This is a genomic window from Thalassomonas sp. RHCl1, assembly GCF_947387555.1.
Classification (GTDB): Bacteria; Pseudomonadota; Gammaproteobacteria; order Enterobacterales; family Alteromonadaceae; genus Thalassomonas.
On sequence record NZ_CANDNZ010000015.1, the window covers coordinates 57,672 to 152,888 of the forward strand.

Consider the following 95,217-nt stretch of genomic DNA (forward strand, 5'->3'; position numbering starts at 1 on the left):
GAATCTCAGATCAAAGACGGCGGCGCCCGTATCGAAGTGACTTTCCTGTACGGTACAGATGCCGATGCCGCCTTTAACAAAGTCAAAAGGGCGGTTTCTACCGTTAAGCCCAATTTGCCCGCCGGGGTGCAGGATGTCCTGGTTTTAAAAGCTACTCCCAACAGTGTCGCCGTGATGCAGCTGGCGCTGTGGAGCGAGCCGTTAGATTATAAAACCATGGAGTTTCATGCCAAGCAGCTGGAAAAAAGGCTGGAAGCCATTGCCACCGTGCGCAAGGCTGATATCTGGGGTTACCCCCAGCAAATCGTGGCGGTGGATATCAACCTTAATCTGCTCAAACATTACGGTATCAGTGTCACCGACATCAATAATATCCTCAAAGGCCGGGCGGTTAATATCACCCCGGGCTTTGTCGACGGCAACAGCCGGCGTTTTAATGTTAAAGCCAGCGGTAATTTTGAACAGTTGCAGCAGTTGTCCGATACCATAGTGTTGGCCAATGAAGACTTTGTCTTGCGCCTTAAAGATGTTGCCAACGTAAGCTTTGCCAGCCGCGAGCCCAGCTATCTGGCTTACTTCCAGCAAAAGCCGGTGATTTTTGTGACCCTGCAGCAAAGGGAAAATACCAATATTTTCAACCTTACCGAGCAGGTACGCAAAGAAGCGGAATTGTTCAGGCAGCAGTTGCCGGAAAATATGCACCTGGAAGTGATCTTCGAGCAGGCGGACAGTGTCAGCGCCCGGGTGGATGGCTTCTTTGACAACCTGTGGCAGGGGCTGTTGCTGGTGGGGCTGATGTCGCTGGTGTTTTTAGGCATCAGGGAATCTGTAGTGGTGATCACCGCCATTCCGCTATCTTTTCTGATCGCCATAGGTTTGCTTGATTTCAGCGGTTTCGGGCTGCAGCAAATGTCCATTGTCGGCATGATTATCGCCCTTGGCCTCTTGGTGGATAATGCCATAGTGGTCACGGAAAGCATCCACAGGGAAAAACGCAAGAACAGCAATTTGAGCCAGGCGGCTGCCACCGGCACCAGCCGGGTGGGCTGGGCGATCAGTAGCGGTACCATCACCACTATGCTGGCGTTTTTGCCTATGCTGATGCTGGCCAGCAATACCGGTGATTTTATCCGCTCTATGCCGGTGACTGTGGTGCTGGTGTTGCTGGCGTCCCTGGTGATCGCCCTGACCTTGACCCCTTTGCTGGCCAGCCGGTTTTTCTCCCTTAAGCCGGGAAAAATTAAAACGCTGCAGCATTACGCTAATATTTTTGCCGAGCGGGTTTATAGCAAAGGGCTGGCGGTGTTGATCCGTTACCGGTTATTGGTACTGGTGGTGGCGATTGCCTGTTTGGTAGGCATGCTGTCCCTGTTTGGCAAGGTCGGGGTCAGCCTGTTTCCAAGGGCGGAAAAAGCCATGGTCTTGCTTGATGTCGATACCCCGGCTAATTCCTCGCTCGAATATACCAACCGGGTGATGCAGGAGATGACCCAGGTGCTGGGCAATTATCCGCTGATCGATAAGGTGGCGTTAAATGTCGGCAACTCTAATCCGCGTATTTATTACAATGAGATCCCCAAGCGCGGGGTGGTGAAATTCGGCCAGGCACTGCTGATTTTGCATGAATACGATGAAGAAAAAGTGCAGCAGCTGGTGGCGGATTTGCGCCGTGAATTTTCCAGCTGGCACCAGGCCAGTATTACCGTGAAAGAATTTACCCAGGGGCCGGTGACGGATCAGGCCATTGCCGTGCGCCTGATGAGTGAATCCCTGGATGATTTAGAGCAGGTGGCGGGAGATTTAAGCGCCCATATGGCCTCCCTAAACGGCATTATTAACCTGGATAACCCGATAGGAGTGGCCAACACCGAGCTGGCGCTGACCCTGGATTATGACAAGGCAGGATTGGCGGGGATAGACATCAATACCCTGGACAATACCGTACAAACCATACTTTCCGGCGCTTTTGTCGGCCGTTTTAACGATGAAAACGGTGAAAACTACCCTATTGTTGTGCGCCGTACCAATCCGGATATCAACGGGCTGTCGGATGTGCATATTCAAAGCAGCAGCGGAGAGTTTATCCCCCTGAGCCAGATGGCGAGCCAGCAACTGCAAAAAGGCCACAGCGAGTTTTTCCATTATCAGAAATTGCGTATGGCCAAGGTTTCCGCCGATGCCGCCCAGGGCCATTCGGTGCATGAACTGACCTCCGAAGTGGTTGCTTATCTGGATAACTATCCTATGCCGGCGGGCATGTATTATACCCTGGGGGGTGAAGAAGAGTCCCGGCAGGAATCGTTTGCTGGTTTATCCCAGATCATGTTGATCACCGCCATCGGTATTTTTGCCGTGCTGGTATTGCAATTCCGGTCGTTTTTACAGCCGCTGATCATTTTCAGCTCCATCCCTTTTGCCATGGCGGGATCGGTGATCGGCCTGTATTTAACCGGCTTGTCTTTTTCCATGATGGCCTTTATCGGTTTGATCAGTTTGTTCGGTATCGTGGTTAACAATGCCATTATTTTAATCGACACCACCAACCGCAACCTGGCGGATGGCCTGGAAAAAAGCGCGGCGATATTAAGTGCCAGCGCCACCCGGTTTACGCCCATTTTATTAACCACCCTAACCACTATCGGCGGCTTGTTGCCGCTGACCCTGTTTGGCGGCGGTTTATGGCAACCGCTCGGGGTGGTGATTATTTCCGGTTTATGTGTCTCGGCCCTGTCCAGCTTTTTGCTGGTGCCGATTTTAACCCAGCTGTTTACCCGCTCACTTGCTGTGAGCAAAGCTGATTAGAGCAGTGATAAGAGAAGAATAATTATATTATGCAAACCGTAGGATTTTTTGGTTATTCCCTTGGCGCCGTGGCGTTTTTCGTTTTTTCCCTGTTGCTGGTTGCCGCCCGCAACCATACAGTGATCGCCCGCTGGATTTTATTCAGTACCCTAACCACTGTGGTTGCCAACCTGGTAGCGGCGGTGCAGGTCAAATCCGGCTTTAGCCTGCAATGGGTGATGCTGGCGGATGCGGTGAAAATTGCCAGCTGGTCGGTATTGATTTTAAGCTGTAATGTCGAAGTCAAATCCATCCGCGAGTTGCTGTTTAGTTTCCATGTCCGCCAGTATCTGGGGATCTGGAGTGTGCTGATGTTGGTGTGCGCCGTTGCCAATAACTGGCTGAACTACTCCTACGAATATCTGTTTTTATTGTTTGTGCTGCTTAATCTTTGGGTGCTGGTATTGCTGGAGCAGTTATATCGCAGCGCCGACCTCCAGGTGCGCTGGGCCATCTGGCCGCTGGTGATCGCTCTGGCGAGCATGGCGATTTTTGATTTTGTGCTTTATGCCCAGGCGACTATGGTGGAAGGCATAGATTTTGACTTCTGGTACAGCCGCGGTTTTATCAGCACTATGATGATGCCTTTGCTGCTGGTGACCACCCGGCGCATCAATAACGGTGCGGTAAGGGTGTTTGTCTCCCGCAATGTGGTGTTTTACAGCTCAATTTTAATGATCGCCGGTTTATACCTGTTGATGATGGCCTTTGCCGGTTATGTCATTAACTATATCGGCGGCGAATGGGGCACTTTGATCAGCATTATTTTCCTTATTCTCGGTGGTGTGGTGCTGGCGGTGCTGCTGATCACCGAATCGCTGCGCCGCAAGCTCAAGGTGTTTATCGCGAAAAACTTTTTTGCCAATAAGTATGAATACCGGGATGAGTGGCTTAATTTAATCGAAACCCTGGAAACCACCTCGGCGGAAAGCCATTACCAGATGGCGACCAGGATCATGATTTCTAAGCTGAACCTCGATGGCGGCGCGATAGTGAAAAGGGTGACGGATTTACAGTTCAAGGTGGAATATGCCGAAGGGTTAACCCTGGAGGATAACTTTAACCAGCAAATGGTGCTGCTGAGCCAGCATTGTCAGAGCCAGGGCTGGATTGTTGATATCCAGGAGTATGTTAAATCCCCCGGTCTCTATCCGGAATTGTCCCTGGATGTCGACTTATGGCTGGAGAAGAAGGTTGCTCTGGTGGTGCCTATTTTCATCGGCCGTGCTTTTTACGGCATGTTTATTTTATCGGGACATGAAGACGTTAAACCCCTGAACTGGGAAGACAGGGATCTGATGTTTGCCATTTCCAAGCAGCTGGGTAATTTTCTTTCCCTGCACGAGGCCAATGATAAACTGGCGGAGTCCAAACAGTTTGATGCCTTTAACCGTATGTCGGCATTTTTGGTGCATGACTTGAAAAATGTCCAGGCACAGCTGACGCTGATCACCACCAATGCGCAAAAGCACAGGCATAACCCGGCCTTTATCGACGATGTTTTTGAAACCGTGGAGTCAGCCAGCGAAAGGCTGGGCAAGGTATTGTCCCAGTTGCGCAATAAACAGCTGGTACAGTCCCAGAGCAAGGTGGTTGATATTGCCGCCCTTATCGATAAAGTGGTGCAGCAATGTAATGTCCGTGAGCCCAGGGTGCAGGTGGAACAAAGCCGGGAGTGCCTGATGCCCCTGGACGGTGAAACGTTTTATTCTATTCTCAATCACCTGATCCAGAATGCACAGGAAGCGACAAAATCCGACGGTTGGGTTAAAGTATCATTAGAGGCTGATGATAAACAGGCTAAAATCACTATAAGTGATAACGGTACCGGCATGTCGGAAGAGTTTATCAATAAGCGCTTATTTAAGCCCTTTGATACCACCAAAGGCAATGCCGGTATGGGCATCGGGGTGTTTGAAGCCCGGCAGTTTATACACAGCATTGCCGGTAAAATTGATGTGGCAAGTGAAGAAGGCCAGGGTACCGAGTTTTGCCTGACCTTGCCGATTAAATCGTTATAAAATGTGACACTTTTATCTTTAGGCCCCTCTTGTTGCCTTTGGCGATAATGGCTAAGCTAGCGTTGTAAGGGCAGGGATCTGCGGTTTGTTATTTTGCCTGTAGCGCACTGAATTGAATAAAAATTAAGGATTTGAATCCCTATGGAAAAATTGCTGATTATTGATGATGATAGCGGCGTTCAAAAGCAATTAAAGTGGAGTTTTTCTGATTATGATGTCATTTTGGCATCGGATCGTGAAAGCGCCATTGCGGCTGTCCGCCGCCATGAACCAAAAGTTATTACCCTGGATTTAGGCTTGCCGCCGGATGAAGCTAATGCTTCCGAGGGGTTGGCGGCCTTGCAGGAAATTCTGGCGATAGCTCCGCATACTAAGGTTATCGTGATCACGGGTAATGACGACAGGACCAATGCCTTAAAGGCGATTGCCGCCGGCGCCTATGATTTTTACCAGAAGCCGGTTGAACCCGAGGTGATCAATGTCATTGTCTCCCGCGCCTTTAGTGTTGCCGCGATAGAAGAAGAAAACCGCAAAATGCGTGCCGTCGCCGGTAGCGACATGGGGGTGATAGGCAACAGCGCCAGCATAGACAGAATGCGTATGATGATCAAACGCATCGCCCCTACCAGTATTACTGCTTTGCTGCTGGGGGAAAGCGGCACGGGTAAGGAAGTGACCGCCAATGCCGTACATTTGGCCAGCGACCGCAAGAAAAAGCCTTTTATCGCCATTAACTGCGCCTCAATCCCGGAAACCCTGCTGGAAAGCGAGCTGTTTGGTTTTGAAAAAGGGGCCTTTACCGGCGCTCATAAAACCACTAAAGGGAAAATTGAATGTGCCGAGGGCGGCACTTTATTTTTAGATGAAATCGGCGACATGCCCTATAACCTGCAGGCAAAACTACTACGCTTCTTGCAGGAAAAAAGCATCGAACGCTTGGGGGGACGCCAGGAAATTCCCGTGGATGTCCGGGTGATCTGTGCCACCAACCAGAACCTGGAGCAGATGGTGCAGGAAAAATCTTTCCGGGAAGATTTATTCTACCGGGTCAGTGAAATTACCTTGAATATTCCGCCGCTTAGGGACCGGGAAGAAGATGTGCTGATCCTGGCGCAATACTTCCTGCAGCAATATGCTGCCGAATATAAGCGTAATGTTAAAGGCTTTTCCGAAGATGGCCTGAGTGCATTAAAAAATCATAAATGGCCGGGTAACATTCGCGAGTTGCAAAACAAGGTGAAAAGTTCGGTGATCATGAGCACAGGCACCCAGGTGACCGCCATGGATCTCGGCTTCTTTGATCATGAAGACCAGGGTTATGAGCTGTCGCTGAATTTACGTGCCGTCAGGGAGCAGGCGGAAACCTTGGCAATCCAGAAAGCCTATGCCCTGTCTACCGGCAATATGTCGAAAACGGCGGAGTTGTTGGGTATTACCCGGCCGACGCTTTATTCTTTGGTGGAAAAGTATCAGTTGACCATCAACTAGCAATTTGGCTTTCCGGCCGGCGCTAACACCGCCGGAAACCTGCTTTGGGCGGCGGGGGTTAACTGTCGCTCACTTCGCTGTTTTTACTCGCCAATTCAATATTCTTTTGTTTCAGCAATTTATCCACATAACGGGATAGCTTGATTTTTTGCTTGATGGAATTTTCCAGGATATCTTCCACTTCCCGCAGCACTTCACGCATGCTTTCAACGTTTTCACTGGAGTTGACCACTAGCTGTGCCGGTTCCGTGGCGCCGGTTTGTTGCCGGGCATTGATGGAACCGGTGAGTTCAATATCCATTTCCTCGGCGACTTCATTGATGGCCTTGCTGTCGATCACCGCTAATTCTTCCAGGAATCCGAACAGCAGCAGGCGGTCAACAAAGATATTGATTTTACGCGGCACCCCCAGGGTTTTTTCAAAAATCAGCTGGTAGGCGTTTTCTGAAAATAACTCTTCATTCTGGTATCCCGCCTGTGCCAGCCGGTGGCGGATATAACTTTGCACTTCTTCGCAGGACAAGGGTTTGAGGTGGGCGGATGCTATGATGCGCTGGCGGAACTGTTCCATATTCGGCGCCTGGATAATGCCTTTAAGCTCTTCCTGTCCCAATAAAAAGCTCTGGATCAACGGCTTGTTATTAAGCTGGAAATTCGACAGCATGCGCAGCTCTTCCACTGTTTCTGCCGGCAGGTTTTGTGCTTCATCCACCAGCAGCAGGGCGCGTTTGCCTTGCTTGTGCAGACTGATCAAAAACTTTTCGATCACCTGCAGGATTTCTGCCTTGCTTTTGCTGACCACATCGAGCTGGAATTCGGCGGCGATCAGCTCCAGCAATTCATGGGGATCTAATTTCGTGGTGACCAGCTGGGCCGCCACTATGCTGTCATCGCCGAGGTTACTGAGCAGGTTGCGGGCAATCGTGGTTTTGCCTGTGCCTATCGGGCCGGTAATCACGATAAAGCCTTCCCCCTGGTCCAAACCGTATTGCAGGTAGGACAAGGCCCTCTGGTGGTGGTTGGAGGCAAAAAAGAACTTGGGGTCCGGGCTTAACAGAAAAGGCCGGGCATTTAAGCCGTAATAGTTTTCATACATGATCAGAATACTTTTTTTATGGTAAATTCCAGACGGGATTCCTGATAGTCCACCCCGGTCCCGGTAGAGTTTCTGCTGACGTGGCGCAGGCTGATATCGCTGCTGAGGCTTTCGTTTAAGCTGCGGTTGTATTTAATGGTGTGTACCCGGTAATGGTCCAGCTGGCCGGCTCCGGCAGTATTGTCGGTATCAAAGTCATTTTTGATAAAGTTGAAGCTGTAACTTACATTGGAGCGGGAGTTCAGGGCACGGGTAATGTCTAAGTCGCCGTTATATCTTTCGTCGATAACCTTGGAAGTCAGGTTTTCCCGGCGGTTAGCACTTAAAGTCAGGGTAAAGGTGGTTCTGGGCAGGGTCAGTATCGACTGCCACTCCAAATCTTTTTGCAGCGAAATATCATCTGCCTCCACCGGCTCCAAAGTTGTCAGCGGCACCAGGATATAATCGCTGAGATCGCTGTCCGGATTGACCAGACATTGCTCCAGGGTGAAGTCCCCGGTCGCGGGACAATAAAATGAGCCCAGCTCGACTTCGACATAGTTAAAGCGGTCAAAAGACTGCACGGTTTCGGCATAGCTGATGGAATTTACCAGTCGCCGGTTTTGGTGGACAAAGTCCAGGCCGTAGCTGTCACCGAAGAAACGTTTGCTAAATTGTGCCTGCAAAGCGGTTCTCGGCGAGGGACGCCAGGTAATCTCCCCGCTTAAGTGATCTTCGTTTTCTTCCTGGTTGTCGACATAGTTGTACGCAAAATCCAGCCATAAGTGATCGCTTACCTGCCAACGGATCCCGGGGCCCCAGGAATTGCTGTTGAGGTTGCTCTGGCTTGAGCTGTTTTCAAAACTGCCCTGGTTATCTTCGTCATAAACCCGGATAAAAGGCATAAAACGGTAATCATTGATCAGGCCAAGTTTGGCATCGATGGAATAAAACCTGGTGTCGTTGCTGTTGTTTTTACTGGTGAGATCCTGAAAACTGGCATTGGTACTCCAGAACAGGTATTTGGCCGCCGAGCCGTTTTCAGCCGACAGGCTGGCGATCACCCCTTCGCGATCTCCTATGGTATTGTCCGAGGTCCGGCTCTGGTAATAAACCTGGCTGCGCATTTGTATGCTCGAGCGCGCCAGGTTATAGGTCAGGCCGAAATCCGACTGTTTCAGGGAGACGGCGTTGGCGGTTAATAAATCGGCAATGGCGTTGTTGCTGATCGATTGTTGCACCTGATCTTTATTCGCCCGGACAAAGAGTTGCGGACCATTGTCCCACAGGGAAAAACTGCCGTCGAGCTGATACATATCGTAATCGTCGTTATCGTCGGAGTCGTGACTGTAGCTGATAAAATTATTGCTTGCCTGAAACACCAGCTCCAGGCGCCGGCTGAGATAATTGACATCCAGCACGGGTTTGATCTGGCTGATATAACTGTCGACCTTGCCGCTTTTATGCAGGTCGATATTATCCGATGCCGTGCCTGTTACCGACAGGCTGGGTTCTATGGTCCATTCCCCCGCCTGGACATGAACGGCTGAGGCTACAGCCAATGCAATGCCGGCCAGGGGAAACAGTTTGCGGTTAATAACCGTAATAGCCATACATATCCTTTTGAGTTTGCACAGCCTTATTGATGACAAAGCCGATGGCCAGATCTTCATTGAGGGAGTCCACGGCTTTTTGGATATCGGCAATTTTTGAATGGGACTCTTCCACTACCACCAGTGCCTGCCCCATGAGGTTGGCCAGCACCTGGCTTTCGTTGACTTCGATCAGCGGCGGCGAATCAAAGATCACCATGCGATCGCCGTAGCGGTTGGCCAGTTCCTGGGTCAGCTGGCGCATCTTGTCGCTGGTTAGTAACTCCGAGGTCAGGTGATGGGGTTCACCGGCGGGGATAATCTTTAAGTTACTGATGCTGGTGTTATAGATCACTTCACTGACATTGCTTACTTCACCGAGCAGATATTCCACCAGGCCTTTGCGCGGGCTGATATTGAGCTCAGTGCTGATGCTGGGACGAATAACGTCGGCATCGATCAACAATACCGTTTTATCCTGCTCCAGCGCGATACTCAGCGCCAGGTTGATGGAGACAAAGGTTTTACCTTCATTGGGTTTGCCGCTGGAAACCATCACCAGGTTGCCGTTCTCCAGGCTGCTCGCCCCCGAGCCAAAGGCGTTATTGAGTAACTTGCGTTTAATATAACGAAATTCATCTTTGATCTTCTGGCGCTCGGTAGAGTCGGTGATCAGGCCTTTTTCTTTGAGCTCTTTTTGATCTATGGTGATCGGCTCTCTTTTATTATTGCCGTTTGGGCTTGCCGCCTGCGCCTGTTCCACCTGGTCAGCGGTGTTTTCTGCCGGGATATTGTCGGCAGCTGTTTCTGTCTGTGCCTGATCAGCACTTCCCTGCTGGTTCTTTTCCCTTTGCTTTTGCAAGGCTTTCTCTATGGTACTCATTACAGCAACCCTCTTATACTTGTCTGCAGGGCAGGGATCAGATAAAAACTCATCATACCGGCATACATCACAACTATCATGCAGTTTGATAAGGTAAAGATAATGGCTTTACGCTTATGGCGTTTCGCCAGCCCTAAACTTTCCGTGGCGCTGACAATGCCAAATACCGGGTAACCGGTGGCGTTGCTCAGCTGCCTGGCCGAGGTGACAATAGGCGTCAGCTGGCTGAACAGGAAAGAAATGCCGATGCCGGAGCCGAAGCCGAAGATCAGGATAGCGGTGATAAAGATCAGGCGTTTAGGTCCGGAAGGCTCAATCGGCACCCGCGGCGGATCGACCACTTTAAACTGGATCTTGTCGGTGGATTCATCGGCTTCCTGGGCCAGACGGGCGGTCTCCCGGCGGTTGAGCAGGTCTTCGAATTTTTTCTTGGTAATACCATAATCACGGTCCAGGGCGATTAATTCCGCTTCGATTTCCGGTATGGTATGGGCCTTGGCTTCCATTTGCTTCACCCGCTCCTGGAAGTCGTTGACCCGTACCGTCAGCGAAGCGACATTATTGGCCAGTTTACTTTCCGCCACTTTTAATTCCTGGTAAAGGGGGCTGTCGGTGAAGGCGGCGCTGCTCTGACCGTTTTCCCCGCTCATGGCGGTTTTTTCTTCTTCCTTGAGTCTTTTCAGGTCGGCGACCCGGCGTTTGGCTTCTTTAACATCCGGGTGGGCGTCTGTGTATCTGAGCATCAAACTGTCTAGCGACTGGGTCAGCTGGGCGATACGCTCGTCATATTGCGAGGTCACGACATTGGCAATCGGTTTTTGCCCGGTCAGTTGTTCTTTCGCCGATTGCCACTTGGTGGTGGCTTCGCGCAGCTGCAGCTCGGCTTCCTGTAGTTTGGACTTATTCAGGTTTAACCGGGTATAGAAGCCGCCGGTATCGCCGGGCAGGCTGCCGGAATATCTTTGCTTAAAGTCTGTTAACCGGCCTTCGGCTTCGAGCAGTCTGGCTTCATAATCCTGGATCTGGGTGTCGAGGAATTTTTGCGCCGTGTCGGACTCGCTGCGGGATTCCCCCAGGGTGTTTTCAATAAATACCGTCAGCGCCGCCTGCACCACGTTTTTTGCCATCTGCGGCTCTTCGTGTTCATAGGAGATGCTGTAAATGTTGTCGCCCCCTACCAGGCGTATGCTGATGGTCTTTTCCAGCTCTTCGATCAGCTTGTTATATTCCTTGGGGGTGGTTGCCTGGACGTCGAGATCTGTCATCCGGGCAATACGTTCAAGGTTAGGGCGGCTGAGCAGGGTTTTTACCATCAGGCTGACCTGCTTGTCGGGATCTGTCTCTACCGTCAGGCCTTTGAGCAAAGGACGTAACAAGGACTGGGTATCTGTATGTACCCGGGCAACCGACTCATAGGTATCCGGCAGCTGGGTAATACCCAGCCAGCCGAGGGGACAAAATAACCAGGTGGTAATAATGATATAGCGTCGCTTTAACCATATACCCTTGAGTTGTTCAATAATTTGTTCAAAGACTTCTTGCATTCCTGACCTCAGTTGCAGGGAAATAATTCACTAAATGGGCTGATATAATACCGGGGTTAAAACCAGGTTTCCGGGATCACGATAATATCGCCTGGTAAAACATCGACATTGGCACTGATTTCACCATTTTTAAGCAGATCTTCAATTAAGACCTGGTATTCCATTTGCTGGCCATTTTCAATTCTTACCAGGGTGGCGTCATTGCCGTCGGCAAATTCGGTCAGCCCGCCGACCAGGATCATGACATCAAGCAAGGTCATATTTTGCTTGTAATTTACTGCCTGGGGTTGTGCCGCTTCCCCTATCACCCGGATCTGCTCGGAGATAGGGCCGACAAATTCGTTTACCGTGACCGTCACCACAGGGTCGCGCAAATAGGTGGCCAAGATCTCTTCGATGGAGCGGGCAAGTTCGGTCGGGGTTTTGCCCGATACCTGGATGTCTTCCACCAAAGAGGTGGTGATCATGCCGTCGGGGCGGACGACAAAGGTTCCTGAGACTTCCGGGTTACGCCAGACAAAGATATTGAGCACATCGCCGGCACCGATTAAATATTTGTAGGAAGCCACATCACTCGTGGTCGACGGGTGAAGTGTCGCACTGGGCAGTCTCGGGCTGCTGCAGCTGAAAATGAACTGCGTCAGCAGCAATAATATAAGAACTTTAAGCTTCTCAGAAATATGTAATTCCATTGATTATGACCTTTGTTGACAAGCATTTATTAAAATGAGCGCATAAGTAAACAGATTGTATTTTATTTTTGTTTGTGATGCACATAATTTAATAAAAGTTAACAAACTCGACTATAGTGTTTGAAGTTAAGAACAGGTCTGGCCTGCGGGACCGGGATGATCATCTATATTGACTGATATATCTCCCGGCTTATTGTTAATGAATATACCCCTTTAGCGGGCTTTGATTAAATAGGGCTGCATTTGTTTAATCTTGTGACAAAAAGTAAGGCTTTTCTTTACATTCACAGATTGATCACTTCTAATATAGTCGTCCTTATTGTCTTCAAAACTAAATACTTAAAAGGAATATAACTCCCATATGTCAAGCCCCAAGTTCCGTGACCTGTCTGCGGGTAGTAAATCTCTTGTCCTGATCGAACTCGGCATTTTTGCCGGGGCCCTGTTGTTTTCGGTTTATTTAAACAGTGTATTTTTGTTTGTTGAACAGCCTGACACCCCGAATAACCTGATCATCGCCTATGCCTTGCTTTTCGCCCTGATCATGCAGCTTACCTCGCTGGCACTGGGGTTATATAACTCTAAATTAAGGGAAAGTATCCGCGGCGTGGTCCGCCGTATCCTGGTGTGTGTGGCGATAGGTTTTTTTGTTTTTTCTTTGATTAATCCTTTTCTGGGCAGTCATCCGCTACCGGTAGAGCTGTTGGCCTTGTCTTCGTTTTTAAGTTTGCTGGTGATGGGAGTCTTCAGGGCCTTTACCCTCAAGGTCGACTTTTTTGGTTTCAACAAGCGTAATATCCTGGTGCTGGGGGCGGGTGAAAGGGCGTCCATTATCGAGCAGCGTATGCGCCGTGATGTTGACCGCCAGGGCTTTCATGTCCACGCCTTTGTGGTGATGCCGGGGGATCATGAAGCGGGCATCGTCAAAGAAACCCGGATTGAGCTGGAAGAGTCCCTGGTCAATTACGCCATGGAAAACCAAATCGATGAAATTGTCGTTGCCAGTGACGAGCGCCGCAATAACCTGCCGGTAGACGAGTTATTTGCCTGTAAAATTCGCGGTATTGAAGTGACCGAGATATTGGACTTTATTGAGCGGGAGACCGGGCAGGTTGCCGTGAACCTGATTTACCCCAGTTGGGTGATCTATTCCAACGGTTTTGCTTCCGCCAATTACCTGAGAAACACCCTGGACTGGATTTTTAATGCCTCTATGGCCTTTATCATGCTGCTCTTTACCTGGCCGGTCATGTTGATCACCGCCCTGATCATCAAGATGGATGACGGCTGGAAATCGCCGGTATTCTATTTTCAGGAAAGGGTCGGTCTGGACGGCGAACCCTTTAACATCATCAAATTCCGCAGCATGCGGGTTGACGCCGAGAAAAACGGTGCCCAATGGGCGTCGAAAAATGATGACAGAACCACGCGTATCGGCCACTTTCTGCGTAAATACCGGGTGGATGAATTGCCGCAAATTTATAATGTGATGCGCGGCGACATGGGCTTTGTCGGTCCCCGTCCGGAGCGTCCGGAATTTGTCCAGACCCTGGTCACTAACATTCCCTATTACAACGAGCGCCATAATGTCAAACCCGGCTTGACCGGTTGGGCCCAGTTGAAATACCCCTATGGCGCCACCGAAACCGATGCCATGGAAAAACTGAAATACGATCTTTATTATATTAAGCATCGCAGCTTTTTGCTGGATATGCTGATCCTGGTGAGAACGGCGGAAATTGTCTTGTTCGGCAAAGGCCGGTAAGTTTCCCGTCGCCATCGAATTAATAGAAAAGTCAGGATCTCTTTTATCCTGACTTTTACTTTTTATGAAATAAGAAAAGGGAGCTTGTAACTAAGTGTCTAATTTTTATCCTGTTATTTTGTGCGGGGGCAGCGGCACCCGACTCTGGCCACTTTCAAGAAAGCAGCATCCTAAACAGTTCATTAAGCTGACCAATGGTTTTACTATGGTGCAAAACACCATCAAACGCCTGCCGGAAAATGTCCAGTCGCCTATTTTTATCTGTAACGAAGAACACAGGTTTATCGTCGCCGAGCAGGCCCGGGAAGTCAGTGTCGAGGCGAAAAGCATTTTGCTGGAGCCGGTGGGGCGCAATACCGCCCCCGCCATCGCCCTGGCGGCTATCACGGCATTAAAAGAAAACAAAGATGCCGTTTTACTGGTACTGGCCTCAGATCATAATATCAAAGACGAAGAGATGTTTCGCCAGGCGGCGCAAAGCGCTTATGGCCTTGCGATGCAGGATAAGCTGGTGACCTTCGGCATAGTGCCTTCCAATCCCCATACCGGTTATGGCTATATCAAAAGGGGCGATGAACTCAGCCCCCAGGCGAGCCAGTATAAGGTCAGTGAGTTTGTTGAAAAGCCGGATGAAGCCACGGCGAAAACCTATGTCGACTCGGGAGAATATTACTGGAACAGCGGCATGTTTGTCTTTAAGGCCAGCAAGTTTCTGTCGGAGTTAAAAACCTTCCGCCCCGATATTTTTGAGGCCTGTGAACGGGCGATGCAGGATGTTGCCGATGATCTCGACTTTACCCGGGTCAATAAAGCGGCTTTTGAAGCCTGCCCGGACGAATCCGTCGATTATGCGGTGATGGAGCATACCGAGCATGCGGTGGTGGTGCCGCTTGATGCCGGCTGGAGTGATGTCGGCTCCTGGTCGGCGTTATGGGAAGAGTCAGAGCGTGACGCCAATAATAATGCTATCCGCGGCGATGTGTTGACTGAGTCCACCACCAACAGTTATATCCAGGCGTCTGACCGCTTGGTGAGCAGCATAGGGCTGGACAATATCGTGATTATCGATACCCCGGATGCGCTTTTGGTGGCCAATAAAGATGATGTGCAAAATGTCAAAGGCATAGTGGATAAACTTAAAGGCCTGGAGCGCTCCGAATATATCCATCACCGGGAAGTTTATCGCCCCTGGGGCAAATACGACAGCGTTGACAGCGGCGGCCGTTTCCAGGTGAAACGCATCACAGTTAAACCCGGGGCCAAGCTGTCGGTGCAGATGCATCATCACAGGGCAGAGCACTGGGTCGTGGTTTCCGGCACCGCCAAGGTCAGAAACGGCGACAAGGAATTTATCCTGACAGAAAATGAATCCACCTATATCCCTATCGGTGCGGTACACAGCCTGGAAAATCCGGGTAAGCTGCCGCTGGAGCTGATTGAAGTGCAGTCGGGCTCTTATTTGGGAGAAGATGATATCGTCCGCCTTGCCGACAAGTATGGCAGGAGTGAAAAATAATGACCCGATTAACTTGCTTTAAGGCTTATGATATCCGCGGCAAGCTTGGCGACGAGCTCAATCCGGATATCGTGTATCGTATCGGCCGGGCCTTTGCCCAGTATTTAAACGCGAAAAAAGTGGTGATCGGCGGCGATATCCGTTTGTCGACCCCTGAGCTGAAGTCGGCGCTGGCGGACGGCATTATGGCGGCGGGTTGTGATGTGATTGATATCGGCCTATGCGGCACCGAAGAAATCTATTTTGCCACCAGCCATCTCAATACCGACGGTGGTATCGTGGTTACCGCCAGCCATAACCCCAAAGATTATAACGGTCTCAAACTGGTGCGGGAAAACAGTAAACCCATCAGCGGCGATACCGGCTTATTCGATATCCAAAAAATTGCCGAGCAAAGCCTGTTTCACCCGGTGGAGCGGCAGGGCAGGTTAACCCAAGTCTCTAACCTGGATGACTATGTCGGCCACTTGTTAACCTATATTTCACCGGAGAAACTTAAACCGCTTAAGCTGGTGGTAAACGCCGGAAACGGCGCTGCCGGCCATGTGGTGAATGCCCTGGAGCAGGTTTTTCAAGAGCAAAAGCTGCCGGTGGAGTTTATTAAAGTTTTTAACGAGCCGGACGGAAACTTCCCCAACGGTATCCCCAATCCGCTGTTGCCGGAGAACCGCGGTGTGACCCGAGAGGCGGTGATCAAGCATAAAGCCGATATGGGCATCGCCTGGGACGGTGATTTTGACCGCTGTTTCCTGTTTGATGAAAACGGCGACTTTATCGAAGGTTATTATATTGTCGGTTTGCTGGCGGAAGCCTTTTTACAAAAGCACAGCAATGAAAAGATCATCCATGATCCCCGCCTGACCCTAAATACCATAGACATTGTTGAAAACAACAAGGGCATTGCCATTCAAAGCAAAACCGGCCATGCCTTTATCAAAGAGCGCATGCGCCTGGAAAATGCCGTTTATGGCGGAGAAATGAGCGCCCATCATTATTTCAGGGACTTCAATTACTGCGACAGCGGTATGATCCCCTGGTTGCTGGTGGCAGAGCTGATCAGCATGACCGGCACTTCGCTGTCGGCCATGGTCAGTGATCGTATCGCCAAGTTCCCGTCTTCCGGGGAAATAAACCGTAAGGTAACGGATGCGGATCTGGTGCTGGCCAAGGTTGATGAACATTACCGGGACGCTGCCCGTAAGAAGGAAGAAGTGGACGGCTTATCGCTGGCCTTTGACGGCTGGCGTTTAAATATCCGTAAGTCTAATACCGAACCTCTGCTGCGCCTCAATATAGAGTCTGAAGGGGATGTTGATTTAATGGAAAGAAAAACCCGGGAGCTGATCGCTTTTATCGAAAGCGTTTAGCCACTGTGGTGGCTGCTGATAGCCGGATGTTTGTTTTAATGGCAGGATAGTTGAATTTATGAAACCAGTGCATTTCACTTTTTTACTGTTATTGGCTGTAGCGGCCACAAGTTTGTCCGGCTGTGGCGGTGATTCCGGCGATTCTCGCGATTCTGGTGATACCGGCACTCAGGCCGTTAATCCTCCTGAAAAAGAGCAAAACCTGGCGCCGGTGATCTTGGGTGAGCCGTTAACCGTGATCGGTTTTAACGAAGAATACCAGTTTCTACCCCAGGTTAGCGATGACGGTAAAAGTGACCTGGTTTTTACTGTGACCAATAAACCCGCCTGGTGCTCGTTTAACAGTGCCAACGGCCGTTTAACCGGCTTGCCGTTTTCTACCGAAGCCGGTGTATATTCCGATATTGTGATTTCTGTTTCCGACGGCGTCCATAGCGTTTCACTGCCGGCTTTTTCAATCCGGGTCAGGGAAAGTATGCAGTTGCACCTTTCCGGGAAGCCGAAAGCGTTTTCCACCCTTGGCAATGAATATCTGTTTAAGCCGGCCTTAGCGCTGTCGTCAAATATGGATAAAGCCGGGGTGAGTTATAGTATCAGCAACCAACCTGGCTGGATGACGTTTGACAGCACCACGGGGCAGTTAAGCGGCGTGCCGGGCACTGCCGATCTCGGCTGGCATAAAGGAATAGTGATCAGCGCCAGTTACCAGGATGTCACCACAGCATTTCCTGCCTTTGATATTGAAGTACGGCCCTTGTCTAGTTTTGTGACCGGTAAGCAGATGATCCAGCCCGATTATGGCACATCTGTGCCGGCAAAAGGCGAGAAGCGGATTGATGCTACTACGGGGGCGGAATTGGTGCGCTTAACGGATGCCACAGAGTTTAAAAATTCCGATGATGCCATGATTGTTTATTCCCGGTACAGTCCCGAGAATATCACCGGTGATGCCCTGCTGGTGTTTGGTACCGACTCCTATTCAAGCTGGGTGGTAAATCCCGATAGCGGTAAAATTATTACCGCGCTGGTGGATGATAAAGGCAAGCCTATTGGCGAAAAGCATGAAGTGCGCTGGCATGGCAGTGCAGAGCACCCTAACCGGGTTTATTATATTAAGGGCATGCAGTTTTGGATGATAGGGGATATCACCCGGCAAGAGCAAACCCGCAAGCTGATCCGTGACTTTTCAGCTTTGTTCCCCAATGCCGTAAAAATTTATAATGATGTCGAGGGCGACAGCTCCAATGACAGCGATCACTGGGCCTGGATGGCGGTGCATTATGGTGTTAATTATATCGGCCATAAAAGCTTTTTGGTGGATGGCTTTATTCATTACCAGGTGAGTACCGATACGGTACACACCCTGGCTCCCGGTGATTTGGCCGGTACTAACCTGGCGCTGGAGAGTAAAAGTGCCAGTTTCCGTCACCGTCCCAACATGGTGGAAATCTCCCCTCTGGGGACAGGCATAGTGATCCATACCGGGCGTATGTGGGACGATACAGCTTATGGCGGCAGCAAAAAAGATTTTATCGGCACCTGGTTTGACGGGCCGCACTTGTGGCCGCTGGATTTTGATCACCGTAAAAAGGCGCCGGTTAAAATCTCGGTCACTGAAACCCATTCCGGCTGGTCATTTAATGACAGTGGACAAGAAGTGTTTATCAGTCAGAATAACCGTACCGATAAGCTCGATGCCGTTGTTATCGACGGAAAAGGGGCAGGTTTTGATCACCGGCTTGAAGTTGCCAGCCATAAGGATTTCGGCTGGAATATGGGCTTTCATTACGGAAAAATGCCGCCGTCTAAACCCGGTTGGTTGTTTATGAGTACCTACAGCAAGCAGTCGGATTTATGGGCCGGTAACCAGCTGATGATGATCCAGCTGGCGCCTGAATCTCAGCGGCCGCTGATGTGGCGTATCGCCCCTACCTATACCCTCTATAACGGTAATTATCGTGACGAGGTCCCCGCGGCGGTTAATTTTAGCGGCGACCGGATATATTTCTCTTCAAACTGGGGCGGCATGTTGGATCATCGTGAAGTTTTTCAGATCAAGTTGCCCAGTGACTGGCATAGCCGCATTGGTCGATAATTTTTCTCGGCCTGACTTGCCTGGCGTTTATGTCGCGGCGGAAAGTGGCGGCTACATAAGCGCTTTGGCTTGAGTTTTTAAGCAGGACCGGGAGCTCTGGCGAGCTAACCCCGGTATTGGAGTCTCCGTACCGGCAGCTTTATTATCAACAGAAAATAACTTGTCAGCGGCTGGGTCCGACCCTGACATTTTCAGCTTATTACCGCTTTACTCACTTTTTTATTGTTAAAGCTATAAACGGCTTTTTATATGAAAATATGATGTCGGAGAATCTTGAATAATCTTATTTGTTAGTTGCTTAGCAATTAATCTTCTTTGCAGATTGCTGTTTAGGGCCGTTTACAGCTAAAGCGCAGTCACCATGTTATTTTTGCTGTTAATTTATGCTAAATATGTTTGTTTTATGTGCTTTTTTGTTTTGTTAAAGCTAGAAATACGATATTGTTAGTATTTTTATTCTTAATTATTTCATGCGCTTAATCAAGGAATGTGCATTTTTATTATTTATTTCACCTGTTAAGACCATTTGAGTATATAATGCGCACAAATTTAATAGGTTTCTAGAGTGGATAATTTTTGAGTAAGTGAAGGTACCTATTTTGTTTACTGTTTAAAATGTCTGATACTGCGAATAGGTGGAGTTTTGAAAAAAAAGTTACTAGTTGTACGTGATGGTGGTGGTTTTGGTTTTGAAACTAGTCGATTGTATAGCCAATTGAAATCCGAATTTGATCTCTCTTTTTTGGTTCCCCAGGACAAAAGAATGAATAGGGAAATTTCCGAAGATAATTGGTTTGAAGTCGAGAAAATCACCTCTATTTATGAAAAAAACAAACTGAAATTATCTTTTGCCTTTATGAAATCCATGGTTCAAATCGCTTCGTTACAACGTCGCCATAAATTTGAAACTTTGCTTTGTGTCGGCTCTTCTATTGCCGTGCCTATGTTTATTGTTGGCGGGCTTTTTAGAACCAAACGGGTATTTATCGAAAGCCATACCCGGGTTAACGATATCTCTTCCACGACTAAGATTTTATTAAAATTTGGTTTGGCGGACCGTATTTATGTGCAATGGCCTGAATTGGCAAATCAGCATGAAAAGCTATTATACAAAGGGAATTTATTATGATTTTTGTTACGGTAGGCACCTTTTATTTTGATCCCCTGATTAAGGCTTTGGATGCGCTGGTTGCCAAGGGAGTGATCAAGGACAAGGTCATCTGTCAAATAGGCAAGGGGCGATATGAACCCAGTCACTGTGAGTATTTTAGATATACCCAGGAAATAGAGCCCTATATTGCACAAGCCGATTTAGTTATTTGTCACGGCGGAACCGGCTCGGTACTTAATTTATTGTTGGAAGAAAAGAAGTTCCTGGCGGTTGCCAATACTGAGCTGGCAGATGATCACCAAACCGAGTTTTTGTCTGCCCTGGCTAAAGATGTGCCAATCAGCTGGATAAGGGATCTGAATAAACTGGAACAGATGCTGGTCTCAGGTAATATACAGCCGCTGCCTTTATCTGAATATGATTTTTTCAATTATAACTTATGTTCGGATCTGGTCGATTTCATTAAGGCCTAGTAAGCCATATCGTTTATTTTTCAATGTAGTGTACCGGGTTGTAGCGGCCCGGCAGGTTTCAACCTTTCTACAGCATTCTTTGGGCAAACAAGAGTGTGAATGAACCACCTGGCCTACTTTGCTCTGGTATTCCTTCATTATCGCCATTTTAAGCCTGCCAGCTCTTTTTGTTTTTAATGGTGACTAAAATTTTTTATTTTATATCGCTTGAGTAACCAGCTGTTTTTGTAGTGTAAAAAAACAGCTTTGAAGCTCATTTACAGTATAGTTACAAAAAAAGTGCGGTTATTTTTTGTACAGCTATGGCTTTATGATTTCGCTTTCATTAGAATGGCAAGCCACCGATAACCGGCACGTCAGTAAGAGAGGTGTAATATCAAAGATTTACCCATACAGTAAAAAAAGGATACAGGTCAGTCGTATTTTTGCATTGATATGTTTGGTGCTTAGATTGACATAAAAAACATTAATGTTTGTTGAGAGGTCATTATGTTTAGGAAAGTTTCTTCAGCGTTGTCGCTATCTATTGTGTTGTTTTTTAGTTTCAATGTTGCTGCAGTAGAAACAGTAACGTATCAGCAGGGAGCTAACGGTTTTAACGGGGCTACATCTACGATGTTCAGTGGCTCCAGAGCACAGAATTCTATCAGAGAATCTCATTATTTCAGGTATGACGGTACTAAAAGGTATTATAACCTGGAGCATTTCGATTTAGGTGATATCAGTCAGAAAAATGATATTTCTTCTGCCAAATTAATTTTTACCCGTGTCTCGGGCGGTGTTTATGTGGCCTCCGAGATATATGTCAGACAGATCCTGGATCCCGATAACTTAGGTCAGGCTTATGCCACCGGCTGGAAAGTTGGCTATGGCTTCCGCGCCGGCGCCAATAGTGAGTCCCGGGATGATTCTGCCGGGACCGATGTCAAGTGGCGCCTGTCAGATCCGGATTCACCGGAAGATCTTAATGCCGATTATTTTCAGGGGGTCTTGAAAGCTCTGGATCAATCTCCTTATTTTATCCCGCAAGCGGCCGATGCTATCGGTACCCAGTATGAGGTTGACGTGACCGCAGATCTGCAATGCATACAACAAGGCACTTGTGTTAACCAGGGCTGGGCGCTATTTCATGGCAATCCCAATGCCAATATTCAAGATATCACCGCCAATTCCAATTATGCGACGGCCGAGTATCGCCCTATGCTGGTGGTGACTTATGGTATTAATGATTCAAATGCGCCCAGAAGCAGACAAGCCATCCAACAAACAACCTTGTTGGAAGATGACAGCCATGTTATCACCCTGACCATAGAAACCGATGAAGCGGCGAACTGTAAAGCCGATATTGACAGTGGCGATGCTTTTGCCGCAATGGATATTAGCATGCAGGCATCCGGCGGTGACCTGATGCATACTTATGCGTTGAATGCCGATGAGCAGCCAAGCCAATTGTATGTCAAATGTAGCGATAGCTCAGGCAATGTCAGCGATAACCTGCATACCTTTATTTTCACGGTTCAAGCCGGCAGTGATAACGGTGGCAGTGACGGCGGTACCGGCGGTAGCGACGGCGGTGCTGGTGGTAGTGATGGCGGTACTGGTGGTAGTGACGGCGGCACCGACGGTGGTACCGGTGGCGGTACTGGCGGTGGCACAGATGGCGGTACTGAGGGTAGCTTTGTCCTGGGCAAAGAGGTGATCACCCCTGACTTTGGTACTGAAGCGCCGGCTATCGGCGAGTCTATTGTTGACCCGACTACAGGCGCCAAGATCACCCGCTTAGCCGGTGACGGTGTTGAAGATGCCTTAATCGTTTACTCCCGTTATTCTCCGGAAAACTCTGCCGGTGACTTGCTGCTGGTGTTCGGCAGCAATTCAACCTCAAGTAAAGTGATCAACCGCACCACCAGTGAAGTGGTTGCCAACCTTAACCATCAAGACGGCACTACCATAGGTGAAAACCACGAAATACGTTGGGATACCTCAGGTAATCACCCTTATCGTATCTATTACATCAAGGGCATGCAGTTCTGGAAAATTGACGATGTCCGGGATCAGGAAAATACCCGGGTGATGATCAGAGACTTTAGCGAGTTATTCCCTAACTCTCTTAAGATTTACAATGATGTTGAAGGCGACAGCTCCAATGACAGTGATCACTGGGCCTGGATGGCGGTACATTACGGTCAGAACGAGTTTGGTTCATATACCTACTTAGTGGACGCCTTTGTACACTATCAAGTGTCAACCGATACCGTGCATACCTTGACACCAGCTGATTTGGCGGGTAGCAACTTAGATATAGAAGCCACTAAGGCCGAGGGCGCTGAGACCCCGATTTTTACTTACCGTCCGAATATGGTGGAAATGTCTCCTTTAGGTACAGGCATTGTTATCCACACGGGTTATAAGTGGGATGATGCCGCCTATGGCGGAAGCGCTGTCAATTATATCGGTACCTGGTTTGACGGCGCCCATCTGTGGCCGGTAGATTTTGACTTTAACCGCCAGGCGCCGGTTAAAATCTCAATCAGTGAAACCCATTCCGGTTGGGCTTTTGATGAAAACGGCAGGGAGATGTTTGTCAGTCAGAATAACCGTACCGACCGTCTTGATGCCATTTATATTAATGGTGAAAATGCCGGCTATGACAACCGTGTTGAAGTGGGCAGCCATGCCGATTTTGGCTGGGCCATGAGTTTCCATTACGGCAAGATGCCAGAGAGCAAGCCCGGTTGGTTGTTTATGAACACTTATTCTAAAGACGACAGTCTGTGGGCGGCTAACCAGTTTATGATGATTCAAACCAAACCCGAAGAAGAGAACCCGGTGATCTGGCGTATCTCTCCCGCATATAACGCTTATGACGGCGAGTACCGGGATGAAGCCCCGGCGGCGATTAACCTGGAAGGTAACCGCATCTACTGGTCTTCAAACTGGGGTAATGTTGGCGACAAGCGTTCGGTTTATATGATTGAGTTGCCGGACGACTGGGATACTAAAGTCCTGGAGCAAGCGAACCTGCCATAACCTCTCAACAAGCAGTGGTAGGTTAGGCAAAGGCACCTTCGGGTGCCTTTTTTTATGTTCAGGATGTAAGGTCAGTTTATTTGCTCCTGACATAAACTAAGTACCTGCATCCATGCAGGCAATGCCACGGTTACATGGATGTAAAGGAGTGGCCATGTTCAGGATGTACGGTCAGTTTATTTGTTCCTGACATAAACTAAGTACCTGCATCCATGCAGGCAATGCCACGGTTATAAGGATTTAAAGGAGTGGCTAGGTGCAGAGTGAAAACTAGATCATCCTTACTATGGGAGCGCAGATGCCGGTATTTTTACAAGGTTTAGCGTCTGTGTGGCAACATCCGGTGCGGTGATGATTGTACTATTGTTGGTTAAGGTTATTTATGCTGGCTAATATGATAGTATCGCCAGTATTAACCATCAATAACATGCTGAAAAATGGTTTTATTATATCCGTTTACCTTCTTAATTTTTATGATCATTTTAACCTGCTTTATTGAAAGGTTAACCAGAGTCAAATTAAGCAAATTGCGGGTTTTTTGTTTTGCTTGCCTCTATATCAGCTGTACGCCTTTATCCGCTAACTTAAGTATCTTTTTGCTTCAGTCAAAAATCAATTATCAGGACTGCGCAGCGGATATCAGCGGAGCTATTTTGCTGGCCGGGGGCCTTTCAAAAACGGCTTCAGGGAAAAGTGACTGGAGTGCGCTTGGCGATGAGTCGCTAAGCCGCACTGTTTTTCTCGCTTCCCAACTTGATCGGCTTAATAACCCATCGGTTATTATCTCCGGCGGCTCCGGGGCCGGGATTAAAGAAGCCGAATTGATGGCGGATTTGCTAGGGAACCTCTCTTCTGGCAAACCGCTTGATATTATCTCTGATGTTAATGCCATACGTACCCGGGAATCGGCACTTTTCGTCCGCAGTAAAATGCCTGATGAAAATGCCGGTTATTACCTGGTAACCTCAGACTGGCATATGGCAAGGGCGCAAGCCATTTTTGAACATCACGGCGTTAAGGTTTGTCCACTCGCCAGCGGTGACAGTTATGTCCCCTACGGCTTTCCCGGTTGGTTTATTCCGCAAAAAAGCGCTTTGGCAAAATTTGAACTTGCCTGGCATGAATTAGGTGGCCTGCTGCTGTTGTGGTGGACTAACCGCTAGTGCTTTAGCCGAACTTCTTTTTTATCTTAGTCAGGGTATGCAGGGCCTGTAACCACCAGGAGGAAATAATGCGTATGCTCACCTGGGGCTGGATCTTATTGGCCAGGTACTGCTTATAGGGATCCGACTGGCCGCCTCCGGGTAATAGCTGTAATTGCGTTAACCCCTGGCTATAACCCTGTTCGATAACATAACCCAGGTGTAAGAAGCCCAGGGAAAGCTTGCTGTTATAGTCAGGATCAAAGGCGTATTGCAGAAAATAACCCTGGTTATCGCAGGCAAAACCAAAAAAAGCCGATTGCACCTGATCGTCCATGACCATCATGGAAGACAGCAGGGAGATCTCCTGGCTTTGGCTGCATAAGCCGGTAAACATTTGCTGGAACTTGAGTCTTTGGTTTTCATAAACTTTTTTGTTCCAGCGGCTGAGCTTAAGGCGGTTTAATTGTTCGATAAAAGCATCAGTTTCCTGAAAGCCTACCGTTTTCAACTCCAGCTGTTCGGCGATAAAACGCCGGTGTAAAAGGGTTTTTTGTCTGACTTTCTTTTTTAACTTTTTGCTGAAGCTGTGAAAATCTTCGCTGAAGTCAACGATATAGTTGGTGGTCCGGGATAAGAGTTCCAGGCGTTTACTGGTTTTCAAAGCCCTGAGCAGGCGAAAAACATGGCTGCTGCGGCTGGCGCTTTGGATCAGGCAAGTATGCCAGGACAGGCTGTTTATCGCCCGGTGCAATACCTGGTCTATGGCGCTTATCTCTGCCTGGCGATGGACAATAAAATCCAGGTTATCGCTGCGCACCGCATCATGGATATCATAACTGCAGCCGATAAATTGCAGCTGCCTGATGGTCAGCAGCTTTTTGACGCGCTTTTGATGGCTGAACAGGGGAGCTAATGCCACCAGTTGCTGTTGCTCATAAACGGCGATGATATGCAGCCGGGGTTTTTGACAGCTGCAGTTTTTCCACCAGGCGTATTGCCACTGCCAGGACAAAAACAGCCGGTCAGCATCACTTTTCTCCAGTAATTGTTGCCACAGCTGCTGGTTGTCGCTAAAAGCCTGTTCATCCCAGATCTTAAAAGTTAACTGACTAGACAAAACTGCTTATCCTGCGCTATAAGGTCCGGGAGATCCATTTACTGATCCCGGCAATATGGAAGATATGCCCGCTGGCCTGGGTTTTGTTCTCTGCTATGGCGGCAAAAAATGACGCTATGCGATTGCTGTCGGTAATGTTACCGCTTAACAGCCAGTTGCGGGCGATATCCCTTAACTGGCGGTTGTCTTTAAACCAGTGTCCCCAGTTGCTAAAGTGCAGGCTTTTTTCTTTATAGCGGTCGTTGAAACCCGGGATATAGATGCCTTTACCGTTTAAAATCGACGCCCATTTATGGGCGGCGGCGGGGTAGGTGGCCGGTACCCGGGTGCGGCTATAGGGGATTTGGGCAAAAGCCGGGTAATTGTCTTTTAATGCCCTAAGCTGTCCCCGGCGGTAGGCCGCCTGCATCGGGGAAAGTTCGAGGCAGGTATAAATCAGCTCTTTGTCTAAGCCCAGCGGGTAGTTGACCTTGAGAAACTGCCTGGCGTTGACCCCCTGGCTCAGGGTGTAGTTAACCGAGCGGTTGGCGGCGGTAATATTTCTGAAGATATAGGCCACCGAGTCGGTATGTTGTGCAAAACGTTTGACTTCGGTGCAGATATCATCGAGTATCGCAGGTTTTGCCTGTTTGATGGCACCGATAAAGTCGGGATCCAGGTACTGGCCCAACTGGTCATAGCTTTTAACCAGGTTGGCGCTGTCGAAATAGGCCTCGGCAATGGCTTCGGTGGAATGTTTGCTCGTGCTTTGATCGATAAACAGTCCCAGGTATTTGGCCAGTTTGCTTACCGGCGATAAATAGCTGTCGTTGAGGAAAAAATCGCCGCCGAGGAAAACGTCGATCAAAAAGCCGTCGTTAACCGAGTTAAAGCCCTGCTGCGCCATCCGCTGTGCGAAAAAATAACGCTCGGGAAAGCAGGCCAGGCCGCTGAAATCAAAGATATTTTCTATCATGGCAGCAATATCGCCGCCGTCCGGGATCACATGGTGCAGCGGCTCACCGTTAAGCCTGGCCACCTGTTTGGCAAATTCTATTTCTGCCGACTGCGGCGCGCCGTAGGTAAAATGCTCCAGCGGATGATCTTTTGGCCAGGCGGCGGTGACCATTCTCGAGTCCAGGCCGCCGCTGAGAAAAGAAGCGGTTTTCCCTGAGGTGTTTGCTACCCTGCTACAGGCTTTGTTGATCAGCCGGGCGTATTTTTCCCTGTGATAGTTTTGCCGCTCGGGAAAGGTTTCAAACAGGTTGTTATGGCCTTTGAGGATTTTGCTGGTTTTACGGGTTAAGTCATATTCCAGGCAGCAATTAGCCGGTAATTTATTGAGCTCCCGGGTAATATGGCGGGAGCCGAAGGCGTAACCCAAGTGGGCATAGGAGGCAACGCCTGTCATGTCCAGGGTGGTGGGGAATAAACCGCTGTTAAACAGGGCGATCGGGTTGGTGCTGACCACAGTGCCCAGATTCGACTTGGCATAATATAAGGGGATAGAGCCGATAAAGTCATTTAAAAACAGCACTTTTTCTGCTTTTTTATCCACTATTGCCAGGTTGAAGCTGCCGGCGGCGATGGCGGCTATCACCCCTTGATAACCGTTTTTCAGGTAGATGGCTTCGATGGCTGCCAGCGACTGCTGCAGGGTGCTGTCCCGGTCTGTTAGCGCCAGGCTGCCGTCGATGAAGATTTGGCTGTGTTCGCTTTGATAATAACTTTCATCATAGCTTTGGCCGTCAAACTGGAAAAAATCACAGCTTGGCGTGATCTGGCTATGCCTGTAGGTTTCTGACGGATTAAAGCGCCAAATCTCATCAAAGGCTTTTTTATTATCGGTTGCGGTGTCCTGAAAAAAGAGTCCGTGCACAAATTGCCCCTAACGTTTCTTCCATAATTTTTCCGGAGTGGAAAACAAGTGTTTAAATAAGGCGATAAAAGCCGCGATATTTAAAATAGCAAAGGTGGCCGGTACATTGAAAATACCGGCATTTTTTCCCTGAACCAGTTTTTTATAACCATAATAGGCACAAGCATAAAAGCCCAGCTGCAGGGCCAGTAAAAGATTAAAAATCATCTCCTGCAAGGCGATACAAGTAGCAAAGAGCAAGATCAAGGCAAAAGGCACCAGCAAGCGGCAGACCTTATGGGAAAACCATTGCCAGAAAATAGGGTTTTTAAACGGGTTATTGAGCCAGGGCAGGATTTTCATCAGCTGGTAGTTGCCCGCCAGGGTGCGTACCTTACGGCCAAACTCTTCTTTGACACTATGGCTGGAACTGTCAAAGGCCAGGGCCTTGTTGGCCATAACCACGCGTTTGCCGGCTTTGACAATGCACATAGGGGTAAAGACATCGTCTAAAATGGTGTGCTGTTGCAGCGGCGTAAACAACTGGCTGCGGATCATGTAAATAGCACCGGTGACACCGACCACGGAATTGATCTGGCCTTCGGCGTGGCGGATGGCTTTTTCATACTTCCAGTAGAGGCCGGGATCTTTGGAAGCACCGTCATCCTGGTTTTGCTCTATCATCAAATTGCCGGTGACCGCCCCTACCGCTTTATCGTTGAAATGCTGGCACATTTGCTCAAGCGCGTCCGGGGCAAAATCCTGGCGTAAATCGGCAAAGGCCACTAACGGGGTGGTTACCTGGGCCATTGCCTGGTTTATTGCCGCGGCTTTCCCTTGGTTTTGCTCCTGTTCAATCACCCTCAGGCGCTCAAAATCATAGGCCCTGGCGACGGCCACGGTATTGTCGGTGGAGCCGTCGGAAACCATAATAATATGCAGCTTCTCCTGCGGGTAGCGGGTGGCCAGCAGGTTATCCAGACGGGCGGTGATCCTGTGCTCGCCATTATAGGCGGCTAACACCACAGTGACCTCGGGAAAATCCTCCGGGGCCATTGCTCCTTGTTCCTCGCTGTCATCAAGCTTGCGGCTGAGTAACATCAGCAGCAGCGGGTAGCCGATATAGGCATAGAAAATGACGGCGGCACTGATGAAAAAAATGACTTCCATAGTTTAAACTCTTATCAACTTACTGCGGATTTTTTCATAATTTTTATTGCCCAACAGACGCTTGGCCAGGGTAAGTACCTGCTGGACGATAATGGCCTTCCAATACATCATGCCGGTGCCCGAGAGCATATTGGCCAATACCTTGATACTGGTATTGCTGGTCATGGTGATACGGTTTATTGGTTGTTTGCGCTTGTTATGCCCCAATACTGAGGTGGCGATATAGGAGTAACCTAATTTCTGGTACAGGGGTAATACCTGTTTCAAACCTCTGCCGCCGGGCAGGGCAACGGTATGCACCGGGTGTTGGGTGACGGACTCCACCTTTTGTTTGCTGATCTTCAGCTCCTGCTCCAGTGCTTCTGGCTCCAGATCCGACATATAGGTATGGGTCTGGCCATGGGCCTGTATGCTCATGCCTGCCTGGTGCATTTCCAGCAGCTGCTGGCCGGACATATAACCCGGGGTGTCTATCCAGTCGCTGGTGATATAAAACTCCGCCAGCATATTTCGCTTTTTCAGCTCGGGAAAAGCAAAGCTGTAGTTGGAGACATCACCGTCATCGAAGGTGATCACCACAGGCTTTTGATATTCGCCGCTCAGGGCCTGCTCCAGCGTCACCGCCTGGTAGTGGTTGGCCAGCAGGTAATCCAGTTGCTCAACAAATGACTCTCGGGTCACGCTGTAGACGGCATCGAAGCAGCCGTCACATTCCGGGGTGGAATGTATGCCGTGATACATCAGGGAAGTAAAAGAAATCTTGCTCATTGTTTTTCTGTCATCAGTTGTTTGATAAAGCCCTGGTGGGGCGCCAGGTTAGTACAGGCGTTGTCGCATTCGGTGGCGACAAAATAGGCGCGGTTAATAAAATTCCCTTTAAGCAGGCTGGTAACCGAGGCCAGTTTGACTTTGGTTAGACTTGTGGTCAGCAGCTCGCCGCTCTGATACCAAAAGCTGTAATAATATTGCTTGCCATTTCCGGTGAGGATAAAGGTTTTCAGCGCGTGATCGGCGACCTTGTCGGTGATCTCTTCTTTAATGCGGTATTTTTTGCTCACCGGACGGTTTTCCGTATCGGTGATGTCGGCATTTTGATCCCGCATATCATATTCAAGCAGCATCAGGGTGTGGCGGCTGCCTTGCACAAGCTCCTGGCGGTATTGCTCCTGAGTTGGCGGGGTAAAGTTGTGCATAACTATTGGCTGATTGCCGGCCTGATTACTGAGTTGGTTGTCTTCCTGGCTGACCGGATTTATTGGCGCCTGCTGGTAAAGATAAGCGGGTATTGCCGCCGCCATGGCTAACACAGCGACAGTGGCCAGTGCCAGCCATTTCTGCCTTGCCTGCAGCGGCTGTGGCGTGATCGCCTGCTCTTTGTTTTCCTGGGTGGTGATATAAGGCAGCAGCAGGAAATAAAACAGCATAAAGACAGCAAACACTATCCAGCCCAGGCTGTTATGATCGGCGATGATAGGGTGTGACATACCGTACTGGTGGGCATATAACACGATAACTTCTATCCGCACCCAGTTGGCGACAATCGCCAGTGCAAAGGCCAGGGTCAGGGAAATTACCTGGGAGCGGGTTTTAAACTGGGATAATTCGCTGTTGATCAGGGCGATGGATAAGGCCACCAGAATATAGCGGACTCCGCTGCAGCCTTCCGCCACCAAAAAGGTGCCGTTGGGAATGGCAACGGAATTGCCTTCAATATAGGTGGGAATGCCGATCAGCATACTGATGGTGGCGACGGCATTGGCGGCAATGGCCTGAAAAATAGGGGAAACAATCGACCATGACGGTACGGTAAAAAACAGCAGCAACAGGGGGATCAGAAACTTTTTCAGGTTGCGATAGCCGAATACCGCCCCGGTGGCGGCAATCATAAAGCAGGGCATTAAAAAACGTAATACCACTTCTATTTTGGCCAGCGAGGCCAGGGCATACGCCAGGGTAAGCCCTGCCAGCAGCAGCAGGAAGCCGATATTGCCCCTGGAGCCCTCGACGGCATAAGGTTTGGAGCCTATCAGAAAAAGGCTGACCAGCAGCAGCAATGAGCCGTGGGAATAACTGTGGCTGTTCATCCAGGCATCCCAGTATTCGTGGATCTGCAGCGGATAAAAAACGCTAAATATGGCGATTAATGCCATAAACCATATCAATATGCTTAAATTTTTAGGTGCTAGATTCAAACCAGGGTTAACCTTATTCATTATCAATTGCCGGGAATTCGGGTGAAGGGGTGAAAATAAACGGCAAATAGCCAAACCTGGCCTTTGCTGAGACAGCGGACGTTTTTACTCGCGGGTTTATTGTTCATCTTGTTGGTATCGTCCTGCCAGCTGTCGGCCGAATCATCATAACCTCAGGAGAACTGCCCTTTATCCCGGGTGATGATGTCAATTCCTTCATTTATTGCTCTTTGTTATTCTTTTGTCAGCTGCTTTGTCAACAGCAAGAGCAAGTTAGTAACCACAATCTGGTCTAGTATAAAATGTTTTAATATTCAGAGCCAGAGATAGATGATTTTGGCGGATATTTTCATTTTTTAAGTCAAGATGCTGATAAGTATTATTTTTTTCCAAGTTTAAACTTGTTCGCCAGTACATCTATGATTTGCAGCTCACCGGTTTTATTAAAGGTATGGGTGGCCAGCAGGTTTTTCTGCCAATTGGGTTTCACCTGGGAAACCGTGACTTCGCTATATTGCTCTGGGGTCAGGCAGGTTATATGATTTAAGTTAAAGCCGTAACCGTATCTGTGGGCGCAATTTTGCGATGGCCGGTACAAGTTGCCGTTCATTTCAAAAATAGCGCCGGCGGGACGTGCTTTACGGACATCGGAAATGACCGGGTTTTGTTGGTGGGCCTGCCAGTTGGTGGTGCGAAAATCATCACTGTAAAAGATAAACAACTCATCCATGGAGGAGGCGCCCCTGGTTTCCACCATATTGGCAAATAACCACCATTTACCCTGATGAAAATACAAGGTGCTATCGACGGCATAAACGTTTTCCATCAGGTTCATCTGCCATTGCCATTTAAAGGGGAATTCGCTGCTTTTATATAGCTCTATGGTACGGTTGGAGGCGGTTTCCGGGATCATATAGTAATCCCCGTCAACCATAAAAACATAGGGGTAGGACAGGTGGTGATTTTTTTCCAGCACCTTGACCGGGAATTTATAATTGCCCTGGCGATCCATTTCAATGACGGAAATATGGCCTTTTTTGCTGGCCTGCATAAATTCTTCAATGAAAATATAATATTTGTCATCGGCAAAAATAATATGGGGATCCGCCCAAAACCTGTCCCTGGGGGGCATGATCTTTTTATAGCGCCTGAAGCTGGTCGACAGGGCGGGTTTAAGATCATAGAGCAAAAACCACTGTTGATAATATAAGCTTTTATTGAAGAAAATATTGAGCTTATCCAGCAGTTTTTTGCCGGTTAGCTTGAATTTTTCTTTTGCTGTCGGCGGATTGAAACAACGGTTGGTATTAAATTCAGGGTGCAGATTATCGGCGTTGACTCTTTGATAAAAGGCTTGTTCTCCCTGGCGATGCAACTCAGTTAGCACCCTGGCCACAAAAGTTGATGCTTTCCAGTACTCGGCGTTTTTATTATGGGTAAAGGCCATATGATCTGTGGCCGAATGGGAGCGGTATAATATCAGATCATTTTCGTTTTCCGGGGTGAGTTTGATCAGCATAACCCCGGTGCTTTCTGACCAGTCGCCTAAGGTTTGCCAGTAACTCGGGGCACCGGCCCGGCTGATCTGGTTGTCGGTATGATGAAGTGACCAGATCCCATGCCTGGCGGCGGTTAATAGCTTGCCGGTTAAATCCCTGGCATGGTCGCAGATGATCACATCGAGGGAGGCCTGGCTGATGGTGTTAAGGTCGTTATCACTAAGCTCCTGGTTAGCTGCCGGCCAGCCGGGGGTAATGCTCGGGAGCCGGGCCAGCGCCGGGCGTAAATCTACCCTGGCTTTGGCATCGGCAACTTGCGGGTGTTTTTCCATCAGGGCGCGATAAGTGATATCGGCCACTTTATTGGTCAGGGCCAGGCAAAGTTTTTTACTTTTTTTAACCAGTTCGGTTTTAAGTTGCACCTGATTGTTTATTCCCTGAGTTTCAGGCTTGAGAATAACCAGTTCGATCTCGGCATAATCGCTGTCAAGCAGCCGCTGCACGGTTTTGGCAAACCAGGCATCGACCTGGTAGCCTTTGATTAATAATCCGATCTTTAATCTATTTTCTTTCATCGCAATCTTTTATTGTTACGTTTTTTAGGGCCGGCAGGCGGCGGCCCTTTCGAGAGCTGCTGCAGTTTGATCAGCATGCCTACCAGGGTCCAGTAGATAAACACGACTGAATAATGTGAAAAACGATCGCCAAACATATTACCCACCATCATGCCCAGGGTCGCCAGCAGTACCGCCAGGGCGATGGCCTTATGGGTGGGATCGGTGGCATTTTTATAAGCGTACCTGGCGAGTTTATAATTGGCATAAACCAGGGCGAGCAGGAGAAACATGCCGATTGCCCCGCCTTCGACTATGGTTTTGACAAAATAGTTATGGGTATCCATACCGGTTTTATTGATTTCCGGACTGCGCCAGCTGCGGTAGCCATAACCCCAAATCGGCGACTCCTGGGCTTTTTCAAAGGCGGCTTCCCAGAAAACAAAACGTGACGCGGCGCTGGCATCGCGATCGCTTTCATCGGAACTGATGCTCGAGAAACGCTCTACCACGGAAACCGGCATAATCACCGGCAGGCTGAGGGTAAACAACACCAGCACCAGGGTCAGTTTGCCCTTTTTCTCCTTGATTAGGTAAAAATACAGCCCCGCCAGGATCATCGCCAGATATGCTCCCCGGGAATAGGTCAGGGTGAGCGAGATACCCGAGCACGCCAGGGCCAGATAGGTAAAGTAACGCACCCACTTTTTCCTGGATTTATAGAAGGTTACCAGCGCCAGCAATAGCAAGGTGGTGGTGACCAGGTAGGCCCCGAGTTCATTGGAGCCTAACCCTTCCATAGGACCGTTTACCCTTAAATCATCGGAGTAATGCCAGCGGGCCACCGACTTGTATTGGGAATAAACCAGGCGGAATACATAAGGCATAGGCAGGATAAGGGCGATAATAATTTTTTCTACGTCTTCAACCCGGGTGATGCTTCTTTGCACTATATAGGTCAGGCACAGGATAAAAACAAAATCTTTTAAGGCGTTCGCCGAACCTTCTATCGGGTTGCTCAGGTTGGCCATCATCAACAGCAAAGAGCAAAACAGATAAAGGATGAAATAGAGCAATTTCTTATTGGGGACATAACTCCAGTCAATTTTTTCTTTACTCTTTAAGCAGAAGATAAATGCCAGGACAAAGAAAACATTAACAAAGTTGATGCCGCCTGGTAACGGCGGGAAAAACTTGGTGACTACATTTCGCAGCGGCAGGAAAAACAAGAAAATAAGCAAGGGCCAGTTGGTAAATCCCTGGTCGGTCGCTTGTTGTCGTTTATTTACAGGTCTCATAGTGTCCAATTTATAACGGCTTAACCGCTTGTTTGGCGTCGGGATTGCGCTTTAACAAGGAGTTAAATAAAAAGAGGGTTAAGGGTTTTTCAAATAAGATAAACACCAGGCAGAAATAAACCACCCCGGCGCCAACCTTAAGGCCCAGCTGGATAACATTGATGTCATGCTGGATATAAGGCGACAGCAGCAGGAAAACCCCGGCATATAAACAGCTGCGCAGAAAAATAGCAAAATTGACCCTCACCGTCAGGGTGCTTGAGCCGAAATAGGCAAAACTGGCGGCAATGCAGGCATAACTGATAGTGGTGGTGATGGCTGCTGCCGTTAAACCGTAGCGGGGAATGAAAATAAGGTTGAGGATCAGGTTTAACACTGCACTGAAAATAACCGAGTAAAACATGGTCATCGAGGCTTTTTTAATTTTTAACCCGGCGGAAAATAACGGCATCGCGGACTGCAGCAGCACGCCCATGGCAATCAGGGGCAAGAGGTAGGCATAGGCGATATATTCGTCTGTGGTGAGCAAGGCAAACAGCTCTTTTGATACCACCCAGAGGCTGATAATGATAATGGGGTAGATCAGCAGCAAGCCGTTGAAAATCCGGCTTAATAAGGCTTCGGTTGCTTCCCGGCCCTGTTCATTCCAGGTTTTCAGATAAGCGGGCACAACAGCCGTGGTCAGTCCGCCGATGATCAAGGCTGCCAGCATAGTGGCCATATTGTAATAGGCGGAATAATAGCCGAGGTATCTGGCTTCCATAAAGTATTTGATCAGGTAACGGTCGATAAAGGCATGCAGCATACTGACCATTTCCAGCCCGAGCAGGGGAATGCTGAACAGCAGCAGGGGTTTGTAGATCTTGGCCGAGACCTTTGACAAGCTGATGCCGGTAAACAATTTGTGCTTTTGGGCAATAAAAAGGGTCAGGGAAAGCACGATAATTTCGGCAACCAGGAAGCCATAGATAAAGCCTTTGGCGGAAGCTAAAATGACGACGACCGTGGATAAGGTAAAGGTCATAGTGATCACTTTGCTGATGATCCTGATTTTCGCCACCAGCGGGCTTTCCTGTTCGCTGATAAAGTAATTGACGATAAAATTCCTGATTTGTTCGCCAAAGGCGAGAAAAATCACGATAAGTACGGTATCTATATGGTTTGACGGAATAAAGTCCAGTTGATACAGGAGCAGGGAAAGCGCCATAAAGGTCAGGCATAATGCCAGCGGACCGAGTAAGGCTAAATAAGCGATGTTGCTGATAAAGGTGGTTTTTTCATAGTCTTCGCGATAGCGGATAATACCGTGCTGTATGCCTAATTTGCCGAAGGAGGCGAGCATGCTTAAGCTGACCGTGATCAGGCCTAAGGTGCCGTATTCTTCCGTGGACAGGGATTTGGTTAAAACAGGAAAGGAAATTAAACCAGCAAAAATCATAAATAGCTGAAATAACGAATAAATCATGCTGTGTTTAATGAGCTGATTAGACAACGGAAAGTTTCCTTTTTTTTAAATATTATTTTTTTGGCTGAAATAAACCGGATAAGGAAATTATGATAAACTTTCTCACCGATGCGATAAAGGGTTTTAGATCGCCACGGTCGAAATAGGCGAAAGAGCGGGCTTTGCTGATATCTTTGAGCCAGGGTAGCAGGGTGAGTTTGCCGCTTTTTCGTTTGCGGATAAAGGAGCCGAAATCCCGGGTAAAATCGAGCCAGTATACCCCGTCTTTTTGTCTGCTGAGGCAGGGGGGCAGTGTTGCGCACTTTGTGGTGAGCTGATAGGCGAGATAGTTAATGTCTAAGCCGGCATCTTTAAACAGCTGGTTGTGATAAAAGGTGCGGATATTAAGCTCGATAAAAATAAAGCTGTCAGTTGCCTCGTCATAAGCGAACTCCAGCGTGGCAAAACCGCGATAACCTATGGCTTCGAGAAAATCACTCACGGTTTGCTTTAATTTTTCCTGATGCTCGCTGACCCCGAAACAGGTGACGCCATAGTCGGGTAAATACTGGCGGATTTTTTTGCCGGAATAAATGACCCTGACTTTGCCGTTTTGATCGGAGAAGCTACTAACCACGTAAATATTGCCGTCACCGCTGGGTACGATACTTTGTGCCACCACCCGGGTTTCCAGCTCAGGGTAACGGCCGATAAAGTCTGTTAGCTCCTGATGGCTGTTGACCACGACATTCTTGCCGGGAAAGCCCCCATCAAAGGTGAGATCGGGCTTGATGATCACCGGGTAACTTAAGTTTTTTGTCAGGGCAGCCAGTTCTCCCGCCGTTTTACTGTAACATGTCTCGGGTATGGGAAAGTTATGCTCATTGCAGATATCTGCGGTGGCCTGCTTGGCCAGGAAACGCCAGTAGAGCTCCTTACTTGGCGTGGTCAGCAAAAAATAGGGGGCAAACAGTTCGCTGTGCCCCGCCAGGGTTTCGGCAAATTGATCTGTGGTGCAAATAAGTACGGGTTTATGGCCGGTTTTATCCTGTGCTGAACTCACTGCCCGGCAGGCGGCCAAGACTTGCTTGGCATCAAAGCTGTCTGGCAGTTTTTCCACGGCGTTCAGATACCGGGAATACCTGCCCAGATCGCCGTTGTCATGGTAAATGCCGGCGACCTTTAAGTGTTGGCATCCCAGCGAGCGGGTAACCGCCAGGCCGTTGACGCCCAGGCCTAAGACTATTGCATCCATACTTGAATTATATCCATCATTTATCTGTGCCCGTGCACTTGCAGTTTAAAGACCTCAATGCCGGTGTCGGTATTGATAAACAAGCGCTTAAAGGCGAGCAATTCTTTTTGCGGAGCCGTCAGACCATTTATGGTGGTGGCGGAAAAGCGTATGCCGTTGTCACTGAGTATTTGCTGGTGGCTCTCGTTAAAATCTTCGGCCCGGCCGTTGGGGTAGGCAAAGCAGTAGCAGGGCTTGCCGGTAAGTTTTTCGGTTTCCAGGATAGAGGTCTGAATTTCTTCCCTGGCATGCTCCAAAGTGGTTTTAGACAGGATAACATGGTTATGGGTATGGGCGCCGAAGGTGATTAACCCGGAATCGGACATTTCTTTAATGGCCGCTGTCGTCAACATATAAAAAGGTGAGTCTGCCTGGTAGCGGTAGTCTAAATCGCAATCGAGCGCTTTAGCCAAAGCCTGCAGCTCGGCCCTGGCCTCATCCGCTTTCCTGGTTTTCAATTGTGCCTGCAACAGCCTGGATAGCGCCTGTTTTTGCTCATTGTTTTTGAGGTGGTAGCGTTTTCCCTGCCAAAGCAAGGTTTTATTCGGGGTTTGGCTGAGCATACGCAGCAGATCACAAAACCAGATGGTATGGTGGCTGTTGATATAGTTGGTTGCCAGAAAAATTGTTGCCGGCAGCTGCAGCGCCTTGAGCACGGGAAATGCCTGCGAGTAGTTGTTATAAAAGCCGTCATCGAAAGTGATCGCCGCCAGGGGTTTCTCCCCGTCATAATCCGACATCTGCAAGGCTTGCTCTAAAGGCAGCACATTAAAATGCTGATGCAGGTAATGCATCTGCTCTTGAAAACGATCAAGATGCATAAAGCAATGATCTTCCAGCGGCAGTTCATCGCTATGTATGCCGTGATAGGAGACTATGGTGACTTTGTGGTAGCCGCGCACCCGGTGCAGCTTTGCCGACAAGCCGGACATGCCGATCAGGGCCTGTTTTACCCGGGCAATAACCTTAGCTGGCGAGATCTTCATCGGCCTGGTTCGGAATTATTTTTGCCGGAATACCGACGGCTGTGCTATTTGCCGGTACATCTTTGTTGACCACGGCATTGGCGCCGATGATGACATTGTCTCCTATGGAGATAGCACCGAATACTTTGGCGCCGGCGCCGATATAGACATTTTCTCCGATTGTCGGCCAGCCGTTGGATTTGCCTGCGCCTTTGCGCCCTATGGTCACCCCCTGGCCGACGGAGCAGTTACGGCCGATTTTTTCTGCGCCTATGATGATGCAGCTGAAATGGCCGATAAAAAAGCCCGGTGCGATATCGGAATTGACATTGATTTGTATCCCGGTCAGCACTTCGGAGATGTATTTGAGCAGGATATAGACAATTTTCAGCACATGACTGAGCACCGGGGTTTCGATGGTATTGACATAACGGCCAAAGCGGTACACCAGCAGGGCGATAAAGCCGTGCTGCAGCAGTGAAAAGATAAACCGGGAAACCGGGTTGTGTCTTTCGGTAACCCTGGCGTATTTCTGATAGTCGACTTTAATATTATTAAACATGTTATTAGTATTAAGTGTTTGTTGTAATGATAGTATTATAACTGCTTAGCAGTTTATTGGCGATAATGTCCCAGTCATATTTACTTGTGGCGAGCTCGCGCGCCGAATGGCCGAAACGGTTATTTTTTTCACTGTCGGTTAATAAGGCGATGATCCCCCGGGCAAAGGCACTGGCATCATCGGCGTAGATGATATTTTCATCGGCGTTCAGGTTCACCCCTTCGGCGCCGACCGAGGTGGAAACGATGGCTTTACCCATGGCCATGGCTTCGAGCAGTTTCAGCCGGGTGCCTGAGCCGACACGGATCGGCAGGATATAAACGGCGGCACTGGCGACAATCGGCCTGAAATCGTCAACAAAGCCGGTCACGGTAATATTGTCCTTAACATCTTGTGGAATTTGTACCCCGGTGGACTTACCTACCAGGGTCAGTTTCGCGTCGGGGATTTTCGCCAGGATTTTCGGCATCACCTCGTCCATAAAGAAAATCATGCCGTCTTTATTGGGAAACCAGCCCATACCGCCGACAAAAACCAGGCTATTTTCTATCTGTTCCTGCTTCCCCGGGGAGAAGAACTGGGTATCAACGCCGTTTTCCACGACACTGATCTTGGCCGCCGGACTCAGCTCTTGCAGGATATCGGCATCGATTTGCGAGCAGACAAAGGTTTCTTTGGCCCGGGCACAAACATCGGCTTCAAACCGGTGCAGGCTTTTGCCCTGGTTGGAGAAAAAGATCTTTTCAGGCAAAGAATCGGCATTTTCGGCGCGCCGTTTTAACAGCAGGGATTCAACATTGTGGTTATTTAACACATAGGGGACATTGCCGAGTAACTTGCCGTATTGCGCCAGCGGCAGCATATCAAAATGCACCAGGTCAAATTGTTCCGTAGCCAGCTTTTCTTCAATGGCGCGTGCCAGCTCCTGGGAAAAGTACTTGCGTACCACAAAAGGTGTTTTGGTGAAAAATCCCTGCAACAAATCTTTGGCAAAGCGAATTTTTGAATGCTCGTTGGGGATCGGGAAAACCTGGACCGATTGGCACATACCCTCAAGGTGTTGTACCGCCGAAGGGTCGTCATCATTACGCTGCAGGGATAAATAATGAACCTGATGCGAAGGGCATATTCTTTTGAGCAGGTTGTAGGTTCTGATCTGGTGCCCTTCATTTGTCGGGTAAGGCAAACGTGTGGTGATAAAAAGAATTTTTGCCATTACTATTGATTCCTTTTTGGCCTGTTATGGTCGCAGTTTATTATGCTGTTAATGACGTTTGAAAAATACCGGCAGCTAGTTCAGCAATTCGGCGTATAAATTTTCGTGTTTTTCTCTTGCCCGGGACAAGGACAAATGATCCTCGATATACTTTCTTCCCGCGGCGGTCATAGCTTCTATACCGGCCTGATCTTGGGCTAATATCCGCTTTAATCCCTGATGCAGGGCTTGCGGGCTGCAATCATCGCATAAGATGCCCGCCTTGCTTTGCTGCAGCAACTCAGGGATAGCGCCAACCGGTGTCGCCACCACGGGCAGGCGGCAAGATAAGGCTTCGAGGATCACCAAAGGCATGCCTTCGGTGAGGGAACTGGAGATATAGAGATCATTTTGCTGGTAATAGGGCAGCATGTTTGTTTGCACGCCGTGAAAAGTCACTTGCTCTGTTAATGCCAGTCGTTCGCTGGTGGCTGTCAGTGCTGCTTTGAGTTCGCCGTCGCCGACGATATTCAGGTGCCAGTTGTTGTTCCCCTCCTGCTTTAACTGCGCCAGGGCGGTTAACAGGTTGTCATGGCCTTTTTCCGGCGACAGGCGCCCGACGATCAGTAAGTTTATCCGGGCCTGGCTTTCCCGGGACCGGGATACGGCAGGGTGAAACTTTTCGGTATCTATGGCGTTTTCCAGCAGGAAAATTTTATCCCGGGGTATTTGTCCCGCCAGATCCCGGCTGATTTCTTTGCTGACGGCAATGACCCTGGCAAACCATGGCAGGCATAACTTTTCCACCAGGTTATTAAATTTCATATTGAGATCGTTTTTGACCCAGCCGTGCATGGTCACGATTTTTTTCGGTGAGCGGCTGAGCAGGGTGGCCAGGGTCGCGTAAAAAACCGACTTGGGATCATGGCAATGCAAAACATCGATTTTTGAGGATTTCAGTATTTTCCTCAAGGCGCCCAGGGTGGCGAGATCAAACTTGCCCGAGTTGGGCAGTTTATGGCTGGTGACGCCATTTGCCTTCGCCGCCTCAAACAGTTCGTTATTGTCGTTGAGGTAATTTTGGATCACCGCCAGTTCGTGATGGCACTTAGCCGAACTTTGCCCGGTTAAATTTAAAATAACGTGTTCGGCGCCATATAACCCTGAGCTCGAACGTAAATGTAAAACATTAATCACGGTTTTCCTGCCCTGTTAAACGTTCGAATAAGCCGGTGTAGGTTTGCAGCATATTTTTTAATGAAAACTGCTGTTCTACCAGGGCGCGGGAGGCCCTGGCGGCTTCGGTATACCCGGGAGAGGAGGGCAGGTAATTCATCAGTGCCCGGGCCAGCGCTTCGGGGTCTTCTGCCGGCACCAGCTCGCCGTTAATGCCGTTTTGCACCACTTCCGGATTACCGCCGACATCGGTTGCTATCAGGGGCAAGCCGGATGCGGCGCTTTCGAGCAGGGCGTTGGACAGGCCTTCGGTGACCGAGGGCAGGGCCATCAGATCAAAAGCCGGCAGGTACTCTTTGACATTGCCGCAATAGCCTTTAAGAAATACATCATCTTCGAGTTTTAATGATTTAACCTGCTGCGCCAGATCGTCAAAATTGTCCCCTTCCCCGAACAGCACCAACTGGCAATTTGCCCCGCGCTCATTCATGATGCCGACGGCATCCACCAGAAACCTTTGCCCTTTCCAGGGGTTTAAATTGCCTATGGTGACCAGCTTGACCTTGTCTTCTTTTAGTCCTAATTCTGAAATCAACCGGGCTTTTTCTTCCTTGGGCTGTTCCAGGGCCTGGGTGAAGGTTTCGCTGTCGATGCCGTTATATAACAGCAAGGTTTTTTCTTTTGGGATCCCTTCACTTAACACTTTTTGCTGTACCGCTTTGGAGGGGCATAAGACCAGCAAAAAGTTTCTGTTGATAAAGCGGATCATTTTTTCCAGGGTTTGATTACGTTTAAAACCCATATCCCTTCTGCTGGAAAGTTTGATCACTTTGACCGGTAACAGGGCATTGAGAATATCGGACATTTCATGGAAAGAGAGTACGATTTGTATGCCTTTTTCGCGGATAAGTTTGCTGATGGCAAAAAGTGTTTTAAAACCGGAAAGGCCGTAGACTTTTTTCACCGGGAAATGATGGTAACTGAGGTTGGCATCACATGTGCCTGACGGAAAAGGGATCTGTTCGGTATTCGACAGCTGGATAATATCTATGCGGTATTTGTCCTTGTCTAAGCCGGAAACCAGGTCTTTTATGTGTTTTTCACTACCGCCTTTTGCGCCAACAAAAGAGTCCGTCAAAATAACTATTTTAATCACGCATCATTCCTATATAGCAAATATCTTAGGGTCTTAATAATCAAAAAAAATTTCGTCCGCATGATAGCATATTATTTGTCATAATTACCCGCCGGACTTAAGTTAATTTTTCAAAAAAAATCACTGAACCAGGAGATTTTTTCGCGGCAAATTGCTGCTTTTTTTGTTTGCTTACCCCCGATGAAATTGTTTTCAGCGCCTGAACAGCCGCCTGTTTTTCTATTTCATTGTTTTGATTGTGAATCCAACCCAGATGGCATAGAATTTTGTGGTATATATCTGAGGTTTTCTGTAGTTTTTTTCTAACCGGCAAGAACTGCTGCAATAGGGGAGATTGCAGGCAAGAAAACCTCTTCTTTAATTGGCCAGGCATTTTGCTATATTGGCTATATATCTTTGCTTATAGATGGACTTGTTTACATGAAAAATGCTAATAAATTATTGTTTGCCACTAGTTTGATGCTAGCGGCATCTGCATGTACCCCACAAAAAACCGCCGAGGAACAAATAACCGAGGCCAAAGCTCATATCGCGCAACAGCAATTGTCCACTGCGAGTATCACTTTAAAAAATGTTCTTAAGGAAACGCCTCGCTCTGCCGAGGGGCGTTTTCTCCTGGCACAGGTTTACCTGAAAGTCGGTGAACTTGATAATGCCGAAAAAGAAATTAAAAAAGCGATTGAATATGGCTATGAAGCCGAAACGGCTAACTTATTCCTGGCGGAAGTTCTGTTAGAAAAAAATGATAACCAGGCGGTGATCGATTTACTGGAAAAACAAAAGTTTTCCACAGAATCGGCGCAAATTTTGAGCTTTATCTTTAAAGGTAAGGCGCACATCAATTTAAATCAGGTCGAGCTGGCCAAAGATGCCTTTGATACCGCTAATGACATTAATGTTGAGTCTTCCTATAGCCTCTACGGCTCTGCGATAGTTGCTTCCATGGATGACAATTACCAGCTGGCGGCAGAGTTACTGGATAAGGCGCTGGCGCAACAGGATGATTTGGCAGAAGGCTGGATACTGAAAGCCCGGGTGGCGGAGCAAAATAAAGATTTTGCCACTGCCGTGAGTGCATATGAAAAATTCTTAGAGCTTAGGCCCAGGGCGCATAGCATCAAGTTATTGATGGCGAATGATTATCTTCAGTTAGAAAATGACGAGGCGGCAGAAAAGCTGGTTGATGACTTACTGAAATTAAATGAGGCCCACCCGACGGCCAACCTGTTAAAGGCAAAAATAGCCAACAGCAGAAAAGATTATGAGCTGGTGAAAAAACATGCCGAAACTACTTTAAACAGCACCCCGGAAGATCCCCTGGCGCTGTATTTATCCGGGATCAGCAATTACTTTTTGAATAATTTCGAACAGGCCTATACCGCACTTTCCAAAATTGTCGAGCGCCTGCCTAAAACCCATGAAGCCCATAAGCTCTACATGTTGTCTATGTTGAAACTCGGTTATGTTGAGCAGTTAAACGAGCATGTCGGAGAATATGAAGGTTTTGACGATAAAGACAGTAATTTGCTTTCGGTGATCGGCTCCAGCCTGGCGGTCAGCGGTCAAACCCAAGATGCGGAAACGATCTTCGAAAGGGCGCTTGAGGTAAAACCTGATGATGTCAACGCCAAGAAAAAACTGGCTTTTGCCCGCCTGATGAACCGTGACCTGCAGGGGATCAGCGATCTGGAAGAAGTCAACGCCGTCAGTTCAGATGACAAAATGGTCAACCTGGTACTGGCATCTGCCTATCTCTACCAAAATAAAATTGAAGAAGCGAACAATATCGTTGAAAAGTGGCTGGAAAAAGAGCCGAAAGATATCGAGGCGCTATTGTTAAAAGCACGGGTGTTAAGCGTTTCCGGCGAGCAGGATGCCAGTTTAACCGTGCTCAAACAGGCACAAGGTTATCAGCCTGACTCTACCAAGGTTTTATTAAAACTGGCGGAACATCATTTAAGGGCCGAGGAATATCAAACGGCAGAAAGCTTGCTGAAGCAGATATTGGCTGCTGCTCCGGATACCAAGCCTGCTTTGATTATGCTGAATCTGGCCAGTCAAAAACAGGAAAAACAACAGCAATTCTTTGATTATCTGACGGATATTAATAGCAAGCATAAAGAGGTGATTTGGCCTAAGCTGATGCTGGCGCAAAAATTCATCAATGACAGGGAGGCGGAGCAGGCATTAAAATATCTGGCACCGCTTGCTCAGGTGGAAAAATTACCCAATGCCTACTATTCCATTGTGATGAACGGCTACTATCTGTTATCGGATAAAAGTAAACTTAACGATGTTGCCGGTACCTGGCAAGCAGTTAACCCCCAGGCGGTAGTCGCTTACCTTAAGCATATTGAATTTCTGGAAAAGCTCGGTGATATTCAGTCGGCTTTGCTTCAGGCGCGAAAAGCCCAGAAAAAAGTCACCAAAGAAAGTGATAATTTACGTTTAATGGTTTTGGAAACCCATTACCTGTTGCGTTTAGGCCGAAATAATAAAGTTGGTCCTTTGCTGACCAAGTTACAGGATAAATTGCCGGACAATGCCCTGGTGAGTCAATTGGCAGGTCACCTGGCATTTAATAAAAAGCAATACGACGAAGCTATCAAGCATCTCGAGCAGTCTTTTGCTAAAGATAGCAATGTCAGAACAGCCCTGTTGCTGGCAAGCGCCTACCGCAGGAGTGACAATGAGGCCAAAGCAGTTGCCTTACTGGAGCAGGCACCTGAAAAAGTGAATCAAAATGTTGCTGTACAAAGTTTGTTATCTGAAATGTATACCAGAACAGATACAGCCAAAGCGATAGACTCTTATTTAAGACAGATTAAAGCCTCACCCAGAAATGTTGTTGCTTTAAATAATCTGGCCTGGCTGTTAACTGAGCAGAAACAATATGAGCAAGCCATTAGCTATGCCAGAAAAGCGCATGAGTTGATGCCTGATAATCCGCAAATACTGGACACTTTAGGGGTTGCTTTACTGAAGAACATCAAACGGGGGGAGGCCCTGGAAATATTGAAGAAAGCTTATTCGCTTTCTAAAGAAGCCACTATTAAAGTGCATTATGCTCAGGCGCTTGCCGCGAACGGTAAGAAAAGTGAAGCGAAACAATTGGTAGACGGACTGACAGAGCAGGAAAAATCAGAGCTCAAAGATGAGATAGAGCAGCTGGTTTTGTAACTCGTTTGTTTTAATACTGCAAAGTATTTTTTAGTTTTCTAATTAAACCAGCAAATTTTTTTGCTGGTTTTTTTATGTCTGCCGGCGCTGACAATAGCCCTGTGGCGAATAGCTTTGTTTTGATGATAGGTCAATTAAAGCGGTTAGCAGGCTAGGGCTTTTCATTGCTCGCTCCGGTATTGGCGATGTGCGTGACCTGGCTTAGCGCTTCAATAGCTCTCTTTTATAGCCTCTCTATTCCAACCTTAAGTTACTTGTGGGTCTTCCTGACGCTTGGCCTTGTTCATAATCAGGTTTTTAACGGTTTATGCTCGGGTGTGCAGAAGGTGATGCTGTTGGCGGATGACAATCGTGGAACGAAAACGGATAGCTAATTGAAAGGCTAAAAACAAAAAACCTCTGCCAATGCAGAGGTTTTTTTATTTCGAAGAATATTCGAGATTACTTCTTGGCTTTTCTCTTGGAAAAACCTAATCCTAATAAACCAAGGCCAAATAAGGCAATCATTGAAGGCTCAGGAACTTCTGTTAAACGGGCAAAAGTATAAACCGTGGTAGAGGTTTCTTCTTCAGTCCAAACGCGGTCCTGGTTGATAAACGTACTGCCGTCGGCATCAAAAGAAGTGAAGATCGTTAATGCGTAGTGCTTGCCGTCGATGTAAAAAGGTACGGCAAATGGCATAACGTCCGGTAATGGATCTGGGTTATCGATTGAATAGTCAAAGTAGTCATCACAACCTGTGATAAATTCGTGGCTCTCGCCGCCGGCAATGCCGTCTTGATCTACCGGAGAACACTGAGTAGGGTCAGTCTTGTTATAAGTTTCGGTGAATCCGATATCGAAATCACTGGTTGCGGTTGAAGTGAAGTCATCAATAACGAATGAGTTACCGAAGTCAGCAGCGATACCGCCTGAGTGATCGCTTGAAAAATCAATAGAGCCGGCAATATCAGCTTGCGTTAACCAGTCAAAACTAGCACTGATACGGAAGTTGTTGTGGGTCAAGGCAGAAATCATATAGTTGGTATCAAGGGCATCGATATCTACAGAGAAACCTTCAAGAATTAAAGAGCTGTATGCACCGTTACCGCCCCAGCGAACACCGTCATGGATCACTGTGCCGTCGTTTGTTTGATCAGCATGTGCACTACCATCAAGGTTAGTGAATTCACCGGCATCTTTATAAACAAAGCCACCGGTAGAAGTTGCTGTCATAAAAGTTGCATTAGCGCTGAAAGAAAATGCACTAGCAATCGCTAAAGCGGTTAAATTTTTAACCCATCCAGTATTTTTCATTGTTTACCCTGTAAGTGTTTGATTCTGCGTGTTTATTTTAAAATGTTGTGCGGCATTAATGTGCCCGATACCCTAACTAAAGCAGTTAGTGTGCCAATGTTTAAAATTTCTTTTAAAACAGTCTGTTAGCTATTGATTTGTCCTGCAAAGGCGGATTGGCTGGAATTTGATGTAAAGAAATCTGACATGTGTATGTAAAGTAATTTGACGTGGATGTGTAAATAATATTGACACAGTTTTTGGCTGTTGAAGTTAGCCTGAACAGCTCGAGTTATATCGTCTTTTTTGCTGATGTGTTGTTATGGATTCTTATTTAAGAGAAAAGCATTTAGCTGAGGAAGTTTTGGCGGCTGTAAAATGTAGAACCTCTGCTTAACAGAGGTTCTACATGACTAGCTTATGTGAATAACTTTATTGCTCCGATTTTCTTTTAGAGAGACTAAAACCTAATAAACCTAAAGCGAGTATCGCCAGGGTGGATGGCTCTGGAATTTCACTTAAGCGGGCAAAGGTATAAAGGGTGGTTGATTTCTCTTCTTCTGTCCAGATCCGTCCGGGAGGTAATACCGTACTGCCATCAGCATCAAAAGAACTGAATATGGTCAAAGCATAATGGCTGCCGTCAATATAGAAGGGAATGGCGAACGGCAGGGTATCAGGGAGCGGGGCCGGGTTGTCGATCGAATAGTCGAAGTAGTCATCACAGTTTGTGACAAAAGTGTGAGTGGCGCCACCGGCAACACCGTCTTCATCTACCGGTGCGCAACCTGCGACAGTTGAGGTGTTAAAGGTTTCGGTGAAGCCGATATCAAAGTCACTCATGGCATTGGCAGTGAAGGCATCGGCTACCGTTGAACTACCAAAGGCTGCTGCAATACCGCCGGTATTGGTGCTGGTGAAAGCGATCATACCCAAAATATCGGCATTGGTAAGCCAGGGAAAGGCGGCACTGATGCGGAAGTTATTATGGGTTAATGCCGAAAGCATATAGTTAGTATCAAGGGCATCAATATCCGGAGCAAAGTCTTCCAGCACCAGTGAACTGTATGCACCGTCACCGCCCCAGCGAACCCCTGCATGTTTTACCGTTCCATCATTGGTTTGATCCGCATGGAGGGTACCGTCAAGGTTAATAAACTCGCCGGCATCCTTCATAACAAAGCCGCCGTTGGATGTTGCCGTCATGAAAGTTGCGTTAGCGCCAAAAGAAAGTGCACTCGTAAGTGCTATCGCAGTCATGTTTTTCATCAATCCGATATTTTTCATTGCCTTTCCTTTATTTGTTGAATTTTACCAAACCAGAAATTGATTTAGCCCAGGTGTGGTTAAAAAATGAGCATAAGACATGCCATCAAATTAAAGTCAATAGAAAACAAAGGATTGGCGAAAAGTGTAATCTTTTGGCTGAAAGCTTATGTAAAATATGTTGACATCAGGCGTCCACGACACGTTTGGCGATATGAAACATGATGCGTGGTATCAGCCCTGAGTTGCCAAAAGGACGCCAGGTTTTTACCAGTTTATTACGGTAGGCATCAAAGTGCAGCCCATGGGGGGCGGCTAATATTTCTCCCCGGTTAAGTAGTATTTTTAAAGCATAAGTTTCGGCTATTCCTGCACATAGGCTTACCGCCATCGGGGTTGAGGGGCCGCGTTTTTCTTTGAAATTAACCCGGCTGTCATCCACCAGGTATTGGCGTTGCAGCATGGCGGGTGAAAGACCTATCAGGAACTGAATAAGCTGGTCGTGCTCTGATTTCCCTGCAAATTTGAAGTATTGTTCATAAGTCATTTGTCCCGGCATAAAGCAAAGTAAGGCACAACCCATGCCTAAGGGGGCTGCCGTGATCACCGGGATCTGCTTTTCATAGCATTTTTGAAAAACGGTTTTACGGGCTTCGAGGGCAAAAAAGTCCAAAGCATCTACATATAAATCAACACCTTCGAGAAACTCATCGACATTATGTGCGAAAATACCTTCCGGAAAAGATTTTATGTTTGCTTCCGGGTTGATATCTTTTGCCATCTCTTCCATCACATCGACTTTTTGTCTGCCAAGTGTCGACATAAATGCCCCGGATTGACGGTTAAAATTGTGGACTTCAAAGTCGTCAAAATCTGAGATGTTAAAATTTTCGACACCCAGTCTTGCCAGGGTGAGTAAGTGGATACCACCAACGCCGCCGGCACCTGCTATGGCCACCCGCCGGGTTCTTAATGTTTCCTGTTCGGCTTCGGTAACCCAGCCGATGTTTCTTGAAAAAGCTTTTTTGTAATCAAACATGCTCAACCTTGATGCTGTAAGTTCAGGAATATAAATTCAAAAATGAATGTCTTCATTTTGAGTTTATCTATTATATTTTTATTGTCATTTTAATCTAACTGTCTTTATCACCTTAGTTCATAGGTCAGTATTTTTAGCATTATTCGCATAATTTACCGCAGGAAAATTCAGGTTAGCCAATGCGCAGTGATGAAATAGGTGCAAGAGTTGATGTTGGCGGGGAAAATAACTGAGCCAGAAATGACCCGGTTACTTGTTATCACCGGCTAAATGGGGTGCTGCCGGTGATAACATAACGGGACGCTTATACCTTATGGTAGTCCCGGTACCAGTTGACGAAGTTGCCGATACCCGTTTGGATCGTGGTTTGTGGACGATAGTTGACATCCTGTACCAGTTGCTCAACATCGGCATAGGTATCCGGCACATCACCCGGTTGTAGCGGCAGCAGGTTCTTCTCTGCTTTTTTCCCTAAAGCGTTTTCCAGGGTTTCAATATAATCCAGTAACTCGACCGGTGACTGGTTACCGATATTATAAACCCGCCATGGCGCCTTACTGGTGCCAGGATCCGGAGTTTCGCCGGACCAGTCCGGATTACCGGTTGCGGTATTATCTAAGGTGCGGACAATGCCGTTGACGATATCATCGATATAGGTGAAGTCACGCTTGTGTTTGCCGTAGTTAAAGACATCAATAGGTTTGCCTTCGAGAATGGCTTTGGTAAACATAAACAAAGCCATATCCGGGCGTCCCCAGGGGCCGTACACGGTAAAGAAGCGTAAACCGGTTGTCGGCAAGTCGTATAGGTGGCTGTAGGTATGGGCCATCAGTTCATTGGCTTTTTTACTGGCGGCATATAAAGACAGCGGGTGATCGACATTGTCATGCACCGAAAACGGCATACTTTCATTAGCGCCATAAACGGAACTGGATGAAGCATAAGTCAGGTGTTTCACCTTATGATGGCGGCACCCTTCGAGGATATTGGTAAAGCCGACAATGTTGCTGTCGATATAAGCGTGGGGATTTTCTATTGAGTAACGCACCCCTGCCTGGGCTGCGAGATGCACGACTTTATCGAATTTTTGCTCGGCGAAAAGCTGCTCCATGCCTTCACGGTCGGCAACATCCATTTCGATAAAGGTAAAGCTGCCCTTATTGCCTGACTCGGGATAGGGAAAGCTTTCTTCCGACGTGCCGTCCAGATAAGCGTCAATCCTTTTCAGGCGGCTGTGTTTTAAATTGACATCGTAATAATCATTGAGGTTATCTAAGCCGACAACTTCGTCTCCCCGCGCCAACAGGAAAAGCGAGACATGAGAGCCGATAAAACCGGCGGCACCGGTGACTAAAATTTTCATAGCAGTTTCTCAAACAGGATAATTAACATTAAAGTCTTAAATCAGACTCTTGCGCATCAAACAGGTATTTTAAGTCAAATACCAGGGCGCCGGGTTTGCCTAGCTTTCTGATTTCGGGCATAGACATGGTTTTGAATTCTTGATGGCCGACGGCGATGATGATGGCGTCATACTGGCCGGCTTGTGGTTGTACCATCTCAATGCCGTATTCATGTTTGACAATGTCGGCATCGGCCCAGGGATCGTGGATATCTACCTGGGCGCTGTAATCTTTTAACTCATCCACTATGTCGATCACCCGGGTATTGCGTACATCCGGACAGTTTTCTTTGAAGGTAAAGCCGAGGATCAATACTTTGGCATCAACAATATGGATGCGCTTTTCTATCATGGCTTTAACCAGGCGTTTCACAACAAAACGTCCCATATCATCATTTATCCTGCGCCCGGATAAAATCACTTGAGGATGATAATTGAGTTGCTGGGCTTTATGGGTCAAATAATAGGGATCGACACCGATACAGTGACCGCCCACCAGGCCAGGCCTGAACGGCAGGAAATTCCACTTGGTGCCGGCCGCCTTTAAGACCTCTTCGGTATTGATGCCTATTTTGCTAAAGATCACCGCCAGTTCATTGATCAGGGCGATATTGACATCCCTTTGGGTATTTTCAATGACTTTTGCCGCTTCGGCGACTTTAATTGAAGAGGCCTTATGGGTGCCTGCGGTGATTATGCTGGCATAAACCTGATCGACAAAGTCGGCAATTTCGGGGGTAGAGCCCGCGGTGACTTTTAAAATGGTTTCCAGTCTATGCTCCTTATCGCCGGGATTGATCCTTTCCGGGCTGTATCCGGCGTAAAAGTCCCGGTTAAAGGCCATACCGGTATTTTTTTCGATAACGGGAATACACACTTCTTCTGTGGCGCCGGGATAAACGGTCGATTCATAAACCACAATATCTCCCGGCTGGATCACCTTGGCGATAGTTTCACTGGCCTTGATTAACGGCGTCAGATCCGGCTGCTTGTATTCATCTATCGGGGTCGGAACGGTGACAATATAAAAATTGCACTGGCTCAGCGATTCAATATCATGACTAAAGGTTAACTGGTTTGCTTGTGCCAGCTCATCTTGCTCGACTTCAAGGGTATTATCAACGCCCTGGTTGAGCTCGCTGATGCGTTGCTGGTTAATATCAAAACCCAGGGTCGGGTACTTTTTACCAAAAGATACGGCAAGCGGAAGACCGACATAACCCAGTCCAATGATACCAATTTTCAATGACGCTATGTTTTTCATTCCGTGATTTCTCTAGTTTAAGCAAAAATAAGCTTATTATGACAATGATCACCTTAACCTGGCAATACTGCTTACCGATACTAATGAAAATAAAGCCGTTTTGGCGAGCCTTGGCCAAAGGGGCCACAGTGGCCAGCCCCAAACAGCACTCGGACAGGAAGAGATGTTTTTTAGCCAGCTGTGTCTGAAGCTAAATTAACTTAAGTTCGCTCAGCTGCTCGCAAATATCATTTTCGATAGCTTTGAACAGGCTTTTAAAGCCCGGGGTTAAATTATCCATAAAGATTTTGGGATTAATATAATAGGGGGCCCTGAGGCCATGGTAATCGATGGCGTCGCCGAGCTGGTGAAAGTTAATGCCGACAAACTTCATACTGCGGGCGAGCCTGGGTTCCATCATCACATAAACATGTTTGATACCGGTATCTATGGCCAGGGTGGCCGCAGCCATATACAGGCCTATGGCAATAAAAGGGAAGCAGCGCAATTCGGTTTCCGAATAGGTACTTTCGCTGATCACCCCGATGGCGGAGCCTTTAAACTGATCTGATTTACGGCGGCGGAAATCTGCTTTAACCGCTAACCTGGATATTTCACAGATTTCAGTCCTTTTAAAGTTACTCGGGTGCAGGCTTTCATTTTGGATGGAGTCGAGACAATATTTTTCAATCGGCAGCAACTCTTCTTCGCAGCTGGATTTTACCACGCGAACACAACTGGTGTAGGTGCTCGAAGGTTTATGTTTGATCATAGAGAAAATGGAATGATCATCAAACTCATCCTTTTCTTGCCCTTCTGCTTTCACTTCTTCGAAAGCGAGTTCTTCGCAATAGACATTATGCCTGATTTTGAAGACTTCAGCGCGCAGTTCATCGGTTGTTGCCAGTTCAGGTTTAAGAAATTGGGTAAAATGCTCCGCAATATTCTTGGCATCATTGCTGACTTTCATCGATGCTATCTTTTTGGTGATGTCGCCAATAATGGGGGTATTAAGCAACCTCTTATTCCAACTCATTTGTTGTCTCTTTAGTTTTGCCGCAAAAAATGTATTTTTGCCCTTAGCAATATTATGACTTGTTTATTTGGATGTATGCAATTCGTAATTGATAAATTTACCGCATTAATGCTAGATGTTCTCGGTCAATTTGAGTTTGATTTTGGGGAAAACATGGCAGGTGCCAGGCTTGCCGTATCTGTTTTGATCGGGATAATTTTCATGGCGGTGTCATATCCTGTTTTAAACAAATGGTACTTTTGATCATTGCTCATTTTAAAGTCCACGGCGGAGCACTCGCCGGTATTGATGATGATGGTATTGTGCCAAAAGGCCTCGTTGATATATTCCCGGGAAATGGTGGTCATAAAGGTGCGGATCAATAAGGTGACATAATTAAATATCGGGAATAATCCCTGGGTATTGAGTTCATCATATTCATGCTCTCCCCGCAGGCGGAAGCATAATACCGGGGTGCCGCGCTGATCCCAGTCTCTGTGCAGGGCATCTTCCGATAAGATGCTGCCGTCCACCATCAAGTGTTTACCAAAAGTCTTAAAACTGAACACTAAAGGGATCGACATGGAAAAGCGTACCGCTAACGAAACTTTCATTTTCGGGGTATGCTCGGCATCGAAAATGACGGGTCTGCCGCGTTTAACATCTGTGGCAACGATGTGCAGGTTTTGATCCAGTTGCTCAAAGGTTTTTCCCTGTAAATGTTCATCAACCCAATATTCAAAAGCGTCGCCGGAACTCAGGCCACCGTTGCGGATCAGTTTCAGCAGGGAAAAGCCCCTGAACTGGCTGTAATCGGTTTTCAGGGCTATTTCTTTTATCTGTTCTATGCTGAGCCCGGCAGCATATAAGCTGGCGATAATGCTGCCGCCGGAAACGCCCACGAGGTGATTAAACTCTATGCTTAAATCTTCCAGTGCTTTGATGATCCCTATGTGTGCCGGTAAGCGGGTTCCTCCTCCCGCAAGGATAGGTATAATTCTATTTGCCATAAAGCGCCCTCAAAATACTATCAGTAATTATGGTCATTATTAGTAAAATAGCTATTTAGTCCTCCGGATGTGATCGGGTACACTGATAACCATAGCTCATGGGAAGCATTAAGTAGGGAAGAAGTTATTTATGTTGAAACGTTTTTGTTGTCTGTTGTTGGCCCTTATGTTGATGTCACCGGCGGCGCAGGCAAACCTGTCTCAAACTTTGAAAAAAATCAAACCTTCCGTGGTGGGCATAGGCGTACACACCCCCACCGGCCGGCCGAAAAATGACTTACGCGGCACCGGCTTTGTGGTCGGCAACGGCCAGTATGTAGTCACGAATGCCCATGTGTTGCCCGCCGAGCTGGATAAATCCCTGAAGCAAAGCATAGTGGTCTTTAGCGGTTCAGGTAAAAAACCGAAAACCTTAAAGGCGAAAGTGATCGCCCGCTCCGACTATTATGACCTGGCGGTATTAAAATTTGATGCCCCAGCCTTACCCGCGATGAAGCTTGCCGGTGGTGAGTACCAGAGCGAGGGCAGTTATGTTGCTTTTACCGGCTTTCCCATAGGTTCGGTGCTGGGCTTATATCCGGTTACCCACAGGGGCATTATCGCCAGTATCACCCCGAGCGTGGTGCCTGTGGCGGATGCCGGTCAGCTGAGCATTAAGATGTTAAAACGTATGCGTGACCCTTATCTGGTGTACCAGCTTGATGCCACCGCTTATCCCGGCAACAGCGGCAGCGCCCTTTATGATATGGAAAGCGGTGAGGTGATAGGTATTATCAATAAGGTGTTTGTGCAGCAGACCAAAGAAGCGGTGATCAGCAATCCCAGCGGCATTACTTATGCCATTCCGGTTAAACATTTAAGAGATTTATTAACCGAGCATAATGTTGTTTACTAACGGTTATTTGCCTAAACCGTTAGTGGGGCTTAGTCGGCTTTATTTGCTTTGGCCGTTTTGGTTTTAACTTTTGCGCTATATTGATCTGCCGCTAAGGCCGACAGCGGCACCAGGCTGATATTATGCTCGGCCAGTGTCGGCAGCAGGGCCGTTAGGGCATCTATGGTTTCCGGGTGGGGATGGGCGATCGCAACCGCACTCTGATAGGTCTTGGCCAGCAGGATCAATTCGTTAAATTGCCCGCTGATATATTCATCGGATAGCTGGTTGTCGAGAAAGACATGGCGGTTGAGGCTAGGCACGCCATAATCCCGGGCGATTTCCCGTCCCCGGCTGTATTCTGTGGTCAGGCTGTCGAGAAACAGCAGATCCCGCTCTTTCAGGAACTCCATGACCCAGGACATGGGACGATACAATTGCGTTAATAAGCTGCCCATATGGTTATTGATGCCGATGGCAAAAGGGATCTCTTCAAAAGAGCGTTTCAGGCTGGCGCGGATTTTTTCTTCACTCATTTTATGGGTCAGGGCCCCGGGTCCCAGGCGCTTGCCGTTTTCCGACTCCATCGGAATGTGCAGCAGGATATCTTTATTTTGCTGGTAGGCCTGCAGGGCCAGGGTTTGCCCGTAAGGGGTCTGGGGCAAGATGGAAAAGGTTATATCCCCGGGTAACTCCAGGGCCCGGCTATCGGTTTGCCGGTAGCCGATATCGTCGATCACTATGGCAATGCGGTTTTCTGCTGCCGTAACAGCGGCAAAAAAGCACAGGGATAAAAAACAAAAGCGCAAACGTGAAATCATAAATATTATTATTGGTTATGTTAATTAACGTTAGCCGTTGAGTCTCTGCGGCTGATTTAAGTTACTGGCACCAGAGTTTGGGGTTTTTTGCCTGCCCCCGGTGACGTACTTCAAAATATAAACCGGAGCGGTTTTGGCCACCACTTTGCCCTACCAGGGCAATGACTTCACCGGTTTCCACCCGGTCGCCGACATTTTTTAACAGCGTCTGGTTGTGTCCGTATAAACTCATATAACCGTTGCCGTGATCGATCACGGTGACCAGGCCATAACCTTTAAGCCAGTCGGAAAACAATACGGTACCATTATGTATGGTTTGTACCTGGCGGCCAATAGGCGCAGACAACAAAACCCCTTTCCACTTCAGGTAACCCTGCTTTTTACTGCCAAAGGTATGTAATATTTTGCCTTTTACCGGCCAGGATAACTTATGTTTTAACTGCCCCAGGCCGTTCAAATTGGTTTCTGCCTTGACCAGTTTCTCCAGTTCTTTCAGTGCCTGTACCAGGTTGGCTTCTTCGGCTTCGAGTTTTGCCAGTTGCTGTTTATTATTGAGTAATTGTGCTTTCAGGGCGCTTAAGGTTTGCTTGCGCTTTTGTTTGTTTTCCTGCAGCGCAACCTGTTGTTGTTTTTGTGTGTTTTGCAGGGTAAGTAATTTGTTGCTGTGTTCCTGGTGCTCTGTGGTGACCTGCAGCAGGCTGCTTAAGGTCGCCTGGAAGCGTTCAATTTCCTGTACCCTGGCATCGTTAATATATTGATAATAACTCAGGGTTCTTTGAATCTTGGTGGTTTGCTCCTGATTTAGCAGCAGCTTCAGGTAATCGTGGTGGCCGGTGGAATAGACGGTTCTCAGCTGGTGCGCCAGCAGTTGCTCCTGGCGGGATTTTTGTTGCGTGAGTTGTTGCTTTTCTTTGGCCAGCTGAGTGAGTTTTTTTTGCGTGTGCTGATAGTCGCTGGCGGTATCATTGATGGCCCGGGCAATTTTGGCCACCGCGAGATCGTCTTTTTTCAGCTGCTGTTCCAGTTGGGCGCGTTTTTTGTCTTTTTCGGCGATGGCGGATTTTTGCTCGGCAATGGCTTTTTGTATTTGTGACAATTGCCGGTTGGGATCTTGCTCCCGGCTATTCTCCGCCGCCAGTGCAGTACAAGTTAAGCTGTACAGCAACAGGGCGAGTAATAACTGCAAAGTCAAAGACATGCCGGCAGCGCTCGTTAGTTGTCCAGTGTCATCAATACCGAGCCTGTCATTTCTTTTGGCTGCTCCAGCCCCATCAGGTGCAGCAAGGTCGGGGAGATGTCACTTAAGGTGCCGCTTTGTGCCGGTGTAGCCTGACGGCCGACATAAATTAGCGGCACAGGTTCGCAGGTATGGGCGGTATGGGCCTGGCCGGTTTCGCTGTTGGTCATCTGTTCGGCATTGCCGTGATCTGCGGTGATCAAACACTCGCCGCCGGTTTTTTGCAGGGCGCTCACCACACGTCCAATCGAGCGGTCAACGGCTTCACAGGCCTGAACCGCGGCATCGAATTTTCCGGTGTGGCCCACCATATCGCCATTGGGGTAGTTACAGACGATAAAATCGAACTCACCGCTTTCGATGGCGGATACCAGTTTGTCGGTTAATAACGCCGAGTTCATTTCCGGCTGCATGTCATAGGTGGCGACCTGGGGAGAAGGTACTAAAATACGCTGTTCGCCGTCGAAAACCGCTTCTTTGCCGCCGCTAAAGAAAAATGATACATGGGCATATTTTTCGGTTTCGGAAATGCGCAGTTGGGTTTTGTTATGTTTTGCCAGCCATTCCCCGAGTACGTTTTCCAGTTCGACCGCCGGGAAAGCGCAGCTGGTGTCTATATCGGCGGCATACTCGGTTAACATGACAAAATCGGCAATTGCCGGTACTTTTTTGCGGGCAAAACCGTTGAAATCGGGATCGGTAAAGCTACGGGTGAACTGGCGCGCCCGGTCTGCGCGAAAGTTCATAAAAATCAGTGCATCGCCGTCGTTCACTGCTATTGCCTTACCCTCGGGGTCCAGGATAACGCTGGGGGAGACAAATTCATCGTTTTCATCCCGGCCGTAAGCATCACTCAGTGCCGAGACCGCATCCGGGTATTGGTATTTGGCCTCACCGCATACCATCAGGTTATAAGCGGCTTCCACGCGTTCCCAGCGCTGATCCCTGTCCATGGCATAATAGCGGCCGCTGATAGACGCTATCTGGCCGCAGCCGGATGCGCTGAGTTTTTCCTGCACCTTAACCAGCGAGCTTTGTGCGCTGCGTGGCGGGGTATCCCGGCCGTCGAGAAAGGCGTGCAGATAAATTTTATTGGCGCCTCTTGCGTGGGCGAGTTCGATCATGGCGATAATATGATCTTCATGGCTGTGGACGCCGCCGGGGGAAAGCAAGCCAAAGATATGGACCGCCTTGCCCTGCTCGGTGGCAAGATCAACCGCCCGGCACAGCGCCGGATTTTGTTCAAATTCTTTATCGTTTATGGCTTTGGTGATGCGGGTGAAATCCTGGTAAACGGTACGTCCGGCGCCCAGGTTGACATGACCGACTTCGGAATTGCCCATTTGCCCCTCGGGCAGGCCCACCGCCATGCCTGAGGTATCGATCAGCATATTGGGGTAGTTGGCTTTCAGTTCGTCGAGTACCGGGGTGCTGGCATGATAAATGGCATTAGCGCTGCTATCCTCACGATAGCCCCAACCGTCTAAAATGATAAGTACCGTGGTTTTTTTGTTAGCCATGACAATTCCTCTATGATAACTGAAAGCAAATTTAGCTGGCGGACATTGTACACGGATAGAGAGATATCGCCAGTTGGCGTCGCTTTTTTCTCCCTTTTTCAGGGGGATTTTTGTAACAACTTACCCTGAGCGGCTTTTCTTGCCGCGATCGACGCCGGGATACTTTTCTTTACCGCATTAGCCTGTATACTGTGGCAGTTTTACAATTTATCTACAATAGCGGTCTAATCTATGGAACAACTTATTGCCTTTGCCGGTAACCATCCCATGTTAAGCATGATATGGCTGATACTGGTGATTTTGCTGATCGGCACCAGTATTAAAATGAAATTGTCGCCGATTAAAGCGATTACCCCACAAGAGCTGACTTTCCAGGTGAACCGGGAAGACGGGGTCGTTGTGGATATTCGCCCGGAAAAAGAGTTTAAAACCAGTCATATTCTGGACTCGATCAATCTTTCCAATGAAAAAATTAGCAATAATGACTTTGTCAGCCTTGAAAAGCATAAAGATAAACCCATTATTGTGGTATGTGCCGCTGGTATGACCGCGGGTAAAGTGGCTAATCAGCTGTTAAAAGCCGGCTTCTCTAAAGTGAGTCTACTTAAGGGGGGCATGGGGGCATGGTCGGGGGCCGGATTGCCGGTCGCCAAAGGTAAGTAGAGGTATATTGTGGTAGCGGTAGATATTTATACTAAAGAGTATTGTCCTTATTGTGTCAGGGCCAAGGCCTTGTTGACACAAAAACAAGTCAGCTTCAGAGAAATAAAAATCGATGAAAATCCGGGATTGAGACCCGAGATGATTGAGCGTAGCAAGGGCGGTACCACGGTACCACAAATCTTTATTAACGATGCCCATGTCGGCGGTTGTGACGATTTAATGGCGTTAGAAGCCAGTAATAACTTAGACAGCCTGCTAAAGGCATAATCGAACTTAGCCCGGGTGTTACGCCGGGGTTAAATAAATAATAATATTCAGGCGTCAGATTTATTGATGATGGCGCTCCATTAAAACAGGATGATTAACATGGCTGACGAAATTCAAAACGGCTCAGAAACCGGCGCAGAACAAGCGGCGCCACAATTTGCGATCCAACGCGTATATACCAAAGATATTTCTTTTGAAACGCCGAATTCTCCGGCGATTTTCCAAAAAGAATGGAAGCCGGAAATTAAACTGGACTTAGATACCCGTTCAGCCAAACTGGCGGATGATACTTATGAAGTTGTCTTGGCCCTGACGGTTACCGCGACAGTCGAAGGGCAAACTGCCTTTTTAGCCGAAGTACAGCAAGCGGGTATCTTCACTATCGGTAACTTACCTGAAGCACAACTGGCTCACACCATTGGCGCCTTCTGTCCGACGACCTTGTTCCCGTATGCCCGTGAAGCGGTATCCAGCCTGGTTAACCGTGGTTCTTTCCCGCAGCTGAACCTGGCACCGGTTAACTTTGATGCCTTATTTGCTTCTTACGTGCAAAAACGTGCCGCAGACGCTGAAGCAGGCGCAGCAGCAAGCACAGAAACACATTAATCCTTAATGAGCTCAGAACAAGCGAAAATTGTCGTGCTCGGCGCCGGCTCTTATGGGACGGCGCTGGCGATTTGTCTGGCGCGCAATGGTCATAAAACCTTGCTTTGGGGCCGGGATCAAGCACATGTGGCGCAAATGGCGGCCAGCCGGGATAACCAGCGTTATCTGCCGGATGTTGCTTTTCCGGAGGCTTTACAGCTGGAAAGTGATTTGGCTACTGCGGTTAAGGCCAGCGACAATATCTTAGTGGTGGTGCCCAGCCATGCCTTTGGCGATATGCTTGGGCAGATCAAACCTTATTTGTCTGCCCGCAGCAAGGTTGCCTGGGCCACGAAAGGCCTGGAGCCGGAAACCGGCCGTTTGTTGCAGGATGTCGCCCGAGAGGCGCTGGGGCAGGAGATGTCCCTGGCGGTGTTGTCCGGTCCTACTTTTGCCCGGGAAATGGCCGCGGGTTTGCCGACGGCCATTTCTATGTCCTCGACAGATGCAAGCTTTGTGACTGAGCTTTCGGACCTGCTGCATTGCCAAAAGCATTTTCGGGTTTATCTCAATAATGATTTTATCGGAGTACAGCTTGGCGGCGCGGTCAAGAATGTGATTGCCATCGGCGCCGGTATGGCTGACGGCATAGGCTTCGGGGCGAATGCCCGTACCGCCTTGATCACCCGCGGCCTGGCGGAAATGACCCGTTTGGGGGAAGCCTTGGGGGCGGACGCCAATACCTTTATGGGGATGGCGGGTCTGGGGGATCTGGTGCTGACCTGCACCGATAACCAGTCTCGTAACCGGCGTTTCGGCCTGGCGTTAGGCCAGGGTAAAGAAGTTGAACAGGCGATGACGGATATTGGCCAGGTGGTGGAAGGTTACCGCAATACCAAAGAAGTTTATCTGCTTGCCCGGCGTATGAAAGTGGAAATGCCGATCGTTGAACAAGTTTACCAGGTCTTGTATCAGGGCAAAGATGCCAAATTGGCGGCTTCTGATCTGCTATCGCGCCAGCCTAAGGTTGAATAACCCTATCTGTTATTACCGCCTGAAATACCAGGCGGTATTATCTTTCTTTTCTTGCTAAAGGGCTGTGAAAATCAGCTTTTATACCGCATCCGTGAATCCCAGCTGACGCCAGGCTTCATAGACAATCACCGCGGCGGCATTGGATAAATTCATGCTGCGGCTGTCTTGTAACATAGGAATGCGGATCTTGTCCTGATCCGGGATTTGTACCCTGACGTCTTCCGGCAAGCCCGATGTTTCCGAGCCGAATAATAAGTAATCCCCTTCGCTGAAGTTGACTTCATGATGGTATTTGGTCGCCTTGGTGGTGATGGCCAAAATACGCTTAGGTTGCTGGTTTTCGACAAAGTCGTTAAAACTTGCGTGTTTCTTGATGGCGGCAAACTCATGATAATCCAGCCCGGCGCGGCGCAGGCGTTTATCGTCTACAGAAAAACCAAGAGGCTCAATCAGATGCAGGCGAAAACCTGAGTTAGCGCAAAGGCGGATGATATTCCCGGTATTTGGCGGGATCTGAGGTTGAAAAAGAACAACGTCTAACATAAAGTCTGCTCAATAAGGATAAATCCCGCTGATTATACCCTGCTTATCCGGAAAGTCTTTACCGATGTGGAGAATTTTATCGCCAGGGGAGAGGATGATGCTGTATGAACAAAGTGACTGAAACCGCCGAGAACTATGCTTTTTGGGTGCGCCTGGCCGCCATCGCCTCCTCGGGCACGGCAGTATTACTGGTGGTGATCAAGCTTTATGCCTGGTTTGTCACCGATGCCAGTGCCATGCTGGCATCGGCGACGGACTCTATGCTGGATCTCTTTGCCTCGGTAATGAATATTATTATTCTCAGGTTTGCCCTGGCTCCCGCCGATAAAGAGCATAGGTTTGGTCACGGCAAGGCGGAAAGCCTGGCGGGGTTAGTCCAGGCAGCCTTTGTCCTGGGGTCGGCCTTGCTGTTGTTGTTTAACGGTGTCAGCCGCCTGCTCAACCCCCAGGTGGTGGTAAATGCCGATATTGGTATCTGGGTTACTGTGATCACTATTGCGCTGACCTTGCTGTTGGTGGCTTTTCAGCAATATGTGATCCGTTTGACCCGCTCTGTGGTGATCAGCGCCGATGCCCTGCATTATAAATCGGATTTACTGCTTAATGTTGGCGTGTTGGTGGCGCTCTTTTTAAGCCAGGGGATCTGGTTGAGGGCGGATGGCCTTTTCACCATAGGGGTCGGCTGTTACCTGATGTGGGGAGCGGGGAAAATTATCTGGGTCAGCATACATCACTTGATGGATCATGAACTTGAAGAGGAAGATCTCGAGCAGATCAAAGCTATAGTGCTCAATCATGATGGCGCCCTGGGCATGCATGAACTGCGTACCCGTCAGTCGGGTAATATACGCTTTATCCAGTTTCACCTGGAACTGGACGATAACCTTTCTTTGTTAGAAGCCCATGGTATAGGGGAAGAAATCGAATTCAAGATCAACAAAGCCTTAGCGCCGTGTGAGGTCTTTATTCATCACGACCCCACCTCTGTGGTGCAGAAGGAGCTGGCCCGGGATGAAACGCTTTAATATGCTTCAAACCATTGTATTGCCCGGGTAAGCGCCTGCTGTCGATATTCGTCTTTTTCAAACAAGAGTTCGTGACGGGCCTTGTCTATGGTGATCGCTTTACCGCCGGGACAGGAAGCAGGGAAGATTTGATTTAACCGGTAGCAAAACTCATCCTGGGCCCGGTTATCCACTATGATCTCTGCCCCCGCCTGCAACACAGTTATCGGTGTTTTGAGGCGGTTTAAGTCCCTGAAAATGGCCTTGTGGGTGTTAATGGCCTGGTTTAACCAATGAAAGGTGACTCCCCCCAGTTGCAGCTCTGTGGTGGTTTGATATAACTCGGTAAATTTTTGGTAGCGCACCTGCGAGTGCATCAGCGGGTTGTTGTTAAAGTCTTTTTGCGTAAACCCTCCCTGGCCGATAAAGTACCAGGGGCTCTTGCCTAGCCATTGGTTAAGGCGGTTGCCGGTTTTTATCAGGCAAGCGGCAAGCCAGTCGGGTATGCCGCCGCTGTTAATGGCGATCATCGGCGAAGCAAAAACTGCTGCGCTGATGTTGTTTTGGTATTGCTGTAAATAGCGGGTGGCGATCGCCGCTCCCATGGAGTGGGCCAGAATATAGTTCTTTGACTGGCTGTCGGCCTTGACGACAGTGTCGATAAACTGCTGCAGATCCTGGCTGTAATCATCGAAGAGCTTCACATAACCTTTATGGGGATGGCTTAGCAGCCGCTGTGAAATCCCCTGGCCGCGGTGATCGATAATATAGACACTGTAACCGGCATGAAACAGCTCATAACTAAGCTCCTGGTATTTTAAATAACCCTCCGAACGGCCCGGCACCAGGATCAGTTTTTTAATGCTGTTTTGTTCGCTGTTATGCTCGAAAGCGGCAAAATTGATGCGGGCATTGTCAACCCCGTTAAAGTCGCCAAAACGGCCTTGTTGCCAAAACGGTTCGATCTTGTCCCGGTAAACTCGGCTCAGTTCCGCTTCTTTGATCAGTTTAATGCTCGCAGCCATACCTTTTATCCCTGTGTCTATCTACCAACACAAGTGACAACCGGCTAACCGGCATCCGTTTGTTCTGGTTGAATATTATCAAGAGGTAATTGTATGGTAACCGTCAGTCCGCCGCTATCATTATTCTGTGCCGTGATACTGCCCCGGTGCGCCAATACTGCCTGCCTGGCAATCGCCAGCCCCAAACCTGTGCCGCCGGTTTTCCTGTCCCTGGCTTCGGCGACCCGGTAGAAAGGGTCGAATAATTGCGCCAGGGCATGCTCAGGTACGCCGGGACCGGCATCGGCAATGGTGAGCACGGCGTTATGGCCCTGGTGCCTGAGTGTTACTTCAATATTGCTGCCTTGCGGGCTGTATTTCACCGCATTGCCCAGCACATTACTGATGGCACTGGCAATCAGCTGGCTGTCGGCCTTAAGCTGGCTGTTTTTTACCGCATCAAGCTGCAGTTTTATTGATTTTTCATCGGCGGTAAACTGGGCGTCCTGGAGCAAAATATCCAACAGCCCCGTCAGATCCAGTTTGGCAAAGTTCAGCTGGTGCAGGGCATTCTCGAGCCGGGATAAGGCCAGTACATCGGCGATCATTTGATCCAGGCGATGTACTTCGGTTTCACATCTTTGCAGGTGCTTGCTCAGGTTTTTTGGATCATCTGAGGATTTTTGCGCCAGACCCAGGGCCATTTGCAGCCGGGTCATGGGGGAGCGCAGTTCATGGGAGACATCCCCCAACAGGCGTTTTTGCGCCTGCAGGGAGATTTCCAGTTTTTGTGCCATTTGATTGATGCTTCTTGCCAGTGAGCCAAGTTCATCGCTGCGTGTGGCACCGTCATTCACCCGCACCGATAAATCGCCGTCTCCGAGCCGGTTGGCGACGCTGCGCATACTTAATAACGGCTTGCTAAGGTTACGGGCCAATAGCCAGCAAAAGATAAAGCTGATCACCAGGGGCAGGGCGATACGGGCCCAGGGAGGCAGTTGTGAAAAGAACAGCATAGTAAAATGTTTCCGGCTTTCTTTTACCGCAACAAAAAACTGGTAGTCCTTATTATGTAAAGTGACTAGCTGCGGTCCGGTCAGACGCAACTCGGGAAACTGGTAGGTTTTAAGTTCGCTAAAATGATTCCCGCCCAGGTAGTTTTTAAGCGCAGGCAAGTCATTGCCTGAGCTGGTCAGCAACTTGCCGCCGGCGAGTTCCTTTATCCACAACTCAGGCGGGGTACCAAAGGCCCTTTTCATCTTAAAGCGCCCCCTGCGGTGAAAATTTTCGAGGAAATCCAGTATGTCCGCCGGTTGTGCCCGGGTGATCCTGCGGCTGATATTGTGCAGGTGTCCCCTGTCCCCTTCGTGGGGGGCCAGGATCAGGATATCATTGCTTAGCTGGGCGATAATAAAGCGGGTGGTCAATATCGATAAAATGGTAATTAACCAGAACCAGCAGAAAAGCTTGACCTTGATCGACGACAGCACGGCCCTGATTTGCTTGATCATGTCAGGGATTCACCGGATAAAAAGATGTAACCGGCACCGCGGATGGTTTTAATTTTATCCTGATCGCTGGCGGGCAGGAGCTTGCGCCTGATGTTGCTGACATGCATGTCGATGCTGCGGTCAAACGGGCTGAGCTTACGTCCGAGCACCAACTCAGATAAAGTTTCTTTACTGACAATGGTGCCGTGATGTTCCATCAGGTAGGTCAGGATCTGGTATTCGGTACCGGTGAGCTCCAGTGGTTGTCCGTGGCAACATACTTGTCGGGTGGCATGGTTAAGTTCGACCTCGTTGACCTTCACTAAAGCCACGGGTTCGTGGTTATCCCTGATAATATCTATGCGCCGTAAAATCGCCTTGATCCGTGCCAGTAACTCCCTGTGATGAAAAGGTTTGGCCAGGTAATCATCGGCGCCAAGCTCCAGTCCGAGTACGCGATCGGTATCATCTCCCTTGGCGGTGAGCATTAACACCGGAGTCTGATGATTACCTCCCAGTGCCTTTAACACCTCGAAACCGTTGAGTTCGGGCATCATCACATCAAGTAAAATCAGGTCTATGCCCTTGTCATAGGCCCGGGATAAGCCGGAGATGCCATCATGGCAGCATTCGACCTCAAAGCCTTCACCGCCCAGATATTCAGTTAATAACTCTGTCAGTTCCCTGTCATCATCAATAATTAATAAACGTTTATTATTCACAGTACTATCTCCGGTAACGGCAACAAATCAAGGTGGCAAATCAGCCCATGCCTAACAGGCAAAATTATAATACCCCAGAGATGAAAAAACAGCGCCGCCTTTTACATAACCTTTACACTGGCTTTGCGTTTCTTTGCGCTGTGCTGGTTATACTTTTTTCAAGCTTATTTAATCCCCCTCCACTTGCCTAGGGAGTTGGGGATAAAGGGATGTTAAGCCCGGATAAGCGTTAGATCAAAGTTAGATGAAAGTCGAGGAGACAATGATGAAAAAATCTTTATTAAAGCCGTGGAAGTCGACCCTGGCATTAGCCGCATTTTGCGGTGTGCTGGCCCTGCCTAATACCGCGTTAGCCTGTCCCAATGATGGTTTTAGCGTGCAAGACACTGAGCAGATGAGGCATTATGGCGGCAAAGGTAAGATGCGTCGCATGGCCCGCCATTTAGGGCTGGATGAAGCGCAAATCAGTGAGATCAGGGCCATACACCAGGCCGCCCGGGATGAAAATACCGAGCTGCGCGATACCATGAAAACCTTTAGGGAAGAAATGAAAACCTTGCTGGCGGCGGAAACCTTTGATGAAGAAGCCTTTGCCGAGCTGCAGGAAAAATACCAGGAAAGCTTCCAGCAGAAGGGCTTGCTCAGGGCAAAAACCAAACATGCGGTGATTCAGGTTTTTACCGATGAACAGAAAGAAAAGTGGCTGGCGGGCAGGCAGGATAAGGCTTAATTTTTTGCCGGTTTATCTTAAACCATATATGCTGAAAACTTATGGAGAATCTTGACCATTCTCCATAAGCGGTTATTTCAGGTTAAAAGAAAAAATCTTGCTCATCTGGCTCGGCACCGCTTTGCCATCTTGCTGTGCCGGGGTAAAACGCCATTTTGCCATGGCATTGCGAATGTTGCGTTTGAAATAATTCGCCTTGCCGTTTTGCGCAAACACCAGATCCCTCACCTTACCGTCAACACCTATGGTAAAGCGTACCCTGACTTCTAACTCCAGGCCTTTGCGTTTGGCGGTGGTTGGATATTTAGGCTCAACCGAGCTGATTAAGCGGGCGTTGACTTTATCTGCGCTGAAGTTGTTTTTTTCCTTGTTTGCCTGGGGGGCTTCTGCGGCAGGTCTTTCCTGAGAAAGGTCCCGCGCCAGTGCCGCCACCTGATTGGCATAAGGATTATTGACCGGAGAAAATTTATTGCTGGAATCGGTTCTGATAAAAGCACGCTCTGAATTGCTGGTGCTCTGAGCCTCGCTGTTATTGAAGGCTAAGGGCTGAGTTTGCTGACGGGCAAATTCCTGTTTTTCGTCCAGGTGCAGCTGGGCCAGGGCGGGCTCCTGTGCTTTTGGCAAACTTGTTTTGGCCGCCGCAGACTGGGTTTGCACCGGCGTTTGTTGCACAGCTGGCTGGGGTAAGCTCTTCGGGGCTACAACCGGCGTACTTGTTTTCTTCGCGGTAACATTTTCGGTTACCGGTTGAGCATTTTCCTGACTGGTGCTTTGAACACTTGCCTGCGCTTTTTCCTGCGCCGTTATACCGGGTAAAGGCGCCTGAATAGCCAATAATTCACGGGCGATAGAGGTGTTTTCGTGCTCAGCAAGGTAATCGCTTGATTTGGCATCAAAAAAGCTATTACTTTTGCTTTGGGAAAAAGGCAGTTTCCCTTGGGCCAGCTGTTGTAACGGTCCGGGCAGGGTCAGCACCGAAGTCAGTAAAAATATGGCCAGCAACACGGTAAAGGGGGCGAGCCATTTGGCATGGTCGCTATCATTAGCGGCGCAATGGTGGTTAACCAGGCGAACAACCCTTTGTTTTAAGTCACCGCCGGAAGCGGCCATCGCCATCACAGGAATGGTATTGTGTCTGTGCTTGGCACAAATCTCTGCGGTATCCGCCAGGGTATGGGCATAGGCGATATGATCCCCGCACAGGGCGACGGCAATATCATCACTGCAATATTCCCGCTCAATGCGCATCTTTTTGGCAATCCACAGCACGGCAGGGTGGAAAAAAAGTAAGATTTCCACCAGGGTCTGCAGAAAATTGACCAAATAATCATGGCGGCGAATATGGGCCAGTTCATGCAGTATCAGCATATCCAGCTGGGCGCTGCTCAGGCCGGTGACCATACTGGCGGGCAGTAACACTACGGGTTTGAGCCAGCCTATGGCCATAGGCACTTCGGCTTTTAAGGAGATCAATAAACGGGGCAGGCGTTTTAGCTGGACCCGCTGAGCCAGTAAGGCAAATCTTGCTGCCAGTTCGGCATCCGGCTGCCGGCTTGCCTGCTTAGGCAAGTGGTTAACGCTATAGACCTGCATCAGTAATTTCACTGCCAGGAAAATCACTATGCTTAACCAGGCAAAGGAAACGTAAGGCAGGTTTTCCACCAGATCGTTTGACCACCAATAACCGGTGATTTGCTGCTGGGTGTTAAGGGGTTTTTCCTCCGCCAATAACTGGCCAAAATGAGCCAGTTGGATGTTATCCGGCTGGTAGATCAGGCAAAAGGTGATCACCGGCAACAGCAGGCATAACAGCATGGCAAAAGCGCTAAAAGCGTAACGCAGCTGGGGATTTTTATCGGGAATAATAAATAGCGCAGATTTTAACAGCAATGCAACCAGCAGCCCTTGCCATAAGAAATGGATAAGGCTAAGTCCCAGGCTATAAAAAAATGGACTGCTTAATAACTGCTCCGTCATTATATTTCCCAATTTTCTCCCGTGTTGGTGTGTTTATTTTTCTAATTCGCTTAACAGCTGACGAATATCTTCGATTTCTTCATTACTGGTGGAGTCGTCTATGGCACGCATCACCAGTTTAGAGGTCGAACCGCCAAAGGCTTTCATGATCAAATCTTTTAATAATGAAGACTGGGTATGGGTTTCGCTGTTAGCGGCCGCATACACATGTGCCCGGTTACTTTCGTCACGGATCACCAGGGATTTCTCATGCATAATTTGCAATATCTTCAAAACCGTAGTGTACCCTGTTTTTTGGGTTTCGCTAAGCGCTTCGTGTATTTGTCTTACCGTCGCCGGGCCTGTTTGCCAGAGAATATTGAGTAAGTTCAACTCCGCCTCGGTTGGCTTAAATGTCGACTTGTCCCGAGCCATTGCAATTTCCTTAATGTGATTAATGGGGGTATTTTCTACCGTAATACGAACCCAATCGTATCTTCTGCAGAATAAATGAGCAACCATAAATCACATTTTTTTCTCATTTTTGCCGGAAAGTATGGACTGAATATAGCTTGCCTTATAATTAAGTAATTGAACTTTCGATTGTTTTTAAATAATCCCTACTTTTGCCAGGGGCATTGCTAAAAATCACATCCACCCCCAGGGCATAGCAGCGGCGAATATCCTGCTGCCGATCTACGGTATAGACGCCTAAAGTTAAGCCCCGCTTATGGCTGTCTTTGACCAGGGCTGCGTTTAAACAGTCGATGGAGACATTGAGCTGGCAAACATTGAGGGGCCGGGTAAATTCGCTATAGGTTAACGGACAGCTGGCGATCAATGCCGCGGTTTTTACTTTTGGACATGCTTGTTTGATAGCCGGCAGCAAATGATGGTTAAAGGAAGAAATAATAAACTGTGACCAGGCATAGTTTTGTCCGGCCACCGCCCGGTCAAGTTGCTGCTTGAGCAAGCGGCTAATGGCTGTTAGCCGTTCGGGTTCTGTTCCGGCATCTTTGAGTTCAATATTGACGGCGCAGCGGCCGTCGATTTGCGTTAAAGCCTGTGCCAGGGTAGGAATTTTTTGCTGGCTGCCAAGGTCGAGCCGGGCTAATTCCCCCAGCCCCAGCTCATCATATGCTCCCTGGCCGTCAGTGGTAACATCCAGGTAATTATCGTGCAGGATAATAAATTCGCCGTCAGGGTGGTACTGCACATCCAGCTCTATACCGTCGGCTCCCTGGATAATTGCCTGTTCAAAGGCAAGCAGGGTATTTTCCGGAAAAGCGGCGCTGGCGCCGCGGTGTGCAAATATTTCCATATGATACCTCTTGATTGTCCGTTGATTGCCTGGTTTTGCCTGGTTATGGCATTACCTGGCGCCGTTGAGATCGGCGTAATGTTCACCCAAGCGGGTGACCGTACCCGGACCGGCGCTTTCATTAAAGCTTACCATTTCGGGGGCGAAGGTGCTGATCACGGTGGAGCCGAGTTTAAAGCGTCCCATTTCATCGCCTTTTTCAAAATGGATGGCGTCAACGCCGGTTGCCGGGTAGTGCCAGCGGAAAATGTCCTTGCCCGCCGGCGGGGTGACGGTTCCGGCCCAGACGGTTTCTATGCTCGCCACTATGGTTGCGCCGACCAGTACCATGGCCATAGGGCCTTGCTCTGTATCGAAAATGGCGACTACCCGTTCATTTCGCGAGAACAGGTTGGGGACATTATTCGCCGTTAACGGATTGACGGAAAATAATTCACCGGGAATATAGATCATTTCCCGTAAGGTGGCCGCCATCGGCATATGAATGCGGTGGTAATCTTTCGGCGCCAGGTAGATACAGGAAAATTTTCCACCCTGAAAAGGAGCCGACGTATTTTCGTCGCCGCCGAGCAAGCTGGTTAAGCTGTAGTTAAAACCTTTTGCCTGGATTAGCTGGCCGTCGGTAATATCCCCTTGCTGGCTGATGGCGCCGTCCACCGGGTAGCATAAGGTACTTGCATCGCTATCTATGGTACGGGCGCCCGGTTCGAGCTCCCGGGTGAAAAAGTCATTAAAGGTTTTAAAGTCTCCGGCATTTTTCAGCTTGGCCTCTCCCATGTTGATGCCATAGGCTTTAATAAACATGGAAATGGCCCGGGTGGTGAACCAGCCCGCTTCGGCAGCGGCAAACTTACCCACCAGGCGGGAAAGGGCATGTTTGGGCATGATATATTGCAAAGTAATTTTTAACTTGTCTAACAAAACAAAATATTCCTTAAATTAACAAAACGGTTAGTCATTAAAGCGGGAGGTGAGTTTGTTCTCACTGATACTCGCTAAAATGCGCTGAAAACTGGTGAAGCGGTCCGGATGGATTTTTTTCTGCTCTGCCGCCGCTATCAGGGCGCAGCCGGGATCTTTAATGTGTTTGCAATCCCTGAATTTGCAGCCGCCGAGAAATTCGCTAAATTCGATAAAGCCGTGGCAGACCTCTTCCGGGGTTAAATGCCATAAGCCAAATTCCCGGATCCCGGGGGAGTCGATCAAATCGCCGCCATGATCAAAGTGAAATAAGCGGGCAACCGTGGTGGTATGTTGTCCCAGCCCGGAATTTTCCGAGACTTCCTGGGTGATCAATTCCAGACCCGGCATCAGGCTGTTGGTCAGGGTGGATTTACCAACCCCCGACTGGCCGACAAAAATACTGGTGTGATCTTTGAGCTGCTCTTTCAGTTCGCTGATGCCCTGTGCGGTTTTATTGCTGGCATACATTACCTGATAGCCGATATCCCGGTATATTTGCAGTTGGGCTTCGATGGCTGCCTGGTTGTTATTATCGAGCAAGTCGACTTTATTAAGCACTATCACCGGGGTGATACCGGTTTGCTCTGCCGCCACCAGGTAACGGTCGATAATATCGCCGTTAAAGGCGGGCAATACCGAAGACACGATCAATATCTGGCTGATATTGGCGGCTATCGGTTTGACGCCGTCATACACATCGGGGCGGGATAATACCGAACTCCTGTCATGCACGGCTTCAATGACGCCGGCAATGCTGTGCTCGGTTTCTTTGCCCTGGCGCCATAAGACTTTATCGCCGCATACCAGGGATTTTATCGAGCGGCGTAAATTACAGCGGTAGCTGAGGCCGTCTTCCCCTTCGACATCGGCATGCTGGCCAAAACGGCTGATAACGACGCCATGCTGGGCTTCGCCTAGTTCATCGTCCTGCCATTGGTGTTTATCGGCTTTGTTGCGTATTTTTTTTTCTTGGTTCGCCTTGATGCGCCGCGCCTGACCTTTGGTCAGTTTTGCTCTCTTAGCCACGAAATTTTGTCATCTTTATCTGATTCACCTAGCGTTTTATTGCCGCTTTACCTGGTGTGGCAGCGGAAAAAATATCTTAAATCCGGTTGTTTGTTAGCTATTATACCCAAATAACACCAAGATGCAGTTATCCGCGGCAATTTAAAATGCTTTGGGCAAGGTATTGATTCGGTATATACTTAATTATTGATATTTTTTCTAATACCAATCACGTTTACTGCTTAGGATCGTATTTTTATTTAAGTGCCTGCCAAAGTGGTGTTGTGTTGTTAGGCATTAATCGGTTTTTTAAGGGAAATTTATGGCGTTGTGTGATACCAATTTAATCTGGCTGGATCTGGAAATGACGGGTCTGGAACCGGAAACGGATGTTATTCTGGAAATGGCGACAATAGTCACCGACAGTCAGTTAAATATTTTGGCGGAAGGACCCGTTTTTGCCATTGCGCAGCCGCAAGATGTCCTGGATAACATGAGTCCCTGGTGTGTCGAACATCACGGCCGCTCCGGTTTAACCCAAAGATGTCTGGAAAGCGAGACCAGCTTGCAACAGGCGATGACGGCAAGCCTGGCGTTTATCGAAAAATATGTGCCGAAAGGGGTTTCTCCCATGTGCGGTAACAGCATAGGCCAGGATCGGCGTTTTATTAATAAATATATGCCGGAATTTGAAGATTATTTTCATTACCGTAATCTTGATGTCAGTACCATCAAAGAGCTGGCGCGCCGCTGGAATCCCGATGTATTGGCCAAGGTTAAAAAACAAGGCACGCATTTAGCCCTGGATGATATCCGCGAATCCATTGCCGAATTAAAAGTCTACCAGCAGCACTTTTTCAAACTGTAATTGCCTGTTGTATCGCTGGCCTGCTCAGGCCAGCTTATCTGCCAGGAAACCCGGCAGTAGCCGGGTATCTTCTAGGAAAGAGCGGGATAAATGCCGGTTATCCGGATACAGGACCCAGATCATTTCTTTGTGTTGTTGAAACCTGCCCAATATCCTCAGGCCAGCTTATCCGCCAGGAAATCCAGCTGTAGTCGGGTATCTTCTAGGAAAGAGCGGGATAAATGCCGGTTATCCGGATACAGGACCCAGATCATTTCTTTGTATTGTTGAAACCTGCCCAATATCCTCAGGCCAGCTTATCTGCAAGGAAATCCAGCAGTAGCCTGATTTTCGGAGATAAATGCCGGTTACCCGGATATACGCCCCAGATAATTTCTTCCTGTTGCTGAAACTTGTCCAATACCGTGACCAGTTGTCCTGTTTCCAGGTGCTGCTGGAGGTAATAATGGGGCAGTTTTACCAGACCTATGCCTTTTAATGCCGCATCCACCAGGGCGGTACCGCTGTTGTAACGGATATTGCCTTTCACCCGGATATTTTTCTCTGCCCCGTTATGGCAAAAACACCAGTGATCTAACGTGCCCAATAAACAATTGTGGCCGCTGAGATCTGTCAGCGAGCCGGGAGTACCGTGTTGCTTAAGGTAGGCGGGGGAGGCACAGACATAATTGTTGCGCCGGGTTAATTTTTTCGCCATCAGGCTGGAGTTCTCCAGCTTGCCTATCCTGATGGCGAGATCATAACCCTGTTCAACCAAATCCAGGTTCTGGTTGGTGAGAAAGGCACTGACGCTGATATCCGGGTAGTCCTGAATAAAATCATTGATCAGGGGTAATACCTGCTGTTCGCCATAGGTGACCGGCGCGGTTAATTTTATATTGCCGCGGGGGGTGTGTTGCAGGTTGGTGATACCGCGCTCGGCGGCTTCGAGATCATCGAGCACCGAGCGACATTGCCGGTAAAAAACTTCACCCTCCTGGGTCAGGGAGACTTTACGCGTGGTGCGGTAAAAGAGTTTAATGCTGAGCCTGGCCTCTAAGGCGCTGATTTGCCGGCTGACCTGGGCGGTGGAAAGGGTTAACCGTTTTGCGGCCCCGGTGAAGCTTTCACTTTCTGCCACCGCGACAAATTCACTGATCCCCTGCCATTGCACCATTATTACTGTCTTGTAAAAGTGTATTGTTAATTAACTATATTATCATTTATTTAGAAATAATTATAATAGGCTAATATCAAGCTACGATAGATAATCGTTTTTGGTGGTCAGCAGCTTTGTCTGCGCCATTAACGTGATCTTTTATTTCAGTGAAACAGCTAAGTAAAAAGCCAAGTTTAAAAAGCAGAGAGGATTAACATGTCTGAACAATTTATCAAATCAAGAGCCGCGGTTGCCTGGGGACCCAATCAGCCCCTGTCTGTGGAAGAAGTGGATGTGATGTTGCCGAAAAAAGGCGAAGTGCTGATCAAGGTGATAGCCTCCGGTGTCTGTCATACCGATGCTTTTACCTTATCCGGTGAAGACCCCGAAGGCATCTTCCCTTGTATTTTAGGGCATGAAGGCGGCGGCATTGTCGAGCAGGTGGGTGAAGGCGTGACCAGCGTTCAGGTCGGCGATCATGTGATCCCACTTTACACCCCTGAATGTGGTGAATGTAAATTCTGTTTGTCGGGGAAAACCAACTTGTGCCAGAAAATTCGCGAAACCCAGGGTAAGGGACTGATGCCCGACGGCACCACGCGTTTTTATAAAGACGGCGAACCCATTTTCCATTATATGGGCTGCTCTACTTTTTCCGAATATACCGTGCTGCCGGAAATCTCCCTGGCCAAAGTTAATAAAAAAGCGCCGCTGGAAGAAGTGTGTCTGCTTGGCTGCGGCGTAACCACAGGTATGGGCGCGGTGATGAATACCGCCAAGGTTGAAGAAGGTGCCACCGTGGCCATTTTCGGCTTGGGGGGCATAGGTTTATCCGCGGTGATCGGTGCGACCATGGCCAAGGCCAGCCGTATTATCGTCATTGATATTAATGACAGTAAATTTGAACTGGCGCGTAAGCTCGGTGCGACCGATTGCATTAATCCAAAAGAATATACCAAGCCTATCCAGGAAGTGATTGTCGAACTCACCGACGGCGGTGTCGATTACTCGTTTGAATGTATCGGTAATGTTGATGTCATGCGTTCGGCGCTGGAATGCTGCCACAAAGGCTGGGGTGAGTCGGTGATCATCGGGGTCGCCGGTGCCGGTCAGGAAATTTCTACCCGTCCGTTCCAGTTAGTCACCGGCCGGGTATGGCGGGGCACGGCATTTGGCGGAGTCAAGGGCCGCTCTGAGCTGCCGGATTATGTTGAACGTTACCTGCAGGGGGAATTTAAGTTAGATGACTTTATTACCCATACTATGCCATTAGAAGAAATCAATGAATCCTTTGATTTGATGTATGCCGGTAAAAGTATTCGCACTGTCATTCATTTTTAAGCTGCCATTTCAGGCCAAAATGCTCAGGCACCCGAAACAGGTTTCGGGTGCCCTTAACCATAATTAACTGAATATTACTTATGACAATCACTCAAGTTTCAGAAAACAAGGTGTTTGGTGGCAGACATGTGCAATATCGGCATCAGGCAAACAGCCTGGCTTGCGATATGCGTTTTGCCATTTTTTTACCTCCCCAGGCCAGCGAAAATCACAAAGTCCCGGTGCTTTATTGGTTATCCGGGCTGACCTGCACCGATGAAAATTTTATGCAAAAAGCCGGAGCCTTGCGTATCGCCGCCGAGCTGGGCATGGCGATAGTGGCACCGGATACCAGCCCCAGAGGGGAAGCTGTCCCCGACGATGCCGATAACAGTTATGACTTCGGCCATGGTGCCGGTTTTTATGTCGATGCGACCCGGGAACCCTGGTCGGCGAATTATCAAATGTATAGCTATATCCGTGATGAACTGCCGGCGCTTATCGAGCAGCACTTCCCGGTGACAGAGCAGAAAGTGATCAGCGGCCATTCCATGGGCGGTCATGGCGCCCTGGTGCTGGCCTTACGTAATCCCGGCTTTTACCAATCGGTTACCGCTTTTAGCCCGATTTGTAACCCGAGTGCCTGCCCATGGGGAGAAAAAGCCCTGGGGAATTACCTGGGGGACGATAAAACCGCCTGGCAGCAATATGATGCCAGCATCCTGATGAGCAACCTTGAGCAAAAGCAGCAGATACCGGCTTTAGTGACGCAGGGAGGAGACGATGATTTTCTTGAGCAGCAGCTCAAACCCGATACCTTAGTGGCGGCGGCTAAGCACAGTGGTTATCCGCTCAGTTATGAACTGCAGGCGGGTTATGATCACAGTTATTATTTTATCAGCAGTTTTATCGAGCAGCACCTGAGGTTCCACGCCCGTCATCTGGGATTGGGGTAACTTTCAGACGTAAAGACCAGAAAAAATAGCGGCGATATTCCCGGCAAAACGGAGATTTTTCTTGCAGGTCAGACCAGTTTTGGTTAACAATGAATTTTTGTTTAACGACTAAATTGGGAAATTAACATGGCCAATCGTTTCAGCCGGTATGTCGCTGCCATTAACAAGACACCTGCTTTTATGCGCTCTGCGCTGTTGACGAAATTATTTTGCTCTCAGGTAAAATATGCGAAAACCTCAGGGGTGAAGTTACTGAAGATCAGTCATCATCAGACGGAACTGTTGCTGGAAAACAAGAAAAAAGTACAAAATCATATCGGTGGTATTCACGCGGTTGCTGCCGCGGTACTGGCGGAGTCTGCTACCGGCATAGTGTTTGGCATGAATGTGCCCGACAGCCGTTTACCCTTGTTAAAGTCGATGAATATTCGTTATCAGCGGCGCATGCAGGGTAACCTGCTGGCAAAAGCCAGGTTAACGGACGAGCAAATTGCCGATATCCAGCAGGCGGAGAAAGGCGATATTATTGTGCCGGTAACGATTACCGATGAGTCGGGCCAGCCGCCGATCGAATGTGAAATGAACTGGGCCTGGGTCAACAAAAAGCCGAAAACTGAAGCTGTTGGCAAAAACTGATCCCGAAAAGATGAAATAATCTCCATATCCGCTGCCGATTCATGCCCTGGCAGCGATAAGCATTGCTTCTTATGGCCAATTCCCTACACTAGAGAGTATAAAGATATAAACCCGCTCTTGTTGTAACCGTAGGGAATCATTCGGCTAACTCGCTCTTTGGCGCAGCTTGGCCGTCAACTATGTATGAATAAAGCCGCAGCCAACCCCCTCTATCGTCAGTTTACCCCTATGCTGGCCGCTATTTTTATTTTAGTGGGCCTTATCCTGCCACTGGCGATAACCTTAATGGACCTGAGTGAGCAGCAACAGGGAGCCGCACAGCAGGAACAGCTGGCTAAGTTACAGCGGCAAAATCAGTATTTGCAATACCGGCAAAAAAATCAGACGCTTTTCAGTCAGTTGTTATCGGAAAGCGATGCCGGGCAATTCTCCCGTCTGTATCAGCGTTTGCTGGACAACTGGCAAAGCCTGGCGGGACAAATCCCGGACAGCGGAGCAAGTGACAATATCTTATCCGGCGACAGTACTTTATCCGAAGGGGTGAAACGCCTGGCTGCGGGTAGTAAACGCAATATTCAGCTAAAACAGCAAAGCATTATTCAATTGCAACTGGTGGCGGATGCCCTGGACAGTCTTATTTTCAGCAAACAAGGGCAGCTGGAGCAACTTTATCAGCAACTGCAGGCGGATAACATCAGTGATGCGGTAACCGTTAGCCGGGCCCGGGCGCAGGGCAAGATATACACAGAACTGGCCCGCTATAACCAATTGGAAATTTTACTGGCCCAGCTGCTGGTTTTATTTGCCGATTTGGACCTGCAATTACCCTTAGACGAGTTTGAACAGCTTAGAAACCGTACCGAAGAGCTGTTAACCATGGCCGGTGAAGTGACGGCTGAGCAAGGGCAGGATGTCCAGCTGAAGGCGCTTGGCGATGAAATGAATAAGTTGTCGGCATTATTGCTGACTCAGCAGCGTACCCTGGCAAAATGGCAGGGGCATTTGCGCCTGGCACATGAATTTCGCCGGGCATTAACTGTTCACCGGGATAAGGCCCGGCAGTTGCTGACCGATAAACCGCCAGCTGTGCCTCAAGGGGAGTCTTCAAAACCGGTTGCAGGAATATCAGGCTGGCTGCTTAGCCATACCCAGGGACAGCCGCTGTTTTTCGCCGTCAGTTTATTTGCAGGACTGGCGATAGCCGTTTTGTTGCTCCTGGTGCGCCTGTATCTGCGCCTGAAGGCCTATACCAGGCAAAGCCTTGCTCTGTGTGAACAGTTAGCCAGCGGGGAACCGCTGAATGAAAGCTTAATCAGCTCTTTTGAAAACAGTCGTTTTACCCGGATATTCAGTCAAATGAAAAAGCCGGAGGTCACTGCCGATGAGGTGAAGCGCCATAGCCAGGGTTACCGGATGCAACTGAAAACGCTGGCGCAGGAAAATCATGTGCTTTACTGGCAGCTGGACGGAGAATTTACCTTAGCCCGGCAATTGAGCCGGGGAAGCAAATACCTGTTGCATCAGGCGATAACGGTCAGCAGCTGGCGTCATGCTTTTCCCGCAGAAGAAGTGAAAAAGTTAACGGCTGTCGCCCGGGAGGTGAAAAAGAGCAGCGAAACACAAAATATCCGGGTTTTCACTCACTCGGGAGAATTGCTGGCCATTTCGCTTATTTACCGGGAGCATAATTTCTGCGGCACTATAGCCAATGCCGAGGCGATTGCCGGCTATGAACAGCAACTGCTGTTATTAAACCAGGAGGCGCAGGAGCAACAACAGGCCCGGCAGCGGTTTATGCAACAAGAGCATCAGCAATTACATCATTTATTGACGGTGGCCGGTTTGCAGGTACAGAGTCTGTCCTACGGTGCCGATATTTCCCCGCGGCAACTGTCCCGGCAATTGACCCGGGCAGCTGACGGTTTAGATCAGTACGCCCTGTTGGCCGCCCTGAAGGACAAGCAGTTGGTGATGGCATTGCAGGATGTGGATCTGGTGAATGAGCTCCATGCGGCCATGTACAACCTGATGGCGCAAGGCAGGCGACAACAAAATACCCTGGTGCTTGATTGTGATCCTTGCCTGATCCGGCAGGTAAAATTGGATGTCCGCCTGTTCCATGAATTGCTTAATGCAGTTTACCGTCTTGTGCTTGCCGGTATTTTCAAAGGGCAGTTAACCTTGACGGTTAAGCTCAGGGACAGGCATCCGGGGCAACAAGTGGTGCAAGTGGCTGCCGAAGTCAGCAGCGGCCAGGCACTTAGCCGTTTGCCTGCATTGCTTGAGTTGCTTAATAAGGATGAGCAAATCCCGCAAGATTTAGCCGGCAAAGTGCTTGTTGAATATTTTCAGTTGTTATTGGCACGTCATCACGGCACTAATCTGCTGGCCTCGCTTAGTGAGCAGGGGTACCGCCTGGCCTTTGATTTACCTCTGGCACAGGCAAAAGCGGATGAAAGTGCAGCGGATATAGAGGAGCCGGCACCGTTAACTTTGTTATGCCTGTCTGATAACAGCGAGCAGCAGCAACAACTCAGCCAGTTGCTTAAGCCGCTTACGCTTGACGCTTATGCAGCTGCCGATGAGTTGATAAATGAGCTAACACCGGGGCAACTTAAGAGCCGCCCGGTGGATGTTGTGATGGTCGGTGAAGCGCTGTTTGCCAGGCAAAAAGATCAGCTGTTTACCCATATAAATGGCCTGCCTGAGGCAGTGCAACCCAAGCTCTTGGTATTGCAATCGGGACTCGGCCAGGTTAGTGAACAGGTTAGAAAGCAGATTAGCGGGCTGGGTTTTTACTCTCCGGCAGCGGCTTTATTGTCACGGCAAAATCTGCTTAGCGAAATCCGCAACCTGATGCAGCAAAAGGCAAAAACCAACCTCCTGTTTAACCCACAAATATGCCGGCAATATGCTTTTGTCGGCACCGAAGTTGAAGTTTTGCTCGGGGTTAAGGAGCCCGGCAAGCACCAGGCATTGATATCCGTTTTGAACTGGCTCGGTTTACAGGTACGCCTGGCGGCGAATAGCAAGAGCACGCAAGAGTTGTGGTATGGCGGACGTTTCCTGCTGTTAATTACGGAATTTGAACTGCCGGCTTTTGTTGATCTGGATAAAGGCAAAGCATTTGAGCGCGGCCTGTTCAGCTTGCCCGGGGGGGCATCCTTTGCCCGTAAGGAAAGCGCTAAAGGCTGGCGTGTAGAGGCACTGCCCGCACTATCGGATTTACCAGCCCTGGTAGCCATATTAAGGCCCTGGTTAAAAGTGCTGGAACAGGTTCAGGCTAAAACAGAACCCGCTCAGGAAAAAAGTTTGCAGTCACAGGCAGCGGTTCAGGAAAATAAGCCAGGCAAGCCTGAGCTTTCGCCCTCCGGTATTGCCGGTTATTCCCCTGAATTGCAAGAGTATGCGCTACAGCAGCAATTATTCCATGTGCAGGACAATGACAGTGAGGTGCTGGCAGCATTTGATTTACAGCGCTACACCCGGCATCAGCACTCGGCGGAGCTGGCGGCGTATATGCTGGATGAATATTTGGCGGATAACCGCGATTACCTGGCGCAGTTAACCGCGGCTTTTCAGTCGCGGCATTTTCAGCAGGCAAGCAAGGTGCTGACCTTACTGGAAAAAAATGCCGGTATTCTGGCGGCGGATAATTTATTTACCCTTTGCCGGCAAATGCAGGCATTAACTGAGCGAAAACACCTGAAACAGGCGGATGCCTTGCTTGAGCAAACCCGGCAGGAGCTTGATGCCATAGAAAATTATGCCGAAAGCATTTAAGAGCCGAACCCGATGAAAACCACCAAGACTCAAGAGCCTTTAGCCAATAAAGAGCCCTCAGCGGATAAAGAGCCTTCAGCGGGTAAAGAGCCCTCGGCCGATAAAGTGCCTTCAGCCGAGGTAAGCAGCCCTTGTGTACGCAATTGCTGCCTGGATCATCAGGACTATTGCCTGGGATGTTTTCGCCACCTGGATGAAATTACCGGCTGGTCCGGGTTTAGCAATGAACAAAAACACCAGGTCTTGCTGCAATGCCGGCTAAGAAGAAAAAATCGCCAACCTTAAGCTGGTATTGACCTGAAGCGGCGGCTCTCAAACCTGGCTCAGGCGTCGCGGGGCAGGCCTTTTTCTATGGAGCGGATGAGGCGTCCGGTCAGGCGCTGGTTGACTTCGATAACTTTAATCTCTTGTTTTGCCTGCTCGGCTTTGAGCTGCTGCTGCGTCAGCGCCCATTGAATATGCTCGGCTACCATAGCATCTACCTTTGGTAACTTTGCCGTTAAGGCGTTGACTATCTCCTCTGAAAAACCGGCATTACCCAGCGCCACGGCAATATTGCGCTGCCAGCAGGCATAACCTATGCGCCGTATCGGCGAGCCCTGGGTTTTATCCAGAAATTCTTTTTCACTCCAGGCAAACAGGGTTAATAAACTGACATCGTCGAAATTATTACGCGGCTGAAAATCATCTTCCTGCCCGAGTTTGGCAAATTTGTTCCAGGGACAAATCAGCTGGCAGTCATCACAGCCATAAATACGGTTGCCGATCAACGGGCGAAACTCTTCCGGGATGGCATCGCGTAATTCTATGGTTAAATAGGAGATACAGCGCCTGGCATCGACGGTATAAGGGGCGACAATCGCCTGGGTAGGACAGATCTTCAGGCAGGCAACGCAATGGCCACAGTCGTTTGCCGGCGCCGAGTCGCTGGGCAAAGGGATATCGACTAACAGCTCTCCGAGAAAAAACCAGGAGCCCGCCTGTTTGTTGATTAATAAACTGTGTTTGCCGACCCAGCCCAGGCCTGCTTTTTCCGCCAGCGGCCGTTCCAGGACCGGTGCGGAATCGACAAAAGGACGAAAATTAAACTGTTGGCAATGCTCTTTAATTTTTTTGCCCAACTGCTGCAGGCGTTTGCGCATTAACTTATGGTAATCCCGGCCCAGGGCATAGCGGCTGATATAGGCATGGTCTTTCTTTTTTAGCAGTTTGGCAAATTTGGCATCGGTGGGCAGGTAATCCAGGCGTACGCTGATCACGGAGACGGTGCCGGGCTCAAGTTCATCGGGGCGTGCCCGCATCATGCCGTGGCGTGCCATATAATCCATATTGCCGTGATAACCCTGCTCCAGCCAATGTTTCAGTGCCGCTTCATGCTCGGACAGGTCAATATCTGAGATCCCTACCTGGGAAAATCCCAGTTCACGGCCCCAAAACTTGATTTTTTCGGCTAATTCCTGATAGTTGATGGTAGAGGATGACATGGATGAGATGGTGATGCCTTCAAGTAAACTGCTTAATAAATTCAGGGAGTAGTTTACCACAGCCAGGGTCAGGCGCTAAACAAGTTAATAAAAATGAACTCGGGTTTGCGGTAAATCAATAAATGGGATGCCGCCCTTAGCAAGCAATTTGGCTTTGCGTTTTAATGACGGAGCCGCTGACGCTAACGTGAAAAAGTACAGAGGATGGGAAACCGGGAAAGGACGTAAAAATGATGCCCCCAGCAAGATCAAAAGCGAAATTACCGATCAAGTTAGCCGATTGCCTGCCCCTGCCGGCCTACAGGGCCGGGCAGGTCAAAGACAATGAGGCTAAAGTTGCCGCCTCACAGGGGATTGAAATGTATGCCCTGATGGAAAGTGCCGGCGGCGCCGTGTTTTCCCTGGTGCAATCTTTATGGCCACAAGCGGCCAAAGTACTGGTGCTGTGCGGTAAAGGCAATAATGGCGGAGACGGTTTTATTTGTGCCCGTTTGTTAAGTCATTCGGGTATCGACGTGCTGGTGTTAAGCACAGTGGCAAAGAATGAGCTTAAAGGAGATGCCCTCACGGCTTATTTGCAACTGGAACAAAGCGGGGTTGAAGTGTTACAGGCGGGGGAGTTAGCCCTTGCTGACTACATAAAGCAGGATTTCAGCGGGGAGATCATTGTCGATAGCCTGTTTGGCATAGGTTTTCATGGTCAGTTAAGTCAAGACAGTGAAGCCCTGGTGCGTGCCGTCAACCGTCACCGGGCAAAGGTGATCAGCGTCGACCTGCCATCGGGGTTAAATGCTGATAGCGGTACTGTCAATCCCGAGGCGGTAAAAGCGGATGTGACCCTGACCTTTATCGCTGCCAAACAAGGGTTGTTAACCGGGCAGGCGGCAGATTATGTCGGCTGCTTATATCTGGCTGATTTGGGGTTGGGGCAGATTTTTCAGCAGCAGATTGGTTCGGATCATTTTATCCAGGGCAGGCAGCAGTTGCCTGTACTGGAGCCGGTATCGGCTATCCGCCATAAAAGCTCCCCGGGACTGGTGCTGGCCATCGGCGGAAATCAAATGATGCCGGGCGCCATCCGTTTGGCGGGAGAGGCTGCATTAAGGTGCGGCGCTTCTATGCTGGCAGTGGCTTGCCACCAGGAAAACCGAAACCGGGTTTTTAACGGCCTTCCGGAAATGATGCTGGCGCCGGACCGGGCGGATGAGCTGGCCCGCTCTGCTGTCTTTAACAAGGCAAAAGTGATGATCCTGGGGCCGGGGCTGGGCCGGGACCACTGGGCCCGACATTTATTTGATTTTGCTATAACACAGCCGCTGGCCTGTGTTATCGATGCCGACGGCCTGTATCTGTTACGGCAGACCTGGCAACAGGGGGGCTTGCCCGATGCCGGAGCAACCCGGGTATTAACCCCTCATAGTGCAGAAGCGGCCTGTTTACTCGGTTGTAAGGTTAGCGAAATTAACCGGGATCGCTTTGCCGCGGTCAAAGCCATTGCCCGCCAATACCAGGGAATTTGCCTGCTCAAGGGGCCGGGTACCCTGATTTCTGACGGTAAAACCGTATGGATCAACACTTGTGGCAACCCGGGTATGGCAACGGGTGGCATGGGTGATGTATTATCAGGCATAATAGCGGCCATGTTATTGCAGCTTAACGAGCCTTTGGCTGCCGTAAGGCTGGCGGCCTACCTTCACGGGCAGGCCGGAGATAATATTGTCGCTAAGCAGGGGCAGCGGGGTTTGCTGGCCAGTGATTTATTTCCCGAACTTCTGCACCTGGTCAACCACTATCAGGTTGACGGCGGGGCAGAGGGTTAAAAATGAGTTTGATAAAGAGTTAATGAAGACACTAGATTATGATTTAGCCGATGAGCAGGCGACGGTTGCTTTAGGTACGGCTTTAGCCGGGGCGATCCGGCAACTGCAGGGGCAAGGTTTTATTGCTTATCTCAACGGCGATCTCGGCGCGGGTAAAACCACCCTGACCAGGGGAGTTGTCCGCGGCATGGGCCACAAGGGCAATGTGAAAAGTCCGACCTACACCTTAGTTGAGCCGTATGAGCTCGACAGCTGGCAGGTTTATCATTTTGACCTCTACCGGCTGGCAGATCCGGAAGAGCTCGAATATATGGGGATCCGGGATTATTTTGCCGCCCATTGCTGCAGTTTTATCGAATGGCCGGAAAAAGGCCGGGGTCTGCTGCCGCAAGCGGATGTCACGATAGACTTGGCCTATCACGGCGAACAACGTAAAATCACCCTGGCAGCCCACAGTAGCACAGGCAATCAGGTGTTAGCCGAACTGGAAAAAATTGTTTAGGGTGTTGCAGTTTTAAAGTTTTTTTTAAGGAGTTTAATTAAGCTTTTTAAACTAGCTTTTGTTAAAGGAAACAAGGTAATAAATTAATGTTGGCTGGATTGAAAATACGATACCTGATCTCAGTAGTCTTGCTCTGGATGGGCTTGTGTTCGGTGAGTTATGCCGTCAATAAAATTGAAGGGATCCGGGTATGGCCTGCCCCGGAGAATACCCGGATTGTTTTTGATTTAAAGCAAAAGCCCGATTACAGCTATTTTAGTTTATCCGGTCCGCAGCGTTTAGTGATCGATTTTAAAAACAGCCAAAATACCGTGTTGCTCAATACCCTGGCGGCGAAAGATAAACGGATCAAGCGTTTTCGCACCAGCGAGTCAAAGAAAAAAGGCTCGACCCGCCTGGTGTTGGAACTGGCCAAGTCCTACCAGCTGACGGTTTTCCCGCTGGCGCCGGCGGGGCAATATGGTCACCGCCTGGTGGTGGACCTGCATGATAAAGAAAGTAAAAAGCGTGTCGTTAAGGCGGTTGGTGATAAAAAGAGAGATATTATAATCGGCATAGATGCCGGTCATGGCGGTGAAGATCCCGGCTCTATCGGCGGTTACGGCACTTATGAAAAACAGGTGACTTTAGCCATTGCCAAGCGATTGCAGAATTTGATCAACAAGCAAAAAGGCTTTAAAGCCGTGATGACCCGCACCGGAGACTATTATGTGCATTTAAACCGCCGTACCCAGATAGCCAGGCAAAACCAGGTGGACTTTTTAATTTCTATTCATGCGGATGCGTTTCGTACGCCGCAGCCAAACGGTGCGTCTGTCTGGGTTGCGCTGCATTCCCGGGTGGAGTCGGAACTCTCCCGCTGGTTGGTGAACCGGGAGAAAAATTCAGAATTACTCGGCGGCGGCGGCGGGGTGATCAAAAATACCGCCGATGATAACCTGGCGATCACGTTAGCGGATATGAATAAAGAGCATTCCTTGGAAATGAGCTTAGGTTTGGCCAGCGATGTTATCAGCAAGTTGAAAAAAGTCACTAAACTGCATAAGAAAACGCCCCAGCATGCCAGTCTGGCGGTATTGAAGGCATCGGACATCCCCTCGATTTTGGTGGAAACCGGTTTTATTTCCAATCACAAGGAAGAGAAAAACCTGAAAACTGCCGCTTTCCAGCAGAAACTGGCCCGGGCGATATCCAACGGCGTACGCCAGTATTTCCTGCAAAACCCGCCGAAAGACTCCTATCTGGCCTCCGTAGGCTTTACCCGGCATAAGGTTTCCAGTGGAGAGTCATTGTCACTGTTGGCACAAAGATACCGGGTTTCCGTCGGCCAGCTGAAATCGGCCAACAACCTGACCAGCAATGTCGTCAGGATAGGGCAAACCTTAAAAATTCCCCGGGCGGATTAAGCAAAGATGAGCAATATTGAAATTTTACCGGCGCGCCTGGCAAACCAGATTGCGGCGGGGGAAGTGGTGGAGCGTCCTGCATCTGTGATCAAAGAATTGATCGAAAACAGCCTGGATGCCGGCGCCACTAAAATAACTATCGAGGTGGAAAAGGGCGGCATCAAAAAGCTGCGTATTTCCGATAACGGCAAGGGAATAGTAAAAGATGAACTGACCCTGGCCCTGAGCCGTCATGCCACCAGTAAAATCAAAGATTTAAAGGATCTCGAAGGCATTGCCAGTCTGGGCTTTCGCGGCGAGGCCCTGGCCAGTATCAGCTCGGTCTCCCGCCTGACTTTGACCTCTAAACCGAAAGAGCAGGAGACCGCCTGGCAGGCCAGCGCCGAAGGGCGGGATATGAAAGTATCGGTGCAACCGGCGGCCCATCCCGACGGCACCACCATAGAAGTGAACGATCTGTTTTTTAATACCCCCGCCAGGCGCAAATTTTTGCGCACGGAAAAAACAGAATTTAATCATATTGATGAAATTATCCGCCGTATTGCCCTGGCACGGTTTGATGTCGCTTTTACTCTGAGCCACAACGGCAAAATGGTGCGCCAGTACCGGATTGCCCGGGACAAGGCCTATTATGATAAACGGGTGGGGCTGGTGTGCGGCCAGCGCTTTCTCGAGCATGCGGTGAAGGTAAACTGCCAGCACGGCGATCTGCACTTGTGGGGCTGGTTGGGGAAACCCAGCTTTGTTCGCAATCAAAACGATCTTTGCTATAGCTATGTTAACGGCCGCATGATGCGGGATAAGTTGATTAACCATGCCATACGCCAGGCCTATGCGGATTTATTGCCTCTTGAAGGTTATCCGGCCTTTGTCCTGTTTTTAACCCTGGATCACCGCGAGGTGGATGTGAATGTTCATCCCGCCAAGCATGAGGTGAGGTTTCATCAGGGGCGTTATGTCCATGATTTTATTTATTCCGTGTGCCAGCGGGCATTGCAGGAACAAACGGAATTACTTGTGCCAGAAACCGGGGAAATTATTAGCGGGGCTACCAGTGGCGGGGTGGCCAATACCGGTGTGAGTAATGTCGGAAATGTTTCCGTTAGCGATAGCAGGGAAACCGGCACCTATGGCGCGACTTTGCCTGTTAATTCTGGCACTGAGTCGGCGGTTTCTTCTGATGCTGCTTTTAGGGGCGGGCAGCAGGTAAACTCATCGCCGGGGCAATATTCACCCTCACAGAATTATGGCGGTGAACGTGCTTATGTTAAGCCTTTAACCTCGCTGGGTAGCCACCAGGGGGCTTATGGAGCAGGTGCTTCGTCGGGGCAGGCGGCATCGTCGCCAAGAGTAACGCCGTCCGCCGGGGCCGTGAAAAATTACCAGCAATTAATGACCCCTTATGACGGCGCTGAAACAAGGGCAACTGGCGCGCAAGAGCAGGAATTGCCAGCCCGGCTGGTGTTTTTTAAAGAGCCTGAATATGCGGTTATTACCCTGAAGCAGGATTTACGCCTGTTGTCATTAACGGCTCTGGCACAAGCGGTAAACCTGGTATCGGTGCAGCAGCGCTGGCAGCAGGGCTTGATCCGTCAGCCGTTGTTGTTGCCGGTTCAGCTGAGTTTGCCGGCGCAGCAGTTTGCTTTTGCCGGACGATATCAGCAGGCCTTAGCCCAGGCAGGTATAATTATTACCTTTGGTGATAATAGCAGGGTACAAATCCGGGAATTTCCGGCTATGCTCAGAGAAAAAGATGTCAGTGCAAGTTTATTATCCCTGTTGTCTTATCTAGAGGTTTTGCCAGAAGCGGATGAATTAACGCCAGAGCACTGGCAGCAAGGGATAGCTAAGGTTATGCAGCCGGAAAATTTTACCGAAAACAGTGCCCGGGAGTTGTTGTTTCAGGCACAATCTGTGCTCTTAGGCAAATTTGAGGCACAGTTGCTCTTGAATTCCGTGGAGCTAGACCTTACATCAGCCATAAGTCAGTTAGGTTAAGTGTTTTATGTCATCGAGTTCTAAACAGCCCCCCGTTATTTGTTTAATGGGGCCGACCGCGTCCGGAAAAACAGCACTTGCCATGGCGCTCCATGATGCTTTGCCCTGTGATATTATCAGTGTCGATTCGGCGTTGATATACCGGGACATGGATATAGGCACGGCGAAGCCTACCGCGGAAGAGTTAAAGGCTTACCCCCATAAGCTGGTAAACATCCGCGATGCTGCCGAGGTCTATTCAGCGGCGGATTTTTGTCAAGACGCTTTGGCTGAAATTGAAAAAAGCCGGGCCAATAATCGTATTCCGCTGTTAGTTGGCGGCACTATGATGTATTTTAAAAGTTTGGTGCAGGGAATTTCTCCGTTGCCTCAGGCAGATGCGGAGGTACGCCGGGATATTGAAGCCCAGGCGAAGCAGTTTGGCTGGGAGCATATGCATCAGCAATTAATGCAAATTGATCCGGTGGCGGCAGCGCGGATTCATCCCAATGACCCGCAGCGACTGACGCGGGCGTTGGAAGTGCACCGCCTGACAGGAAACACTTTGACACAATTAATTGAAATAAAAGGTGCTACCCTGCAAGGGGATGTTTTACAATTTGCCATTGCACCGGCTGAACGTAAAACCTTACACGATCGTATAGCATTACGATATCAACAAATGATCACAGAAGGATTTGAGCAAGAAGTTATTAAGTTAAAACAACGAAGTGATTTACATGAAAATCTACCTTCCATTCGTTGTGTAGGTTATCGTCAAATGTGGCAATATCTTAATGGCGAGTTTGATCATGAAGAAATGGTTTTTCGTGGTATCTGCGCCACCCGGCAGCTGGCAAAGCGTCAGTTGACCTGGTTAAGAAGCTGGCCGGATCTGACCTGGTTAGAGATGGAAGATGAAACAAATTTACAACAAGTTTTATCAGCAGTGAGCAATCTAGACACATTGATGTATAATTAGGCTAGTTAATCGGTAACCGGTTAATAAAAAACAATTTTTATCGACAATAACAAAAGGGGCCAGAGAATGGCAAAAGGGCAATCGTTACAAGACCCATTTTTGAATGCTTTACGTCGTGACCGCATTCCAGTAGCAATCTATTTAGTTAACGGCATCAAGCTTCAGGGACAAGTTGAATCATTTGATCAGTTTGTTATTTTACTGAAAAATACCGTCAGTCAAATGGTTTATAAGCATGCTATCTCTACGGTAGTACCTTCTCGTGCGGTAACGACTATGCCGGCACAAGGTCAGGCTGAATTTAATCAATCATCGGACGCTTAATGGTGATATTTAGTCTTTTCAGGCGCTGCTCATTTGTTTGATCGTTATCAGGCGGGTGAGCAGGCGATACTTGTCCATGTAGATTTTCCGGACGAAAGCTCGCGCGAGGACCTGCAAGAATTTAAAATGCTGGTGTCTTCTGCCGGGGTCAGTGAACTGACCGTGGTCAGCGGCAAGCGTAATACGCCGCATCCCAAATATTTTGTCGGCAGTGGTAAAGCGCAGGAAATCGCGGATGCGGTGGCGCTTTATGACGCCAACGTGATTTTATTTAACCACAGTTTAACGCCCTCCCAGGAAAAACATATCGAAGCTTTGTGCCAGTGCCGGGTTATTGACCGCACGACTTTGATCCTGGATATTTTTGCCCAGCGGGCCAGAACCCATGAGGGTAAGTTACAGGTCGAGCTGGCGCAGTTGCGCCATATCAGCAGTCGTTTGATCCGGGGCTGGACGCATTTAGAGCGGCAAAAAGGCGGCATAGGTTTACGCGGGCCGGGTGAAACCCAGCTGGAAACCGATCGCCGTTTGCTGCGCGAGCGCATGAATAATATTCTTAAGCGCCTCGATAAGGTGGAAAAACAGCGGCAGCAAGGACGGCGTTCCCGTACCCGCGCGGAAATTCCGACCATATCCCTGGTCGGGTATACCAATGCCGGTAAGTCGACCTTGTTTAACCGTTTAACTGATTCCGACGTTTATGCGGCAGATCAGCTTTTTGCCACCCTGGATCCCACCTTGCGGAAAATTGAAGTGGAAGATGTTGGCCGGGTGATCCTGGCGGATACCGTAGGTTTTATCCGCCACTTACCCCATGATCTGGTGGCGGCGTTTAAGGCGACATTAACGGAAACCCGGGAAGCAGAACTTTTGCTGCATGTGGTGGATATTTCCGATGAGCGTCGGAGTGAAAATATCGATCAGGTAACGGATGTGCTGACGGAAATTGAGGCGCATGAAGTTCCCCAGCTGATGATCTGTAATAAAATTGATAATTTGCATGATGTTGAGCCGAGGATCGACCGGGATGAAACCGGTATGCCGGTCCGGGTATGGTTGTCGGCCCAGGCCAATATCGGCATAGATTTATTTTTTCAGGCGTTGGCGGAGCGCTTGGGGCGCCAGATAGTGCGCCATAGCCTGAAAATCCCCCCCGCGGCAGGAAAACTGCGGGGCATGCTGTATCAGCTTAACTGTATTGCTGATGAGCATTTTGACGAACAGGGGAATTGCCTGGTGGATGTAAAACTGCCGGCCCGGGAATGGAATCGATTAATAAAACAGGATAAAGCGGGCTTAGAACGCTTTATTGAAAACTAACTGACTGATATATTAGCAGCAATTGCAATTTAGCGGAGACCATCATGGCTTGGAATGAACCGGGGAATAACGATAAAGATCCCTGGAAAAATAAGGGTGGCAATAACCAGGGGCCACCAGACTTGGACGACTTACTCAAAGACCTGGGTCAGAAAGTAAGCGGTGTCTTTGGCGGGAAATCATCAGGCGGCGGCTCGGGAAAAAGTTTTTCCAGTGTCGGCATTGGCCTGGCCCTCATTATTTCGGTATTGGTATATGCCTTTAGCGGTTTTTATACCATCAAAGAAGCCGAGCAGGGCATAGTGTTACGTTTCGGTCAGTATGCCGGTACGGTTGATCCCGGTCTGCGCTGGAAGTGGACTTTTGTCGAGCGTATTATTCCCGTGGATATGCAAACCACGCGGGATTTGCCTGCGGCCGGTTTTATGCTGACCCAGGATGAAAACGTGGTGCGGGTGGAAATGCAGGTACAGTACCGGGTGGTTGATGCCCGTAACTATGTCTTTAGCGTGACCGATGCCGACGACAGCTTAAGTCAGTCGCTGGACAGCGCCCTGCGTTATGTCGTTGGTCATGCGGCGATGGATGATATCCTCACCAGCGGCCGTGAAACCGTGCGTCAATCGGTGTGGCAGGAGCTGGAAAAAATCATCGAACCTTACCATTTAGGTTTGATCATCGTCGATGTTAACTTTAAAGACGCCCGTCCGCCGGAAGAAGTGAAAGATGCCTTTGATGATGCCATCTCGGCACAGGAAGATGAAGTACGTTTCTTACGTGAAGCCGAAGCTTATGCCCGTGGCATAGAACCACGTGCCCGTGGCCGGGTAAAACGTATGGAACAGGAAGCCCTGGCATACAAACAGCAAACCATTCTGGACGCTGAAGGTGCGGTAGCCCGTTTCGAAAAAATCTTGCCTGAATATCAGGCGGCGCCACAGGTAACTCGTCAGCGTATGTATCTGGCGGCGATGGAAAATGTTTACAGCAATACCAGCAAGGTCATGGTGGATGTTGAAGGAGGCAATAATATGATGTATCTGCCTTTGGATAAAATCATTCAGCAGCAAAGCAGCGGCCAGCGGGTTATTCCTCAGGCAACAACCAGCTTAAGCCAGCAGCCGGTATCGACGAATACCAAACCATCCAGTTCCGGTCGTTCAGATCGCTTCAGCAGCGGGAGAAACTAAGCAATGAAGAATTTTTCCATAGCGATTCTCGCCCTGTTGTCGGTATTAGTGGTCTCTTCGGTGTTTGTTGTCTCCGAAGGCGAGCGCGGTATAGTGTTCCAGTTTAAGAAGATCAAGCGTGACAGTAGCGGTGAAATGCTGGTCTACGATCCGGGATTGCACTTTAAAATTCCTCTGATGGAGTCGGTGCGTAAATTCGATGCCCGTATCCAGACCCTGGATGAAGCGCCGGATCGTTTTGTAACCGCCGAGAAAAAAGACTTGATGGTCGACTCATTTGTTAAATGGCGTATCGTTGATTTCTCAACCTACTACCTGCGTACTTCCGGCTCTCTTGATAATGCCCAGGCGCTGTTAAAACAAAAAGTGAATAACGGCCTGCGTAGCGAGTTTGGTACCCGCACTATCAAGGAAATTGTTTCCGGTGACCGCGACGCCATTATGAGCAAGGCGCAGGAAAGTGCTGCCAGCAGCCAGGATGACTTAGGTATTGAAGTTATCGATGTACGTATCAAGGCGATTAACCTGCCGACAGAAGTCAGTAACTCGATTTATGAGCGTATGCGTGCAGAACGTACCGCGGTAGCAAAAGAGCACAGGTCTCAGGGTCAGGAGCAATCGGAGATTATCCGTGCAACTATTGATGCCAAGGTAACGGTAATGCTGGCAACGGCGCAGAAAAACGCCCTGGAAGTTCGTGGTGAAGGAGACGCATTGGCTGCAAAAGTTTATGCCGACTCTTACAAGAAAGACCCGGAGTTCTTCAACTTTTTCCGCAGCCTGCAAGCCTACGAAAAAAGCTTTAACAGCAAAAGCGATGTTATGGTGGTTAAACCCGACAGTGACTTCTTTCATTACCTGAAAGACAGTGCTAAAGCCGGTAAATAAACCTTAACAATTATCACCGGCCGTGAAACCTTCATGGCCGGTTTTATCCTTCTCTCCTGTGCTTTAGCCACAAAGTTGCCGGGATTCAAAAATTCTTCATATTCATGTCAAAATCCGGCCTTTTAACGGCTTTCACCTTGTTGTTTCTTCTTAAGTGATTGATACTATATTTTTTATCGGTGATTTGCTTAATAAGGAAATAACGTTTCATTATGGAAATTCTGACTATGCCGGGTTTGCTCACCGTACTGGCAGTGGTTTTTATTATCGAAGGCTTGTTGCCCGCGCTTTTCCCCAATAAATGGCGCGCCTATATCCAACAACTGGCCAGCCAACCTTCGGGTACCATACGTACCATAGGCTTTTTTATGGTTTTTATCGGTGCCGTGCTTTTACTTATCGTTCAGTCATAATTTTTTCTAACCTCCAGCTGTTGCCTCATCATATGCAGTATCCGTTTATTATGGTCTTCCCCGTGCTGCCCTTTTGCTTATTGTTCGCGCTTAATATTTTTGACCGTTTCAAAAAATAAAGTTATTGCTAACTAATTAACCTTGCTGGCTATTTTATATACTTTCGAAAAAGCTGGATTTAGTGCTTGGACTGTAAAATGTTATTTGTTAAAATCCCCGCCTAATTTTCTGACCAACATTTAAACATGCGCAAAAACGTCGTAGTTCTAGGCACTCAATGGGGTGACGAAGGTAAGGGTAAGGTTGTAGACCTGCTCACAGATAAAGCCAAGTACGTAGTACGTTATCAGGGAGGCCACAATGCCGGTCATACTCTGGTAATAGACGGTGAAAAAACCGTTCTTCATTTGATCCCTTCAGGTGTGTTACGTGAAAATGTAAAATGTTTGATAGGTAACGGGGTAGTGTTATGCCCTAAAGCCTTGATGAAAGAAATCACTATGTTAGAAGAGCGTGGCGTACCAGTACGCGAACGTCTACTGATCAGTGATGCTTGTCCACTTATTCTTCCCTACCATGTAGCATTAGACGTTGCCCGTGAAAAAGCGCGCGGTAACAAAGCGATCGGTACTACCGGCCGTGGCATAGGGCCAGCATACGAAGATAAGGTTGCCCGTCGCGGTTTACGTGTTGGCGACTTGTTCTGTAAAGACTCATTTGCTGCCAAGTTAAAAGAAATTATGGAATACCATAACTTCGTTTTAACTACTTACTATAAAGCCGAGCCTGTAAGCTATGAAGAAGTACTGGCCGACGCTATGGCAGTTGCCGACACCATCAAGAAGATGACGGCAGATATTGCTGAAATTCTTGATCAGGCGCGTCTGAATGATGAAGCCATCATGTTCGAAGGCGCACAAGGCACCTTACTGGATATCGACCACGGTACTTACCCTTACGTAACCTCTTCAAACACAACTGTGGGTGGCGTTGCTACCGGTTGTGGTTTTGGTCCGCGTAACCTGGATTACGTACTAGGTATTACCAAGGCTTACACTACCCGTGTAGGTTCAGGTCCTTTCCCGACCGAATTAGACGATGAAATCGGCAATCACTTAGGTACAGTAGGCCATGAATTTGGCGCGACTACCGGCCGTGAGCGTCGTTGTGGTTGGTTTGACGCCATCGCCATGCACCGCGCAGTTCAAGTGAATAGCGTGACCGGTTTCTGCCTGACCAAGCTGGATGTATTAGACGGTTTAGAAACACTGAAAATCTGTGTTGGTTATAAAACACCAACCGGTGAAATCATTACCGTGCCGCCAACGGCTGCAGAAGGTTATGAAAAAATCACCCCGGTTTACGAAGAAATGCCGGGTTGGAGTGAAAAAACTTTCGGTGCGACTACTATCGAGCAATTACCGGCGAATGCCCTGGCTTATATCAAGCGTATTGAAGAAATCACCGGTGTTCCGGTTGATATCATCTCAACAGGTCCTGATCGTAACGAAACCATTATTAAAGTGAACCCGTTTGGGGAGTAACTTGTTTTTATTACCTGGTTGGCTAATTGCCGGGTAATAACAAAGCTAAGTTTTATAAAAGGCCGCTAAATGTTATTTAGCGGCCTTTTTACGTTTAGGGGGCGTAGGTGTTAATGAGACGCTTTACGCATAAACTACCGGCTAAGATCTTCTCTGAGTAGAGGTTTTTGTGGCGAAAAGAAGTACTAATAAATAGTTCTATCGAGCATGAAACACTTTTCTAGGGAAGTGTTTCATTTTTTAGCTATATTATAATTTTTTTAAACGAAATTATGGGTTCTGGAGGTTGGTTGAAATCAATGTTTGAAACAGAAGGGGGGATTATGTTCCATCAATTTAGGTCCAGTTTAGTTATTGTACTAACTTGCCTTACCCATTTCCTTAGCACGCAAAAGAGTGACAGGATACGTGCACCATTGATTGACCTTGCTAGTCTATAATTAAAGAAGTTGTTTGTTTTCTTTAATTATTTCATCTTCGAAAAAGAATACTTGTATAGAAAGAGCCTTAAAAGATTCTTTAAAGGCTTTGTGTTCAAAGTAATTAAAATCTTCAAAGTCTAAATAAAATTGCTTGTCAAAAGCCAATAGGAGAGGCCATACTTTTCTATGTTCTTTCAACAGGTTAGGGAAATACAAATTAACAATCATCTTCATCTTAGAATGTATTTTAACAATTTCAGAATGCATATCAAAAAGCTCTTGTATTGTTCCACGTTCATCTATTATGTAATCAATAATTAAATCATATTTCTTTTGATTGCGACGAGAAAACTCCAAACATAAGCTATATAAAACCTCTAGTTTCGCAGTTAATAACTCTTGCCTTTGCCTACGGTTCTGGTGCCAGTTATTCATTGACATAGCAACTATCGCGACTAGTGCACCGATAAGTGCCGAAATAAGTTTAGATTCATCCATAATAAGATCTAATAGACATACAGTTTTTACAAAGGATTAATTTTAATATTTACATAAAGTAGATAAATTTCAGCATACCACCAACTAGCAATAGATGCAGATTATGCAGCATCCGGCATATTCAAAACGTAATTTTCGAAACATTAAAAAAGTATTCTCATTATCCATTGCTAATGGTCAGTTTAGCGTACTTTCGAGTCATTAGCGTTTGATGAGATTATGACATTGGTCAGTATCAAAATCAGGAATACACTGCGGGAAAGTGTTTCAAAACATGAGTGAGATGAGTGATTTTCTAAATTGCCCCCCCCCCCGCCAAAAAAAACCTTACCTACCGCTGCTGAAAAAGATGAAAAGCTATACCACTTTATGACCAAGAACCAACCATCACTGTTGATTTTTGGCTATGTTCGCTTTAACTGTTGTTTCCCCAGAGCTAACTTTAACCAATGCGATTCAGAAACTTCCGCAGTTTCAAA

78 protein-coding genes (1 of these 78 cut by a window edge) are annotated in these 95,217 nt (G+C 48.6%); 36 read left to right on the forward strand and 42 right to left on the reverse strand.

The window, feature by feature from the left end:
• From QL234_RS26950 to prsR, 3 genes are all read left to right on the forward strand, one after another.
• A protein-coding gene (locus QL234_RS26950; protein WP_281560856.1) for an efflux RND transporter permease subunit crosses the window boundary here: on the forward strand, window positions 1-2,802 show its 3' portion. Its footprint begins 240 nt before the window's first position; only the last 2,802 of its 3,042 coding nucleotides appear in the window; its start codon lies off the left edge, out of view; its stop codon occupies window positions 2,800-2,802.
• A gap of 29 nt (window positions 2,803-2,831) precedes the next feature.
• Window positions 2,832-4,862, forward strand: coding sequence for an XrtA/PEP-CTERM system histidine kinase PrsK (prsK, locus tag QL234_RS26955; RefSeq protein WP_281560857.1), 2,031 nt, complete (start codon window positions 2,832-2,834; stop codon window positions 4,860-4,862).
• Between the two features lie 141 nt (window positions 4,863-5,003).
• On the forward strand, window positions 5,004-6,350 hold the full coding sequence (gene prsR, locus QL234_RS26960) for a PEP-CTERM-box response regulator transcription factor (protein WP_281560858.1): 1,347 nt from the start codon (window positions 5,004-5,006) through the stop codon (window positions 6,348-6,350).
• 58 nt (window positions 6,351-6,408) lie between these two features.
• Here the strand turns inward: prsR and QL234_RS26965 are convergent, their stop codons facing one another.
• The 5 genes from QL234_RS26965 to QL234_RS26985 are packed head-to-tail and all read right to left on the reverse strand — an operon-like array spanning window position 6,409 to window position 12,136.
• Window positions 6,409-7,446: an XrtA/PEP-CTERM system-associated ATPase gene (locus tag QL234_RS26965; RefSeq protein ID WP_281560859.1), complete on the reverse strand. Its 1,038-nt coding sequence runs from the start codon at window positions 7,444-7,446 to the stop codon at window positions 6,409-6,411.
• Window positions 7,447-7,448: 2 nt separating this feature from the next.
• Window positions 7,449-9,038 (reverse strand): TIGR03016 family PEP-CTERM system-associated outer membrane protein, encoded by a 1,590-nt coding sequence (locus QL234_RS26970; RefSeq protein WP_281560860.1) that lies wholly within the window; start codon window positions 9,036-9,038, stop codon window positions 7,449-7,451.
• Window positions 9,019-9,900, reverse strand: a complete 882-nt coding sequence (locus QL234_RS26975; protein ID WP_281560861.1) for an XrtA-associated tyrosine autokinase — start codon at window positions 9,898-9,900, stop codon at window positions 9,019-9,021. Before QL234_RS26975 ends, QL234_RS26970 begins: the two co-directional genes overlap by 20 nt.
• Complete coding sequence (locus QL234_RS26980; protein ID WP_281560862.1) at window positions 9,900-11,444, reverse strand: XrtA system polysaccharide chain length determinant; 1,545 nt, start codon at window positions 11,442-11,444, stop codon at window positions 9,900-9,902. The genes QL234_RS26975 and QL234_RS26980 overlap by 1 nt, the downstream gene beginning before the upstream one ends.
• A gap of 56 nt (window positions 11,445-11,500) precedes the next feature.
• Window positions 11,501-12,136, reverse strand: coding sequence for an XrtA/PEP-CTERM system exopolysaccharide export protein (locus QL234_RS26985; protein ID WP_281560863.1), 636 nt, complete (start codon window positions 12,134-12,136; stop codon window positions 11,501-11,503).
• Window positions 12,137-12,497: 361 nt separating this feature from the next.
• Here QL234_RS26985 and QL234_RS26990 point away from each other — a divergent pair, with 361 nt between their 5' ends.
• From QL234_RS26990 to QL234_RS27025, 8 genes are all read left to right on the forward strand, one after another.
• Window positions 12,498-13,901, forward strand: a complete 1,404-nt coding sequence (locus QL234_RS26990) for a TIGR03013 family XrtA/PEP-CTERM system glycosyltransferase (RefSeq protein ID WP_281560864.1) — start codon at window positions 12,498-12,500, stop codon at window positions 13,899-13,901.
• A 94-nt stretch (window positions 13,902-13,995) separates the two neighbouring features.
• Window positions 13,996-15,417 (forward strand): mannose-1-phosphate guanylyltransferase/mannose-6-phosphate isomerase, encoded by a 1,422-nt coding sequence (locus QL234_RS26995; RefSeq protein ID WP_281560865.1) that lies wholly within the window; start codon window positions 13,996-13,998, stop codon window positions 15,415-15,417.
• Window positions 15,417-16,784, forward strand: coding sequence for a phosphomannomutase CpsG (locus QL234_RS27000; protein ID WP_281560866.1), 1,368 nt, complete (start codon window positions 15,417-15,419; stop codon window positions 16,782-16,784). The genes QL234_RS26995 and QL234_RS27000 overlap by 1 nt, the downstream gene beginning before the upstream one ends.
• A 58-nt stretch (window positions 16,785-16,842) precedes the next feature.
• Entirely contained in the window at window positions 16,843-18,879 is a 2,037-nt protein-coding gene (locus QL234_RS27005) for a putative Ig domain-containing protein (RefSeq protein WP_281560867.1), read from the forward strand.
• A gap of 643 nt (window positions 18,880-19,522) precedes the next feature.
• Window positions 19,523-20,008 (forward strand): hypothetical protein, encoded by a 486-nt coding sequence (locus QL234_RS27010; RefSeq protein ID WP_281560868.1) that lies wholly within the window; start codon window positions 19,523-19,525, stop codon window positions 20,006-20,008.
• Window positions 20,005-20,463: a PssE/Cps14G family polysaccharide biosynthesis glycosyltransferase gene (pssE, locus tag QL234_RS27015; protein ID WP_281560869.1), complete on the forward strand. Its 459-nt coding sequence runs from the start codon at window positions 20,005-20,007 to the stop codon at window positions 20,461-20,463. The genes QL234_RS27010 and pssE overlap by 4 nt, the downstream gene beginning before the upstream one ends.
• Before the next feature lie 615 nt (window positions 20,464-21,078).
• A complete protein-coding gene (locus tag QL234_RS27020) occupies window positions 21,079-23,493 on the forward strand; it encodes a hypothetical protein (protein WP_281560870.1) in 2,415 nt (804 codons plus the stop codon).
• Window positions 23,494-24,089: 596 nt separating this feature from the next.
• Window positions 24,090-24,656, forward strand: a complete 567-nt coding sequence (locus QL234_RS27025; RefSeq protein WP_281560871.1) for a YdcF family protein — start codon at window positions 24,090-24,092, stop codon at window positions 24,654-24,656.
• Between the two features lie 4 nt (window positions 24,657-24,660).
• Here the strand turns inward: QL234_RS27025 and QL234_RS27030 are convergent, their stop codons facing one another.
• The 15 genes from QL234_RS27030 to QL234_RS27100 form a co-directional block, all read right to left on the reverse strand.
• Complete coding sequence (locus tag QL234_RS27030) at window positions 24,661-25,755, reverse strand: GNAT family N-acetyltransferase (protein ID WP_281560872.1); 1,095 nt, start codon at window positions 25,753-25,755, stop codon at window positions 24,661-24,663.
• A 16-nt stretch (window positions 25,756-25,771) separates the two neighbouring features.
• Window positions 25,772-27,613: an asparagine synthase-related protein gene (locus QL234_RS27035; protein WP_281560873.1), complete on the reverse strand. Its 1,842-nt coding sequence runs from the start codon at window positions 27,611-27,613 to the stop codon at window positions 25,772-25,774.
• Between the two features lie 9 nt (window positions 27,614-27,622).
• Window positions 27,623-28,762 (reverse strand): glycosyltransferase family 2 protein, encoded by a 1,140-nt coding sequence (locus tag QL234_RS27040; RefSeq protein ID WP_281560874.1) that lies wholly within the window; start codon window positions 28,760-28,762, stop codon window positions 27,623-27,625.
• 3 nt (window positions 28,763-28,765) lie between these two features.
• Window positions 28,766-29,530, reverse strand: coding sequence for a polysaccharide deacetylase family protein (locus QL234_RS27045; protein WP_281560875.1), 765 nt, complete (start codon window positions 29,528-29,530; stop codon window positions 28,766-28,768).
• Window positions 29,527-30,912, reverse strand: coding sequence for an exosortase (gene xrt, locus QL234_RS27050; RefSeq protein ID WP_281560876.1), 1,386 nt, complete (start codon window positions 30,910-30,912; stop codon window positions 29,527-29,529). Before xrt ends, QL234_RS27045 begins: the two co-directional genes overlap by 4 nt.
• Before the next feature lie 421 nt (window positions 30,913-31,333).
• Window positions 31,334-33,028 (reverse strand): hypothetical protein, encoded by a 1,695-nt coding sequence (locus QL234_RS27055; RefSeq protein WP_281560877.1) that lies wholly within the window; start codon window positions 33,026-33,028, stop codon window positions 31,334-31,336.
• Window positions 33,025-34,305 (reverse strand): O-antigen ligase family protein, encoded by a 1,281-nt coding sequence (locus QL234_RS27060; RefSeq protein WP_281560878.1) that lies wholly within the window; start codon window positions 34,303-34,305, stop codon window positions 33,025-33,027. Before QL234_RS27060 ends, QL234_RS27055 begins: the two co-directional genes overlap by 4 nt.
• Window positions 34,306-34,315: 10 nt before the next feature.
• Window positions 34,316-35,797: an oligosaccharide flippase family protein gene (locus QL234_RS27065; RefSeq protein ID WP_281560879.1), complete on the reverse strand. Its 1,482-nt coding sequence runs from the start codon at window positions 35,795-35,797 to the stop codon at window positions 34,316-34,318.
• A gap of 25 nt (window positions 35,798-35,822) precedes the next feature.
• Window positions 35,823-37,004: a hypothetical protein gene (locus QL234_RS27070; RefSeq protein WP_281560880.1), complete on the reverse strand. Its 1,182-nt coding sequence runs from the start codon at window positions 37,002-37,004 to the stop codon at window positions 35,823-35,825.
• A gap of 20 nt (window positions 37,005-37,024) precedes the next feature.
• Window positions 37,025-38,029 carry a polysaccharide deacetylase family protein gene (locus tag QL234_RS27075; RefSeq protein ID WP_281560881.1) on the reverse strand — a complete coding sequence of 335 codons (1,005 nt, stop codon included), beginning with the start codon at window positions 38,027-38,029 and terminating at the stop codon, window positions 37,025-37,027.
• Entirely contained in the window at window positions 38,010-38,570 is a 561-nt protein-coding gene (locus QL234_RS27080; RefSeq protein WP_281560882.1) for a serine O-acetyltransferase, read from the reverse strand. The genes QL234_RS27075 and QL234_RS27080 overlap by 20 nt, the downstream gene beginning before the upstream one ends.
• Before the next feature lie 10 nt (window positions 38,571-38,580).
• Complete coding sequence (locus QL234_RS27085) at window positions 38,581-39,786, reverse strand: glycosyltransferase (protein WP_281560883.1); 1,206 nt, start codon at window positions 39,784-39,786, stop codon at window positions 38,581-38,583.
• Window positions 39,787-39,861: 75 nt separating this feature from the next.
• Window positions 39,862-40,962: a glycosyltransferase family 4 protein gene (locus tag QL234_RS27090; RefSeq protein ID WP_281560884.1), complete on the reverse strand. Its 1,101-nt coding sequence runs from the start codon at window positions 40,960-40,962 to the stop codon at window positions 39,862-39,864.
• Complete coding sequence (locus QL234_RS27095) at window positions 40,955-42,097, reverse strand: glycosyltransferase (RefSeq protein WP_281560885.1); 1,143 nt, start codon at window positions 42,095-42,097, stop codon at window positions 40,955-40,957. Before QL234_RS27095 ends, QL234_RS27090 begins: the two co-directional genes overlap by 8 nt.
• A gap of 97 nt (window positions 42,098-42,194) precedes the next feature.
• Window positions 42,195-42,470 (reverse strand): hypothetical protein, encoded by a 276-nt coding sequence (locus QL234_RS27100; protein ID WP_281560886.1) that lies wholly within the window; start codon window positions 42,468-42,470, stop codon window positions 42,195-42,197.
• A gap of 47 nt (window positions 42,471-42,517) precedes the next feature.
• Between QL234_RS27100 and prsT the strand changes: the two genes are divergently transcribed.
• Entirely contained in the window at window positions 42,518-45,277 is a 2,760-nt protein-coding gene (gene prsT, locus QL234_RS27105) for an XrtA/PEP-CTERM system TPR-repeat protein PrsT (protein WP_281560887.1), read from the forward strand.
• Between the two features lie 441 nt (window positions 45,278-45,718).
• On the opposite strand, the gene QL234_RS27110 is transcribed toward prsT, so the two are convergent.
• From QL234_RS27110 to QL234_RS27140, 7 genes are all read right to left on the reverse strand, one after another.
• A complete protein-coding gene (locus tag QL234_RS27110; protein ID WP_281560888.1) occupies window positions 45,719-46,573 on the reverse strand; it encodes a THxN family PEP-CTERM protein in 855 nt (284 codons plus the stop codon).
• A 411-nt stretch (window positions 46,574-46,984) separates the two neighbouring features.
• Window positions 46,985-47,839 (reverse strand): THxN family PEP-CTERM protein, encoded by an 855-nt coding sequence (locus tag QL234_RS27115; RefSeq protein ID WP_281560889.1) that lies wholly within the window; start codon window positions 47,837-47,839, stop codon window positions 46,985-46,987.
• 166 nt (window positions 47,840-48,005) lie between these two features.
• On the reverse strand, window positions 48,006-48,857 hold the full coding sequence (locus QL234_RS27120) for a ThiF family adenylyltransferase (RefSeq protein WP_281560890.1): 852 nt from the start codon (window positions 48,855-48,857) through the stop codon (window positions 48,006-48,008).
• A 304-nt stretch (window positions 48,858-49,161) separates the two neighbouring features.
• Entirely contained in the window at window positions 49,162-50,220 is a 1,059-nt protein-coding gene (locus tag QL234_RS27125) for an NAD-dependent epimerase (RefSeq protein ID WP_281560891.1), read from the reverse strand.
• Between the two features lie 28 nt (window positions 50,221-50,248).
• Entirely contained in the window at window positions 50,249-51,523 is a 1,275-nt protein-coding gene (tviB, locus tag QL234_RS27130; RefSeq protein ID WP_281560892.1) for a Vi polysaccharide biosynthesis UDP-N-acetylglucosamine C-6 dehydrogenase TviB, read from the reverse strand.
• A gap of 190 nt (window positions 51,524-51,713) precedes the next feature.
• A complete protein-coding gene (locus QL234_RS27135; protein ID WP_281560893.1) occupies window positions 51,714-52,538 on the reverse strand; it encodes a PEP-CTERM/exosortase system-associated acyltransferase in 825 nt (274 codons plus the stop codon).
• Window positions 52,539-52,663: 125 nt separating this feature from the next.
• The gene (locus tag QL234_RS27140) at window positions 52,664-53,527 is read right to left on the reverse strand and encodes a patatin-like phospholipase family protein (protein WP_281560894.1); all 864 of its coding nucleotides are present in this window, start codon (window positions 53,525-53,527) and stop codon (window positions 52,664-52,666) included.
• A 130-nt stretch (window positions 53,528-53,657) separates the two neighbouring features.
• Between QL234_RS27140 and QL234_RS27145 the strand changes: the two genes are divergently transcribed.
• The gene (locus QL234_RS27145; RefSeq protein ID WP_281560895.1) at window positions 53,658-54,422 is read left to right on the forward strand and encodes a serine protease; all 765 of its coding nucleotides are present in this window, start codon (window positions 53,658-53,660) and stop codon (window positions 54,420-54,422) included.
• 29 nt (window positions 54,423-54,451) lie between these two features.
• Here the strand turns inward: QL234_RS27145 and QL234_RS27150 are convergent, their stop codons facing one another.
• The 3 genes from QL234_RS27150 to gpmI all read right to left on the reverse strand — a co-directional run bounded on the left by QL234_RS27150 (window position 54,452) and on the right by gpmI (window position 57,979).
• The gene (locus QL234_RS27150) at window positions 54,452-55,222 is read right to left on the reverse strand and encodes a divergent polysaccharide deacetylase family protein (protein ID WP_044833806.1); all 771 of its coding nucleotides are present in this window, start codon (window positions 55,220-55,222) and stop codon (window positions 54,452-54,454) included.
• Window positions 55,223-55,283: 61 nt separating this feature from the next.
• Window positions 55,284-56,420, reverse strand: a complete 1,137-nt coding sequence (locus QL234_RS27155) for a peptidoglycan DD-metalloendopeptidase family protein (RefSeq protein WP_281560896.1) — start codon at window positions 56,418-56,420, stop codon at window positions 55,284-55,286.
• 14 nt (window positions 56,421-56,434) lie between these two features.
• The gene (gene gpmI / locus QL234_RS27160) at window positions 56,435-57,979 is read right to left on the reverse strand and encodes a 2,3-bisphosphoglycerate-independent phosphoglycerate mutase (protein ID WP_281560897.1); all 1,545 of its coding nucleotides are present in this window, start codon (window positions 57,977-57,979) and stop codon (window positions 56,435-56,437) included.
• 231 nt (window positions 57,980-58,210) lie between these two features.
• On the opposite strand from gpmI, the gene QL234_RS27165 reads away from it, so the two are divergent.
• From QL234_RS27165 to gpsA, 4 genes are all read left to right on the forward strand, one after another.
• On the forward strand, window positions 58,211-58,642 hold the full coding sequence (locus QL234_RS27165) for a rhodanese-like domain-containing protein (protein ID WP_281560898.1): 432 nt from the start codon (window positions 58,211-58,213) through the stop codon (window positions 58,640-58,642).
• A 9-nt stretch (window positions 58,643-58,651) separates the two neighbouring features.
• A complete protein-coding gene (grxC, locus tag QL234_RS27170) occupies window positions 58,652-58,909 on the forward strand; it encodes a glutaredoxin 3 (protein ID WP_044833810.1) in 258 nt (85 codons plus the stop codon).
• Window positions 58,910-59,008: 99 nt separating this feature from the next.
• Entirely contained in the window at window positions 59,009-59,515 is a 507-nt protein-coding gene (gene secB, locus QL234_RS27175) for a protein-export chaperone SecB (RefSeq protein ID WP_281560899.1), read from the forward strand.
• A 6-nt stretch (window positions 59,516-59,521) separates the two neighbouring features.
• Window positions 59,522-60,529 carry an NAD(P)H-dependent glycerol-3-phosphate dehydrogenase gene (gene gpsA, locus QL234_RS27180; RefSeq protein WP_281560900.1) on the forward strand — a complete coding sequence of 336 codons (1,008 nt, stop codon included), beginning with the start codon at window positions 59,522-59,524 and terminating at the stop codon, window positions 60,527-60,529.
• Between the two features lie 78 nt (window positions 60,530-60,607).
• On the opposite strand, the gene trmL is transcribed toward gpsA, so the two are convergent.
• A complete protein-coding gene (trmL, locus tag QL234_RS27185; protein WP_281560901.1) occupies window positions 60,608-61,072 on the reverse strand; it encodes a tRNA (uridine(34)/cytosine(34)/5-carboxymethylaminomethyluridine(34)-2'-O)-methyltransferase TrmL in 465 nt (154 codons plus the stop codon).
• A 104-nt stretch (window positions 61,073-61,176) separates the two neighbouring features.
• Between trmL and QL234_RS27190 the strand changes: the two genes are divergently transcribed.
• Window positions 61,177-62,097 (forward strand): cation diffusion facilitator family transporter, encoded by a 921-nt coding sequence (locus tag QL234_RS27190; RefSeq protein ID WP_281560902.1) that lies wholly within the window; start codon window positions 61,177-61,179, stop codon window positions 62,095-62,097.
• Here the strand turns inward: QL234_RS27190 and QL234_RS27195 are convergent.
• The 3 genes from QL234_RS27195 to QL234_RS27205 are packed head-to-tail and all read right to left on the reverse strand — an operon-like array spanning window position 62,094 to window position 65,292.
• Window positions 62,094-63,101: an alpha/beta fold hydrolase gene (locus tag QL234_RS27195; protein WP_281560903.1), complete on the reverse strand. Its 1,008-nt coding sequence runs from the start codon at window positions 63,099-63,101 to the stop codon at window positions 62,094-62,096. The two genes, QL234_RS27190 and QL234_RS27195, sit on opposite strands and share 4 nt — an antisense overlap.
• A gap of 44 nt (window positions 63,102-63,145) precedes the next feature.
• Entirely contained in the window at window positions 63,146-64,591 is a 1,446-nt protein-coding gene (locus QL234_RS27200) for an ATP-binding protein (RefSeq protein WP_281560904.1), read from the reverse strand.
• Window positions 64,588-65,292: a response regulator gene (locus QL234_RS27205; protein WP_281560905.1), complete on the reverse strand. Its 705-nt coding sequence runs from the start codon at window positions 65,290-65,292 to the stop codon at window positions 64,588-64,590. The genes QL234_RS27200 and QL234_RS27205 overlap by 4 nt, the downstream gene beginning before the upstream one ends.
• A gap of 262 nt (window positions 65,293-65,554) precedes the next feature.
• Here QL234_RS27205 and QL234_RS27210 point away from each other — a divergent pair, with 262 nt between their 5' ends.
• Window positions 65,555-66,022 (forward strand): Spy/CpxP family protein refolding chaperone, encoded by a 468-nt coding sequence (locus tag QL234_RS27210; protein ID WP_281560906.1) that lies wholly within the window; start codon window positions 65,555-65,557, stop codon window positions 66,020-66,022.
• A 72-nt stretch (window positions 66,023-66,094) separates the two neighbouring features.
• Here QL234_RS27210 and QL234_RS27215 read toward each other — a convergent pair whose 3' ends face one another.
• The 5 genes from QL234_RS27215 to rsgA all read right to left on the reverse strand — a co-directional run bounded on the left by QL234_RS27215 (window position 66,095) and on the right by rsgA (window position 71,288).
• The gene (locus QL234_RS27215) at window positions 66,095-67,999 is read right to left on the reverse strand and encodes a M56 family metallopeptidase (protein WP_281560907.1); all 1,905 of its coding nucleotides are present in this window, start codon (window positions 67,997-67,999) and stop codon (window positions 66,095-66,097) included.
• A 33-nt stretch (window positions 68,000-68,032) separates the two neighbouring features.
• On the reverse strand, window positions 68,033-68,413 hold the full coding sequence (locus tag QL234_RS27220; protein ID WP_044833819.1) for a BlaI/MecI/CopY family transcriptional regulator: 381 nt from the start codon (window positions 68,411-68,413) through the stop codon (window positions 68,033-68,035).
• 148 nt (window positions 68,414-68,561) lie between these two features.
• Window positions 68,562-69,299: a glycerophosphodiester phosphodiesterase family protein gene (locus QL234_RS27225; protein WP_281560908.1), complete on the reverse strand. Its 738-nt coding sequence runs from the start codon at window positions 69,297-69,299 to the stop codon at window positions 68,562-68,564.
• Window positions 69,300-69,350: 51 nt separating this feature from the next.
• Window positions 69,351-70,184, reverse strand: a complete 834-nt coding sequence (gene asd / locus QL234_RS27230) for an archaetidylserine decarboxylase (protein WP_281560930.1) — start codon at window positions 70,182-70,184, stop codon at window positions 69,351-69,353.
• 66 nt (window positions 70,185-70,250) lie between these two features.
• Window positions 70,251-71,288: a small ribosomal subunit biogenesis GTPase RsgA gene (rsgA, locus tag QL234_RS27235; RefSeq protein ID WP_281560909.1), complete on the reverse strand. Its 1,038-nt coding sequence runs from the start codon at window positions 71,286-71,288 to the stop codon at window positions 70,251-70,253.
• 301 nt (window positions 71,289-71,589) lie between these two features.
• Between rsgA and orn the strand changes: the two genes are divergently transcribed.
• A complete protein-coding gene (orn, locus tag QL234_RS27240) occupies window positions 71,590-72,135 on the forward strand; it encodes an oligoribonuclease (RefSeq protein ID WP_281560910.1) in 546 nt (181 codons plus the stop codon).
• 286 nt (window positions 72,136-72,421) lie between these two features.
• Here orn and QL234_RS27245 read toward each other — a convergent pair whose 3' ends face one another.
• Complete coding sequence (locus QL234_RS27245; protein ID WP_281560911.1) at window positions 72,422-73,291, reverse strand: LysR substrate-binding domain-containing protein; 870 nt, start codon at window positions 73,289-73,291, stop codon at window positions 72,422-72,424.
• Between the two features lie 198 nt (window positions 73,292-73,489).
• Here QL234_RS27245 and QL234_RS27250 point away from each other — a divergent pair, with 198 nt between their 5' ends.
• From QL234_RS27250 to QL234_RS27270, 5 genes are all read left to right on the forward strand, one after another.
• Entirely contained in the window at window positions 73,490-74,614 is a 1,125-nt protein-coding gene (locus QL234_RS27250) for an S-(hydroxymethyl)glutathione dehydrogenase/class III alcohol dehydrogenase (RefSeq protein WP_281560912.1), read from the forward strand.
• Window positions 74,615-74,694: 80 nt separating this feature from the next.
• Window positions 74,695-75,549, forward strand: coding sequence for an S-formylglutathione hydrolase (gene fghA, locus QL234_RS27255; RefSeq protein ID WP_281560913.1), 855 nt, complete (start codon window positions 74,695-74,697; stop codon window positions 75,547-75,549).
• 126 nt (window positions 75,550-75,675) lie between these two features.
• Entirely contained in the window at window positions 75,676-76,185 is a 510-nt protein-coding gene (locus QL234_RS27260) for a DUF4442 domain-containing protein (protein WP_281560914.1), read from the forward strand.
• Window positions 76,186-76,368: 183 nt separating this feature from the next.
• Complete coding sequence (locus QL234_RS27265) at window positions 76,369-79,968, forward strand: hypothetical protein (protein WP_281560915.1); 3,600 nt, start codon at window positions 76,369-76,371, stop codon at window positions 79,966-79,968.
• Window positions 79,969-80,073: 105 nt separating this feature from the next.
• Window positions 80,074-80,253, forward strand: a complete 180-nt coding sequence (locus QL234_RS27270) for a DUF1289 domain-containing protein (RefSeq protein WP_281560931.1) — start codon at window positions 80,074-80,076, stop codon at window positions 80,251-80,253.
• A 38-nt stretch (window positions 80,254-80,291) separates the two neighbouring features.
• Here QL234_RS27270 and queG read toward each other — a convergent pair whose 3' ends face one another.
• Complete coding sequence (queG, locus tag QL234_RS27275; RefSeq protein ID WP_281560932.1) at window positions 80,292-81,452, reverse strand: tRNA epoxyqueuosine(34) reductase QueG; 1,161 nt, start codon at window positions 81,450-81,452, stop codon at window positions 80,292-80,294.
• Window positions 81,453-81,682: 230 nt separating this feature from the next.
• Here queG and QL234_RS27280 point away from each other — a divergent pair, with 230 nt between their 5' ends.
• The 11 genes from QL234_RS27280 (at window position 81,683) to QL234_RS27330 (ending at window position 93,818) form a co-directional block, all read left to right on the forward strand.
• The gene (locus QL234_RS27280; protein WP_281560916.1) at window positions 81,683-83,272 is read left to right on the forward strand and encodes an NAD(P)H-hydrate dehydratase; all 1,590 of its coding nucleotides are present in this window, start codon (window positions 81,683-81,685) and stop codon (window positions 83,270-83,272) included.
• A gap of 22 nt (window positions 83,273-83,294) precedes the next feature.
• Window positions 83,295-83,774 carry a tRNA (adenosine(37)-N6)-threonylcarbamoyltransferase complex ATPase subunit type 1 TsaE gene (gene tsaE, locus QL234_RS27285; protein WP_281560917.1) on the forward strand — a complete coding sequence of 160 codons (480 nt, stop codon included), beginning with the start codon at window positions 83,295-83,297 and terminating at the stop codon, window positions 83,772-83,774.
• Window positions 83,775-83,860: 86 nt separating this feature from the next.
• The gene (locus QL234_RS27290) at window positions 83,861-85,180 is read left to right on the forward strand and encodes an N-acetylmuramoyl-L-alanine amidase (protein ID WP_281560918.1); all 1,320 of its coding nucleotides are present in this window, start codon (window positions 83,861-83,863) and stop codon (window positions 85,178-85,180) included.
• A 6-nt stretch (window positions 85,181-85,186) separates the two neighbouring features.
• Entirely contained in the window at window positions 85,187-87,178 is a 1,992-nt protein-coding gene (gene mutL / locus QL234_RS27295; protein WP_281560919.1) for a DNA mismatch repair endonuclease MutL, read from the forward strand.
• A 7-nt stretch (window positions 87,179-87,185) separates the two neighbouring features.
• Window positions 87,186-88,139 carry a tRNA (adenosine(37)-N6)-dimethylallyltransferase MiaA gene (gene miaA / locus QL234_RS27300; RefSeq protein WP_281560920.1) on the forward strand — a complete coding sequence of 318 codons (954 nt, stop codon included), beginning with the start codon at window positions 87,186-87,188 and terminating at the stop codon, window positions 88,137-88,139.
• Window positions 88,140-88,205: 66 nt separating this feature from the next.
• The gene (gene hfq, locus QL234_RS27305) at window positions 88,206-88,463 is read left to right on the forward strand and encodes an RNA chaperone Hfq (RefSeq protein WP_044833833.1); all 258 of its coding nucleotides are present in this window, start codon (window positions 88,206-88,208) and stop codon (window positions 88,461-88,463) included.
• A 33-nt stretch (window positions 88,464-88,496) separates the two neighbouring features.
• On the forward strand, window positions 88,497-89,783 hold the full coding sequence (gene hflX, locus QL234_RS27310; RefSeq protein WP_281560921.1) for a ribosome rescue GTPase HflX: 1,287 nt from the start codon (window positions 88,497-88,499) through the stop codon (window positions 89,781-89,783).
• Window positions 89,784-89,827: 44 nt separating this feature from the next.
• On the forward strand, window positions 89,828-90,973 hold the full coding sequence (gene hflK, locus QL234_RS27315) for an FtsH protease activity modulator HflK (RefSeq protein ID WP_281560922.1): 1,146 nt from the start codon (window positions 89,828-89,830) through the stop codon (window positions 90,971-90,973).
• Window positions 90,974-90,976: 3 nt separating this feature from the next.
• Entirely contained in the window at window positions 90,977-91,861 is an 885-nt protein-coding gene (gene hflC / locus QL234_RS27320) for a protease modulator HflC (RefSeq protein WP_281560923.1), read from the forward strand.
• Between the two features lie 212 nt (window positions 91,862-92,073).
• Window positions 92,074-92,274 carry a DUF2065 domain-containing protein gene (locus tag QL234_RS27325; protein ID WP_281560924.1) on the forward strand — a complete coding sequence of 67 codons (201 nt, stop codon included), beginning with the start codon at window positions 92,074-92,076 and terminating at the stop codon, window positions 92,272-92,274.
• A 245-nt stretch (window positions 92,275-92,519) separates the two neighbouring features.
• Window positions 92,520-93,818, forward strand: a complete 1,299-nt coding sequence (locus QL234_RS27330; protein WP_281560925.1) for an adenylosuccinate synthase — start codon at window positions 92,520-92,522, stop codon at window positions 93,816-93,818.
• A gap of 440 nt (window positions 93,819-94,258) precedes the next feature.
• Here QL234_RS27330 and QL234_RS27335 read toward each other — a convergent pair whose 3' ends face one another.
• Window positions 94,259-94,738: a hypothetical protein gene (locus QL234_RS27335; protein ID WP_281560926.1), complete on the reverse strand. Its 480-nt coding sequence runs from the start codon at window positions 94,736-94,738 to the stop codon at window positions 94,259-94,261.
• Window positions 94,739-95,217: the final 479 nt, after the last annotated feature.

Coding starts and splice junctions, on each gene's coding strand:
- prsK (WP_281560857.1), top strand. CDS start 2,832: ATGCAAACCGTAGGATTTTTTGGTTATTCCCTTGGCGCCGTGGCGTTT.
- prsR (WP_281560858.1), top strand. CDS start 5,004: ATGGAAAAATTGCTGATTATTGATGATGATAGCGGCGTTCAAAAGCAA.
- QL234_RS26965 (WP_281560859.1), bottom strand. CDS start 7,446: ATGTATGAAAACTATTACGGCTTAAATGCCCGGCCTTTTCTGTTAAGC.
- QL234_RS26970 (WP_281560860.1), bottom strand. CDS start 9,038: ATGGCTATTACGGTTATTAACCGCAAACTGTTTCCCCTGGCCGGCATT.
- QL234_RS26975 (WP_281560861.1), bottom strand. CDS start 9,900: ATGAGTACCATAGAGAAAGCCTTGCAAAAGCAAAGGGAAAAGAACCAG.
- QL234_RS26980 (WP_281560862.1), bottom strand. CDS start 11,444: ATGCAAGAAGTCTTTGAACAAATTATTGAACAACTCAAGGGTATATGG.
- QL234_RS26985 (WP_281560863.1), bottom strand. CDS start 12,136: ATGGAATTACATATTTCTGAGAAGCTTAAAGTTCTTATATTATTGCTG.
- QL234_RS26990 (WP_281560864.1), top strand. CDS start 12,498: ATGTCAAGCCCCAAGTTCCGTGACCTGTCTGCGGGTAGTAAATCTCTT.
- QL234_RS27000 (WP_281560866.1), top strand. CDS start 15,417: ATGACCCGATTAACTTGCTTTAAGGCTTATGATATCCGCGGCAAGCTT.
- QL234_RS27005 (WP_281560867.1), top strand. CDS start 16,843: ATGAAACCAGTGCATTTCACTTTTTTACTGTTATTGGCTGTAGCGGCC.
- pssE (WP_281560869.1), top strand. CDS start 20,005: ATGATTTTTGTTACGGTAGGCACCTTTTATTTTGATCCCCTGATTAAG.
- QL234_RS27020 (WP_281560870.1), top strand. CDS start 21,079: ATGTTCAGTGGCTCCAGAGCACAGAATTCTATCAGAGAATCTCATTAT.
- QL234_RS27040 (WP_281560874.1), bottom strand. CDS start 28,762: ATGGAAGTCATTTTTTTCATCAGTGCCGCCGTCATTTTCTATGCCTAT.
- QL234_RS27045 (WP_281560875.1), bottom strand. CDS start 29,530: ATGAGCAAGATTTCTTTTACTTCCCTGATGTATCACGGCATACATTCC.
- xrt (WP_281560876.1), bottom strand. CDS start 30,912: ATGGCATTAATCGCCATATTTAGCGTTTTTTATCCGCTGCAGATCCAC.
- QL234_RS27055 (WP_281560877.1), bottom strand. CDS start 33,028: ATGAAAGAAAATAGATTAAAGATCGGATTATTAATCAAAGGCTACCAG.
- QL234_RS27060 (WP_281560878.1), bottom strand. CDS start 34,305: ATGAGACCTGTAAATAAACGACAACAAGCGACCGACCAGGGATTTACC.
- QL234_RS27070 (WP_281560880.1), bottom strand. CDS start 37,004: ATGGATGCAATAGTCTTAGGCCTGGGCGTCAACGGCCTGGCGGTTACC.
- QL234_RS27075 (WP_281560881.1), bottom strand. CDS start 38,029: ATGAAGATCTCGCCAGCTAAGGTTATTGCCCGGGTAAAACAGGCCCTG.
- QL234_RS27080 (WP_281560882.1), bottom strand. CDS start 38,570: ATGTTTAATAATATTAAAGTCGACTATCAGAAATACGCCAGGGTTACC.
- QL234_RS27085 (WP_281560883.1), bottom strand. CDS start 39,786: ATGGCAAAAATTCTTTTTATCACCACACGTTTGCCTTACCCGACAAAT.
- QL234_RS27100 (WP_281560886.1), bottom strand. CDS start 42,470: ATGCCTGGCCAATTAAAGAAGAGGTTTTCTTGCCTGCAATCTCCCCTA.
- prsT (WP_281560887.1), top strand. CDS start 42,518: ATGAAAAATGCTAATAAATTATTGTTTGCCACTAGTTTGATGCTAGCG.
- QL234_RS27110 (WP_281560888.1), bottom strand. CDS start 46,573: ATGAAAAATACTGGATGGGTTAAAAATTTAACCGCTTTAGCGATTGCT.
- QL234_RS27115 (WP_281560889.1), bottom strand. CDS start 47,839: ATGAAAAATATCGGATTGATGAAAAACATGACTGCGATAGCACTTACG.
- QL234_RS27120 (WP_281560890.1), bottom strand. CDS start 48,857: ATGTTTGATTACAAAAAAGCTTTTTCAAGAAACATCGGCTGGGTTACC.
- QL234_RS27125 (WP_281560891.1), bottom strand. CDS start 50,220: ATGAAAATTTTAGTCACCGGTGCCGCCGGTTTTATCGGCTCTCATGTC.
- tviB (WP_281560892.1), bottom strand. CDS start 51,523: ATGAAAAACATAGCGTCATTGAAAATTGGTATCATTGGACTGGGTTAT.
- QL234_RS27135 (WP_281560893.1), bottom strand. CDS start 52,538: ATGAGTTGGAATAAGAGGTTGCTTAATACCCCCATTATTGGCGACATC.
- QL234_RS27140 (WP_281560894.1), bottom strand. CDS start 53,527: ATGGCAAATAGAATTATACCTATCCTTGCGGGAGGAGGAACCCGCTTA.
- QL234_RS27145 (WP_281560895.1), top strand. CDS start 53,658: ATGTTGAAACGTTTTTGTTGTCTGTTGTTGGCCCTTATGTTGATGTCA.
- QL234_RS27150 (WP_044833806.1), bottom strand. CDS start 55,222: ATGATTTCACGTTTGCGCTTTTGTTTTTTATCCCTGTGCTTTTTTGCC.
- QL234_RS27155 (WP_281560896.1), bottom strand. CDS start 56,420: ATGTCTTTGACTTTGCAGTTATTACTCGCCCTGTTGCTGTACAGCTTA.
- gpmI (WP_281560897.1), bottom strand. CDS start 57,979: ATGGCTAACAAAAAAACCACGGTACTTATCATTTTAGACGGTTGGGGC.
- QL234_RS27165 (WP_281560898.1), top strand. CDS start 58,211: ATGGAACAACTTATTGCCTTTGCCGGTAACCATCCCATGTTAAGCATG.
- secB (WP_281560899.1), top strand. CDS start 59,009: ATGGCTGACGAAATTCAAAACGGCTCAGAAACCGGCGCAGAACAAGCG.
- gpsA (WP_281560900.1), top strand. CDS start 59,522: ATGAGCTCAGAACAAGCGAAAATTGTCGTGCTCGGCGCCGGCTCTTAT.
- trmL (WP_281560901.1), bottom strand. CDS start 61,072: ATGTTAGACGTTGTTCTTTTTCAACCTCAGATCCCGCCAAATACCGGG.
- QL234_RS27190 (WP_281560902.1), top strand. CDS start 61,177: ATGAACAAAGTGACTGAAACCGCCGAGAACTATGCTTTTTGGGTGCGC.
- QL234_RS27195 (WP_281560903.1), bottom strand. CDS start 63,101: ATGGCTGCGAGCATTAAACTGATCAAAGAAGCGGAACTGAGCCGAGTT.
- QL234_RS27200 (WP_281560904.1), bottom strand. CDS start 64,591: ATGATCAAGCAAATCAGGGCCGTGCTGTCGTCGATCAAGGTCAAGCTT.
- QL234_RS27210 (WP_281560906.1), top strand. CDS start 65,555: ATGATGAAAAAATCTTTATTAAAGCCGTGGAAGTCGACCCTGGCATTA.
- QL234_RS27215 (WP_281560907.1), bottom strand. CDS start 67,999: ATGACGGAGCAGTTATTAAGCAGTCCATTTTTTTATAGCCTGGGACTT.
- QL234_RS27220 (WP_044833819.1), bottom strand. CDS start 68,413: ATGGCTCGGGACAAGTCGACATTTAAGCCAACCGAGGCGGAGTTGAAC.
- QL234_RS27225 (WP_281560908.1), bottom strand. CDS start 69,299: ATGGAAATATTTGCACACCGCGGCGCCAGCGCCGCTTTTCCGGAAAAT.
- asd (WP_281560930.1), bottom strand. CDS start 70,184: ATGCCCAAACATGCCCTTTCCCGCCTGGTGGGTAAGTTTGCCGCTGCC.
- orn (WP_281560910.1), top strand. CDS start 71,590: ATGGCGTTGTGTGATACCAATTTAATCTGGCTGGATCTGGAAATGACG.
- QL234_RS27245 (WP_281560911.1), bottom strand. CDS start 73,291: ATGGTGCAATGGCAGGGGATCAGTGAATTTGTCGCGGTGGCAGAAAGT.
- QL234_RS27250 (WP_281560912.1), top strand. CDS start 73,490: ATGTCTGAACAATTTATCAAATCAAGAGCCGCGGTTGCCTGGGGACCC.
- fghA (WP_281560913.1), top strand. CDS start 74,695: ATGACAATCACTCAAGTTTCAGAAAACAAGGTGTTTGGTGGCAGACAT.
- QL234_RS27260 (WP_281560914.1), top strand. CDS start 75,676: ATGGCCAATCGTTTCAGCCGGTATGTCGCTGCCATTAACAAGACACCT.
- QL234_RS27265 (WP_281560915.1), top strand. CDS start 76,369: ATGAATAAAGCCGCAGCCAACCCCCTCTATCGTCAGTTTACCCCTATG.
- queG (WP_281560932.1), bottom strand. CDS start 81,452: ATGTCATCCTCTACCATCAACTATCAGGAATTAGCCGAAAAAATCAAG.
- QL234_RS27280 (WP_281560916.1), top strand. CDS start 81,683: ATGATGCCCCCAGCAAGATCAAAAGCGAAATTACCGATCAAGTTAGCC.
- tsaE (WP_281560917.1), top strand. CDS start 83,295: ATGAAGACACTAGATTATGATTTAGCCGATGAGCAGGCGACGGTTGCT.
- QL234_RS27290 (WP_281560918.1), top strand. CDS start 83,861: ATGTTGGCTGGATTGAAAATACGATACCTGATCTCAGTAGTCTTGCTC.
- mutL (WP_281560919.1), top strand. CDS start 85,187: ATGAGCAATATTGAAATTTTACCGGCGCGCCTGGCAAACCAGATTGCG.
- miaA (WP_281560920.1), top strand. CDS start 87,186: ATGTCATCGAGTTCTAAACAGCCCCCCGTTATTTGTTTAATGGGGCCG.
- hfq (WP_044833833.1), top strand. CDS start 88,206: ATGGCAAAAGGGCAATCGTTACAAGACCCATTTTTGAATGCTTTACGT.
- hflK (WP_281560922.1), top strand. CDS start 89,828: ATGGCTTGGAATGAACCGGGGAATAACGATAAAGATCCCTGGAAAAAT.
- hflC (WP_281560923.1), top strand. CDS start 90,977: ATGAAGAATTTTTCCATAGCGATTCTCGCCCTGTTGTCGGTATTAGTG.
- QL234_RS27325 (WP_281560924.1), top strand. CDS start 92,074: ATGGAAATTCTGACTATGCCGGGTTTGCTCACCGTACTGGCAGTGGTT.
- QL234_RS27330 (WP_281560925.1), top strand. CDS start 92,520: ATGCGCAAAAACGTCGTAGTTCTAGGCACTCAATGGGGTGACGAAGGT.
- QL234_RS27335 (WP_281560926.1), bottom strand. CDS start 94,738: ATGGATGAATCTAAACTTATTTCGGCACTTATCGGTGCACTAGTCGCG.